This window comes from Pseudoalteromonas sp. SR43-3 (assembly GCF_014163875.1).
GTDB classification, from domain to species: domain Bacteria; phylum Pseudomonadota; class Gammaproteobacteria; order Enterobacterales; family Alteromonadaceae; genus Pseudoalteromonas; species Pseudoalteromonas distincta.
On record NZ_JACJEC010000003.1, the window covers coordinates 1 to 112,717 of the forward strand.

Sequence of the window (112,717 nt, forward strand, 5' to 3'; positions counted from 1 at the left end):
GCTCCAAATATGTCATGGGCGTATCAGGAACTGGCAAAGTTAGGAGGCTGGAAAGATACCAAGCGCACAGGGCGTGCATCTGTGAAAGTGTTATGGCAAGGATGGCTTAAGTTACAAGCCATCCTGGAAGGCTACGATTTAGCAAAATCTCTTGAGTCAGACTTGTGATCAAGAGACAGCTTGTTAGCGGCATTTTTTATATAATACTGATTAGTATAATTATACTTTATATAGAAGCTGATTTTCTCGCCACTTTATAATTCTAGAGTACTTAACACAACCTTTACTTATGGTGAGTAAGTAAAACCTCTATTTATTTAATAGAGGTTTTAAGTAATGCCCAGTATGCGAACGCTCACATTCGGCTACTTCTTCAGGCGTGCCTGCAATGAGTATTTCACCACCGCCAGCTCCGCCTTCAGGTCCTAAATCAATAACCCAATCTGCTGTTTTAATAACATCGAGGTTGTGCTCAATAACCACAATGGTGTTACCGTGATCGCGCAGGCGATGTAATACAACAAGCAGCTGTTCAATATCAGCAAAGTGTAAGCCTGTTGTAGGCTCATCTAATATGTAGAGTGTTTTACCAGTATCACGCTTTGATAGCTCGCGTGCTAGTTTTACACGTTGCGCCTCACCACCTGAAAGCGTGGTAGCGGCTTGACCTAAGCGGACATACGATAAACCAACGTCCATTAAGGTTTTAAGCTTGCGGGCAATAGCCGGTATTTTGTCAAAATACTCATGCGCGTCTTCAACAGTCATCTCAAGTACTTGGTGTATGTTTTTACCTTTGTATTGGACTTCGAGCGTTTCGCGGTTATAGCGTTTGCTCTTACATACATCACACGGTACATACACATCAGGTAAAAAGTGCATTTCAACTTTAATTAAGCCGTCACCTTGGCACGCTTCACAGCGTCCGCCTTTAACGTTAAAGCTAAAGCGACCTACTTTGTAGCCACGTGAGCGCGCTTCTTGTGTGCCTGCAAATAACTCACGAATACCGGTAAATATACCTGTGTAGGTTGCCGGATTTGAACGAGGAGTACGACCAATTGGGCTTTGATCAATATCGATCACTTTATCAAAATGATCTAAACCGCTAATTGATTTATACGGTGCCGCTTCGGCAGTGGTTGCGCCATTTAGCTCTGTATGAGCAAGTTTAAATAAAGTATCGTTTATTAGCGTTGATTTACCTGAGCCCGATACACCTGTCACACAGGTCATTAAACCAAATGGGATTTTTAAATCCACATTTTTAAGGTTATTACCCGTTGCGCCAAATAGCTCTAGCCATTTGTCGTTCGTTGGGTGACGCTCTTTTGGTATTTCTATTTTACGTACGCCTGATAAAAATTGGCCCGTAACAGACTCTTTGCTTGCTAAAATATCGTCGCGCGTACCTTGAGCAATAATATGCCCACCATGAACACCCGCACCTGGGCCAATATCAATAATATGATCTGCCGCACGAATAGCATCTTCATCGTGCTCTACCACAATAACGGTGTTACCTAAGTCGCGCAAATGGACCAATGTTTGTAATAAACGGTCGTTATCGCGTTGATGTAATCCAATAGATGGCTCATCTAGTACGTACATTACACCTACAAGACCGGCACCAATTTGACTGGCTAAGCGGATACGTTGAGCCTCACCACCTGATAATGTATCGGCGCTACGTTCAAGTGATAAATAATTTAGGCCAACGTTAATTAAAAACGATAAGCGGTCGCTAATTTCTTTTAATATTTTTTCAGCTATTTGGCCTTTTTGTCCGGTTAACTCTAAACCTTCAAAAAATTCCATGGCTTCACCAATACTCATGCATGTGATTGCAGGTAAGTTGGTTTGTCCAATAAATACATTTCGAGATTCTTCGCGTAAGCGTGAGCCATGACAGCTAGGACACGCTTGGCTTGTTTGGTATTTAGCAAGTTCTTCGCGTACAGAGTTTGACTCGGTCTCGCGGTAGCGGCGATTCATGTTATTTAAAACGCCTTCAAACTCATGGTTACGCGTAATTAAATCGCCACGGTCGTTACGGTAATTAAACGCAATTTTAGTGCTACCAGAGCCATCTAAAATAATTTTTTTCGATTCGCTGTCTAAATCTTGATAAGGCACGTCTAAATCAAAATTGTAATGATCTGCAACCGCTTGCAGCATTTGATAGTAATAAAAGCTGCGTTTATCCCAGCCTTTAATTGCACCGCCAGCAAGGCTTAACTCTGGGTTATGCACTACGCGATTAGGATCAAAATATTGGCGTATACCTAAGCCATCACAGGTTTGACAAGCACCAGCTGGGTTATTAAACGAAAACAAACGCGGCTCAAGTTCAGTCATTGCATAGCCACAAGTAGGGCAGGCAAAATTTGCTGAAAATAGAATCTCTTCAGCGCTGCTATCGTCCATGTATGCTACATGTGCAACACCATTAGACATTTCAAGTGCAGTTTCGAACGATTCTGCTAAGCGTTGTTGTAAGCCATCTTTTACTTTAAATCTGTCTACAACAACTTCTATTGTATGTTTTTTATGAAGCTCAAGCGTTGGTGGGTCAGACAAGTCACATACTTCACCGTCTATACGGGCGCGAATGTAACCTTGGCTAGATAGCTGTTCTAATAACTTAACATGCTCACCTTTACGCTCTTTTACTATTGGCGCAAGCAGCATTAATTTACTGCCCTCAGGTAGAGCCAAAACAGTATCTACCATTTGGCTAACGGTTTGCGCAGCAAGTGGTAAATCATGTGTAGGACATCGTGGTTCGCCAACGCGGGCAAACATAAGTCGTAAGTAATCGTAAATTTCGGTAATAGTACCTACGGTTGAACGCGGGTTATGAGACGTTGACTTTTGCTCAATAGAAATGGCAGGAGAGAGGCCTTCGATGTGATCCACATCAGGCTTTTCCATGAGCGATAAAAATTGTCTTGCGTACGCAGAGAGTGATTCAACATATCGGCGTTGTCCTTCTGCATAAAGCGTATCAAATGCAAGTGATGACTTCCCCGAACCAGATAGACCCGTAATAACTATTAATTTATCACGTGGGATGGTTAGGCTGATGTCTTTTAAATTGTGCGTTCGGGCGCCTCGGACTTCAATGTTTTCCATGCTATCTCGTTTGTTACCAAAATTATTTACTCAGTATCGCATAATACGAAGCAATATTAATCCTTGATCAATGAAAAATCCTTACTTATAGGCGATTAATTATTGCCAAGCTTATGGTAGAATCCCAACCTCAATTTTTCATAGAGTAAGATCACGCAGATAATGACCGCATCTTCACTTAATTCACGAGAAAAACGCGCCGCTGTATCACTGGCGAGTGTGTTTGCATTTAGAATGCTCGGCTTGTTTATGCTGATGCCTGTATTGGCTATTTATGGACAATCGCTTGAAGGTTTTTCGCCTATTTGGATTGGTTTTGCCATTGGTGCGTATGGTTTAACGCAAGCTGTACTACAAATACCTATGGGTCGATTATCCGATAAGATTGGTCGTAAAAAGGTTATTGTTGGTGGCTTAGTTGTATTTGCTATTGGCTCTGTAGTTGCTGCATTAGCTGACTCTATCCAAATGGTTACCGTAGGCCGTGCTTTACAAGGTATGGGCGCAATAGCCAGTGCGCTACTCGCGTTTGCTTCAGATTTAAGCCGCGATGAGCAACGACCAAAAGTAATGGCCGTTATTGGTATGAGCATAGGAATGAGCTTTGCCTTTGCTATGTTACTTGGGCCAATTGTCGCCGCTTCGTGGGGTATTGCTGGTGTATTTTGGTTGACTGCTATTTTAGCAGTCTTTGGTATATTTATAGTGACCATGCTAGTGCCAAAGGCGGTAAATAAAGCACCCAAAGGTGATACATTAGCAAGCTTTAGTGATATTAAAAAACTAATTAAACATCCACAGTTAGCACGATTAAATGCTGGTGTGTTGCTACTGCATTTAACACTAACCACTATATTTGTCGTACTGCCGAGTCAGTTAATTAAAGATGGCTTGGTTGCAGACCATCACTGGTATTTATATATTCCAGTGCTATTTTTAGCATTCTTATTAATGCTACCAATAATGATTGTGGCCATTAAAAAAGAGAAAGAAAAACAAGCATTTATTGGCTCAGTAGCCTTGTTAACTATTAGTATGTTAGCAATGTCGGTATGGGTTAATAGTGTAGTAGGCATTGCTGTGTGTATGCTGCTTTATTTTGTGGCGTTTAACTTTTTAGAGGCCACTATGCCTGCGCTTGTATCGCGAATAGCACCTGCAAGCCAAAAAGGTTCAGCAATGGGTGGCTACTCATCTAGTCAGTTTTTAGGCGCCTTTTTAGGCGGTATGTTAGGTGGTTATGTAGCACAAACGACAACGACGCAAGCTGTGTTTGCGGCAGCGGCACTTGTTGGGTTAATATGGCTTATTATTGCGTGGAAAATGCAAGTCCCACCCAAAAGTAAAGTTATTAGTTTAATGACCAAATTAGATTCTGAAGAGCATGCTCAAACGCTTGCTTCTCAGTTAGTTGCTTTACCTGGCGTAATAGAAGCAACTGTGGTTCGCGATGAAAGTCGCAGCTATTTAAAGATTAATGATAAAGAATTTGACCTAGACCAAGCGCGTAAAGTCGCTGGTTTAATCTAACATTTATAGGAGATGGTTCCATGGCACGCGGTGTGAACAAAGTAATTTTGGTTGGTAATTTAGGGCAAGATCCTGAAGTTCGTTATATGCCTAACGGTAACGGTGTAGCAAATATTACCTTAGCAACTTCGGATAGCTATAAAGATAAAAACACTGGCCAAATGGTTGATAAAACTGAGTGGCATCGTGTTGTATTCTTTGGCAAATTAGCTGAAATTGTTGGTGAATATTGTCGTAAAGGTTCACAAATTTATGTTGAAGGTAAACTTCAAACACGTAAGTGGACCGATCAACAAGGCCAAGAAAAATACACAACTGAAATTGTAGTTGACGGATTTACAGGTCAAATGCAAATGCTTGGCGCACGCGGTGGCGATCAGCAAAGCGGTGGTTATCAAGGCGGCCAACAAGGTGGTGGTTACCAAGGTCATCAGCCGCAAGGTGGTCAACAAAGTGGTGGTTACGGTCAAAATAACCAAGGTCAAGGCGCACAGCAAGGTGGCTATAATCCACAGCAACAAGCCGCACCAGCAGCACAACCAAAACCGGCTCCAGCACCACAGCAGCAAAGTAATCAATATCAGCCGCAAGGTGGTTATGCACCACAGCAAAAAAGTGCCCCACAACAGCAAGGTGGCTTCGCTCCTAAACCGCAAAACGCCCCGCAAGGTGGTGCATCAAACCCAATGGAACCGACCATTGATTTTGACGATGATATCCCGTTTTAGGAAACGTATAAATTAAAAGTGTAAATATAAATCACTTTTTATTGAAAGATTTATTACAGAAAAGCCCCGTTCATACGGGGCTTTTTTATACGGGTTGTTTAGTGAGGGCACCCAAGAACTATCAATGAATATCGTCATTAAGCAATAAAATGAAATAGTATTAGTAAGCATGTTAAATTATGGTGAAATTTACATTGTCTTTAATTGATATATATATCGTTAACACTTACCATTAAAAGACTTTTACCTTAATTACACAATGAGAAACATGAAAACTAATATCTTATTTTTATTTCTTGTTTTTCTATTTTTGAGTCCAATTTCAAACGCTCAATCTTCTTCAAATGTTACTCATGTTTTATTTATAAATTCAACAAACCAAGATATGCCTTGGCACAAAAGTGTTGATTCTGGACTGCGTAAAAAACTTATAGAACGTTCTTTTAGTTATGAACTCTTCGTTGAAAATATGGATGTAAACCGCTTTGATGAAGCAAATCAAAAACAGTTAATGAAGGACTACCTTAAGCAAAAATATAAAAATAAGCACATAGATATCATTGTTACTCAGTCGCCTTCTGCAGCTGTACTTTTATCGCAATTAGATGATTTTTTTATAAATGCTCCAAGAATATATTTAGAACCAGGCGCTCAATTTAGTTTACCTGAAAGCACCAATGGAGCAGTGATCCAAGCTAAATTAGACTACGCGCAAGCAACAGCAAGCGCTGTTAATTTAATGAAGCCTAAAAAATTAATCGTTATATTAGATACAAAAAATGATATTGGGATGAGCTTTTATCGAGGGCTATTTTCGGTTATTAACCGTGACTTTTCGTATTTAGACGTAGAAAAGTGGTTTGATCTTTCAATGCCAGAGCTACTCACTAGAATAAAAAATGCGCCAGATGATTCAATTATATTGTTTACACCCATTTTCAGGTATTACGATAATAAATCTCTTAGCCCTTATCAGCTAGTAGAGCGATTAGCTGAAGCAAGTTCAGCGCCCGTTTTTAGTTATTGGGAGGTACTATTAGGTTCAGGTGTTGTTGGTGGGTATGTGTTGTCGGGTGAAAAAATAGGCGCACGTATTGCCGATTCGATAATTTTATACAATGAAAATAAAAGCCTAAGTGCAATCAGTGGTGAAGAACTAAGTGTTTATACTTACGATTGGCGTCAATTAAACAAGTTCGATATAGCTTCACAAAGCTTGCCAGAAAAGTCGATTATATCTTATTACGAGCCAACCTATTTTGAGCAAAATAAAACATTGATTTACAGCGCTACTGTAATTATCTGTATTCTTAGCAGCTTTTTAGTTTTCGTATTGTTTTTAAATCAACGCCGCATCCAACTTTTAAAAGAGCTTGATGAAGAAAAGCAAAGATTAGAGTCTCGCGTTGATCAGCGTACTGAAGAACTGTTGCAAGCCAAAGATGAGGCCGAAAAGCTGACATCCGCTAAGTCTGAATTTTTAGCAAATATGAGTCATGAAATTAGAACGCCTATGAGTGGGATTATTGGCTTAACCAACATTTTGCTAGAAAAAGGTTTGCCTGGGGAATATGAGCATTATTTAAATAAAATTAAATATTCTTCAGATCAACTCCTTGTAGTTATTAACGATATTTTAGATTTTTCAAAAATTGAGTCTGGAAACATTAACCTTGAAGAATTTCCTTTTTCTGTAAATTCGGTTGTTGACTACATCAAAGCAACTTTTGATGAGCTAGCTCAAAGCAAAGGGATCACATTTGATATTGTCATTGGTGAAGAGGTCAAACTTAATTTAATTGGTGATGTAGTTCGAATAAACCAAGTACTGCTAAATTTATGCTCTAACGCAATTAAATTTACTTCACAGGGCTTTGTATCGGTATTAATAGAATCAAAAAGATCATTAGCCGATCCTAAGAGTGTTTGTTTGTATTTTACTGTTAAAGATTCAGGTATTGGCATTGCCGAGCAAAGCCTTGCCGATTTATTTGAATCTTTTACTCAAGCTGACAGCTCTACAACTAGGAAGTTTGGCGGCACAGGTTTAGGCTTAACTATAAGTAAGCGTTTATGCCAATCGATGGGGGGAGATATAACGGTAAAAAGCACTCAAGGTGTAGGTAGTGAATTTATAGCTTCAATTAAGGTGAAACTGAATAACCAAGCGTTAATTGATGATACTCCTAACCTAACTTTTACTGATGCGTTTGAAGTACTAATTGTAGATGATAATGAAGATGATCTTAAGGTAATTGAAAATCAGCTAACGGCTATGGGGCTAGCATGTACGGCCTGTCAATCTGCTAAACAAGCTATTGATATTATTGAACACAATAAAGAGAAATTTAAAGTTATTATTGTCGACTGGGCAATGCCATCAATGAGTAGCGAAACTTTTTTAATACGCATTTTTAATATTAACCCTCAACTTTATGCCAACACTATTGTGCTTATAATGAGTGACGAAAGTTTACTAAATAATGGAGCCAAAAAAGTAAGTATAAAAACTATTTTGCAGAAACCTGTATACACGAGTGTTTTGTATGAGGCGATTGAAAGTAAAGTAGTAGGCTCTCTGAATGAAGTGCCTGTAGGAAATACTGTAAGTGAAAAGCCGTTAGCAGGTATCAAAATATTAGTTGTGGAAGATAACTCGATCAATAAACTAATAGTTACAAACATACTAGAAAATGCAGATGCTCAAATTTATTTGGTCGACAATGGACTAGAATGTATTCAAGCCGTGAAATCCCAATCGTACGATATTATTTTGATGGATATTCATATGCCTATTATGGATGGGGTTGAGGCAAGTAAAATTATTCGTAACGATAGCGATAAAGCAATCGCAAATATTCCAATAATTGCTTTAACAGCTAATGTTATGAAAGATGATATTACACGATACTTATCCATTGGCATGAACGCCCATGTTGCAAAGCCTATTAAAGCTAAAAATCTACGTGAAACTATAATCCGCTGTTTAAATAACTGAGCCGTTAAAGTGATTTAATAATTATCCATGTTAAGTACCTATCGTAATATCGTCCGTTGGCTTGAGCCTATTTTGGATAACTTAAAAAGATAATTCATAAAATAGAATTTTCCTCACCGGTTGCTATATGAAATCTCATACATCCTTTTCCCATATGTTTATTTCAGCAAAGGTTGAATTATCAATGTCAGAAGTTAGTGAGTTGGGCACTATAAACAAAGCACACAGCTTCGCTGCGCATAGTACAAACAAAACTCGCTTAAGCTTGAGGATTCAATTTAATCTATTTATAAAATAAAGGGCATAGTTGTTTGTTTGTTTGTTTGTGTAAGTTCTCGTTTATCTGAGTGTTTTTTGTTTAGCACTATTAATAAACGTTTAAACTTAGTTTATAGCCTTGTACTTCTATAGATATTGAACAACACTTTAGTTAATAATTTAACGAGTGGCAGGCTATGCAAAAGAGTAAACTCTGGCTTTTAAAGTACTTCAAAGGTATCTCTTTTGTTTTGTTTTTGGTGATACTTATTAGTTTTAATTTCATTTTAAATGATGCATTACATCAAAAAGCACATGTTTCTGGGCAGCAGTTTGTTAAACGCGTTTATGAATTAAATTTATCTCCCTCTATAAATAATGAAGTGTTGGTCGCATTAGCTAAAAATGAAGGCTTTAAGTTGGAGGTGCAAAATTCTTCAGATCACTTTAGGAACTTAGTAAATTTAGAACGCGAAGTTTTTACTTTTAAAACGTTAAGTTTGAGCCTTTATCACTATCCAGTGTGGGTAACACAAAGCTACTTATTTATATTTTTGAATCTGATTATATTAGGCGCTGCTAATTGGTCTTATCGCTGGTGGAGCCTGTTAAAAGTCAACCGTAAAGTAATGCTTAAAAATACAGTTATACAGCCGACTAAAATTATTCAACAAAGGCATAAAAATACTCAACTAATCGAACTGGCAAAAAAATGTGATTTAAGTTCTTTGTATGGAGTTAATACTGCATCACATAACTTATTTTTACTTATTGAGTGTGATTGTAGCTATGATAAAAAAACGGATATAGAAGCCAATTTTAAAGTCTTAATTACTAAAAAATTAGCCGAACTTAAAGGTGTGTCGGTAAAAATACTAAACTCTAATTACTTAGCGGTTACCTTACCAAACATTTCTATTAGCGAGTTGAATAGCTACGTTGAAAAGCTTCATAAAAATGTGTTTTTAATATGTCAAAATCATCAAAAAAATATTACTCATAAAAATATTAAAATAGGTGCGTGTGATTATCAATTAGGCGCTGATCAAGTGGCGGTTTATAAGCTAGCAAAATCAGCACTCGCGCTATCACAAAGCAGCCTATTGCAGCATTGCCACCGTTTAACGTTAAATCACTGCCAAGAAAAACACCTCTCTAGCAAACAGGTTATAGAAAACATTAAAAAGAATAAATTTATATTATTCTTTCAGCCTGTATTTGAACTCTCTAGTGGAGATATCCTGCAGCATGAAGCTCTTATTCGGGTTAGGCATAGCCAACTTGGTTTACTGGCAGCTCGTTATTTTATTAAGCAGGTTTATAGTGATCAAGACGCTTTAATATTAGATAAAGCTGTAATAACACAAGTCAAAAAGCTAATGCTCAGTGAGTCTTCGGCTTTAACAGTTAGTGTAAATCTACACCCTAAAAATTGGTTTAATACTGTATTTTGGGAGTGGTTAGCCAATCAAATGGCAGAGCTTAAGTTAAATACTAAATTACAATTTGAAATAAGTGAGGCAGAATTTTTTACTCATAGAGAGTCGATAACTAATGCACTCAATGTTATTAAAAATGGGCATTCACATATTGTGATTGATAATGTAAAAAGCAGTGAGAAAGTAGCCATGCTAGTTGATTATAACCAAGTATGTGGGCTTAAGTTATCTTACGAACTGGTTCATTTATTAGATGAAAAAACTCAAAGTCAAAAGAAAATAAAAAGGATAGTCGAAGCCGCTAGTCTTTTAAATCTACCCGTATACGCGGTGGGCGTAGAGACTCAAAAAGAGCTACTTACGCTTACCAAATTGGGAGTGGTAGGAGCTCAAGGTTTTTACTTTTCAGAGCCACTTCAAGAGTTTACGCAAGCGGTATTTAATTAAGGTCTAGATTAACCCTCTATATTTAAGCCCATTTAAGCCTTGAAGCCCCCCAGTATGAACAGCAATAATTTTACTCCCAGATGGGAAATAATCTTGCTCAATAAGCTGCCACAATGCATACATCATTTTTCCGCTATAAATAGGCTCAAGTGGCAGATTATAAGTGTGACTCATATCTTGGCAAAACTGCCATAACTCAGGTGAAAACTTACCATAACCCCCATCATGAAACTCTGTGAGTAACTGCCAGTTAGTTTGGTTATTAGCTTTAGCGCTCAGCTTTTTTATTTCTTCATTTAAATATTCAGCTTGTTTTAATACCGCTATACCAATAACTTGTGTTGTTGAAGCACTGCCTTCTATTAGTCCAGCAAGCGTGCCACCACTACCTGTAGGACAAACTAAGTAGCTATGTTCGGGTAAGCTTTGTACTAACTCTTGACACCCTAATAAAGCATGTTCATTTGTACCACCTTCAGGGATGATATAAGCGTTTGGAAAACGCTCTTGCAAAGCATTAAGGTAATCGCTGTCTTGGCGTTTTCGATACTCTATACGATTAACAACATGTAGGTTCATACCACAATGTTTTGCAAATTGGATTGTTGGGTTGTTGTTATCAAGCTCTGGTCCGCGAATAATCGCGTGAGTTTTTATATTAAATTCTTTTCCTGCGGCTGCGCAGGCGTGAATATGGTTTGAAAACGCACCACCAAAAGTCAGAAGCTCTGTTTTATTTATCTTTTGCATATACGCTAAATTGTATTTTAATTTACGCCATTTGTTACCACTTATTAGCGGATGTAGTAGATCGTCACGTTTTATACCTAAACAAATATTTCTCTTTTTTAGAAACGTTGTATCTATTTGCTGAATATAGTTATTTTCTTTAGTTTCAAATGATTTATGCATATTTATTAGTTTTCAACTTGGCAAAGTAAATAAAATGTACGACACTTGGTTAATACATCATTAACAATAGTAGCTATATGAAAGAAAAGCTGTTTTCTTGGTTGAATCGTAGTTTGGATCCTAATACAGCTATAGGTGTTGCTGCTTATGCAGATACTGTTAACGCGGTATGTTTAAAAAAACAACGAGACCAATGGATAGTTCACAGCTCACATAGTGTCAACGTATCTGAACAAGCCGATTATACCGCTGCTATTGTTGCTTGCACAAATCAAGTTTCTACAGACATTTGTGCGGTTAATTTAGTTATACCGCATTACTTTTATCAAATAGTGCAAATGGATAAACCAAACCTTAGTGATGAAGAAATCATTCAGTCGCTCCCTTGGACTACAAAAGATTTAGTTGATATAGCCCCTGAAAATATTGTTGCTGATTTTATCGATTATCCAATAACGCTACCGATGCAAAGCAGCAAAATGAATGTGTTTATTACTAATAAGCTGCAACTACTTCCGTTTATAGACAGTTTTGAACAAACCAAACCTGTTTTGCGTGCAATGACCTCTGAAGAAATGATTCTGGTTACCTTGTTTGGCTCATATAAAGAGGCGCATATGCTGATTGTGCAGCATGCTAATCATGAACCTCGAATCTTAATTATTCGTGATGGACAATTAGTATTAGCTAGGCGATTAAATGGTTTTTTAGGTATTTCAGATAAGGATCAAAATCAAGAATTGGTAGAAGCGTTAGGATTAGAAATTCAGCGTTCGATGGACTTTTTTGAAAGCCAGCTCAAGCAACCGCCAATTCGCAGCATACAGCTACAGTGCGATGATTTATCTTCATTAACTCTTAGAGCCGGTCTTGCAGAGTTTTTACAAGTAAAAGTTGTAGATTTTGCGCCTAACTTAGAATTAGCGCAGCAATTAGAGCCAAACTTTTATTATGCGCTCGGGGCAGCCTATCAATTAACAGATCCGGAGTCTGTGCTATGAAAACCCGGATTAATTTTTATCAAAAAACCTTACGAGTACGCCGAGACCCAGTCCCTTTGTCTGGAATGATTACGTTGTGGTTAGGTGCGCTATTAATTATTGCAATCACGTGGGCTTTTTACAGTTATAAAACTTATTCAAGTGAGCTTGATTTAGAACAAAAAAAGGAATATCTCAAACAAGGAAAAGCTCAGTTAGAAGTTGTAAAACAGCAGCTAGCAGAGAAGCAAAATAAAACAATCTTTATTAATGAACTAAAAACACTTCAGCAAGAGGTTTTGCATAAGCAGCAAATATTTAGTTATTTAGAGCAAAGCTCAGATCAATCCGCAACCGACTATGCGCAGGTTATGCAAGATTTAGCCAAGTATCACGAGCCTAATATCTGGCTTACCCATATTAAATTTGTAGGGCAAAGTGTCACGTTTGAAGGGCAAGTATCGCAGTCAAAATTTTTACCTATGTGGTTTAATAATTTAAAGCAGTCACCTTTTTTTATTGATAAAGAATTTTCAGTTTTAGAACTGTCAACAAAAGATGGTCTGAGTGAATTTAATGTGGCGACCGACCTTGCTGATGAAGGCGTTAAACCATGAACAACAAGAAAGACAAAGGTTGGCCTATTTGGGCAAAGTATCGAGCTCAATTTGCATCGCTGCAAAAGCGTGAGAAATATTCCACTGTATTTGTAGGCTTATTCATGGTGATTTACCTCGGTCTGTGGTTTGTTATTTTTCCACAGCAAGATGAAGTTGCTCATATTCGCTCTGAACAAAATGCAGCATTGCAGGAGTTACAGCAGATAAATGCGCAACTCTCCATGTTAAATCAAGCACTAAACTACGACTACACTAAGGTTTTACGCAGTCAAATTGCACAAACCAGAGATGAATTAGCTGAAATAAATAATCAACTTAATAGTTTTAGCCAAGGCTTTGTAGCGGCTAAAAATGTACCTGCTGTTTTAAAAGATTTACTCGTAGATAGTAGCGATGTGAGAGTTAGTAGCTTTAATGTAAAGCCTGCACAGGCTATAGATGTTGAAAAACTGGGTGAGCATGATACGCAAACACTATTTTTTGAGCATCAAATGGTGGTTACTTTGGAAGGTAGTTATTTTAGCTTACAAAAATATTTAGCAGCATTAAAAAATAATCAAGAAAAATTATTAATACAAGAGTTTAGTTATCAGGTACTAACGTACCCACAAGCTGAATTAACTTTACAAATTGCTACAGTGAGCGCTAATGAAAAATTTATCGCATTATAATTTATGTTTTTTATTACTTTTGTTCACTTTCGCACCCAGTGCATTAGCGCAATTACGCGATCCTACTCAACCAAATATGTATGTAAATAACAACAAGAGTGTAACTCAAAACACAGAACTTAAATTGCAATCTATTATTAAAAACAGTACAGCATTTAAGGCTATTATTTCTGGCCATATTTATCGAGTGGGTGATGCTGTAGACGATTTTCGGGTGCTAAGCATAAACTCAAAACAGGTTGTGCTAGCAAATGACGATAAACAAATAAAATTAGAATTATATGACTATGAAATTAAAAAATAATTTATCTTACCCGTGGCTTGTTCTCCTATTATTGCCTACATTTTTGACGGCTTGCCATAGCTTTAAGCCTGGTAAAGAAGTTAAAACTCATATAGAACAAGAGCTGGCTGAAAAACCTGTAGAAGCTAAAGCGATTGCGCCTTTACAGATGCCGAGTGAGCTTACCCAAAGCCTACTATCATCAATAAATAATGAGCAAACTATAAGTGATGATTTATCTATAAAGCGTTTTGATGTAGCCGCTAATGACGTTGAAATAGGCGCCTTTTTTGCAGGCTTAACAGACGATACGCCTTTTAGTGTTGCTGTGCATCCCGAGGTAAATGGCACAATTAGTTTAAATCTTAAAAGCGTTACTTTTAATGAAGTCATTGCAGTTATTAAGCGTATGTATCCTTTAGATATTGTTAATGAAGGACGAATAGTACAAGTACTGCCAGCCAAAATGCGCACAGAAACAATACCTGTAAATTATTTAATGATGCAGCGCCATGGTCAGTCTACAGTGAGTGTTGTTGCTGGTGGGGTTAGTCAATTTGCACAAAGTGGCAGTAGTTCGAGTGGTTCAAGTTCAGGTAGTAGTAACCAGCAAAATAATGAGTTTGGCGGCGATAATCAAAGCTTAGATTTAAACGGTTCTCGAATCCAAACAATTAATAAAAATGATTTTTGGAAAGAATTAGAAGTCGCCCTTAAGTCTTTAATTGGCGCAAGCGATGGGCGCTATGTTGTTGCAAGCCCACAAGCTAGTTTGGTAACCGTAAATGCATTACCAAGCGAAATTAGTCAGCTCAAAGAGTTTTTGCGTCAAAGCCAAGAAAACCTGCAACGCCAAGTTATTCTAGAAGCAAAAATAATAGAAGTAACTTTAAAAGATGAGTACCAACAGGGAGTTAACTGGGAGCGTATAGCGAGTGGTTTAGAAGGCGGTATTTCGTTTGCTACAACAGCGGGTTCTACTATTAGTAATAGTATTTCAGCCGCAATTGGTGGAGCGTCATCGCTAACCATTCAAAAAGGAGACTTTAACGGGGTTATTAATTTGCTTGAAACGCAAGGTGATGTGCAAATGCTATCTAACCCTCGAGTTACCGCTACAAACAATCAAAAAGCAGTTATAAAAGTAGGGCAAGACGAATATTTTGTTACTAATGTATCAAGTACGACGGTAACGGGTACTGCTACAACGACCTCGCCTGAAATTGATTTAACGCCGTTCTTTTCTGGTATTGCCCTTGATGTAACGCCGCAAATTGACAAGTACGGCTCAGTTATTTTGCATGTTCACCCTTCAGTAACTGAAACAGAAGAGCAGCTAAAAGTAATTACATTAGACGATCAACGGTTTGAGTTGCCTCTAGCACAAAGTAACATTCGAGAATCAGATACTGTTATTCGCGCTCAAAGTGGCGAAATAGTGGTTATTGGTGGTTTGATGCAAACATCAACACAGGATGAAGAATCAAAAACCCCCGTGTTGGGGGATATCCCACTATTTGGCAATTTATTTAAAAGTATTCGTAAACGCCAAGAGAAAAAAGAACTGATTATTCTAATCAAACCAACGGTTGTTATGCCAGATACTTGGAAAAAACAACAAGGTGAAAGCCGTCAGCTTTTAAAAACATGGTATGAAAACTAACTATGTATTTAAGCTTTTTTAATTTAAGTGAAATGCCTTTCACGTTAACCCCTAACACAGAGTTTTTTTGTGCACTTGAACCGCACCATGAAGCGATGCAAGTGTTAACAACAGCTATTGAAATGGGTGAAGGGTTTATTAAAGTCACTGGTGAAGTTGGGACTGGTAAAACGCTACTTTGTAGAAAGCTATTAAACCAACTTGAGCCAGATTACATTGTGGCTTATTTACCTAACTCTTATTTAAGCCCAGAAGAGCTTAGATGGGCGATTGCCATTGAGCTGGGTATGGATGTAGATAAAGCATTAGATCAGCAAGCACTAGGGCAGCTTATAAATCATCACCTACTTGACTTACAAGAAGATAATGAGCGTGTAGTGCTTTTGATAGATGAGGCGCAATGCTTGAGTTGGGAGACTCTAGAGGCGCTGAGATTATTTACAAACTTAGAAACAGAAAGCGAAAAACTAATTCAAGTTGTGTTATTTGGGCAACCTGAACTTGATGAAAAGCTGGCAAACAACAAAGTAAGGCAATTACGCCAACGTATCAGTTTTTCGTATAAATTACGGGCGATGACTGGCGCTGAGGTTGTTTATTATATTAATCACCGCTTACAAGTTGCAGGGTTTAATAGGCCTCCTTTATTTAATAATAGTATGGGGCTCAAAATTGCTAGAGCTAGCCGTGGAATTCCTAGATTAGTTAATATTTTATGCCACAAAGCACTATTACAAGCTTACGGTGAAGGGTTAAATACAATAACAAATCGCCATATTCAACTTGCCATAAAAGATACCGAAGACTGCGCAAAGTATCGAACCGGACAATATTGGAGCTACAGTGCTTTAATGTTTAGTGTTTTAGCTATTGCTGCCATATGGGTATGGAGGCAGTGGTTATGAGCGTTATAAATAATATGCTTAAAAATATTGAGCAACGAGAAGCTAAACAAGTAAGTACTCAAGAAGGTATAAGTTTAAAGCCGATATATGATGTAAAAAATATTGCATTTAAAGCCGTAATTTTACTTATTATGCTAAGTGTCATTTTTTTAGCATACCTATATTTACCGACCGCCGACAAAAAAGAGACTCAACGTGAGTCTGTGTTACCACAGCAAAAGATAGTCGCGGTTCTAAGCTCTAATTTATCTGATTATCAAGATGAAAAAAGCAATGTAGAACCTTTAGTTGAGCAAGATGTTGTGAAAACGGTTGTGCAAGTTGAGCAAATAAAACCAGAAGTGAATGATTTAGCTGAATCCAAGTTGAGAGAAGCAACATTACTGGTTTCTCAACCAACGGCTGAGCCAGTTGTAATTGCCGAGGTTAAGCAAAGCCCTGCACTAGTTAAAGATAATGTACTGGTAACTAGCGAAGCTAATGTCAGCAAACCAAAAATTACTCCAATGATTAAAACTAAGTCTCAAAATACTATGACTAAAAGCGTGGCAGAAGCTAAGTCGCCACAGGCTTTATTGATTGAGCAATTAGCCGCAGCTAAACAAGCAATACAGTTTGGCTTATACAACGAAGCCATTAGTGATTTAAATATTATTTTAGCGCAATCGCCTTTACACGTAGAGGCTCGAAATTTACTAGCTGCAACTTACTTTAAACAACAAGATATAAATTCTGCGCAACAGGTTTTGCAATCAGGTATTCGCCAAAACCCTAACGTACTTGAATGGCGTGTAATGCTAAGCAAAATACTCATTATGCAACAACAGTATGAAGGAGTATTACTGCTTTTAAGTGATGAATTTGAATCCCAGGCGAATCTTGATTTTTGGGTGCTACAAGGTACTGCTGCGCAAAGTGCGAGTAAGCACCATAAAGCACTTGAAAGCTTTAAACATCTTACACAACTACAGCCTAGTCAAGCTAAGTGGTGGCTGGCACTTGCAACTTCAAAAGATGCATTAGGAGAGTACCTCGATGCTAAACAGCTTTACAAAGTGGCTCTAGATTTAGGTGGATTAAATACTGCTATGACGCAGCATGCATTACAGCGTTTAGTTGCGCTAAAGGAGGCCGTATGAGACCTAGTTTAAAAATGCGCTTAGGGGACTTACTTGTTCATGAGCACATGATCACCGAAGCGCAACTAAGCCAAGCGCTAAACGTTCAAGCTGCGACGGGTCGTAAATTAGGTTCGACGCTTATTACACTTGAGTTTATTAGTGAACCACAATTATTACGCTTTTTAGCGCAGCAATTACAGGTACCTTTTTTAGATATATCACAGCGAAAAATATCAGCTGATGTATCTAAGCTTTTATCTGAGGTATATGCGCGTCGTTACAGAGCACTAGTAATTGAAGACAATGGTGACTCTGTTTTGGTCGGGATGAGCGATCCTGCTGATCTAAGGGGGCTTGATCAACTTGCAACTATGCTTGCTCCTAAACGAATAGATTTAGCTGTTGTACAAGAAAGTCAAATAATGGCTGCGTTTGACAACGTATATCGTCGTACAGATGAAATTACTAACTTTGCAGCACAACTCCATGAAGAATATCAAGACGTAGAAGAGTTTGATTTAAACTCTTTAGGTGATGAAACATCTGATGCAACCGTTGTAAAGCTACTGCAATCAATATTTGAAGATGCTGTGCAAGTTCGCGCATCTGATATTCACATTGAGCCAGATGAAGGTTTGCTTCGCATTCGTCAACGTGTAGATGGCATATTACAAGAGCACACTCTTAACCAAGTAAAAATAGCATCGGCACTAGTGCTACGTTTAAAGCTTATGTCGGGATTAGATATATCTGAAAAACGCCTCCCTCAAGATGGCCGGTTTAATATAAAAGTGCGCAGTCATAGTATTGATGTACGCCTATCTACCATGCCGGTTCAGCATGGTGAATCAGTTGTAATGCGTTTGCTTGATCAATCTGCAGGATTATTATCGTTAGATGAAACAGGCATGCCGGCACACATATTAAAACGTGTGCGCAGCATTATAAAACGTCCACATGGCATGGTTTTAGTTACTGGGCCAACAGGCTCGGGTAAAACAACCACACTTTATGGTGCATTAAGTGAGTTAAACCAACAAGAAAGTAAAATTATTACTGTAGAGGATCCCGTTGAGTATCGTATTGGCCGTATTAACCAGGTACAAATAAATAATAAAATAGGGCTAAGTTTTGCCAGTATTTTACGGACCGCTCTAAGGCAAGATCCTGACATTATAATGGTTGGCGAAATGCGTGACCAAGAAACCGTAGATATTGGATTAAGGGCCGCTTTAACAGGCCACCTCGTACTATCAACGTTACATACCAATGATGCAATTACCAGCGCTATGCGCTTAATCGACATGGGTGCACCGGCTTACTTAGTCGCAAGTTCACTGCGCGCGATTATTGCTCAACGATTAGTAAGGCGAGTATGTAATGACTGTAGAGTACCGTACTTGCCAGATCATCAAGAAATAAGCTGGCTAAAATATTTAGGCGAAGATGTTACTGAAGCTCAATTCTCTAAAGGGCAAGGTTGCACAGCATGTAACCATAGTGGTTATAAAGGGCGTGTAGGTATTTTTGAGTTGCTCGAAATGGATGATGCAATGATGGATGCATTACGAGTTAACGACACGCAAGGTTTTGCAAAAGCCGCTAAAAATAGCGCGAATTTTTCGCCGCTCTCAACAATGGCATTAAACTACGCCAAGCAAGGTGTTACCTCTTTAGATGAAGTATTTAAAGTGGCTGAATATATCCCAGAAATAGTAGGGGATATTGATGCAACTATATAGCTACAAAGCTAAAGACAGCAAAGGTATGTTGGTTAAAGGCCAATTAGAAGCGAGTAACCAAGCTGGCGTAGCTGATAGTTTAATGAAGCGTCAATTTATACCAATATCAATTTCTTTAGTTGAAACGAAAAATAATATTAAAATTTTTGATAACTTATTTGTCGAAAAAATAACGCTAGACGACATGATTATGTTTTCTAGGCAAATGTATTCGCTATTGAAAGCAGGTATTCCAATTATACGGGCAATGATTGGGCTGGCAGATACAACACAAAATAAAGAATTTAAAAATGTATTGATGGAAGTTACTAGGCAGCTTGAGCAAGGTCGCGACTTATCCAGTGCAATGGCTATGCATAACTTGGTGTTTAGCCGTTTAACCGTGTCAATGGTTATGGTTGGTGAAGGTTCTGGTCGATTAGAGGATGCTTTTTATCAACTCGCTATTTATTTTGAAAAAGAACAAGAAACCCGAAAGCGTATAAAAGCAGCTATGCGCTACCCTACTTTTGTTATTTTGGCTCTAGTAGCGGCTATGATTATTTTGAATATTTTTGTTATTCCTACCTTTGCCAGTATGTTCGAAAAATTTGATGCCGAATTGCCATTAATGACTCAAATATTAATTGGCACTAGCAGCTTTTTTGTTAACTACTGGTGGTTATTATTGGTGATGGTTATTGGTTCTGTTTTTGCTTGGAGGCGTTATTTAAATACAGAGCCTGGACGCTTTAAGTGGGATCAATATAAATTAAAAATTCCATTTATTGGGGATATTTTAAAACGGACATTGCTTGCGCGCTACAGTCAAAGTTTAGCTATGGTATTGCGCTCCGGTGTGCCTATGACCACTGGTTTATCACTAACAGCGCATGCCGTAGATAACAGCTATATGGAAAAAGCGATTATTACTATGCGCCAAGATATAGAAAAGGGCGATAGTTTACTCAGAGCCTCAAAAAGTTCTCAGCTGTTTTCTCAGCTTGTATTACAGATGGTGGCGGTAGGTGAAGAAACGGGCCGGGTTGATGAGCTCTTACAAGAGGCTGCTGATTATTATGAGCGTGAAGTTGATTACGACTTACGGAGCTTAACTGCAAAAATAGAACCTATTTTAACTGTGTTTGTTGCCATTATGGTGCTGATTTTAGCGTTGGGTATTTTTATGCCGATGTGGAACATGATGTCCGCGATTAAAGGTAATTAACCAAGTGATTGCATCAAAGGCTTACTCAAAAGGTTTCTCATTATTTGAGTTAGTTATTGTTGTGATTTTACTGGCAGTAATTTTGAGCTTTGCTATACCTCAATATATAGGTATTAAAAATCAAGCGCATAATGCAAGCGTTGACGCTATAGCAGGTAGTTTTTCATCGGCCGTTGGCATGGTTAGGGGTCAATGGGAATTAGAAGGAAGACCAAATAGTAGGTCAAACAAAACATTTGTTAATTATGGAGGTGTAATAGTTGGTGTTGATGGAATGTTAGGTACACCAACAAGTGATGAAACAGAAAAAAAAGATACTCGTGCAGAAGCTATAAATGCTAATAAATGTCGCCAAGTTTTAAATGTAATTTTACAAGATGCACCCAGTAGTACGTTAAGTAATGAAATATCAAGAATAAAAAGTGTAAGTTTTTTAGTTAGGTACAATGCAGAAAGTACGCAATGCGTCTATTATTTAACTCATACCCTTGATATTAAAAATATACCTACCAATACGGGTGAAATATTAGGGTTAACAGGTTTTTCATATTTTGCTAAAACAGGCAAAGTAAAAATATTTAAAAATTAAGTAATTAAAAAGAGGCTTACTTATGAAAACGCAATCGTTAAAAAGTTTACCAATGAATAAACAAGCAGGTTTTACACTTGTTGAATTGATCATCGTAATTGTTATTTTAGGCATTTTAGCTGTTACTGCAGCACCTCGTTTTTTAAACTTGCAAGGTGATGCAAATGCTTCAACACTTGAAGGCTTACAAGGCTCTATTCGCAGTGGTATGAATATTGTGAATGGTAAGGCTATTATTGCTAGCACGCAAAAGGAAGACACAGAAATTGTTGCAGTTGATACAGGAAATGTTGCTATTGTGTATGGCTATCCAGCTGCAACAGAGGCTGCATTTGAAGCATTTTTGGATGTGGATTTCGATGGTACTGGAGCTGATTTGGCAGACTTTAACCTTGTAGTAACGGCTAATGGTACTAACGGCCCGACTAATGCTGGTAGTGTACCAAAAGTTACTATTTACCCTAATAGTTACACTGCAACAGGGACACCAGCTACAGATGATGAATGTCGTATTGAGTACACTGAAGCAACGGCATCTACTGGACCAGTGAAAATAACACCACCTAAGGTTGAACTTTTCACGGACGATTGTTAATTTATATAAATGAAAAGCAGTAGTAAGCAACGATTGCGTGGCTTCACACTCATTGAGTTAATTATTACTCTAGTGATATTGGGAATACTGTCGGTAACGGCAGTTCCCAAATTTCTGGGCAGCTCAACAGAAAATGCATACTCATATCGAGACCGTACTTTAAATGCACTGAGAACAGTGCAGTTACGTGCAATGCAAAATACAGCGACAACAAGTTGCCATACTCTTTATATAAACTCCACACTTATTGCTCCCCCCACACCTGATACATGTATCGGTGGCGCTGATGTAAACAACACCGATCATTTAGTAGTACAAATAAACACGCAAAGAAGTGATATAACATTTAGCGCTTTAGATAGTAACGCAAATATATTTACCCAAATTAGTTTTGATCCTTTAGGTAAATCAAATCAAACTTGTACTACGCAGTGTCGAATAGACGTTGGATTAGCTGGTGTATGCATAAGTGGAGAAGGGCTAATATATGCGTGCCCCTAAAGTAAAAGGTTTTACTTTAATTGAGCTTATTATTGGCATAGTTATGTTTGCGATTGCATTGAGCATTATTACAGCTTTAATTGCCCCACAAGCCAAAAAAAGTGCAGAGCCGATTGTGGCTTTAAGAGCCTCTGAATTTGGCCAATCACTAATGAACGAAATTCAAAGTAAATCATTTGATGAACACAGCGACAGAAGCTCTCCTTTTAAGCGGTGTGGCGAAATATCTATAGGTGCTGAGGCTTGTACCGCACCTGCTGACTTAGGAGTAGATAACTCAGAAACCAGAACCAGTTATAACGATGTAGATGACTATATTGCACTGTCTAACCAGCCTATTACTAATAGCCTTGGTGAGGTGTTAAGCCAATACAGTGACTTTAACTTAGTTATTACAGTCCAATACGATAGCGACTTTAACGAATTGACCATTAACGATGGCACAACCTTTAAGCGTATTACTATAGAAGTAACATCACCCTTAGGCGAAGTTTATGGATTTAGTGCATACAAAGGGAATTACTAATGCAAAGAGCTAAATACCAAAATGCATTTACCCTTATAGAACTATTACTTGTCATGGTTATTATTGGTATTTTAGCCGTAAGTGCATTTTCATTTATTGGTGCTGGAGTCAGTATTTATTCGCAAGGTGTTGAACGCCAAGAAGCAGTAGCCCAGGCCCGCTTTTTAATAACGCGACTTAGTAAAGAGCTTCGCCACGCTACACCAAATTCGTTAAGGCTTTCTTGCGATAACAGCACTAGCGGAGCGTGCAGTGCTCAGCAGTGCTTAGAATTTACGCCGTTTTTATCGGCGACTCACTATACAAATTACTTACCTACCGTAGCGCCTTTTAATGTTAGCGCTGTTGATTTTGAACTTAATAATTTAACGCAGCCGCAAGCTGGAGATTGGGCAACTATTTACCCATTAAGCAGCGCTGATATATACGATGAGAATAATAATAAGCGTTTAAAACTATCAGCATTTAATAGCTCCACCACTAGTGCAATTGATGAGTGGCAATTTAGTAAAGCATTTGCCCAAGAGTCGCCGAGTAAGCGCCTTTATTTACTCTCTCAACCTGTAAGTTTTTGCGTTGAAGGGCAGTATTTATATAGATATACCAATTACGGTTTTATTGTTAATCAATTAGATGCCGTGAGCTTACAAATAAGCAGTGGTGTTAAACGTGATTTATTAGGTATTTACATTGCCAATAATTTAGCGAGCGATTTATTTTTTACTCTTGATGCGCTCTCCCTACAAAGAAACGCTGTGCTTAATGTGAATGCGCAAATGCAATTTAACGATACTGAAGTAATGAATTTTAACCATGAGGTGCATATTCCTAATGTACCTTAAAAAAAATCATCACGGAAAAGCCTTACCCAGTAAACAAAAAGGGAACTTAATAATTGTTTCTTTGGTAATTATTGTTGCTTTATTAGCACTAGGATTAGCATTAGTTAAAGTGCTTTCTGGTGCATCTCAACAAAATACCATTGAGTATTACGGCGCTCGCGCTTTTATGGCGGCGCAAAGTGGATTAGAAAGTGGTTTAACGCAACTCTTTCCAATAAATAGCTCAGTGCAAAGCTGTGCATCAGTTACAACTAATTTAACCTTTCAAACTGCATATTTAGCTAATTGTAACGTGCTGGTGAGTTGCGATGAATATATAGACCTACCCGACAGCAGCACAACAAACGGGCTTGTTAATATTTATTACTTACAAAGTAGTGCAACGTGCGCCGCAATTGATTGCCCTGCAGGAAATGAATGCAGAAAGGATTATTGGGAAACACAAAGAACACTCAGTGTGGAGGCTAAAACTTTACCATGATAAAAAGTGCATTAGTCATTATATTTTTTAGCTGCGTGTTACTTTGTAATCACGCAAATGCAGTGCCTCCAAAAATCGAGGGCCGTTATATAGAGCTGCAAGATACATACACATCGCCTGTTTGGACAAAAGTAAATTTTCAACAGCAATATATAACGCCTCCTGCTGTATTTATGCTCTCAACCAACCAAGGTGGAAACCCTGCAATAATAAGAATACGTAATATAACCACAACTAGCTTTGAGGCCTTACCGCTTGAACCTTCAGGAGAAGATGGTGGACATATTAGTATGGGGGCGCACTATTTAGCTGTTGAGTATGGTGTGCATCAATTTCCAGACGGCACAATTATGGAAGTGGGCAGTACAGACTTATTACTCGAATTACAGTATGGCTCTAAGTCTGGCTTTGCTCCACTGACACCTAAAGGCTATAAGTCTTTAACATTTGCTGAACCGTTTACTCAAAGGCCAAACTTTTTCCATTCGTTACAAACACTCAATAGCATAGACAGCAATCCACCTTCTGAGGCATTAATTCCGTTTTTAACAGTTGCAGTAGAAAGTAATTCTCTATCTGCCAGCGGCGTTAATATTGCTTTAGAGGCATCTGAAACAGCACTTGGGCTCATAAAAAACGAAACTGTTGCTTACATGGCAGTGGAGCCAGGAAGTAACCGCACATTTACTGACGATAATGGCGTTGAGGTATCGTGGGAAACTTTTTTCACAGGCTTTGAAATTGACGGTTGGAGCGATGGCTGTAATTACTTTAGTTTTACTAATAACTTTAGTGTGGCTCCTTTGGTGGTTGCAAGTAAAAACTCACGCCAAGAAGATGATGGCGGGTGGCTACGCAGCTGTAACCTAAGAACTGACAGGCTTGGGCTTGTTGTTGACGAAGACCGTGATGGCGATAACGAGCGCCGTCACGTAAACGAGGAAGCATCAATACTCGCCATGACCAGTACCTTTGTATTTAATGGTGATATTTTAGATTGTGATACGTTATTCCCAGGCGCTATTTCTACTTATAACAACGGTGAAGTACAGCTGGTGCAGGGGGTAGAAATAACCGATGGTAATGCGCAGTTTGTCACCACCACAAATTTAATTTCTACAGCGCTGACGAGCCCTCCTTTATGTAATGGTCAGACGTGTGTTGCTGGTGGTTATAACTCTTTAGAGCCCAATCAAGCGGCGCAGGTGCCAACGGTTACAAACGATGGTAGTTCAACAGGGCCCGTACCTACGTCTTTAGCTGGCGACTATTATTACGATGAGTTGCAGTTAAGTATGCTGGAAACACAATACAGAGTAACAGCGCCTACACGTATTTTTTTAAAAGACACAACCTCACTTCTATCAACTTCATTTTTGAATATAGGTAAAACAAATATAGTAGTAGAAACTGGCGCGTACTTGGCTATTTATGTCGATGGTGCGGTTGCTATTGCAGCCGATGCAAATATTGCGGGCTATATTGTTGCCACTGGTGAGGTAAGAATCGCTCAAAATGTGACGTATCAGGGGTCAATTACATCGGCTACTCAAATTATTACCGAAGGGAGCTCAACGTTTGACGCTCTACCAGTACCCGAAAGTATCCCTGGTTTTTGTGGCATTTATATACCAGAAACCCTAGATCATTATCGTTTAACAATCAGCGATAATAATGCTCTAACGTGTGAAGCTAAAGAAATGACACTCACAGCCTGTGCAAATGACGCCTGCGATTTATTATTCGCAGAGCCGTCTAGTTTAAACCTTTCTCCAGATAATAGTGGTCAGCAAAGTTGGGTTACGGGGGAGAATATTAATTTTACAGGATCAGCGGTTGTCGAATTTGCTAAACGCACCACAGGCAGTGTTACATTTGGATACAACACTGCAGAACCTTCAGCACCTCTTCGTTGTTATATCGGTGGTAATAATGTTGGTTTGAGTGGCTGTAAAGTTACGTTTTCTGATGCCGGATTTATTTTTAATAATGATACAGATGGAAATACTACCATTCCAACTCAGCTATCAGCAAAACCCTCAAGTACAGGCTTTAATGCAAAAGCGTTATCTATCCAGGCGGTAAAAACTAATACCACTACGGGCGTATGTGAAGCGGCATTTCCTGCAGGTGGTGATGTAAGCTTAGATTTATCGTATACATGCAGTGCTGGTGCAAGTTGCTCTGATACGGTTTCACTTAGTAATAACAATAATACCTTTGCGGTAGAGCAAGCAGCTAAATCGTTCATACTAAACTTTGATAGTGAGTCTAAAGCTCCGATTGTTATAAATTATCCCGATGCAGGAAAGTTGAGTTTAAATGTAAATACCAATTTAATTTTAGACCCAGTCACTAATTTATCAGTAAATTTAACGGGGAGTTCAAATGAGTATGTTGTAAAGCCATTTGGATTAGCGATGGAAGTTGCAAGTGATGGTTATGCAGCAGATGCCAATGGGAGTTTATTTAGATTAACTGGCGAAGCATTTGATTTAAAGATGAATGCGGTGCAATGGCAAACAGGGCAAGACACTAACAACGATGGTTACCCAGATAACTACAGCAATATAATAAATAACACCATTGCCAAGCACTTTATTACAGAGCAACCACTTGTAGAGGCATTACTTAAAGCGCCTACGCCAGGCGTTCAAGGTACGCTTGAAGCGATGAGCACTGTTGCCTTTAGTGACACAGGCAGTTTGAGTGAATCTATATCGCAGTATAATTACGACCAAGTTGGCATCATTGATTTAACAGCAGGTCTGCAAGATGCCGATTACTTTGGCGCGGGAGATGTAAAAGGTGAATTATATAATATTGGTCGTTTTGCACCTTCGCAGTTTCAGGTAGTGGGGGTTCAAGCTGCCGCACAATGCACGCAATACGGCAGTAATTTAACTTACCTTGATCAACCTTTTGAACTTGGCTTTACAGTACAAGCGCTAAATCAAAATGGTGAGCTAATGGCTAATTATAAAGAGGGCTTTGATAAGTCCAGTGTAGAGGTTAATGCCGAAAATAATGAAGTAGCTAACTATGTACCCGCAACTAATTTTGCTAGCCGATTAGTAAACCTAGGAAATAATAACTGGGGAGATATAAGTGACGGCCAGTGGCAAATGAGCCAAATAAACACCACACTTCAAAGATTAGGTGTAGGGCAAGCAGATGGACCGTTTGCTATGGTGAGTTTAATGGTAACGCTTTCTAACATAGAAGGAGCAACGCTCATTGATGCAAATGATAAACCTAATACACAAGCAGCATGCTCGGGTGGCTGTAATAGCGTAAGACTAAATACATTACCAATAGAGTTTAAATTTGGACGCTTAGTCCTTGGTAATAACGCAGGCTCCGATCTCGACCCTTTACTTATTCCTATGCAGGCTCAGTATTACAACGGCAGTGGATTTGTAAATAACGCAGAAGATAACTGTAGTGTATTTGATCATACCCAAATCACTCAAATATCACCTAACAGCCCGCAGTTAGCCTATGAATATGGAACGGGTGTATCTGGCCAGTTAGAGGCGGGAGTGTATCCGGCAAACAATGGTATTTATGCGCAGCCAAATGGTTTGGGTGAATTTACCTTAGAATATAATACTTATGATTGGTTAAAGTGGGATTGGCAGGGGGATGAAACACAGCTTGATCCTCGTACTATTTTACAATTTGGACGCTTTCGAGGAAATGATCGGGTTATTTACTGGCGTGAAACACGCGAATAGTTGTAAACTAAGATAATAATTGAACAAAGCTTGTGTTTTGTGCTGCAAGTACATAGCATAAGGCTTTAATTATAAAAAATAATAACGACCAAATAATTGCCGCTTTTTGGGACTGGAATATATGCGAATTACTCCTTTATCTCTGTTAATTTCAGCTAGTTTGTTAGCTAGTAGTGCATTTGCACAAGACACAGCTACAGTAACTGGAATTGAGTCAGAGATTAGTGTTAAACAGACAGAATACGATAACTCGACAAGAATACTTGAAAAACATCTTAAAGAAGAAAGTCAGTTACAAAATCAACTAGAGCTACTTCGTTCTCGTTCTACAGAGCTAGATAAAGAAAAAAACCAAGCGCTCGATGCGATGAACGAAATGTACCGTCGTTTAATTGACGATCCCACTATTAATATTAGTGCGGCTCAATCACGCTATCAAAAAGCGGTGATTGATCATAAGCAAAACAAAGATGATATTTCTATGCAGTTGGCGGCAATTGCATCCCACCGTAAAGATATAGAGCAAATTCGTGTTGCTAAGCATACGCTTTTAAATACTTTAGAAAGTTTAAAAGAGCAGTTAACTACAGCCAGAGTAGAGCGTTTACGTAACGAGTTTACACGTGAAGGCACGCTTGAAGTTAACCATACGATTAACTGTAAGCGAACAGAAACGCTAGCGGCGTGTGAGCAACGCGGTCAGCAAATGGGGCTACAAAAAGCAACTAAGCGCTTTGTAGATCAAATATTTGCAAACTTAACAGAAGAGCGCATTGTTGAGCCAAAACGTAATTTGGCGGGCGCTCAAGTACAAATATTAAGTAGCCATGTAGTTAACAGTGCATTTAGCGGCCAAGGTAACTACAACGTTAACTTAAGCGTAACCATGCGCGGCGAAGTAAACAGTAGCCGTTTATGTAGCTTATTAAGCATTGATAACCGTTATTGTTCTGAGTACGGCACGCCACTTACTGCTGCTTATCAACCCGCGTATAACAATACATTTACTGATAGTCAGTTAACATTCAGTAATAGCGCGGATAATAGCAACACTGTGTCGGTTTCTCGTTTAGAAAAGCAGCCAGTACGTGATTATTCAGTTAAACCTGCATCGGTGAAAAAAGATTACCCTTCTATCCTTAATAAGAAGAAGGATCAATCAATAGAGCTGACATTACGATCAAACGTATACGACGATGAAGTGTTTATCGATGGTGTAAGCTTCGGCTCAACACGCTTGATCACACGTTTACCGCCGGGTATTCACAACATTGAAATACGTAAACTAGGCTATAAGCCTTATCAAGTTCGTGTTGATTTAAATAAAGCACAAACAATTAATGCAAATTTGGTAAAAAAGCCTAAGTCGATTGCTGCACCGACCTATACTCGAGAGCAACCAGAAGTAACAACACGCCAGGTTAGTGAAAACGTTAATGTATTAAATGCAAACGTTGAAACGCCGGTTGTCGTTATTCCTGCAGGCAAATTTAAAATGGGCGATATCAATGGCAATGGTTTAGCTAATGAACGTCCAGTAATTGAAAAAGTAATAGCAAATTCTTTCGCTATGCAAAGTAAAGAAGTAACCGTAGGTGCCTACGAAAAATTTGTAGCAAATACAGGTTATAAAACTCAAGCGGAAAAAAATAAAGGGTGTGCGTATTATTTAAATGGCGAACCAGTATGGGAAGCAAATTTAAATTGGCGTAATCCTGGTTTTGAGCAAGGCAGTGACTTTCCTGCTGTATGTTTAACTTATAACGATGCAAAAGCTTACGCTGAGTGGTTATCGGGTCAAACAGGGCAGCAATTTCGTTTACCTAACGAAGTTGAGTGGGAATACGCAGCACGTGCAGGAACCGAAACAGAATACCCTTGGGGTAACGAAATTGGTAAAAACCTAGCTAACTGTGGTTGGTGTGGTAGTGAATGGTCAAATAGACGTGCATCACCAGTAGGTTCTTTTTCTCCAAATGCATTTGGATTATACGATACCGTAGGCAATGTATGGGAATGGACCGATAAAGAATCAGGTGAGTCTGATGTAGCAGTAAGAGGCGGAGCGTGGAATTTTGCACCAAGCCTTGCTCGTGCATCTACGCGTTTAATTTTAGCGCCTGATTTTAGATCTAACTACATTGGTTTTCGCTTAGTTCGCGAACGATAAACTCAATTAAGGAAGCTTTGCTTCCTTTTTTCACAAATTCACAAAGGCGCTGCGCTTTATATTGCTCATATAGTTGAGCATGTTAAAGTGAGGCAGCTAATATAAGAACGTATTTCAAAGGTCATCCAGCCTCATGTTTAAAAAACTCCGTGGTATTTTTTCTAACGATCTATCGATCGACTTGGGTACAGCCAATACCCTAATTTATGTAAAAGAAGAAGGTATTGTATTAAACGAACCTTCTGTTGTTGCTATTCGCCAAGAACGCGCTGGTGGACCTAAAAGTGTTGCATCTGTAGGTACAGAAGCAAAACAAATGCTAGGCCGTACACCGGGAAATATTAAAGCAATCCGTCCAATGAAAGACGGTGTAATTGCTGATTTTTATGTAACTGAAAAAATGTTACAACATTTCATTAAGCAAGTGCATAACAATAACTTTATGCGCCCAAGTCCGCGTGTACTAATTTGTGTACCGTGTGGTGCTACTCAAGTAGAAAAACGTGCAATACGTGAATCTGCAATGGGTGCCGGTGCTCGTGAAGTTTACTTAATTGAAGAACCAATGGCAGCAGCTATTGGCGCAGGTTTACCAGTATCAGAAGCAACAGGTTCTATGGTTGTTGATATTGGTGGTGGTACAACTGAAGTGGCTATTATTTCACTTAACGGTGTTGTTTACTCATCATCTGTTCGTATTGGTGGCGATAAGTTTGACGAAGCTATTATTAATTATGTACGTCGTAACTTTGGTAGCTTAATTGGTGAAGCGACAGCTGAAAATATTAAGCATCAAATTGGCTCTGCGTTCAAAACTGATGAGCCAATCGAAATTGAAGTGCGCGGTCGTAACCTTGCCGAAGGTGTTCCGCGTTCATTCACGCTTAACTCACACGAAATCCTAGAAGCTCTACAAGAGCCGTTAATGGGTATTGTGAGTGCAGTAATGGTTGCACTTGAGCAATCACCACCTGAGCTGGCATCAGATATCTCTGCGCACGGCATGGTACTTACTGGCGGTGGTGCATTGTTAAAAGATTTAGACCGTTTATTAATGGAAGAAACGGGTATTCCGGTTGTTGTAGCTGATGATCCACTTACGTGTGTTGCGCGTGGTGGTGGTAAAGCATTAGAAATGATCGATGTTCATGGTGGTGACGTTTTTAGTTACGACTAATGAAATTAATGTTTGGACGCACAGTCTCTTTGCAACTGCGACTTTTTGTCGCAGTGCTTTTGAGTATCGTACTCATAGTTGGAGACAGATATACGCAAGGTGGTACCGTTGTTCGTACCAGCCTTAATACTCTAGTTAGCCCACTAATCTATGTTGCTAATTTACCCTACGAATTATTTAGCTTAAGTGCTAAAAGCCTGCATACGCGGGATCAACTTCTTACTGAAAACGAAGCGCTGAAAAAAAAGCAAATGCTACAAAGCGAGCAACTTCAGCAGTATCAATTTCTAGCCAGAGAAAATCAAAAACTGCGCGCCTTATTAGGCTCATCTGCAAAGCAATCAAATCGTAAAATTATTGCTCAGGTACTTTCTGTACATTCAAACCCGTATAGTCATCAGGTTGTTATTAACCGTGGTACAACTGACGGGCTTAGTGAAGGCCAAGCTGTAATTGATGAAATGGGTGTAGTAGGGCAGCTTACAAAGGTTGGTTCAACAACTTCACGCGTGCTACTAATGACCGACACCACACATGCCACACCTGTGCGTATACTTCGTAACGATGTACGAACGGTTGTTGAAGGCATAGGTAAAATTAACGTCGTTAAGCTCTCTCACGTTCCACACAGTTTAGATGTGCGAATTGGCGATGTACTTGTTACATCGGGTTTAGGGGGCACATTCCCCGAAGGATACCCGGTGGCAGTAGTAACTGAAATAAATCGTGATGAAGGGCGACCGTTTGCACAAGTTTTTGCAGAACCTATTGCGCAACTAGATCGTATTCGTTTGCTGGTTATTTTATGGCGTAATCAACAGGAGCAAATCAGCGATGATTAACCGTTATTCATTGTTAATTGCGCTAAGCATCTTTTTTGCGTTAATAATGGCACTGATGCCACTTCCATTTTCGTTTGAACCATTTAGACCTGACTGGGTTTTACTTGTACTTATGTATTGGTCGCTAGCAGTACCACATCGTTTAAATATTGGTACTGCTTGGGTCGTTGGTTTATTAATAGATTTAGCGTCTGGCTCACCGCTGGGCGTGAACTCGCTTACATTCTCGGTATGTATTTTTGTAACCGCGAGCAACTTTCAAAAAATTCGTAACTTTTCGCTTTGGCAACAAAGCCTACTAATTGGTTTATTTTTAACGCTGTATCACTTAATGCAGTTTTGGCTAAATCACTTTTTGTTAGGGGTTTATTTTAATCCACAGTACTTATGGCCAGTAGCAACCGGAATGGTTAGCTGGTTTTGGGTTTTTTTACTACTTCGTAAATATCGCAGACATTTTAGGATCAGGTAATGACTACCGCAGTATATTTGGCATCAGCCTCTCCCCGTCGTAAAGAGTTATTAAGCCAATTAGGTGTCGAATTTACACAGTTTAGTGTTGATGCAGATGAAAGCCCACTTCCAAACGAGCAACCTAGAGCTCTTGTTGAGCGTTTAGCGCGCTTGAAAGCCCAAAGCGGTGTAGAGCTTGGATATACCGATCGCCCTGTACTTGGTAGTGATACCGTGGTTGTTATAGACAACGAGTCATTGGGTAAACCTCGCGATAAAAACGATTTTACACACACGTTAAAACGCCTATCGGGTAACACGCATCAAGTTCTTACCGCAGTTGCATTTGCGACGCAAAATGATGTGCTTAGCTGTGTTGTAAGCACAGATGTTACTTTTAAAACCTTAACAGATGAAGAAATTAATGCTTATTGGGAGTCAGGTGAGCCACAAGATAAAGCCGGTGGCTATGGTATCCAAGGTTTAGGCGGCCGCTTTGTAACTCACATTGCGGGTAGCTATTTTTCTGTTGTAGGCTTACCTTTATATGAAACCGAACAATTATTAAAAACATTCTTAAGAAGGTAACATGAGTACAGAATTACTGATCAATGTCACACCGAGCGAAAGCCGTGTTGCCCTAATAGAAAACGGTGTACTGCAAGAAATACAGCTAGAGCGAATCGGTAATCTAGGTATTGTAGGCAATATTTACTTGGGAAAAATAAGCCGTGTACTTCCGGGTATGCAAGCTGCTTTTGTTGATATCGGCCTTGAAAAAGCTGCTTTTTTGCATGCATCCGATATTGTAAATAGTGCCTCTATTGTTGAAGGCGTAGACGACGTACCAATAAAAAAAGTACAAGATATTAGAGAGTTAGTTCGTCAAGGCCAATACATTATGGTGCAAGTGGTAAAAGATCCGCTAGGCACTAAAGGCGCAAGGCTCACCACTGATATAACTATTCCTTCTCGCTATTTAGTGTTTATGCCTGATGCGACCCATGTAGGGGTTAGTCAGCGTATAGAAACTGAAGAAGAGCGCTCACGTCTTAAAAAAATAGTCGCAGAATATGGCGATGAAAATGGCAGCTTTATCGTACGTACAGCTGCCGAAGGTGCTAGCGAAGCTGAATTACGACACGATGCTGGCTTTTTAAGAAAATTATGGGAAAAAATAACATCACGTCGTAGAAAAACGAGTAAAGCCAGTATCCTACACGAAGATTTAACGCTTGCCTTTAGAACCCTGCGTGACTACGTAGGCGAAGATATGGAGCGCATTCGCGTTGACTCTAAACTCAGCTATGAAGAACTAAAGTTATTTACTGAAGAGTTTGTTCCACAGCTTTCTCAAGTGCTTGAATACTACCCAGGCGAGAGGCCTATATTTGATTTGTTTGATGTTGAAAACGAAATTCAAAAAGCACTACATCGTAAAGTTACGCTAAAATCGGGTGGTTATATAATTATTGACCAAACAGAAGCAATGACTACTGTTGATGTTAATACTGGTGCATTTGTAGGACATCGTAATTTAGAAGAAACCATTTTTAATACCAACGTAGAAGCAACCTCTGCAATTGCCCGCCAGCTCAGGCTGCGTAACTTAGGCGGTATTATCATTATCGACTTTATCGATATGGTAAGTGAGGATCATAAAAGGCGGGTGCTTCATTCACTTGAATCAGCCCTTGCAAAAGATCGCACTAAAACGAATATTAATGGGCTTTCAGCGCTTGGCCTTGTTGAAATGACGCGTAAACGTACACGCGAAAGCTTAGAACATATTTTATGTGATGTATGCCCTGCATGCTCCGGTCGTGGTTCACAAAAAACAGTTGAAACGGTTTGCTACGAAATACTACGTGAAATAGTGCGTGTTAACCGAGCATACGCAGCAGACAAGTTTATGGTGTATGCAGCGCCGGCTGTAAGTGAGGCCCTACTAAACGATGAGTATCATAACCTTGCTGAGCTTGAACTATTTATTGGTAAGCAAGTCAATATTCAAACCGAGAGCTTATACAGCCAAGAACAGTTTGATGTGGTAATGATGTAATGAAAGCAAAAGCGGTCTGTTTTTTTTGTTTTAGAAAGTTATGGCAGACCTGCGCCATAATTTTGGTATTACTGGCCGTTATTGTTTCAATTTTAAAATATACCCTCCCGTATGCAAACGAGTACAAAGGTGACATAGAAAGCTATTTACACGAAAAGTTTGAAATAAGCTTATCTATTGGCGAAATATCAGCTAGTTGGCAGGGCAGTGGTCCTGCATTAGTGCTAGAAAATTTATCGTTTAAAGATAACGAAACCGCGCCAATATCACTCACCATTGCTAAAACCAGCTTAGAGCTAAACCTATGGGAAAGCTTAAAAGCACTGCAACTTAGATCTAATTATTTTGTTATTAATGGTTTTCATACCAGTGTAAATATCACCAACTTATTTAAAACCGGTGATAACGACGAAGTTTCTTTTGAGCAAAAAGAGCTAATTGAAGAACTGTTTTTGGGTGAAACGGGTCATTTTGCAATAGAAAATTCCAGTATTAACTTTATTTTAGAAGATGGTAAAGAACGTAAATTACTTCTTCAAAACATTGTTTGGCAAAATGAAGATGAGCAGCACCTTGGCAGTGGAAGCTTAGCACTACCGGGAATTTCGGTCGGAGACTTTGACGCGCGCATAGCACTTACCGGGGATACTCTAGAGCAGGTTGCGGGCGACATCTATGTGCAGGCTAATAAGGTCGATGTATCTAACTGGTTAGCGCAATATATAAATACGCAAAAACAACAACTACATAGCGATATTAATTTACAAGCATGGCTAAAACTAGATAAAGGTTTTGTAAGCGATGTGAAAATGCAGTGGTTACCAAGCTTTGTACGCTGGCAGCGAGAAGAGCAAAGCCATCAAGTTAGTTTGAGTGAAGGTGGATTCCATCTATATCCAGAACAAAATAGCTGGCACTTAAAAAGTACCGGTTTAACATTTAATAGTAACGATAAAGCATGGCCAAGTTTAGAGTTTGAAGCCCAACTAGGGCTGCAAAATAAAGTGTGGCTGCATCAAGTTGATTTTGAATTACTGAGTAACCTAGCCGGGCTAAGTAATTTTAATGCACTTGAACCATTTTTAGAACGCCAACCTAGTGGGCAAATAGATCAAGCTTATTTAAGTTTTTCTAATGCACAGCAATGGCAATTATGGTTTGAGGCTAACAATATTGGCTGGCAAGAATTAAGATCGGTACCAGCAGCGCAAGGGCTTAGAGTAAATGGTTTACTTACCCAAAGTACTGGTCGAATAAATTTATTTGGCGAAAGTGGCACATTAGTCACAGGCGAAAGCTTTAGTAACGACATAAATTATAATCAGCTAAATGTAGAGCTAGATTTAGCTAAGCGAGATGATGGCTGGCATATAAGTAGTGACAATATCTGGTTTGATAATGATGAAGTTACTCTTGCTGCAGAATTACAAATTAGTCTAACAGATGATCCTCGATTAGATCTTTACGCAGAAGCGTTCGCTCCAGATGCCAATATTGCAGATCATTACTTCCCATTAAAAGCGATGAGCCCTGAACTTGTTAGCTATTTAAATGGTGCAATTAAAGGCGGAGAAGTATCTAAAGCACAGGTCTTATTTGCAGGGCCTTTGTCTGGTTTCCCATTTACTGATGGTAGTGGTCAGTTTGATGTATTAGCACAAATAGATAATGCAACCTATGAGTTTGACCCTGATTGGCCAGCGGTCACTAATGCTAATGTACAGCTACATTTTGCTAATGAGCGGATGGACATATATAGCCAGCAAGGCAAGTTGGTTAATTTAGATATTGGTAATAGTGTACAGGTGAGCATTGCAGATTTAATGAATGCTGATGAACTTATTGTGCAAATTGATAAAAAAGCAGAGATGGAAAAGTTACATGATTTTTTTGCAGCGACACCTATTGCCAAACCTCTTGCTGAAATTTTTAAAGTTGTACAGGGCAAAGGCGAAGCCGATGCCAGTATTGAGCTTTTAGTAGGCTCTAAGTTTAAAGGCGGAGCCAGTGTTAGCGGCAAAGTTAATTTAAATGACTTGCCAGTATTTATAGCAACGCCAGGCATTGAGCTTAAAAACTTAACTGGCGAGCTTAATTTTAAAAACGACAACATCACACTTAAAAATGCGACTGCGAAGTGGTTGGGTATGCCACTAAATATTAATTACAGCAGTAAAAGTGATGCTAAAAACTACCAAGCAAACATAGATATAAACGCCAAAATTGACGCCGATACACTAATTGATAGTGGGCAAGGTATATTAAAAAATTATTTAAGCGGGCAAAGCGATGTTGATATTGGTTTAGTACTTAATTTTACCGAACAAGGCTTTAATTATCGTGCACAGGTAAACTCAGAACTACTTGGCTTAACGAGTAACTTACCCGCACCTTATAATAAAAATAGCGAACAAATGTGGGCGCTTGATGCAGTAGTTCAAGGTGATGATATTTCTAATCTCATTACAGCAAACGCTAATCAACAGTTTTACTTTAATGCTATTTTAGAAAATGGAAAATCACAGTTTAGTAATGCCCATTTTGTGCTCGGAAAACAAGATTTAGGATTAAACCAAAAAGACTTAAGCGTAAATATAAATCTTGAGCAGAGTGAATTAGTGCCTTGGTTTGATCTGATTGATCAAATAATTAAAGCAGGTAAAGCAAATCCAGATAAAGAATCAAAAGGGATTATGCCACCGCTTAATGAGGTGGTCGCAAATATAGGTATGCTTGATGCGAGTAACATCATCTTTAATGATTTTGAAATGCGTTTAGCACCATCAAAAGACGATTTATACCTAAAGCTAAATGCTAAAGAACTTAGAGCTGGGGTTTTTATTCCTACATCACAGCCTAGCCAGCCTATACGAATTAATGCCGATTACTTAAGGCTTAATTTTGCACAGCCTAGCGAGCAATTAATTGAAATAACAGATGTACTTCCTGAGGAAGACTTGAGCTGGCTTACTAAAATACCTGCCATTGAGTTTGAATGTAGTGACTGCAAAATTGATCGCTACCAGCTTGATAAAGTGAGTGCGTCATTATTAGGAGATGGCGAGCGCTTATCGATATCAGAACTTGTAATCGATAAAGGAGATCATGTACTGCGCACTAAAGGGCAGTGGCAAAATGGTTTAACAACGCTAAGTGGTGAGCTTAAAAGTGATGATATAGGCGCATTGTTTGGCGAGTTTGATATTACCTCTGCAATTAAGGATTCTAAAGCTGATCTAAATTATGATCTTACTTGGCAAGCAGCACCTTATGATTTTGATGTGAAAACTTTAAGTGGTGAGGTTACTTGGGATTTAGGGGAAGGTCACTTAACTGAAATAAGTGATGGTGGTGCACGCGTATTTTCGCTGTTGAGCCTTGATTCACTCGTACGCAAACTGAAACTTGATTTTAGAGATGTATTTTCAAAGGGCTTTTTTTATAACAGCATGCAAGGCTCTATGCAGTTAGAAAACGGTATCGCTTACACTAAAGATACTAAAATGGATGGTGTGCCTGCCGATTTAACTATTAAAGGCTACGCAAATTTAAATACGCTAGATATAGATTACGACCTTGCTGTAGCGCCACAAGTAACCTCAAGCATTCCGGTTATAGTGGCATGGATGGTTAATCCAGTAACAGGGCTTGCTGCTTTAGCACTTGATAAAGTTATTCATTCTGCGCGCGTCATCTCAGAGATCAATTTTAAAGTAACGGGTAAAATGAACGATCCTATTGTTCAAGAACTCGACAGAAAAAGTCGTGAAGTTACACTACCTCAAGCTGCGCAAAATCAGCCACAAGCATCAGTCGATTTAAAACTTAAAGATGCACAAGTAACAGTAACGCAATGAACAAAACAGCAAGCATAAGCACACCCACAATAGTTGCCCTACAAATGTGTTCAGGGCTAAGCCCTGATGACAACATAACAAGCTTAAAGCGCGCACTTAAAACCCTGCCAGCAACAAGACCATTACTTGTTTGCTTGCCTGAGGCTTTTTTAGTGTTTAGTAAAACTGGTAACGATACGTTACGTGTTGCTAAGCAAGTTGAGCAATACAAATTACAACTTAGTGAATTGTGCCAACACCATAATATTTGGTTAAATGCAGGCACAATGCCTGAGCCATTTAACGAACATAAGTATTACGCAGCATCGCACTTATATAATAATCAAGGCAAGCTGGTTGCAACGTATAACAAAATACATTTATTTGATGTAACCGTTGATGATAAAACAGGTAGCTATCGAGAGTCAGATTTTACCCAAGCTGGAAGCGATGTAGTGGTTGTTGATTCTCCCTTTGGTAAAATTGGCTTAACAGTATGTTATGATCTGCGCTTTAGTGGCTTATTTAACGAACTAGTACGCCAAGGCGCCGATATTATTTTAGTACCCAGTGCATTTACAGTCCCTACAGGGCAAGCGCATTGGCAACCGCTATTAGCAGCTCGCGCAATAGAAACACAATGTTATGTAGTTGCAGCTGCTCAGTACGGTACACATGAAAATGGCCGACAAACATTTGGCCACAGTATTATTATTTCGCCTTGGGGCAATACCCTGAGTGAATTGCCAACAGGCACCGGTTTTATAAGCTGCAACGCAGATTTAGACCAGTTACAAAAAATTAGACGAGATATGCCCGTGCAGTCTCATCAACGATTTAGAGAGCATTTATTATGAATTCGGTTGAACAGCATTTACTACAAGACAGCCAGCTAAATAGAGAAGAGCTCGAAAAAACGCTCGCTTACATACATCAGCATAAAGTGGATTACGCCGATTTATATTTTCAATCAAGCCACCACGAATCATGGGTGCTTGAAGACGGCTTAGTTAAAGAAGGTTCTTATAACGTTGAACGTGGTGTTGGTGTACGTGCTGTAAGCGGCGAAAAAACAGGTTTTTCTTACTCTGATGCAATAAACCTTGAAGCGCTAAATAAAGCGGCAACAGCAGCGCGTAGCATTGCCGATGCTGGCGAAGATAGAGCAATTAAAGTATTTAGCGATGTTAAAGCTAAAGAGCAGTTTGCACCGCATCAACCAATTTCGAGTATGAGCGATACCGACAAGGTTAATTTATTACGCGAACTTGAAAACTACATTCGAGAGCTTGCACCAGATGCAGAGCAAGTAATTAGCTCAATGTCTGCGGTATACGAAGAAGTATTAATCGCAGCTAGTGACGGTACGTTTGCCACCGATATTCGCCCACTTATTCGCTTAAACTGTTCAGTACTGCTTGAAAAAAATGGTCGCCGTGAACGCGGCGGCGCAGGCGGTGGTGCACGTTTAGATTATGGCTATTTTAAAGAGCTTGTTGATGGTAAACCGCGTTGGATGGAATTTGCTGAAGAAGCTGTACGCCAAGCTAAAGTAAATCTTGAAGCTATTGATGCACCTGCAGGCACGATGGAAGTTGTACTTGGCAATGGTTGGCCTGGCGTGCTTTTACACGAAGCGGTAGGGCATGGACTTGAAGGCGACTTTAATCGCAAAGGCGCGTCTGCTTTTAGTGGTAAAGTGGGCCAAAAAGTAGCATCTGAGCTGTGTACTGTTGTTGATGATGGCACTATGGCTGATCGCCGTGGGTCACTTAATGTTGATGATGAAGGCACACCAGCCGCTTACAACGTACTCATCGAAAACGGTATTTTAAAAGGCTATATGCAAGATAAGCTAAACGCGCGTTTAATGGGTGTAAATCCTACCGGTAACGCACGTCGTGAGTCTTATGCGCATTTACCAATGCCTCGCATGACTAATACCTACATGTTAGGTGGTGAGCACAGCCAAGCCGATATTATAAGCTCAGTTAAAAAAGGGGTATTCGCGCCTAACTTTGGCGGCGGACAAGTTGATATAACCTCAGGTAAGTTTGTATTTAGCGCATCAGAAGCGTATTTAATCGAAAATGGTAAAATTACCCAGCCAATTAAAGGCGCAACGCTTATTGGTAATGGACCAGAAGTAATGCAGCAAATATCTATGGTTGGTAACGACTTAGCACTTGATAAAGGTGTTGGTGTTTGTGGTAAAGATGGTCAAAGCGTACCGGTAGGCGTAGGCCAACCAAGCCTTAAAATTGATCAGTTAACGGTCGGTGGTACAGCTTAAATATTACTCAAGCGCGAAGTGAATTCGTACCTACGTGCTTGATGTTTATTGTAGGTGAGGTTTTACACCTCGCTTTTTAAATATAGGCTCAGAAATAGAGCGCGAAATAAATTCGCACCTACGATTTGCATTTTTACTTTGGGTAGGTGAGGTTTTACACCTCGCTTTTTAAATACAGACTTAGAAATAGAGCGCGAAATAAATTCGCACCTACGATTTGTATTTTTACTTTGTGTAGGCGAGGTTTATGCCTCTCCTTCACCTTCTTTATTCTTTTCAGCCTCTTTGTACCATAACGCAAAAAAGCACTCTGTTAATTTGTGCTCTATCTCAAGCGCTTTTTCTGTCGGGCAAAACAAGGTAAAGCTTGCTTTAAATTCACCTAAATCGGTTGTACCAAAGTGAATTACCGGCTCTGGGCCAGATATTTTTGCATCAAGTTTACGCTCAATCATCGAATTATAACGGCTTGCTACTTCTTGAAACTCTTCGCAGTACAGTTTAGCTTGCTCAGTGAGTGTGTCGTGAATAGGGTAAGGGTTAAAGCTCTCTCTTCGGACAATAATAAAATGATGTGTAACAAAGCGTTTTACAAAGTTTAAGTTTTTAATAGAGCTGGTGATCAGCTTATTATTAGGTATGTATATGGTTTTTCTAGAAAATTGATAAGTATGTATATCAATTTCATGCATGGTTGTTTTTATCCAATCCGTTTCAGCTACTTCACCAAAGTAATCACCTACTTGTATCCAATCACCCACTCTAAACGGGCGAGTTGTTACGAGGTAAAAAAAGCCTATTACGCACTGAATAAACTCACGCGTTGCAAGTACAATCGCCACGGCAAAAGCAGCAATAGAAAGTGCAAAGTTTTGAATTTCGGTCGACCACACAAATAGCAGCGATATCATCATTACAAAATTAATAAAGTGCTTAATATTGTGTGCGATGTAACGGATGTCTTTTTCTTTTTTTTCTGCGCGACTTTTAGCAAACTTATCAACAAGCACTTTTAGTACAAATGCAATTGTGATCATTACAATTGAAAGAAGAAACGGATGCAGCAATATATCTTTAGTCATGGTATCCAATTAAACGTGAGTTGATAAAAACAGGCTCAGTATATTGATTTATTAAACCAATTAGCAAATTTAGTGTAAAAAAGTAACCAATAAAAAATTTAGCTACGTTATTGAGTTACTTGATCAGTGCGATGCTTGTGATTTTTAGCCATTCTTTTTCGGCATATGAGTACAAGCTCAATGGCTGAAATAAAAATCAAAGTATAGCCAAGCGTTTCTATACCTTCTTCAACAATGTTTTTTACCGCACGTACATAGTCATCACCCATTACTGAATGCCAAAATGCGCCTTTACCCATCATTCGCGAAAATGCGAGTAAAGTAACCATGCCTGATAAGCAAATTCCATAACTAGGAGTGAGGCTATAGGCTTTTAAAGCGTTAAAAATACTTCCTCTGTTTGTTATTAAATAAACAAACACGCCAGCTAAAATTGAATAGACGATACTTTGCCAAGCGCCATCAAAAAAGTATAAGTCGAGGTAGGTATCAAACTCTCTCACAAACATCATTGCCGATAACGCAGCTAGTAATACAGCCGGTATTTTGAGTTGAAAGTTAATTCGCGAAGCATAAAAAAATAAAATACAGCTTAAAAAAGTTAAAACATCTTGCATATGTTCGGTAAGAGTTTCTTCACTGTAAAGTGCATCCTGTTTTAATTCAAACCCTTCAAGTTGAATTAAATGAGCAACACCCGCTAGGCATAATAAATAAATAAAAGATCGCAGTAAAAACATAAATAACCAAGAGAAACTATAAATGCGCGGGATTCTAATCGTTAAAATACTTTAAAGCCAAAACAAAATTTAAACTTTTAACCTTTTTATCGGTCTAAAATTTTTTCTGTTAAAATAATGGCTTAGATGTTTTTTTAATGTTGAACGGATGTTTTTAATGTGACGTTTTAAGTGGTTTGTTGTGCAAAATATAACAAACATTAAAAAGCCCTTACTAATTACTTAACAAGGGCTTTTTATAATTGAGCGCTTAGAGTTTAGCGTCTAGCGCATCGTTACAAACTCTTCAGAACCTGTTGGGTGAATCGCAACAACGGCATCAAAATCAGCTTTAGTTGCGCCCATTTTCATGGCAACTGCAAAACCTTGAATCATTTCATCAACCGCAAAACCAATACCATGTAGGCCAACTACTTTTTCGTCTGGGCCGGCACATACAAGTTTCATTTTACAAGGCTGGCGATGTTTAGTTACCGCTGTGTACATAGCTGTAAAACCAGATTGGTAAATCTTAACGTTTTCTTCGCCATACTGAGAAATAGCTTCTTGTTCAGTAAGGCCAATAGTACCAATTGGTGGGTGACTAAATACAACAGTAGGAACTAGGCTGTAATCCATTTTTAAATCATCAGGTAGTTCTTTATTAAATAAGCGTTCTGATAAAGTACGCCCTGCTTTAACTGCTACAGGCGTAAGTTCAATACCGTTTTCGATAATATCGCCAACCGCGTATACATTTTTAGCTGTGGTATTTTGAAACTCATCAACTTTAACAAAACCATCGCTGTTAACTTCTACGCCGGCAGCGGCAACATTAATTGCATCTGTTGTTGGCTGGCGGCCAATGGCCCAAATTACTTGGTCAACGTTATGAGTTTTGCCATTATCTAAATGTAGCGTTACAGAGCCATCATCTTCTTTAACTAATTTATGAGGTACAGATTCTGTATGAAGAGTAGGGCCTTCAGCAGCCATAACATCAACAAGTGTTTCAACTATGTATGGGTCAAAGTTACGAAGTGGAGAATGCTTACGAACAAATAAATGTGTTTCAGTACCTAAACCATGTAATACACCAGCAAGCTCAACGGCTATGTAGCCTGCGCCTATTACTGCAACGCGTTTAGGTTGCTCTTTTAATTCAAAAAAGCCATTTGAATCGATACCGTGTTCAGCACCTTCAATATGCGGAATGCTTGGGCGTCCACCTACTGCAATTAATATATGATCGGCTGTGTAGTGCTCGCCGTTTACTTCAACTGTTTTATTATCTACAAATTTAGCAAAGCCTTTAATTACAGTAACGCCATTGCTAGCAAGGCCACTGTCGTAACCTTTATGAATTCGGCCTATGTAGGCTTCACGGCTTTCTACTAACTTGCTCCAATCAAAGCCTTTAACTTCAACATTAAAGCCGTAATCTGGGGCATATAAATTAATTGCTTCAGCAACCTGAGCACCGTGCCACATTACTTTTTTAGGTACGCAGCCCACGTTTACACACGTGCCGCCCATGTGTTTTGCTTCTATAAGTGCTACTTTAGCGCCACGCATTGCCGCTCTATTTGCAGAGGCAATACCACCACTGCCACCACCGATTGCAATATAATCAAAGTGTTGTGTCATTTTATGTCCTTAGGCGTTGAGTTTTATGCGCATTAGCATAACATTAAGTTTTAAAAATAAAGAGTGTTTAGGTGACCTATGTTTAGTAAAAAAACATTCGAATTTCTTGCTCTGCTTGATCAAAACAATAATAGAGACTGGTTTAACGACCATAAATCACAGTATGAGGAATACGTAAGAGAGCCCGCTTTAGATTTCATTAGGCAAATGCAAGCACCACTTGCTGAGGTTTCTAGCCATTTTGTCGCATCAGATAAAAAAGTCGGCGGTAGTTTAATGAGAATCCATAAAGACGCGCGTTTTAGTAAAGATAAAACCCCATATAAAATTAATGTAGGAATTCAATTTCGCCATTTTATGGGAAAAGACGTACACGCCCCTGGTTTTTATTTTCACTTAGCAAATGACGAATGTTTTGTAGGTGCTGGTATTTGGCGACCAGAATCAAAGGCGCTTAATGCAATTAGAACCTGCATAGATGAAAACCCAAATAGCTATAAAAAAGCAATTTATGATGAGCAATTTAAATCTATTTTTGAAATGTCAGGAGAGTCGCTAAAACGCCCACCAAGAGGTTTTGAAAAAGAGCATCCCTTAATAGATGAGCTCAAACGAAAAGACTTTATAGCCATTAGCCCACTTACTCAAAAGCAAATATGCAGTAATAACCTAGTTGATACGGTACTAGAACGTTATAAAGTGGCCGACTCATTAATGGGTTATTTGTGTTTTGCTTTAGAGCAACCCTATTAAAATTAAACAACTTAGAAGCGGCTGAGTTGTTTTTTTACTTTTAGACCCAATTTAAAACGTAATGCATTAACGCAAAGAGAGTATTTATGAGCAACCCACTAATTGGCCTTGAAGGCTTACCACCATTTTCAAAAATAAAGCCTGAGTACGTAGTACCAGCACTAAAAGACGGTATTGAGCTTTGTCGTAAAGCCATTGATGACGTGTTAGCGAAAGGTTCGTACACGTGGGATGACTTAGTATTACCCCTTGAAGAAGCCGACGACAAATTATCGCGTATGTTCTCCCCTGTATCGCATTTAAATTCAGTAATGAATAACGACGAATTACGTGAAGCTTACGAGCAGTGCTTACCGTTAATATCTGAATATTCAACATTTGTAGGTCAGCATCAAGGTTTATACAACGCGTATAATACGCTTTATAACAGCGACGAATTTAAAACGCTGACTACAGCACAGCAAAAAACAATTACTAATGCGCTTCGTGACTTTAAATTATCGGGTATTGCATTAGCGCCGAAGCAGCAAAAACGCTACGGCGAAATTAGCGCGCGTTTATCAGAACTTGCCTCAAAATTTGGCAACAACGTAATGGATGCCACACTTGCTTGGCACAAGCATATTACTGATGAAAGCGACTTAGCTGGCTTGCCAGAATCTGCTTTAGCGCTTGCAGCTGACACAGCAAAAAGTAAAGAGTTAGACGGTTGGGTATTTACCCTTGATTTCCCGTCGTATTTACCAATTATGACCTATGCAGATAACCGCGAACTCCGCAGAGAAACTTACACCGCGTTTTCTACGCGCGCATCAGATCAAGGCCCTAATGCTGGTGAATTTGATAACTCAGAGATTATGAGTGAGGAGCTTGCGCTTCGCCATGAACTTGCACAGTTACTAGGATTTAACAGCTACGCTGAAAAGTCACTGGCAACTAAAATGGCCGAAACACCAGCGCAAGTATTCTCGTTTTTAGAAGACCTTGCTGCTAAATCAAAACCACAAGCAGAACAAGAAGTGGCAGAGTTAAAAGCCTATGCTGAGCAAAAACATGGTATTTCTGAATTACAGGCATGGGATTTTGGTTACTACAGCGAAAAACTTAAGCAAGAAAAATACGCTATTTCAGATGAAGTACTACGTCCTTACTTCCCTGCAAATAAAGTATTAAGTGGCTTATTCGAAACCGTTAACCGCTTATTTGGTATTAGCGTAAAAGAAGTTACTGATTTTGATACTTACCACAAAGATGTACGTTTTTTTGAAATTGTAGATAGCAGCAATACCTTACGTGGACGTTTTTATCTCGATTTATATGCACGCGACCGTAAACGCGGTGGTGCGTGGATGGACGACTGTATGGGTCGTAAAGTACGTGCTAACGGCGAACTACAAACTCCAGTGGCTTATTTAGTGTGTAATTTTAATAAAGCGGTTGGCGATAAACCTGCATTGTTTACTCATGACGAAGTGACTACCTTATTCCACGAGTTTGGTCATGGTATTCACCACATGCTTACACAAGTTGATGCTGCCCCTGTTGCGGGTATTAATGGTGTAGCGTGGGATGCGGTAGAGCTTCCTAGTCAGTTTTTAGAAAACTGGTGTTATGAAGAAGAAGCATTGAGCTTTATTTCAGGTCATTATGAAACGGGCGAGCCGTTACCTAAAGAGCTACTTGATAAGCTACTAGCGGCTAAAAACTACAACTCAGGCATGCAAATGCTGCGTCAAATTGAGTTCTCGTTATTCGACTTTAAAATCCACAATGATTATAAAGCGGGTGAAGAGTGTCAAATTCAAGCAGTACTTGATGACGTACGCAGCCGTACCTCGGTCGTTAAGCCTCCTGAGTTTAACCGTTTTCAGCATGGCTTTAGCCACATTTTTGCAGGCGGTTACAGCGCTGGTTATTACTCATATAAATGGGCTGAAGTACTCTCTGCTGATGCTTATTCTAAATTTGAAGAAGAAGGTATTTTTAACCCGCAAACCGGTCAAGCCTTCATGCAAAATATTTTAGAAAAAGGCGGCAGTGAAGAGCCAATGGAATTATTTAAAAAGTTCCGTGGTCGTGAGCCTAATGTTGACGCGTTACTACGCCACAGCGGTATTGCAGCTTAAAAACTAATATTTAGCACAAACTAAATTAAAGCGCCTATATGGCGCTTTTTTATTATTTGTAAATTATTATCTAATAATTTTTAGTAATTTCATCCTGTCGTACTATGCTTTTAGCACACCTATTAAAATGGATTAAGGCATGGCAAAGTTGGTATTAGCAATTGATGACGACAAATATGTTCATCATATAATTGAAGAGTCTTTAGCAGGGTTTTGTAAAATAATTCATGCAAAAGATGGCGATGAAGGATTAAGGCTAACCAATAAATATAACCCTGATATTATTTTACTCGATATTGAAATGCCAGGTATGTCAGGCTATGACGTATGTAAAGCGATAAAGCACAGTGAAAGCACTCAAGATATTCCCGTTATGTTTCTCTCATCTAAAATAGAGTTAAGCGATCGGGTAAAAGGTTATAGTGTTGGCGCATCTGATTACATCACTAAGCCCTTTAACGCAGAAGAGTTAATAGCGCGTATAAAAGTGCTTTACGAATATCGACAGCAATGTGCAAAGCTAAAACTGGATATAGCAAAAGCGAATAAAACAGCGGAAATAGCGATGACAGAGTCGGGCGATATGGGCCGTATAATGCGCTACGTTGGACAAAGCTATCACGCTAATAACTTTCAATCGTTGAGTGAACACTTTTTTGCCTTTTTTGCTCCTTTAAATTTAGATGTTGTGGTTGTGTTTTGGTATCAAGGAACAGGTGTTTTTTATAGCCAGCAAAGCGGTGTTTGCCCGTTAGAGCAAGAGCTGCTGGAGCAACACAGACAAGCTCAACGATTTGTTGATATTGGTAGTAGTACTATAATTAATTACCCCAAAGTATCCCTTTTAATAAAAAATATGCCAGTTGATAACGATGCTTTGTACGGGCGCTATAAAGATCTGTTCCCGCATATATTAGAAGTAACTAACGAGAAGGTTATTACCATGGAAAGAAGCGAAAGCAGTTATGAGCAGGCAGCTCAAATAAGTACAGCCCTTCAAGATATTGTTAAGCAGTTAACTACACAAAATATAGAGCAAAACAAAAGTACTAAAGTGTTTATAGAGCAGCTACATGAGCTTGACTGCGCCATTAAGCTACAACAAACACAAGCAAATCCTGCCGATCTCACTTTATATATATCTCAATTAGATCAAACAATGCAGTTATTTGTATCGGCTAATAGCGATTTAGCCTTTATCAAATATCAGCTTAAACAAGTTGCCGAAAGCCGCAATGAACTTATATCTAATTTACGCACTAAAGCGGAAGCCGCAAAGGTCAATACGAATCATCACAGTGATATAGAGCTATTTTAGTGCTTTAAAGTAAAGCGGTTGATATACTACAGGCGTATTTTATCGTCGGAGTTTATTGTGGTTATTCAGTGTGCTTTTAAAGAGTTACGTCCTTATTTAAATGAATTAGAAACACGCTTTGGTTTAGCCCAATGGGCGCAAAATTGCTGTGGCTTTAGCTTACATTACGACGATAAAGGGTTGAGCCTATTTAAAACCGATGAGCCTAAACTAGGTGCAATTAATGTTGATTTTGTAACCGGTGCTGCTGCCCATAGGCGCAAGTTTGGCGGTGGTAAAGGGCAAGCTATTGCCAAAGCGGTTGGTTTAAATAAAGGTGCAACGCCTGTTGTACTTGATGCTACCGCAGGCCTTGGGCGAGATGGCTTCGTACTTGCCTCGCTAGGGTGCAAAGTTATATTACATGAACGTCACCCGGTTGTAGCTGCACTTTTATACGATGGCTTAAAGCGAGCCTATAGCGATATTGAAATTGGTTTGTGGATGAAAGAAAATATGAGCCTAATATTTGGTTCAAGCCATACCCTACTATCGCAATGTGAAAGCATGCCCGATGTGGTTTATTTAGATCCTATGTTCCCGCACCGCGAAAAATCAGCATTAGTTAAAAAAGAAATGCGTGTATTTCAAGAGCTTGTTGGTGCAGATACCGACGCTGACGATTTACTCGAATTCGCCTACCCACTCGCCAGTAAGCGCGTAGTAGTAAAACGCCCCGATTACGCCCCATTTTTAAATGACAAAACCCCAAGTATGCAAATTAAAACCAAAAAGAACCGTTTTGATGTCTATGTAAAGGCAGCAATGGTTTAAAAAGCGTTATTAGCGTTAGGTAAACCTGCGCGAGGTTTTGTCGCTGCAACCATAGTTTGACATAATACAACCATACCTTGACATAATTAAAGCCATACTTTGACATAAAGCCCCTTATTAAAAATGATAATAATAATTAATGGTATTAAAATCAATGTGTTGAATTTATATTAAACCATAGTGTGACATAATCTATTTTTATTTGTATAGTCTGTATACAATAAAAATAAAAACAGCTATTTCAGCCATGTATATACGCAATTTAAGAAAGCCATCCCCAAATAAAAATGTATTTAAATTTGCGAGCACTAAAGTTAGTAGTGTAGTTATGTGTGAGAGCACATTAGAGTTTGATGCATGTTTTCATCATGAATATAACGACTTGATAGAAAGTTTTGGGAGTCAGCCTGAAGGCTTTAAATATGAGTTTATGGGTAAAAGCTTACCTTACACACCAGATGCACTGATTTCATATACAGATAAAACCCAAAAATACCACGAATATAAGCCCTATTCTAAAATTGCTTCTCCACTATTTAGAGCTGAATTTGCGGCTAAAAGGGCTGCATCATTAAAAATGGGAATTGATCTTATTTTAGTAACTGATAGGCAAATTAGGGTAAACCCAATATTAAACAACTTAAAACTATTACACCGCTACTCAGGTGTTTATGGTATCAGTAGCATTCAAAATGAGTTGCTCAGTTTTATTCATAAATCAGGGGTAATTAAGTTAAATGATATAAGCTCTCAGATTGGTTTACCAATTGGTAAAACACGCTCCTTTATATTTGGGTTAATGCATAAAGGATTGGTTAAGGCTGATCTAGGGTGTGATGATTTAACTAATAATCCAACATTATGGGCTACACCATGACTGACTTTTTTAATGAATTTGATGAATCATTAGCGCCATTAAAACCACAAACGCCCACTCAATATGTCAAATTAGATGATGCCAACTTAATCAAGCGTGATTTGGATACCTTTACTGTTGCTTTAAAAAACCAAGCGTTACAAAGGTATAAGCTAATTAGCTCTATCGATAAAAAGCTTTCACGTGGGTGGACCCAACGAAATTTAGATCCTATTTTAGATGAGCTTTTTAAAGAGAATACACAAGGTAGGCCAAATTGGCGGACTGTTGCTCGTTGGCGTAAAAAATACATCGAAAGCAACGGGGATATTGCCTCCCTTGCTGATAAAAACCATAAAATGGGAAACAGAACCAACCGTATAGAAGGGGATGATACGTTTTTTGATAAAGCATTAGAGCGATTTTTAGATGCTAAAAGACCTACTGTTGCAACAGCATACCAGTACTACAAAGACTTAATTATTATTGAAAATGAGAGTATTGTTGAAGGCAAGATTCCAATAATATCCTACAATGCCTTTAATAAAAGAATCAAAGCAATGCCACCATATGCGGTTGCGGTTGCAAGGCATGGTAAATTTAAAGCAGATCAATGGTTTGCTTATTGTTCAGCACACGTGCCTCCGACAAGAATTCTAGAGCGTGTAGAGATTGATCATACACCACTTGATTTGATCCTACTTGATGATGAGTTACTTATCCCTATAGGAAGGCCTTACCTAACATTACTTATCGATGTATTTAGCGGTTGTGTTCTTGGTTTTCATCTTAGTTATAAATCTCCTTCGTACGTATCTGCTGCTAAGGCTATTACTCATGCAATTAAGCCAAAATCACTTGATGGTCTGAATATAGAACTACAAAATGATTGGCCTTGCTTTGGTAAATTTGAAAATTTAGTTGTAGATAATGGGGCTGAGTTTTGGTCCTACAACTTAGAACATGCTTGTGAGGAATCAAAAATAAACGTTCAATATAATCAGGTACGCAAGCCCTGGCTAAAACCTTTTATAGAGCGCTTTTTCGGAGTGGTTAATGAATATTTCCTACCAGAACTGCCAGGGAAAACATTCTCAAATATTTTAGAAAAAGAAGAATATAAACCTGAGAAAGATGCGATCATGCGTTTTTCAACGTTTGTAGAAGAATTTCACCGCTGGATTGTGGATATTTACCATCAAGATAGTAACTCACGTGAAACTCGAATCCCAATTAAACGTTGGCAACAAGGGTTTGATGCATATCCCCCTTTAACTATGAGTGAAGAAGATGAAGCGCGCTTTGATATGTTAATGCGCATCTCCGACTCAAGAACTTTAACGAGAAATGGGTTTAAATATCAAGAATTAATGTATGACTCAACAGCTTTGGCTGATTATCGTAAACATTATCCGCAAACAAAAGAAACTATAAAAAAACTGATTAAAGTTGATCCTGATGATATTTCAAAAATTTATGTTTACTTAGAAGAGCTGGAAAGCTACCTAGAAGTACCGTGTACAGACCCTACCGGTTATACGGACGGGTTAAGTATCTATGAGCATAAAACAATAAAAAAAATTAATAGAGAAATGATTAGGGAATCTAAAGATAGTCTGGGCTTAGCTAAAGCTCGCATGGCTATTCATGAGCGAGTAAAACAAGAGCAAGAAGCTTTCATTGAATCAAAAACTAAAGCAAAAATAACAACTGTCAAAAAGCAAGCTCAAATAGCCGATGTAAGTAATACAGGCAAAGGGACTATTAAAATCTCTGAAGAAAGTGCAGACCCAGTACAAAAAAATATAGGTAACGATTTATTTGATGATTGGGATGATGACTTAGAGGCATTTGAATGAATGCCTTAACAGAAATACAGATAGAACAGTCGCACAACTTTAGCGATTGCATTGTTATGCACACGCAAATTAAAACAATTTTTAATGACTTTGATGAGCTGAGATTAAACCGTAAATTCCAAACAGACCAACAGTGTATGCTATTAATTGGTGATACAGGAGTTGGAAAAAACCATACCATTAATCACTACAAAAAAAGAGTTCTAGCTACACAGAGTTATAGCCGAAACACTATGCCAGTGCTAATAAGTCGTATATTTAGGGGGAAAGGCTTAGATGCTACTTTAGTCCAAATGCTGGCAGATCTGGAGCTATTTGGAACTAGTCAAATTAAAAAGCGAGGCTACAAAACAGACCTTACTAAAAAGCTTGTAGAGAGCTTAATTAAAGCTCAAGTTGAGTTACTCATCATTAATGAGTTTCAGGAGTTAATAGAGTTTAAAAGCATACAAGAGCGGCAACAAATTGCGAATGCATTAAAGTTTGTTAGTGAAGAAGCCAAAGTGCCAATAGTACTGGTTGGTATGCCTTGGGCTGCAAAAATAGCTGAAGAACCACAATGGGCTTCTCGCTTAGTTAGAAAAAGAAAACTTGAATACTTTAGCCTAAAAAATGACAGCAAGTACTTTCGCCAATATTTGATGGGGTTAGCTAAGAAAATGCCATTTGATACGCCTCCCAAGCTTGAAAATAGGCATACCACAATGGCGTTATTTGCTGCATGTCGAGGGCAGAATAGAGCTCTCAAACACCTACTATCAGAAGCTTTAAAATTAGCATTGAGTTGTAACGAGTATCTTGAAAATAAACATTTTATAACTGCTTATGAAAAGTTTGATTTTTTTAATGACAAAGAGCCATTGGAGTTAAAAAACCCTTTTGAACAAGATGCTAAAGATATTGTTATTTATGAGGTGATTAAAAGCTCATCCTATAACCCAAATGCATTAGATCCTGAAGATATGCTAATAGGTCCTGAATTCGCAATAGTAAAGTAAGCTGCACGAGCTTAGGCTCAATTAAGAGTATTAAAGTGTAGATTCAAACGGTAAGTCATCAGATTAGCTTCGTGTGATTAAAACAAGCCTGACAGTCGCATATGTGTCTTGATAGGTTATTCAAGCGTAACTTGTTTATGCCCCAAAACGTGTTGAGGCGAATGCCTCAAAAGAGCGAGAAGCAGACGGTCGGTTAAGCTCGTTTTTGGACAGAAACGTGTCAGGGACTTTTCTAAATTAGCAACGCACAGATAGCAATACGTACGGCTGTGTTTATCAGACCTGTTTATTCAATAACTTTATCGAGTCCGTTCAAAAGTACCGTTCACATCACGCGTGTAACTTTCCCGTGTGCAATTCGTTATTAGCGCTTACATGGCAAGGCCTCTAGGTTAATACGACAGTGTAACCTAGAGTGCCGCCGCACCTGTTTTTAATGTGAAATGGTAGATACACCGGCAATTATTTTAATAAATACTCACCTTTTGCTTATTCGTAAAAGTGCTATGCGTTAAATTATGATTAAGCGGAACTAAGGCGACAGGTTAATTTTTTCAGCGCCGCAGATAGTTAAAAAATTTTGTTAGTATCAAAGAAACATAAAAAATGAAGGTAACCAGGCACGAGGCCTGGTTGAAAATCAACGATAGTAAAATGGCATGGATGCCACGTTCTAACCGCCAATCTTTTACGGCAATTTAAGATTACACTGCGGTTGGGGCACTATCAATATTAATGAGCACGCGAATGAAAATAGATATTCATTATAAAGTGAAAGTAGAAGGAAGGTTTTCTATTAATTTAATTTCCCTAATTTCTGTAGCCCAATTGGTTATAAGTTTAATAGGTTAATTGTTAGGTAGGGGGTATTGCAGGTCAAAGTGTGATACCCCATTATTTTAGCCGCTAAAATTAAAGTTTCACCGGTGAAACTCAGTTGTTGGATGAAGGTCTTGTGTTTGATTTTCTGCTATCAGTTAACAAATATAAAAATTAATTATTTATCATTATGTTTTCATTTTTTGACAATGCTAAAGGCGTGAACTATGAATACCTTTCAATTGATATTAAAAGGGAAATTCAAGGACTATGAAAATAAATTTAATTAATTGCCTGCTATCTGTAGTCATAGCAACTGGTGTAAGTAATATGAGTTATGCTGAGGAAGTTCCGCGCAGTCAACAAGTAATTACCTCCCTTCCTGTACTCACTAGTCAGAATGCTCCAGCTCCTGCCGAAATCAAAAACATCCGCATGGAGTCTGAATTAATGGCTCGAGCATCAGCTCCGCCGCTATCTTCAATGTGGGTATATGCTGTTGGTTCAACTGATTGTGGGTGGGAGTCCACTGTTGGTATGACAACAACTGCATGTGATCATGGGGGAGAGCAGCTGCGTACTGCTGTTTTAGAAATTGGTTATGGTTATAATCATATTGCTTGGATGAACGGTGGGTTACTTCCGAGTTCCACAATGTACTCAAGTACGCCTGTTTGTGTGACTGGTAGTAATTACACATGGCCTTGTACCGCTGGGCAAACTGTCGTGGGTTTCCTCAATGAATACAATGTCGATGGTCATCAAAACGGATTATTCAAATACCAAAATACTTCGACTAATTCGCCATGGAATACTATGTCAGTCCAGATCAGTATTCTTTGATTTATTAATGATGTAGGCCAGACATTCTGGCCTTTTTATATTTCTAAATACGAATGTTAACACCAGTACTTTTGTCTTGCATGATAGACATAGCTGATTCTAACATCTTCAAAGTAGTCTCGTCATTGCGTGACAGTGCGCCTTGGATGCCATCACGCGTTTTTTGAATGAAGTTATATCGTGTTTCATCACTGTGTGCACCTGCCAGTTCGCCTCCATTTACGGGTATTTTCATAGTCATAGCCATGAAAGGCCTGCCGTCATCGAGAGACATTTCTCCATTGCGGATTTGAGTGTTGGCCCAGTCCCGCATTTCTTGCCGGGTCATACTAGTGAAATCCGCCTGTTTTGTGCTGCTGTCAGTCTTATCATTGTCTGTTTGTGCTGCTGTTAATGCAGCCGAAAATGACGTTGAGGCCTCTGTTGAAGGCTTGGTACGCTGGTTCCCATTAAAATAATGTACGTTTGCATCAACTCGCATAGGTTCTTTTCCTTAGTATGATCGTATGAGTGATATTAACTGCAAAACCTGCGCCATAATTATACACTTATAGTCTTTTGAAAACGCCTTTAAAAAGTTTATTTAAATTAAGTTGTTGAAGGTAATTCATCGTAAAGTGAAAAGCTTAATACAGAGGTGTTGGACGGCAAAGGCTTTCCGGTAACTGGAATATTTACTAATAGGCTTGGCTCATAGGCCTTAAATTATTCAGGATAAAGCCTAATAAAAGAAGGTTTTGAAATAAGCAATATTAAAGTGAAATATTGGGATCGAGATTGATACAAAGATGAGGGATATAGAAATCAATATCCATTTCAATTTTTTGATTTCTTTTAAGTGATTTGCATTTTTAAGCGATTCATTTAGCCGCTGAATATTTAGTTCAACTTCGTGTACAGTCTCCTGAGAGACGAGCGCTAAATCTTTAATACTATCAACAGAGCTTTTTAAGTTTTTCTCTGTTGCTAGTATATGAGTATCAACGCTCTTAATTTCCAGTGATTTCTTCACATATTCAGATAAAGAAATACCTTCCTTTTGCGCCTCACTACTTAAAGACTCTTTTAATTTATCGTCAATTCGGATGCTTAGAATAGCCATTCTAAAATACCTCTGATGTATACGGGTGTAAACAAAGCGTATACGCCTATTTTTAAAGGCGCAACAGGTTATTTTAGATGAAAACTGTGTATGACAAAATGAGATAATAGGCACGCTGTCGAATGTATACAAATGAATCGCCCCGAGTTCATCGGAGACCAGTTTGTTTAAGTCAGGCCACTTTACCTGACTCGTTTAAATTATCATAGTAGTCTGTTTCATATTGAGCTGGTGAAATATACCCAATTGAAGATAATAAGCGTTGATTATTAAACCAATTGACCCACTCTAACGTTGCGTATTCAACAGCATCAACATTCTTCCACGGGCCATTTCTGCGAATAATCTCTGTTTTAAATAATCCATTTATTGTTTCAGCCAATGCATTGTCATAAGAGTCACCCACACTGCCTATAGACGCTTGAATTCCAGCTTCAGCAAGTCGCTCAGTGTATCGTATAGACAAATATTGGCTGCCTCTGTCGCTGTGGTGAATTAACCCTTCGGGGTTGCCACGATGCCAAATAGCTTGCTCTAACGCATCAAGAATAAGCTCTGTGTGCATTGTCGTTGATACACGCCAACCTACAATGTATCGTGAAAAAACATCTATCACGAAAGCGACATAAACAAACCCACTCCATGTGGCAACATAGGTGATGTCAGCTACCCAAAGTTGATTTGGCTGCTCAGCAGTAAATTGACGATTAACTAAATCAAGTGGCTTATCTTGTTGCTCGTCAGGTATCGTTGTCTTATGTGCTTTACCCCGACGAACACCTTGAATTCCCATAACTCGCATCAATCGTTCGACTGTACAGCGGGCGACTTGATGGTCGTCAAGCTGTAGCTGCTTCCATATTTTTCTTGCACCATAAACTGACATATTATCCTCCCACACTTCGCGAATGAGTATTATCAGCTCAGCATCACGCTTTTTGCGGTTAGACAGTCGCTCAGGCTCTCTTTGTATCTGTTTATGAGAATAATACGTTGATGGTGCAATCGGCAATTCCTTGCAAATTGACTCGACACCGTAATGCTCTCTGCAAGCATCAATAAAATCCACTATTACTTCTGTTTGCGGTCGAGCTCCGCTTGGGCGAAAAAAGCGGCAGCTTGCCTCAGGATATCATTCGTTCGCTTGAGCTCTTTATTCTCGCGCTCTAAGACGGCAAGGCGTTCTTCAGTTGATTGCGTATTAGAAGAGGGTTTAGACGGTTGAGCTTGAGATTTCTTGACCCATGCTCTAAGTGTTTCTGGGGTACATCCCAGTTTATCTGAAATCGATACTAGCGCAGCCCAAAGAGAAGGGTATTCATGCTGTTGTGTGGTAACAAGCCTAATTGCACGTTCACGAAATTCTGATGTATAGCGATTTGATTTTTTCATAGTTCCAGTTTCTCAAGTTATTGAGTCTCTGGCAAACACGGGGCGATTCAGTTTTGCAATTTTAAGAAACTATGACGGACATGATTTCAAAGTGACTTTGGTTGATAGCAATGGAGATAGAGTTGCTGGCGGATATAGCGTAGCAGTTTCCACTTCTATCTTTAATGCAGGCACTTATTATTGGGAAGTTGAAAATAAAACAACAACTGGATCTACTTATGGTGGAATTACTTATGAAGTAAGATCTGGTGGCTAGTTAAACTTTCTATTAACGACTCAGCCCTATGAGTCGTTAATAGAAAACAATCTAAAATAAAAGCTTAAGTTTTATAAAATTATGTCGATAAAAGAAAACGACATATGAAAAAGGATTTTTATGAAAATCAGCACCAATCTACTACCTACTCTATTTGAAAGTAAAATATCTATTTTTACAAACAGTGATGATGAAAAAATAAAAAGCTTTTCTACTAAAACAAGCGAAAGTGGCTTAAAAATTAATATAAACACAACTCACCTTGATCCTAAAGTTAAAGAAAAAAAAGACAATAATGCTTTTGATTCATCATTAATTGAGGGAAGTGCATATGAAAAAGTATTTAAAAAAGAAGAGCTCAACTTTTCTAATATGAGTATAAAAGAACTTCATAGTATTGTTAAAAATGTGAATGAAATGGAACGAGAATACACACAAAAATACGATAGTGATGAACCAGTTAGATTAGGTAAGTCAGGAAACCCCATAATATCCAAAAAAAGAGAAGATATGAATAGTTTAGAGTCTAAACTTAGGATCCTTTCTTATGGTGGAGGGGATGTAGATCCTGATAAAAAAATTAATGTTATGGAGTATTTTTCTAATAGTTCAGAGAAATTAGATGGACTTGCTAAAGAATATCCTGAACGTCAGACTTATCAAGTAAGAGCCTCTTACATGAAAGAAATAATTAATACGTTTGATAAATTTATATCAGACGATACTTTTGATTTATATCAAGAAAAGGCTGCTTTATTGTTAACCGACAAAAAGAAAGTCGATGTTTTTATTTGAAAAAAGCCTAGAACATAGCAAAACAGCTAACAGCTTATTGAACACCATTTTGGTGGTTTATAACACACCGAAACGGCGTATATTACATACCCTGATAATTTCACCAATAATTACCTTTGTAAACAAGTAATTAAAACAGCTAGGAATTAAGCATGTTATTTTGCCCCAAAACGGCGTTTAATAATGTTATTGGACAAAATTAGATTTCTACTTAAAACACAGGAATAAATTTAACTTTTTCAGTGTCCGGTTATCGCTCATAGCGGGCTGCCAGATGAAACCTAAGCCTAACCATTAAAACTCTATTGTGATATATAAATCACTCTAAATTACCCTATTACAAAAGCCTCAATAACCCGCTCTCTAAACCCGCCAAAGGCCTGTAAAAAGCTTGCTTCTTTCTGTTCAATTTTCAGCTGATTTGATTCATTTGCTCCCCATGAAAATAATAAATCATCAATTTCCGCAATCGGCTGACTATCGGGCCTAGTGGAGCTTGTCTTTTTATTAGTCTCTGCTCTAAAATATTCATTCGCTATGGCGTTATTTCTTATTAGTACACAAGTGTCAGGTAGCTCTTGGTCGATTCTATTTGCAAAGGTGGTTAGTGTTTCTTCGGCTAGGGTGAATAGCCAAGCTTCTTGGTTGGGGGAACTGTTTACTCTTAATATGCGTCCAAGTACCTGCCTAAAATAAAGCTCGGTTTTAACTCTGCTTAAATGGCAGCACACTTGAAGTCTTGGTATGTCAGTACCTTCCGACACCATTCCAACGCTTACAATCCATTGTGTGTTGCTAAAGCGAAAATGGCTGATTCTATCGCCAGCATCGCTTTCTTTGTAAGTAACTATGGTTGCTGATTGATGAAAAATATCTGTAAGAACGATCACTATTTGCTCTGCATGCTCAACCGAAGAGGCAACAATTAACCCTGCGGCATTGCTATTCTGCTGCCTAATAGTGGCGAGCTTACTTACTCCTTGAGCAATAATATAATTGATTACAGCTTCGTGCTTAATCAAATCCTGATAGGAAATCGATGGATCTTTTAGCAAAGACTTTAATGAGTTATAGGTTTTGGTTTCCTGTTTCGTGGTTGTTACCGAAATTTCTTCATTATCAATTAAAACAATTTTAGGGTTACGGCATACGCCATCATTTACCGCCTGTTGCAGCGAGTAAGTGTAATTACATATTATTTTATTATCAGGGTCGCTATAAGTTGCCAGCGCGATAGGAAGAAGGTCAGAGCGCCAAGGTGTGCCTGTCAACGCTAACGTAAAAGCAGCGTGCTGTTGAATATTTTTAACAATATCTTGCCCCCATACATTGGCATCCTCAATGCTCGAACCAGCACAATGGTGTATTTCATCAAACACCACTAACACGCGGTTGTTCTTTAATAGTTTCCAGTAGTCGTCATTAAAAAAACGCATGTTTTGATAAGTATACGAGCAACCAACTGAGCCAATAACACCGTCAAAATTACAATTTAACCGTTTAGCAAACGTCTTTCTAATGCCATTTGCAACCTCACTAGAGGGTGAAAAACAAATCACAAAGTCTATTTGCTTAGTTTCAAATAAATACGCTGCAACTTCTGCCGCCAATACAGTTTTACCGGCCCCTGGTGTAGCTAAACAAAAAAAGTGCTTATGGCTTTGAGAGTGGTGCTTTTTAACTGCCGATAAGCAGGCTGATTGCCAATCCCTTAGCATGGTTGCTTTTCTTTTATTTTATTACCCAATAAAGTCTGCAAAGCATTTATTTTGCCAAGTAATTTAATCGACTTTTCCTTTGCTTGAGTGTGATGCAGCTGCAACTGTACTTGCAGCTTAGGGTAGCGTGCAGAAAGGCGCTGATACTCTTTAGCTTCTTCAAGTACAGTATTTAAATCAATCTCGTATGTTAATAAATCTTTTTTAAGTTCTTCTTGGTACTCAATAACTTTAACAGTTTCGGTCGAAATATCAGAAGCGCCAATATTTGCAGTATCTATTTGTTTTACTTTGCCTCGCCTTGAAGTAGGGACGATTTCTAAACTTGAAAAAAGCTCTGTTGTTGAATATATAACCTCCTTAGCTCCCTTGTTTAATTTATTGGTTCGTCTTAAGAGTCCATTTGCAACATTGCGAGTTAATTGGCGATATACAAACTTTCGGGTTTCTACTGGATCAGTAAACTCAGATTGTTCACGCAATAAAGCCTCTTTCGCTTGCGTCACAGTGAAATCATTCATCTGTTTGATTACCAAAAGAAAATGTAAAAATACATTCATATTCGCTTTTTTACTCATTGCTAAACCTTACTACTCACCATAAACTTAGGATTCCTAAGTATACATGCTCATGTAAAAACTAGACAATCATTTAAATGTGAGAGTTACCAAGATGAAGCAACGGTGCAGGTTAAATCCTTTTTTACAGAGCGTCTTAAAGAGGCTCGAAAACGAATGAAAATAAGCCAAAAAGAGTTAGGTATTAAAATGGGGATGGATCCAAGTTCAGCCAGTGGCAGAATGAACCATTACGAAACGGGTCGCCATATGCCCGACTTAACTACTTTAAAAAAGCTAGCAACCGAGCTAAATGTTCCCGTAAATTACTTTTTTTGTGAATCAGAGGAAAGCGCAACTTTGGCATGTTTAATCGAAAAGCTTGATGATGAAGGTAAGCGTAAGCTAATTCAACTACTAGAATCACAATAGTATTTTCTAATCTGGTTTAATCAAGGTTATAAAATTTAAAAGTAGCCATATGGGGGCTTCATTCCTATAAGTTTTTTAAATTCTAAAGCGGTTACGCAGACCAAGCCCAACTAAGAATAGAAATAAAAATGACGAGCTGGCGTAAGCATAGCTATAAAGATAAAAGTTCTCAGGTAATTGCTTTTCAAATAGCACTTGTGCACTGTGCCCTCTAGCTTCCTTTGATATCGATAAAAAAGGAGTTATTGTAGCGATAGATAAAGTTGCAGCCGGCTTGTAAGCACTTTTTATCTCAATATCTGACTTTGAAATTATATACGAATTAAAAAGAAGAAAAGATATAACTAGGAGCAGCAGGGGGCGCATTATACTTTGCCCATAGTTACTGGTAACAGAATAAATTATATCCATAACTGACTGTACAATATTGAGCCTACCCCATCTTTTAGCTCTAAGTTCATCCGCATGAAAAGCCAAAACCATATCATGACTCTTATTTTGTTCTGCAAGCTCTTTAAGTCTACATAGGCGTCCAATATCGAGTGTGTCAGTAACTTTTTTTATTGGAGTAAAAAATACCTTTTTACGGTTTAGGGTGTATATCATAGAGGTTAAGTCAGTATGATGGTTGAGCTTCGTACTTCTCAAATCTGGAACACACTTAAAGTGTCCACTAATATTAAAATCTTTTTCAAATACACTTCCTTTGAAAGACAGAGTTATTACTTTCTTTGCATCAAGTTCATCAAAGTCGAAGGTGTCTGTACAGTTTATATACTCAAAATAAACCTCTTTGCATAAGAATTTAGTATTTTTAAAGTGCGTACCGCCAGCAAAAGTTGAATGATCAAAACCTACAACTTCGTGAAATGTAGTACTTGGGAAGTAAGCCAGCATTTCAAAATGCGAAAAAGTGAATAGTGTATTTCCTTTGAAATTACAATCACTAAAAACTATTGAGTTTTGAAACTCAGCGTTGTAAAAAGACGCAATACAATTGAACGTAATACCATTGAAGGAGGCATTTTGGGAAAATATAGCTTTTGAAAAATCAGCTGTTCCATTAAAAGTACCATTGTCGAATATTGCAGGAATATTAAATTCAGTATTTGAAAAATCAGCTAAATGAGGGAACGTGTAGTTAACGAATGTTAGAGCTGAAAAATCACCTTCTGCATTTGCTTTTAATAAAACTTTATTATTGGGAGCGATTTGTAGCAAGTCGGGTATTGCGAATCTCACGCCACTAAAGTCAACACCTATGTCCGGATTGTTCTTTGCCCACACATTCCAAGCATCTTTCCCCTGAAGCCATAGAGCTACACTAGCTTCTTTGCTTAATAAGTTTGGTTTTTTAAATTCCATTTTTAACAATACCCGTTAAAGTAAACCCAGCCCTATGTTTTATCATAAGTAAAAAGCTATTTCATTTTTTAGTGTTTAGCAGAGGCGGAGTTAATCCAAAAACCTTAATAATCCTCTTCGTAATTATCGTTGCTTAGTTAGTGCTTTAAACCTCTTTTTAATACCAATTTATTACTAATTAAAACTCAAAAACCCACGACCTTTGCTGTATGATAAGCCAATAAATTATATTGATATTCTTGCAAAGAGAGACCACATGGACGCTGCATCAAAAAAGCCTGCAACTAAAAAAGCCGCAAAAAAAACACAAGTCGGGTTTGAAGAATCCCTTTGGGATGCCGCCAATAAACTGCGCGGGAGTGTTGAATCAGCCGAATATAAGCACATTGTTTTAAGCTTAATCTTTCTTAAATTTATTAGTGATAAGTTTGAAGCGCGTAAAAAAGCCATTGCCAGCGAGTACGGTGATGAATACATCGACATGGTTGACTTTTATGCGATGGATAACGTGTTTTACCTACCAGAAGACGCACGCTGGTCGTACATTCAAATTAACGCCAAGCAAGGCGATATAGCCGTTAAAATAGATACCGCACTACACGCGGTTGAAAAAAACAATAAATCACTCGCTGGCGCATTGCCCGATAACTACTTTTCACGCTTAGGGCTTGATGCCAGTAAGCTCTCTGCGCTTATCGATACCATTAATAATATCGACACCATTGCCAACCAAAACGAAAAAACAGAAGAAGACTTAGTTGGTCGTGTTTACGAATACTTTTTAGGTAAATTTGCCGCCTCTGAAGGTAAAGGCGGGGGCGAGTTCTACACGCCTAAGTCAATTGTTACCCTAATCGCCGATATGATAGAGCCATTCGAAGGTAAAATTTACGACCCCTGTTGTGGCTCGGGCGGTATGTTTGTGCAATCGCTTAAATTTATTAATAGCCACAACGGCAACCAAAAAAATGTCTCTATTTACGGGCAAGAGTACACTAACACCACCTATAAACTGGCTAAAATGAACCTTGCCGTTCGCGGTATTTCGGGCAACTTAGGCGATATAGCAGGCGATACCTTTTTTAAAGACCAACACCCCGACCTAAAAGCCGATTACATAATGGCAAACCCACCGTTTAACCAAAAACAGTGGCGCGCCGATAACGAATTAGTCGACGATGCCCGTTGGGCAGGTTACCCAACACCGCCTACCGGTAATGCTAACTATGCGTGGATCATGCATATGATCTCAAAACTCAGCGAGCATGGCACCGCAGGCTTTGTACTGGCTAACGGCTCAATGAGCTCAAACACCAGTGGCGAGGGCGATATTCGCCAAAAAATAATCGAAAACGACTTAGTCGATTGTATGATAGCCCTACCAGGGCAGCTGTTTTACACCACACAAATTCCGGTGTGTTTATGGTTTATAAGCAAAGATAAACGCGGTAATAACGAAAAAGGCCTACTAAAACGCCGCGACCGCCAAGGTGAAACGCTATTTATAGACGCTCGCGAAATGGGCTCTATGGTTAACCGTACCCTAAAAGAGCTAACTAACGACGACATAGCTAAAATAACCGAAACCTACCATATATGGCGCGGCGAAGAGCTAAGCTTAGATACAGATCAAGAGTACCAAGATATCGCCGGTTACTGTAAATCAGCCACCCTTGCCGATATTAAAGCGAACGACTACGTACTTACCCCTGGGCGCTATGTCGGCGCTGCCGATATTGTAGATGACGGCATCCCGTTCGAAACCAAAATGACTGAACTTAGTCAAACCCTTTATAGCCAAATGAACCAAAGCGATGAGCTTGATAAAGCGATTCGTAAGAATTTGGAGGCGTTGGGTTATGGGGAGTGATTGGCCATTTGTTTCAATTGAAGATATTGCAGAAGTTAAAAGTGGAAAAAGATTACCGAAAGGGAATGAGTTAGTTGAGCATCGAACAGAGTTTCCATATATTCGTTTGGTAGATGTTTCGAATGGAAGAGTTGACTCTGAAAATCTAAAGTTTTTACTACCAAAGACTCAGGAAAAAATCAGTCGGTATATTGTAGACACTGATGATATATGTCTTGCTATTGTAGGACATACAATCGGTATGGTGTTTTATATTGATTCGAAATGGAGTGGGGTAAATTTAACTGAAAATGCTGCAAGAATTACTAATGTTAGTTCTGATTTTAATCCACGTTATATTTATTATTATTTAAATTCATCTATTGGACAAAATGAAATAATCTCAAGGAAAGTAGGCTCAGCGCAAGGTAAATTACCACTTTATAATATTAAGTCGCTTGAGATCCCTAAAGTCCCTAGAGCTTACCAAGATAATGTTGTTCAAATTTTGGATAAAATTGATTCTAAAATAGAACTAAACAAAAAAACCAACAACACCTTAGAACAAATGGCGCAGGCGCTATTTAAAAGCTGGTTTGTTGATTTTGATCCTGTGTTCGACAACCTACTTGCGAGCGTTGATTTTAAGTTAGAAAGCCTTGAAAACCGCTTGCCTGACAATTTAAAACTAAAAGCGCAGCGTCGCTTAGCGGTACTGAACAGTTTAGAAAATGCGGCCGAATGCAAAGCGTCACTCATTGCACTCGCTCACGAGTTACAAGCACAGCTACCAACAAAAGAAGCAACACAAGCAGCAGTGCAAGTATCAGAAAAAGCCGCTGAAACATCCGTTAAAGCAAACTTAAACGCCAACCCTAATATATTAGCCCAACACGCTAACACCCACGCCCACTTCCCCTGTGAGTTCGAGCACAACGAACAACTAGGTTGGATACCAAAGTGCTGGGAAAAAGGCACTTTTAAAGACATTGCTGATGGGCTAAGTGGTTATGCATTTAAAGGAAAAGATTTTTCAGAGACAGGTTTTGCTGTTCTTAAGATTAAAAACATAACTACAGTTCGCTCTGTAGTTATTAATGATGTTAATAGGGTTTCACCCGAAGTAATCGATAAACTTCAGCGGTTTTTGCTCAATGATGGCGATATTATAATGGCTATGACTGGAGCAACTGTGGGTAAATTTGGAGTTCTAGTTAGCGAGGATAATGAAGCTTATTATTTAAACCAACGTGTTTGTAAACTTACACCAAAGATGGAAAAAGGAAACCCTTTTTTATTTAGTGCGTTAAATCAGCCTGGAGTAGAGGAAGGTATCTTAAGTGCCGCTCAAGGAAGTGCACAGCCAAATATTAGTGCAAATGGAATATTAGCTACAAAGCTTTTAGTACCAAGCAAAAAAACTATAGAGATATTCAATCGTTTACTAGAAGATGTATATGAGCGAAAAATTACTCTAAGAAAAGAGTGTTACAAACTAACAAAACTCCGCGACACTTTATTACCCAAACTCATTTCTGGTGAATTACAAATACCCGATGTAGCCATTGATGAAGAAGTAGTAGATTAAACTTAACTGAGTGTTTGAAGGCCAAAATAAAAATAAAAAAGAATAAGGATGTTTGATGAAATTTACTGAAGCCAAATTAGAACAAGCGGTGGTTGAGCTATTAGGCGAGCAAGGCTATCCGCATTTATTGGGCGGTGAGCTTAGCCGCAATAATAGCGATGTACTGATAAAAGAAGACTTGCGTGCTTTTTTAACTAAGCGTTACGCTAAAAATAATATTACAGCGGGTGAGGTAGCCTCAATAATTGCAAAGCTTGAAAAGCTGCCAGCAAGTGATTTATACGAGAGCAATAAAACCTTTTGTAAGTGGCTAAGTGACGGCTTTTTACTGAGCCGCGAGCGTGGGAGGGTAGCAGGCAGTGCAGCGCAAAAAGATTTGTATATTCAGCTGCTTGATTACGATAACGTTGAGCAAGGTATTAAAAGTAGCCTAATAGTAGGGAATGCTATGGCTGCTTTGGATAATATGGCTCTCGATAACGTGAATGAAGCCAGCGTTACCTACCAGCAAGACGATAATATCTATCGCTTTGTTACCCAGCTAGAAATAGAAAGCCCCACAAGTTACGACAATATTGAGCTGCGTATTCCCGATGGCATTTTATACGTAAACGGCTTGCCGTTGGTGGTGTTTGAATTTAAAAGCGCGATACGCGAACAAGCTCCTATATTTGAAGCGTATGAGCAGTTAACGGTGCGCTACCGCCGCGCTATCCCGCAGTTATTTGTATTTAATACCTTGTGCGTTATAAGTGATGGCGTAAACAACAAAATGGGTAACTTATTTGCGCCTTATCAGTTTTTTTACTCATGGGGAAAAGTAACGGGGCAAGAGCTAACCGCGCAAGAGGGGATTAACTCGTTACATACCTTATTGCAGGGCTTGTTAGATAAAGCGCGCCTGCGCGATGTAATGCGCAATTTTGTGTTCTTCCCTGACTCGGGTAAAAAAGAGATAAAAATTGTGCCGCGTTACCCGCAATATTATGCGGCTAATAAACTGTTCGAAACTATAAAACAGCATTTAAAGCCACAAGGCGATGGTAAAGGCGGTACGTACTTTGGCGCAACGGGTTGTGGCAAAAGTTACACCATGCAATTTTTAACACGCTTGTTGATGAAAAGCGTTGAACTTAAAAGCCCAACCATTATTTTAATTACCGACCGAACCGATTTAGACGATCAGCTTTCTCAGCAGTTTGGTAATGCTAAAACCTACATTGGCGACGACACAGTAAAAACTGTTACCAGCCGTACTCACTTACGTGAATTACTTGAAGGGCGTAACAGTGGCGGTGTATTTTTAACGACTATTCATAAGTTTACCGAAGACACCCAGTTATTAACCGACCGCACTAACGTTATTTGTATTTCTGATGAGGCGCATCGTAGCCAAGTTAATCTTGATCAAAAAATTACTATCACCGAAAAAGGCGTAAAAAAGACCTTTGGTTTTGCAAAATACCTGCACGACTCACTACCCAATGCCACTTACGTTGGTTTTACTGGCACCCCAGTAGACGCCACGCTTGATGTGTTTGGTGAAGTAGTTGACTCGTACACCATGACTGAGTCGGTTAAAGATGAAATAACCGTACGCATTGTGTACGAAGGCCGCGCTGCCAAGGTGTGTTTAAACAACAGCAAACTGGCAGAAATTGAAGCCTATTACAAAGAATGCGCTGATGCAGGCAGTAACGAGCTGCAAATAGAAGACAGTAAAAAAGCCACCGCTAACATGAATAGCATTCTAGGCGATCCTGACCGCATTCGTGTATTAGCAAGAGACTTTGTTGAACATTACGAAAAACGCGTTGAGGAAGGCTCTACCGTTGCAGGAAAGGCGATGTTTGTGTGTAGCTCGCGTGGTATTGCTTATCAGCTGTATCAAGAACTAGAAGAACTACGCCCACATTGGTTTGATGTAGTCGATACCGACAACGCGCAAAAGCTATCTGATACCGAGCGAAAGCGTGCCATTAGCGAAGGCCGTATTGCTGCGCCCTCTGAAAAAGTAAAAATGGTGATGACGCGTGGCAAAGACGACGTTGAACGCCTATATAATTTACTTGGCAGTAAAGACGAGCGTAAAGAGCTTGATAAGCAATTTAAAAACAAAAACTCAAACTTTAAAATAGCCATAGTGGTAGATATGTGGCTAACCGGTTTTGATGTGCCATTTTTAGATACCATGTACATAGATAAGCCACTGCAAAAGCACAGCTTAATACAAACTATTTCGCGGGTTAATCGCCAGTTTGAAGGCAAAGATAAAGGCCTAGTGGTTGACTACATTGGTATTAAATCTGAGATGAATAAAGCGTTAGCGCAGTATTCAAAAACTGACGAAACTAATTTTGAAGACATTACCGCCTCGGTTATTGAAGTCAAAAACCATCTAGCGCTACTTGCCGAGTTATTCCATAAATTTGACAGCAGCCCATACTTTACCGGTGAGGCCGTTGCCCAGTTAAACTGCTTAAACCACGCTGCCGAGTTTGCACTAATTACCGAAAAACGCCAAAAGCGTTTTATGGATTTAGTTAAGCGTTTAAAAGCCGCTTACGATGTGTGTTGCGGTAGTGAAAAAATTAACGAAAATGAGCGTAACCACATTCACTTTTACCTTGCCATTCGCTCTATTATTTACAAGCTAACCAAAGGCGAAGCGCCCGATACTGCGCAAATGAACGCCAAAGTACGCGAAATGATAAGCGAAGCCCTGCAAAGCGACGGCGTTGAGGAAGTATTTAAGCTCGGCAATGAAGATGGCGGCGAAATCGACATTTTTAATGACGATTACATTGCCAAAATAGAAAAAATAAAACTCCCCAATACCAAAATTAAAATACTGCAACAAATGCTAGCTAAAGCCATAGGCGAGCTTAAAAAAGTAAACCAAACTCAAGGTATCGACTTTACCAAACGCTTTGAATCGCTAGTACAGCGCTACAACGAGCGAAAAGAAGATGATGTACTGGTAAGTAGCGTACTGGATGACTTTTCAGAAAGCATGGTTGATATGATTTACAGCGTACGCGACGAAATGAACGCGGGTGACGAGCTAGGCATTGATATTGAAGAAAAAGGCTTTTACGACGCCCTAAAAATGTTAGCGGTTAAATACGACTTTGACTACCCCGAAGATAAGCTAATTGAGCTTGCCCAAGCGGTAAAAGTAATTGTAGATGACAAGGTAAAATTTGTAGATTGGAATAACCGAGACGACATTAAATCATCGCTCAAAGTCGAGCTGATTTTAATACTCGCTAAATTTAAATACCCACCAATCAGCCGCGATGAAGTGTATAAAGAAATATTTGAGCAAGCGCAGAGTTTTAAAGCGAATAAAAAAGTTTAAATTACTAGGCTTAGTTTGGATGTGATTTATGGAGTTCACCATTTAAAGCGAGCTCCATAAAAAAGCGTTATAACGCACTTTGGCTAACTACGGTTTTAGCGTTTGATTGTTCACTAAAAGCAAGTGCCTCATTAAGTTTTTCAAATGGAAACACTTTAGGTGTATCAGTGGTTAGGGTTTGGTTATCTAACTGGTTAATTAATGCCTCTCCCTCTTTTATGAGTTCAGCCCAGTCTTGCTCATCTCCATAGTTGTGCAACGCGCCAAGAGCAACTTCATGATACGAGATTGAGCTGGTAAATGCAGGGAACAGCGGTTCCTCAATTCTATCTTGAATACAGACTAAGTGGCCGTTAGCTTTAAGGTAGCTTGCAAGTTTAGTAGCACTTTGTTGGCCTTTAGCATCAAATACGGCGCGGTATTGTTGCTGGCATTGGCTTTGCTCTCTCAGCACTTTATTTACACCAAGTGATAAGGCCTCTGTTTTATTCGCACTTGGGCTGAGTAAATTGATTTTAACGCCATTTTTATGGAGCAGCTGTATAAGGATTTTGGTAACTGCACCAAAGCCAGAAACCAACACCTTTTTATTTTGCATGCTTGGCACTTTATTAAATGCCTGTATTGCAGTGAGCATAGGGCACGGTAAGCTTGCAGCCTTAGATAAAGAAAAGCTTTGTGGGAGTCTCATTACTCGTTGAAATTTTAACACTGTGTATGTTGCAAAACTGCCAGGTAAAAGCAGCGATTGATGATAGCAAACCGAGCTGCCTATAAACTCTTTAGGTACGCTAGCGCCTGTTTGAATAACAATTCCTGCGCCATCCACACCAGGTATAAAGCCTGACGGCCAAGCTAATGGGTTGGCTTTTATAAATTTCCAATCAACAGGGTTTATACCCATTGCTTTGTTTAAAACAACAATTTCATTTTCGTTTATGTTTAAAGGTGGTGCAATTGAAGATAGAAGCAGGGGGGAGCCTGCCTCTTCAAACTGCCACGCTAAATCGCAGCTGTTCATTTTAGTTATCCCACTGTGGAGAAAAGTCAGGTGATGCTTGGCGATCGTTTTTATTTAATTGATCAATCGCGGTTATTTCTTTAGCACTAAGTGTTAAATCAGGGCCAGCTAAATTAGTTATTAGATTACTTCTTTTAGTTGATGAAGGAATCGTTGTTAATCCATTCGCAAGTGCCCACGCAATAACAACCTCAGAAGGCGCCTTATTATGACTATTGGCAATATCAATAATGGTTTCATCTTTGAGAACTTTACCAACAGCAAATGGCATATAACCTGTCACATGAATGTTATTTTCACTGCAAAATTCGCGTAATGACTCGTTTGTTAAGTAAGGGTGAACTTCTACTTGGTTAGTAAAAATTTCACCGTTAGGCAAAATAGCCATAGCCTGTTTAAGCAAGTCAATAGTGAAATTTGATACGCCAATATTTTTAGCAAGGCCTAGCTCTTTAGCTTTAACTAGCTCACCTAAATATTCTTCCATCGGTTCATCGTTCTCTGGAGATGGCCAGTGTATCAATAACAAATCTACATAATCAGTTTGCAGTTTATTTAGGCTTTCTTTAACACTATCAATGAATGATGCTTTGTTTAAGTTAGCATTCCATACTTTTGTAGTGATAAAAATATCGGCTCTAGTTACGCCGCTGTCACTAATAGCTTGGCCTACTTGCGCTTCGTTGCCATAAATTTGTGCAGTATCTATATGCTTATACCCAACTTCTAACGCCATTTTTACAGAGTTGTAAGCCACTTCGTCTTCTAAGCGAAAAGTACCCATACCTAATTTTGGCATTGTGTTTAAATTTATGTTCATTACGTGTCCTTTATTTATGAAAAACGGGTAAGACATTTTTTGCTATGTCTGCCATGCTTTGTTCGATATTTATTTCATTGCGTCTAAAATGAAGGCCAATATGATCTACGCCAGCAGCCTTCATGCTGTTTAGCTCTTTTATTAAGCCATTGACTCCGGTTCTAACCCCAAAGTGGTGTCTCTCAATGGGGGCGTCTGGGTTGTCTACAAAATCTAAATGGATAAAGCTTACATAAGGTTTGTCACCTGCAACGCTTCGCCATAGCGCTACACGTTTTACATGATCGTCAGGTGTACCTGGGTACGCTAACCATCCATCGAGGTTTTCACCTATAAATTGCGGCGATTGTTGTGCAAGGCCTGCGGCGTAAATAGGGTATTGCGCTACTTGAGGGTATATTTTTTGCCCTGGTTGTAATTTAGAGTCAGACTCATCCTTTAACACCTCAATAGCTTCTCTAAAAAGCTGGCCACGAGCGGCGTAATCAACATTAAATAAAGGATATTCTGAGGGTCTATCACCACTTGCTACACCTAAAATTAAGCGGTTGTTGCTTAGCTCAGCCATTGTGTTCGCTGATTTTTTCACAAGCCAAGGCTGTCTTAATGGAAGAACAACAGCCGCAGTACCTAGTAAAATATTGTTTGTAATACCCGCTAAGTAGCCTAAGTATGTAAACGCTTCAAATACTTGTGCAGCATCGCCAAAGTTAGGGTCGTACAGTGGCACGTCTCTTACCCATGCAGTACTAAAGCCAAGCTCATCGGCTAATATAATGCGCTCTTTATGCTGTGACATATCAGGCACACCAAAAGGCTTACCTTCTTTAATACGTTTTTTTTGGCCATCTCTTGACCAGTCATTGTCTAGTGGCAGTTCAACACCAATTGAAAAGCCCAAGTTTTTTAATTTATCAATAGTCATAATCAGTCTCTTTCGAAGAAAAAATTCGGGATTAAATTTAAATAGCTTTCACTTGTTCGCGTGAATCTAGAAAACCCGATAGTCGTGTTAATACAATGGCAAATATAACAATTGATGCGCCCACCCAAGGGGTGTCCATTAACTCCATGTCTTCTACTACAACACCGCCAATGATTGAGCCAATTGCAATACCGACATTAAAGGCCGCTATATTTAAACCTGATGCAACATCTACAGCATTAGGCGTATGTTTTTGTGCTAGCTGCACAACATAGACTTGCAGGCCTGGTACGTTACCAAAAGCGAAGGCGCCCCAAATAAGTAGTGTTAAAACAGCGCCAATTTGATTGCCTGCCGTAAATGTAAATACAAAAAGAATGATAGCGAGTGCGCTAAAAATACCTGTTAACGCTTTTACTGGTCCCATGCGGTCAGCTAGTTTTCCACCCCAAATATTGCCTATTGCTACTGAAATTCCGTAAACAAGCATAATTAAGCCAATTGAACTGGATTCAAAACCAGAAACCTGCTCTAAAATTGGAGCTAAATAGGTAAAGGCCACAAACGTCCCGCCGTAGCCGACAGCTGTAATGGCGTACACTAAAAGTAATCTAGGCTGTGTTAGCACTTTTAGTTGCTCTGAGATTTTTGCGGGTACCGCTTTTTTTAAGTTTGATGGTACAAGAATTGCGCTACCAATGAGTGCGATTAAGCCCAATATAGAAACGATTAAAAATGTTGCTCTCCAGCCCAGCTCTTGACCGATCCACGTACCTAAAGGCACACCGGTCACTAAGGCTACGGTTAAGCCCGTAAACATGATTGCGATTGCGCTGGCTTCTTTTTCTTTGGCAACTAAGCTCGTTGCAATAGTTGAACCAATAGAGAAAAACACGCCATGAGCCAACCCTGTTAGGATCCGGGCCACTATCAAGGTTTCATAACTTGGGGCTTGCCAGGCAAGTAGGTTACCTGCGACAAATAAAGCCATTAAAACCAATAAAACTGATTTACGATTCCAACGACCGGTTAATGCTGTTAGCACTGGCGCACCAATAGCTACACCGAGTGCGTATAAGCTGACTAATAAGCCTGCTGATGGTAGTGAAACACCTAAGTCTGCTGCAATAGTTGGTACTAGGCCAACAATTACAAACTCAGTTGTTCCTATAGCGAATGCGCTGAGTGTAAGCGCCAATAATGCTAAAGGCATTTGTAGTTCCTCAAATAATTAATGTGGGGTAATTTTCATCTAATTTAAGGAGAAGAAACACAGCGTATTTCTCAAAACAATTTTGTTAAAAATGCAAAAGTAAAAATGTTGGCTTGTTATTTTTAATAAAATAAGGGGCCCAGTAATGGGTTTAATAAAGCTGTTAAAACGGCAGGTTTTATGCGGGCTCAGAGTATGGGGTATTGGCTAGTATAAATGGGGGAGGAAGCCACAAAAAAACGGCAAACAAGGTGTGGTTGCATCTCGTTTGCCGTTAAATAACTATGTCTAAATGGGTGTTACAAAATAGCGACAGGGTTAATTTGCACCTGAGTAGAGCCTTCGTATAGAGGGTGGCCAAGTACAAACATAAATTCCCATGCTTGATCTTTTGCTAGGTCGTCACACAAAATGTTTTCAAGCACGTGCACGCCGTAATTAGTGGCCATCATTTGGTTTACAGGGAATGAAAGACTAGGGTCTTCATGCGGAACGGCTTCAGATGACCAGTTATCGGCACCTACTGCAATAACGCCTTTTTCGGCAAGGTACTTACCACCTTCAACGCCAATACCTGGGCCGCCCGCAAGGTAACGTTCGTTATCTTTACCCATTAAGTCAGACCAACCGGTACAAAATAAAACAACATCGCCTTTTTGAATATCTACGCCTTGTTGTTTGGCTACTGCGTCAATTTCTTTTTTATTAAAGGTGGTGCCTTCGCTCACTATATCTTGGTTAAAATAAGGACGCATATCTAATAATACACCACGAGAAACCATTGGTGGGACTTTCTCTAGACCGAGTTTTTTAACACCTGTTACAGTCATAAAATCAGATACTTTATGGCCATTATAATGAACGTTGTCGCGACCATAGTGCGCAAGGCCATTAATTTGAGAGCCTACACCAGTCCAGCCAATAATTTGGTCATCAACATAAGTAAATTTATTTGTACCAAATGTTTTAGGTTCAGGCTGCGACGTATGAACTTCAAAGTAACGGTGACGAAACGCTGGGGTATCTTTATTTACCGCCATGCCTAAACCGTACACTTTACCTTGTTTTATTAATTTTGATGCTGTTAATACAGAGCTTGGAGTAATGTAATTCATTGCGCCAATTTCATCATCAGCCCCCCACTTTGAAGTAGGTACTTGATCGGCCGCGTTAACACCAGCAGAAAGTGTAAGTACTGCACTTAGAGCAGTGGCTATTTTCAATTTTTTATGTGCTTTCATATTGCTATTACCTTGTATTTAATTTTAGAGGTGCAAAGCATATTTGCTATGACGTGGCCTACTATATTTAAAACAGCGTGAATAATTGATAGTTGAAAACACAAAACTCTTTTTCACTTTTTGCAATTAACGAGCATATTAAAATAATAGTGAATACACCTAATTAAAGCTTATGCAATCACTGTAAATAAGAATTAGTTTAATTTTATTATTTCATTTTTAACAAAATAGATTTAACAACAATAGCGTTTTTAACATTTGGAAACCCTTACATAATCTCTCTGCTTTAAAAAAGAGGGCTCACTATAGAGCTTTCTGAATAATTAATTTAGGAGATATACAATGAAAATGAAAAAACACGTACTTGCTATTGCTGCAATCGTTTCAGCCTCACTCAGCTCTGCATCTGTAATGGCTGCAGATTTAGAGTTAGTTGCTAAATTTGAAGACGCTCGCCCGGGTAACCCAACACTTACTGTAGATGGCAAATTAATAGTGACTATGTCTGCACTAGTGAACCCAGATATACATGTGCGAGAAGTGCTGGCTGATGGTTCAACCAAACCCTACCCAAATTTAGAATGGGCCGGAAAAGCGGGCGAGCATGGTAAAGGCATCGCATCTACTATAGGTATAAAAGCCGATACAAATGGTATTTTGTGGGTGCTAGATATGGGCAACAAGCTACATACACCTAAATTAATCGGGTGGGACACGTATGCTAATAAGCTACATCGTTCTATTGTTTTTCCAAGCGGTGTAGTAGATAAACACTCGTTTATTCAAGATATTGCTATAGATACTAAACGTAATCGTGCCTATTTGGCCGATATGACACTTGATAAAAAAACGGGAACTACACCAGCTCCCGCTATTTTAGTAGTGGACCTAGAAACAGGTGAAGTGCGTCGCACATTAGAAAACCATGAGTCTTTCCAATCAGATGGTAAACCTATTTTTGTAGAGGGCAGAATTGTTGCTCATTCAGATAGTAAAGGTGATGCTGTTTATCATCAATACGGCTTAAACCCTATCGCTATCGACCCTCAACAAGAGTGGGTATATTTTGGCCCAATGGGTGGCACCACTATTCACCGTATTCCGGCTGATGCCTTGGCTGATGACTCACTAAACTACGACCAACTCAGTGGCTTTATTGAGTTTTACAGAAATAAACCACGTACAGACGGCTTTACTGTTGATGCGCATGGTGATGTTTACGTCACTGACGTTGAAAATAGCGCCATTGGCGTTGTAAAAGAAGATGGCTATCACGTGGTGGTACAAGATGAAAAGCTTTCGTGGCCTGATGGCGTTGCCTTAAGCCAAGATGGTTGGCTATATGTGGTAGCTAACCAGCTTCATAATTTACCGGGCTTAAACCAAGGGAAAGACGCGAGTAAGCCTCCGTTTACTATTTACAAAATCAATGTAAATGACGTTGAGTAAATACGCTTAAACCGTCGATTAATCAATTCACCCCTTTTATTAATTATCAGCGCTTAACCTAAGCGCTGTCCTTATTAACGACAAAGTCACTTAATAAGTCTCTTTGTCGCGGTATTTATGAACTATTTAAAAATCAAACCAACACTGTTAGCTACACTTACTGCATTAGTTACTTCAAATGCTTATGCATCATCACTTAACCAAACAGACATTACGATTGGTGGTTATATAAAAGCAGATTTAATGCTTAGTCATTATAGTAATGGCGCGCCAGATACTAATTCGATTTCTAGGCAATCATATATTCCAGGCACCATTTCAGGTGATTCAAACAATGGTAAAAATGTTTTAGATTTTCATGCGAGAGAAAGTCGTTTCAATATCGCAGCGCAGAATGATATTGATGGCGTAAAAGTCAGCGGCTTTATAGAGCTCGACTTTATGACGCACTTTGATGGAAGTGAAAGAATTGATAATGGCTACTCTCCACGGCTGAGGCTCGCTTATTTAAACTATGATAAATGGACCATAGGGCAAAATTGGTCGACGTTCCAAAATCCATCAGTTTTACCTGATAATTTAGATTTTTCTAGCGCAGCAGATGGCTCGCCATTTATACGCCAAGGGCAAGTACGTTATACCAATGGTAAGTTTCAAGTATCATTAGAAAACCCTGAAAGTACGTTCACGAGTGTAGAGACTGAATCAAGAGTAACATCGGGCTCTGGCTGGTTACCTGATGTTGTATTGAGATACAATTTTCTTAATGAAAATAATGCTCAACTTAACCTATCATCTGTTTTTAGAAGAGTTTCTTTGGACTCTAAAGTTAACCAAGACAAAATTAAAGCAGATGAATTCGGTTATGGGGTGAGTTTGGCCGGTAAGTTACCCGTAGGCAATATGGATGACTTTCGATTTACTATTACAGCGGGTGAAGGGCTAGGTCGCTACGCAGCATTAAATTACATTAATGCGGCAACATTAAACGCAGAAGGGGATACCAAACGCATTAGAACGGTGTCTGGTTTTATGGCTTATAGGCATTTTTGGAATGAAAAACTACGCTCTAGTTTAACTTTATCGGGTATTACGGCAGATAATCCAACGGTGATTTCTAATAAAGCGATTAATAAATCAAGCTATTCTGGTTATGTAAATTTACTTTATTCGCCGACTGTGAATACAACCTTTGGCGTTGAGTTAATGCATGCAAACAATAAACAAGAAAATGGTGTTGATGTAGAGCTGACTCGATTAATGTTTTCGGCTAAATACAGTTTTTAATAGAAAAATGGGGCAAAGCCCCATTTTTTATAGACTTATTTTTGTAGAGAAAAAATCAATAAAAGCGCTGATTCTGGATGAGAGAACTGAGTTTTTATTATAAACAGCATGGACATCTTCTCGGGGGTTAGGGCTTAAAATAGAATTAGGCAGTATTTCAACTAAAACTTGTTTTTCAATATCTTTTTTAACCATAAAATCTGACAACACTGCTATACCATTTCCATTTATACACAATTGCCTAATTGCTTCTCCACTGCTGGCAGTAATTGAAGGTTTTAAACTAATAGTACCTTTTAAGAACCAGTTATTCAGTTTTGGGGAGTCTGCAAAGCCAATAATTTGGTGTTCTTTTAAATCATCAATACAAGTAGGCGCCCCTTTTTTGTTCAAGTAGCGAGGGCTTGCAACAATACGAAGTTTGCTTAGTCCGAGTTTTTTAGCGTACAGGTTAGAATCACTGAGTTTTCCTATTCTAATCGCTATGTCTGTCTTTTTTTCGATGAGATCAACAATACTTTCATTAGACAATAGCTCAAGTGTAATACCAGGGTAAGCTAGTTGAAAATCTTCTATATACGGAATAAGCTGGTGATATAAAAATGGGCTTGCGGCATCGACCCTCAACTTACCAGCGGGGTTACTTTGTAAGTTATTAAGAGCTTCTTCCCCTCTACTAATTATATCCAACCCTTCTGTTACATATTCTAAAAACAGCTGTCCTTCTTCAGTTAAGTCAATTCGCCGAGTACTTCGATTAAATAAAGTGACCTTTAAATCACACTCTAACCGTGTAATGGCACGAGAAACTTTTGCGACTTGTGTATCTAACTGATTGGCTGCACTTGTAAAGCTACCTGTATTAGCAATAGTGATAAATGTTTCAAGATCTTCGTTTTTTGATTTGATAAGCATAATTAACATACAAAAATGTAAACTTTACGCTAGTTTAGTTTACTAATTCATTAATAAATAGAGGTTATTATTGTTGTTTTTACAAAACAGTTTTGCGATTTTTGATAATCTCAATCTCAATCTCAATCTCAATTTTAATTATTAATACTCATTTTAAAGCAATAAGCTATATGGATTTCTTTGGTGTTTATAGCAATATTGTTTGCAAGTTTAATCAAAAGAATCTAACTTAAAGCTTAGTATTTCTAAGTTTTAAGGTGTTGGATGGCTTTTCTATTTTCTCCCAAGGCTCGGGCATTTTCTGAGGAGTCGTTGGAAAGTTACTTATTACGGGTCGTGTCAGAGAATTTTTTTGACTCGTATGAAGGGTTAAGTTTAGCTATTCGCGAAGAACTACATGAGCTTGATTTTGAGGCGCATGGTGCATTCCCAGTAGATTTAAAAAGGCTCAACGTTTACCACGCCAAGCACAATAGCCACTTTAGAATGCGGGCTTTAGGGCTACTTGAAACACTACTCGATTTACCTCGATACGAGCTACAAAAACTGGCTTTGCTAAAGTCAGATATTAAATTTAACTCCTCCGTCGCTTTATATAACAATGGCGTAGACATTCCCCTGAGGTTTATTCGTTACCACGCTGAAGGTGCTGTTGATTCGATTCCGGTATGCCCACAATGTCTTGCAGAAGAAGCTTACATAAAACAAAGCTGGCACATAAAGTGGGTAAATGCATGCACTAAACATCAGTGTGCTTTGCTACATAACTGCCCAGAATGCTGCGCTCCAATTAACTATATCGAGAATGAGTCAATCACTCATTGTTCATGCGGTTTTGAGCTAGCTTGCGCTAGTACCTCGCCTGTAAATACGTTAAGTATTAAGCGTTTAAATAAATTACTGGATAAAATTGAGGGCAACGATAGCAACCTGCTATTTAACAATACAACTCTTACAGAACGCTTTGCTGCACTCCTTTGGTATCAGGGGAGGTACTCTCAAACAGATAACTTTTGCTTAAATGACGCTGTGGATTATTTTAGTAAGTGGCCAGCAGTTTTTTACAAAGAGCTTGATGAATTAAGTAAAAATGCAGAAATGAAGCTAATAAATTTGTTTAATAAAACAGAGTTTAAGTTTATTTTCGGTGATGCTATTTTGTCGTGCCCCAGTACTCAAATGCAGAGGGAGCTTCATTTTGTTTATAGGGCTCTGTTAGATTATTTAGTTACTTTGGTTGAGAGTAACCCTAAAACTAAAAAGCCCAACGCAGCCGACTTATTAGTAAGTGTATTGGAGGCTGCAACTTTGTTAGGCACTTCAGTAAATCAGGTTTATAGGTTGTACCAAGATGGTATTTTGCAAACGGCGTCTCGTCATAAAATGAACCAGCGGATCAACCCTTATAAGGGCGTATTTTTTTTAAGGCATGTTATTGAGTACAAAACCAGTTTTGGAAATGACAAAGCTAGAATGTATTTGTCGGCATGGTGAGTATATGCATTTAAAAGAACTGCTAGAGATTACAGACACCACTGAGCGAGATAGATTATTACGTCGTGCTTTTAGCCCTTATACGGCAATGATTGATATAACAGGAAGTGAAGCCGTTGCTCTGATTATTTTGTTAAACCTGACTTATCGAAAAAACCAAGTTGATGATTTGCTGGATAAACAGCTAGCAAAACAGGCTTTAAAAAGTGAAGACCATATTAATAAATGTATTAAGGAAATAGCGTGGTTTCATACTCATAATTTAAAGTACCCTGACATTAGAGTCAGTAAGCAAAATTTAGCCGTAGGGCCTCCAACACTGCACTCTTATGTTTTGAGTAGTGCTAACTATCCTAAAGCCTATGGCTGGTCACATGACTCCGCTAAAGTTAATTTTGCTAAATTATTTGTTAGTTACTTTAAATGGCAAAATCAAGACAGTTGTTTGGCACAAGTATTAGCTACGTACTCAGATAACTGGAAAGCCGCATTTACCTCTCTGGGGTTATCCGTTAAGGCATTTAAAAGCTTATGTGTAACTGTTAAAAAATCATTGCCTGAAGAGGCCATTCCCGACTCTGTTGACCGCTACTCTCGCCAAATTAGAATGCCTTATCATGATGGTTACTTAGCTGTTACGCCTGTAATTAGCCATGTTGTTCAATCAAAAATTCAACAGGCGGCAATTGATAAACGAGCTCGATTTAGCAATGTAGAGTTTACGCGTCCTGCTGCTGTCAGTATGTTAGCTGCTTCCTTAGGTGGGGTTGTTAATGTGCTTAATTACCCTCCTAAGATACGAAGTAAATATCATGGTTTAAGTAACTCACGAGCATTTAAATTAAACAATGGGCAAACAGTATTTAATGTTGAGGCACTATTAAAGCCGGAATTAATTAAAGCTTTAGAAGGTATTATATTTAGTAATAATGCGCTGGCTCTTAAACAGCGTAGACAACAAAAAGTAAAAAACATTAAAGAGCTGAGAAATACGCTTTTAGAATGGTCTTCACCTGTATTTGAATGGCGCTTGGACGTTATTGAGAATGGGCATGACTTAGAACAGCTTGAGAGTGCTTCAGACCGACTAGAGTACAAAATACTATCGCTGCCCGACGACGAACTCCCATCGCTAACGATTCCTTTATTTAGGTTACTAAATGAAATGCTTGGCGGTGTGAGCATGACACAAAGGTATGCTTTTCATCCTAAATTAATGAGCCCTTTAAAAGCAGCTTTACAATGGCTGCTTGTTAATCTTACAGATCAAAAACATGAACTGATTGAAGAAGATGATGAACATTATCGCTATCTTCATTTAAGCGGTATACGTGTGTTTGATGCGCAAGCGTTATCGAACCCTTACTGCTCAGGTATTCCATCTTTAACCGCTGTTTGGGGTATGATTCACAGCTACCAAAGAAAACTTAATGAGGCGCTAGGAACAAATGTACGGTTCACATCTTTTTCTTGGTTTATTAGAGATTATTCTACTGTAGCGGGAAAAAAGCTTCCTGAACTTAGCCTTCAAGGCGCTCAGCAAAGTAAGCTTAAGCGACCAGGAATTATTGACGGTAAATACTGTGATTTGATATTTGATTTAATAATACACATTGATGGTTATGAAGATGATTTACAGGCAGTAGATAGTGAGCCTGACATTTTGAAAGCGCATTTTCCATCTAACTTTGCAGGTGGTGTTATGCATCAACCTGAGCTTAATTCAAATATAAATTGGTGCTGTTTGTATAGTAGTGAAAATCAGTTATTTGAAAAGTTAAGGCGACTCCCTTTATCTGGTTGTTGGGTTATGCCAACTGAGCACAAAATACAGGATTTAGATGAGCTACTCTTACTATTAAATAGTGACTCTAAACTAAGCCCATCCATGATGGGATATATGTTACTTACTGAACCGATGGCTAGAGTAGGAGCGCTTGAAAAACTACATTGTTATGCTGAACCAGCAATAGGAGTGGTGAAATACGAAACGGCCATTAGTGTTAGGTTAAAAGGTATTAGTAACTATTTTAATAGCGCTTTTTGGGTGCTAGATGCACAAGAAAAGTTTATGCTAATGAAAAAAGTTTGACCGTAAGGTGCTCAATGGAACTATGTAATATATTAAAATATGATCGCTCGCTTTACCCTAGTAAAGCTGTGTTTTTTTATAAAACGGCTGACTCTGATTTTGTTCCTTTAGAGGCTGACGTAAATAAGATCAGAGGCCCAAAATCTGGTTTTACTGAAGCATTCACTCCGCAGTTTTCACCAAAAAACATCTCACCTCAGGACTTAACACATAATAATATATTAACTCTAGAAGAGTGTTATGTACCTCCAAATGTGGAGCATATATTTTGTCGGTTTTCTTTGAGAGTACAGGCTAACTCGTTGGTCCCTTCAGGCTGTAGTGATCCAGAGGTTTTTTCTTTATTAAAAGAGTTGGCAGAAACATTTAAAGAATGCGGTGGTTATAAAGAGCTAGCAGTAAGATATTGTCGAAATATTTTGATAGGTACATGGCTTTGGCGTAATCAAAACACCGGCAACACTCAAATTGAAATTAAAACCAGCAAAGGGAGTTGTTATTTAATCGATAACACTCGTAAGTTAGCTTGGGAAAGCAAATGGGCTTCTGATGATCTAAAAGTATTGGAAGAGCTTAGTAATGAAATTGAGAGCGCATTAACTGATCCCAATGTGTTTTGGAGTGCTGATATAACCGCGAAAATAGAAGCCTCATTTTGCCAAGAGATTTACCCAAGCCAAATCCTTAACGACAAGGTTAAGCAAGGAGAGGCCTCAAAACAGTTTGTAAAAGCTAAGTGTGCAGATGGCCGTTACGCTGTAAGTTTTAATTCAGTAAAAATAGGAGCAGCCCTTCAGTCAATAGATGATTGGTGGGATGAGGATGCAAGTAAAAGATTACGAGTGCATGAGTTTGGGGCTGATAAAGAAATAGGGATTGCCCGACGTCCTCCTGATTCTGAACAGAATTTTTATTCTATTTTCAAAAATACGGAATGGTATTTGTCAGCCCTTAAAAATTGCATTACTAATAAAAATGAAAAAATAGACCCAGCTATTTATTACTTATTCTCTGTATTGATTAAGGGCGGAATGTTCCAGAAAAAAGCAGAGGCTAAAAAGGCGTAATTATGCAAAGGTATTACTTCACAGTCCACTTTTTACCAAAACAAGCTAATCTAGCGCTGCTTACTGGCCGTTGTATTTCTATTATGCATGGGTTTATTTTGAAGCATAATATTGAAGGAATGGGGGTTACGTTTCCTGCATGGTCGGACTCATCAATTGGTAATGAAATTGCTTTTGTTTACACGGACAAGGAGATTTTAAATACCCTTAAAGATCAGGCATATTTTGTGGACATGCAAGATTGTGGCTTTTTTAAAGTAAGCCAAGTTTTAGCTGTACCTGACAGCTGCGAAGAAGTACGTTTTATACGTAATCAGGCGGTAGCAAAAATTTTCACAGGTGAAAGTAGAAGAAGATTAAAGCGCCTGCAAAAAAGAGCGTTAGCAAGAGGTGAAGATTTTAATCCTAAAAAGATCGAAGCTCCCCGAGAGATTGATATTTTCCATAGAGTGGCTATGACTAGTAAGAGCTCACAAGAGGATTATATTCTGCATATTCAAAAGCAAGATGTCGACTGCCAAGCTGAGCCATACTTTAGTAATTATGGGCTTGCCTCAAATGAAAAGTTTAAAGGCACGGTTCCTGATTTATCACCCTCAATAGATAGAAATTAACCTTTATTTATAACGTTATCATAAGTCATTGATACTAAAACTCTCTGAGTAAGCATATAAAAATATGGGTAAAATTGAATTTGCTTTTTAATTATATGAATTATATAAATAAGCTTAGCTATTTTATGGTGACCTGCCGTATAGGCAGCTGAGAATATCTTTATTATCTAAAAAATGACTGTCTGGTTGTGACCTGCCGTATAGGCAGCTGAAGATAAAAACAATCGATTCGATGTTTAAGTTAATGTAATTCTGCCGAAAAGGCAGTGAGTAGTAATTGAAAAAAACCAGTCTTATATCCGGGCTGGTTTTTTTGTTTTTGGCGTTATAACTTTATTTCACTATGTCATTGTATGGTTGTATTTTATGTCAGTGAATGGTTGCAGGTTATTTGTAAGTTATTGTTATGTCTATCCAGCATATGTCACGCTTTGCTTGCAGCGACAGGTTTGTCGCTGAAATCATACTTTGACATAATACAACCATACTGCGACATAATTAAACCATACTTTGACATAAAGCTTATTTAAAAAAATGGAGCGTGTATTTAGCCATGTGTTCCATCGTTCAACACTCTCAAAGTAATCAATACAAGCCGATGCCAAATGAGCTAATTCAACGATATTTTCACTTAAGGTTACATTTAAACGTTTATGTTCTTTTATATAGCGTTCGAAAGCTTTTGTATTTGTACCAATCGCCTTAGTAAACGATTGCAGATCCCAGCGTAACTCAAGTCTAAATTTTTCAACACAGTTTATATCTAAGCCACGCTGAATCAATTCAATTTCATCCAAAGGGTTTGAGTTTAAATTAATTGTTCCATCGCTGAGTATCTCTACAAATTTACGATTAATACTATTTTGAATGTTGTTAGACATACAGACCTTAAGCTATTGACAGAGCGTTTTTGATATTAGCACCTCTAATTCCTAGTCGATAGTGGGTTAGAACATAAACCAGATATTAATAGTATAGCTACCTCACTTATGGTTAAGAGTCGAATAAACAACGTTGTCTTTGCGCTTCGAATGGAATAATATCCAAGACACATTTACTTAACAAATATATATGAACATCTAGTATTTTAATGTGATGAAAGATAGGTTGAACATTTAGTATTTTAATGTGATGAAAGATAGGTTGACCATTGTTTAATTCGTCTATCTGATAATCGGAACGTATAAGGAAACTATTGAATGAGTATAATCATAAGTCAAAACATGGCTAATAAAGTTAGTCTAGTCTGTTTTGGGGAGGTTTTGTGGGACTGCTTTGGAGAAACCAAGCGTTTGGGCGGTGCACCTTTAAATATGTGCTTTAGGGTAAAATCACTTGGAATTGATGCACAAATGATAAGCGCAGTTGGGGAGGATAGGTTAGGTAATGTTCTTCTTGATGAATTAAAAGAAAAACAATTGAGTACAGAGTACATTGCGGTGAGCCCACATAAAAATACGAGTACAGTCCTAGTGGCACTTGATAGTCACGGTTCTGCTAAATATGAAATTATATCGGATACCGCTTGGGATAATATTGTTTTAACGGATGAAATTATCAATAAAGTTGAATCAACAGAAATTTTTGTCTTTGGTAGTTTAATTGGCCGTACCGACACTTCATTAATGACTTTGAAGCAACTACTAGAACACGCGAAGTTTAAAGTGTTTGATGTAAATTTACGAGCTCCTCACTATCAACTTGAGAGCTTAATAGAGCTGATGAATAGCGCTGACTTTATCAAGCTAAATGATGAAGAACTATATGAAATAGCAAAAGGAATGGGGTGTAAACACCATTCACTAGAACAAAACTTAGCATTTATAGCAAAGCAAACCAACACAGAGTTTTTGTGCGTGACGAAAGGCAACCATGGTGCTTTATTATCGATTAGAGGTAAAAATTACTATAACTCAGGGTACCTAATCGATGTTGTGGATACTGTTGGCGCTGGTGATTCGTTTTTGGGGGCTTTAATTTATCAACTTTGCATTCAAAACGATCCGCAACAGGCGATTGATTTTGCTTGTGCTGCCGGAGCTATGGTTGCTCAGCAGTTAGGGGCAACACCAGATATAACGCATCAGCAAATCTTAGAATTTATTGAACCATGTTAGCGTAAAGCGTAAAGCGTTAATTTTAAATTTTGATTATTTTAATAAATTTATTTGTTATTTATATTGAATAGATGTTTTTTAAATGTTAAAAAGACAACGTTGTTTTTTTGTCAGGTTTACTAAAACAACTTAAGAACGATAAAAAAGTATTTTTTTACACATAAAAGACAACGTTGTTTAATTGAATACTGAAATCAACATTAAAAAGTAAAATTAAAATGAGGACACACAATGCTCATATTTCACAAAACTAAACTAGCAGTAAGTGTTAGCACTATACTGCTGGGTTGTTCATTGCCATTAAGTCTTTTTGCCGCCGAGCAGCAAAAAAATGAAATTACTCCTAATGATGGTATTGAAGTTATTGAAGTTTCATATGGTTATGGAAGTGTTAAAAAACAAGATTTAACCGGCGCAGTGAGCACAGTTGAGCTTGAAGATGTCGTTGATCAGCCTTCAGGTAATATCATGCAAAATTTGCAGGGGCGTGTGCCTGGCTTGCAAATTACAACGAATGGTTCACCTAACTCTGCAGCAACGGTGCGTATTCGTGGCCAAGGTTTAGGGCCACTTGGAAATAATGATCCATTATATGTTATTGATGGCGTACCAACTAAATCTGGAATGCATGAACTTAATAGCCATGATATTGCTGATATACAGGTGCTAAGAGATGCGGCAGCTGCAAGTATTTTTGGTGCTCGCTCTGGTAATGGGGTCATTATTATCACCACCAAAAAAGGGAATGAAGGGCTCGACTTTAATTTCTCTTTTAATCAGTCATATGATGATTTTAATTATGAATTAAATCCATTAAATACACAGCAAAGGGCACAAGCAGTTTGGCAAGCTGCAGTAAACGACGGCTCAGATCCAAATTCAGCAAGTTCTCTTTATACTTATGATTGGAACAATGATTTTAATAACCCTCAATTAAACAACGTTGTTTTTCCTGAGTTTACGGATGCTGAACAGGTGCAACGCCCAGCAGATACAAGCTGGTTTGATGAAGTTACACGCTCTGCAAAAGTAACCGATCTTAACTTTTCGGTTTCAGGTGGTTCAGATAAAGCTTCGATATATAGTTCACTTGGTTATTTCGGCTCAGAAGGTGTTGTTGATGGCTCAGAGTTTGAACGAATAAGCTTTCGCGTTAATTCAGATTATCAATTAACAAATAAACTTAAGGTTGGTGAAAACTTTATAGTGACAAACCAAGAATCAAACTTGGTTAATGATCTGGCCGGTAATATTCTAACTTTGGCTATAGAACAACAATCTATCGTTCCTGTGTACAACGATGAAGGTGGCTGGGGAGGACCTGTTCCTGGTGTAACTGACCGTGATAATCCGGTTAGATTAATTGAAATGAATCGAGACAATGTTAGTAGATTCAATAAATTAATGGGAAATATTTTTGTTGAATATGAGGCAATAGAGGACTTAACACTAAAAAGCTCTATCGGTTTAGATTACGGGCAATACTACTTCAGAAACTATACCCGTGCTTTTCAAGCTGGCTCGCTAAACTATGGTGATCAGCTGTCAGTGACAGAAAACTGGAATAGCAGTTTTAGTTGGACTAATACCGCAGAATATAAGCTTGATTTAGATGCAAATCATTTTACGTTTTTGGTCGGTACAGAACAAATAGATTATGAGTATGAAGGATCTGTTGGTTTTGGTTCAGGTTTTGCGTCTGATGATCGTGATTATGCTCATCTATCACAAGCAACGGGCGATGTTCGTGTGGAAGGGGATGGCGATAAATGGTCTCTTAATTCTTATTTTGCGCGTATTGACTATAACTTCGATGACCGATATTTAGCAGGTTTAACAATTCGTCGCGATGGTTCATCTCGTTTTGGTAGTAATAATAGCTACGGTAATTTCCCCGCTATTTCTGCAGGTTGGGTGATCAGCAACGAATCATTCTATGATATTGAATTTTTATCTACCTTAAAGCTTCGCGCTAGCTGGGGCAAAACAGGTAATCAAGAAATCCCTACCGATGCAACGTACACAACGTACTTAAGTCGTTATGCAACACAATCACTATTCACCGATCAGCAAGATGAAGGGACCGCTTATGATATAGGCGGTGCAAATGGCGGCACGCTTCCTTCTGGGTTTGTAAAAGCACAAACAGGGAATGACGACCTAAAGTGGGAAACATCAACACAAACCAATATAGGTCTTGATTTTGGTATGCGTTACGAAACCATATACGGCAGCATCGATTGGTTTGAAAAAACCACTGAAGATATTTTAACGTTAACCAATCCACTGGCAACATTAGGTGAAGGCGCTCAGCAATGGGTCAATGGTGGCACAATTGAAAACGCTGGTTTTGAGTTTCTCATTGGGTACGCCGATTACCTTACTTTTGATAGCTTAGATGGTGATATCGATGTTGATATTAGCTTTAACATTTCTTCTGCTAAAAACAAGGTGGTCTCATTACCAGAAGACGTTGTTAACTCATTTGGTGGTAATGGCGCTGATAAAACAATTGTTGGTCATTCAGTTAACTCAGTTTATGGCTATGTCGCCGATGGGTTATTTCAAAACCAAGATGAAATAGATGCTCATGCAGCACAATCTGGGGCTGGTTTAGGCCGAGTTCGCTGGAAAGATTTAGACGGCAATGGCGTGATTGATGAAAACGATCAAAGCTTTTTCGCAGATACCGATCCTGATTTTATGTATGGCTTGAATATGAATTTCAAATACAAAAATTGGGACTTCAACATGTTTTGGCAAGGTGTTGAAGGTGGTCAAATACGCAATGGTTGGCGTGGGTTTACTGACTTCACATCGTTAAATATAGGTTCTAACTATGGCGATCGCGTTCTTGATGCATGGTCGGTTAACAATACTGACAGTAATGTGCCTGCATTAACTTTAATCGATAACAATGGTGAAGGCCGTCAATCAAGTTTGTTTTGGGAAGATGGCAGCTACCTCAAGCTTCGCAACTTATCTATCGGTTACACGCCTGACGAACAGTGGTTAAATCAATACGGTATTAGTTCTGCACGAATTTATTTGCAGGGAAGTAACTTATTGACCATTACCCCATCAGGGACGCTAAGCCAAGATCCAGAAACTCCAAACGGTAATTTTCCAATTCCAAAACGTATCACGTTAGGCGTGAACCTTTCTTTTTGATTTATTAAAACGACAACGATACGAGCACATATTATGAATAAAATTAAAACACTATTTACAGCAGCTACACTCGCGCTTTCTTTAGCATCGTGTGGTGGTTCTGATCTTGATGTTGCACCTTCTGGGGTATTAACCGAAGAACAAGTTTCTAACAGTGAAAATGTAGATGCGTTGATTATTGCTGCCTACTCATATCTAGGAAACGATCATTATACCGCCCCTAACTTTTTATGGCCGACAGGAAACTTACGGGCAGGAGACGCACATAAAGGCGGTAATGGACCTGGTGATATCTTTGCTTATCATGCTTTGTCTTTATATCAGCCTATAGTGCCTGATATGGAGTCTTTCCCGCCAGATTTAATTGATTTGAACAACAAAAAATGGGTACGTAATTACACCGGTATTTCAAGAGCAAACTCAGCATTAGCGGTAATCGCAAATGCGCCAGATGCCATTGAGAACAGTGCTGCAAAACAATCCGAACTGCGGTTTATTCGCAGTATTTTCTACTTTGATTTAAAAATACATCATAAGCATATCCCGTGGATTGATGAAACAATGACACAAGATCAAATTCTTAGCGCTACTAATCGTGAGCTAAGCGATCAAGAGTTATGGGATAAAATTGCCGCAGATTTTGAGTTTGCTGCAAACAACTTACCACAAACCCAAGAAGATGTAGGGCGCGCTTCAGCGTTATCAGCTAAGGCATATTTAGCTAAAACATTGCTTTACCAAGCGTATGAGCAGAATGAGCTACATGAAGTTATCAATATTAATAAAGATAAACTTGTAAAAGTAGTGGCCCTAGTTGATGAAATTGAAGAAGCGGGCGTCTATGGTTTATTTGATGATTACGCGAATAACTTTTTGTTTGAAAGTGAGAATGGTAAAGAGTCAGTTTTTGCTATTCAGCGCTCTCTAAATGACGGCTCTCCAGATGGACGTGGTAGCTGGCCTAGTGCATTAAATGCGCCAATGGCTGGTGGTTTTGGCTGTTGTGGTTTTCATGTACCAACAGAAAATTTCGTTAATGCGTTTAAAACAGACCAACAAGGTTTGCCGTTATTCGACTCTTTTAACGACTTTAACTACGACATGACGACAGACTCAGTTGACCCTCGCCTAGATCACACTGTGGCAATGGAAGGTAAGCCATTTAAGTATGACGAAAACTTAATTCATGGCGGTGATAGCTGGGCACGTGCCCCTGGTATTTATGGCAACTTTACGGCAATGAAAGATCTTGAACACCCTGACTGTAGTTGTCGTGGTGAGAATGGCCCTTTTCCTATCTTTTCATTAAATACACCGCTCATTCGTTACGCTGATGTATTGCTTTGGAAAGCTGAAGCATTAATTGAGTTAGATAGGTATGACGAAGCATTGCCAATTATTAACCGTATTCGTGAGCGTGCTAAAAATAGTACCAGTAAATTACACAACGCGAGTATTTATAACATGGGCTTATATACAAGTTTTGATTCTAAAGAACAGGCAAGAGCGGCACTACGCTTTGAGCGACGTTTAGAATTAGGGCTTGAAGGACATCGCTTTTTTGACTTAGTTCGATGGGGAATAGCGAAAGAAACTATTGATAGTTACTTAGCTATTGAAGCTGTACGTAAACCTTATTTGGTCGATGCTATTTTCACTAAAGGTAAACATGAGTATTTACCTATTCCGAACCAGCAGATGATTTTAAGTGGTGGGTCGTACACACAAAACCCAGGTTATTAATAGTGGTGGGTTTCGGCCCACCTTTTAATCGTTAAGTTTTAAGAGTGATTATGAAAAAAATTATTTATTGGTCAGTCACCGTTGCCGTTGCTGGTTTTTTATTCGGCTTTGATACAGCAGTTATATCCGGTGCGGATAAACCTATTCAAGCGTTATGGAATACGAGCTCGTTATTTCATGGCTTATTTATTATGTCTTCAGCTTTATGGGGAACACTACTGGGTGCCTTAACCGGTAATTACCCATGCGATAAGTGGGGTAGAAAACCCACATTAGTTTTAGTTGGGGTATTGTTTTTAATTTCGGCACTTGGCTCCGCCATGGCACCTGACGCATATAGCTTCTCCTTATTACGGTTTATTGGTGGCGTGGGAGTGGGCATTTCTTCAATTGTTGTACCTGCTTATATTTCTGAGATTGCACCTGCTAAGTACCGTGGGCGTTTGGTTGCGCTTTATCAGTTTCAAATTGTATTTGGTATCTTAGTTGCGTTTGTTTCTAATTTTTTAATTGCAGGAACATCTGCAATTGACTGGCGTTTAATGTTAGGTGTGGAGGCAATACCTGCTCTGGCTTATTTATTAATGATCATTAAGGCACCTGAAAGCCCACGTTGGTTAGTGCAAAAGAAAAATGAGAAAACTAAAGCGCGTTCAATCTTAGTGACTTTAGGTGAACAAAACCCAGACCAAGTATTAAATGACATTGAACGCGACAAGTTACAAAACAGTCAATCAAAGCTATTTGGTGGTAGTTACAATAAGGCGGCTTTATTTGCATTTTTATTTGCCGCATTTAATCAATTATCTGGCATTAACTTTATCATTTATTATGCACCGCGCGTATTTGAACTTGCAGGGTTGGATGTAAATCAGTCATTACTTTCTGGCGCTGGGATTGGCGTGGTTAACCTATGTTTTACCATGCTTGGTTTATCGTTGATTGATAAGTTTGGCCGCCGTTCGCTGATGTATATTGGCTCAATTGGCTACGTTATTTCCCTCTCTGTAGTGGCGTGGGCGTTTAGTACTGACTCTGGTGGCTTAACGGTTGTAGCGTTTGTATTTGTGTTTATTGCCGCTCATGCCATTGGCCAAGGTACCGTTATTTGGGTCTTCATTGCAGAAATATTCCCTAACAAAGTTCGTTCAAAAGGGCAGTCTTTGGGCTCCGGTACGCATTGGTTTTTTGCCGCAGCAATCACTTTACTTATGCCATTTTTCTTAGAACGTTTTAGTGCCACTGAAGTATTCACTTTCTTTACTTTAATGATGTTAGGGCAATTGATTTTTGTTGCGTGGTTTATGCCAGAAACAAAAGGACGTTCTTTAGAAGCAATTTCATTAGATACCAATAATAAGCATGGAGCATTAGATGCGAACCGTTAATTTAGTTTTAATTTCATCATTTTTGGCAGCATGTAGCATGACAAACCAAACTGAACAAACTGCCCCTATGGGTGTAGATAAACCTAGCAAAGAGGCGTTTCGTCCTGCTTTTCATTTTACCCCTAAAAAGCATTGGATGAATGATCCTAACGGTATGGTTTATTACCAAGGTGAATATCATCTGTTTTACCAGCATAATCCTGATTCATCGGTATGGGGACCAATGCATTGGGGACATGCAATTAGTAAAGATATGGTTAATTGGCAGCATCAAGAAATTAAGTTGTTTCCTGATGAGCACGGTACTATCTTCTCTGGCAGTGCGGTAGTTGATTGGCAAAATAGCAGCGGCTTTGGCAGTAAAGAAAACCCACCATTAGTGGCTATATTTACCTATCATGATGATAAAAAGGCGGCACAGGGAGCGATTGATTTTCAAACGCAAGGCATAGCATATAGCACCGATAAAGGCCGCACTTGGAAAAAATACGCTAATAATCCGGTATTAAAAAACCCTGGGATCCGCGACTTCCGTGACCCTAAAGTAAGCTGGCATGAAGATACTCAGCAATGGGTTATGGTATTGGCTCAAGATGATCATATTGGCTTTTACAGCTCAAAAGATTTAAAAACATGGCAATTTGAAAGTAACTTTGGCGCTGATTGGGGCAGTCACGCAGGTGTATGGGAGTGTCCAGATCTTATTCGCGTGCGTATTGAAGGCACCGACGAATATAAATATGTTCTATTAGTGAGTATCAATCCTGGCGCGCCAAATGGCGGCTCTGGTACACAATATTTTGTTGGCGATTTTGACGGTGAAAAATTTGTGTTGGATAGCGATTATCAAAAAATGCTTACAACAACACCTGCCGTTTTCCCTCAAGGGCTTGATTTTTCTAACTTCAAAAATGGCTTAAAAAATTGGCAAGTATCGGGTGAAGCATTTCATATAGTAAATGATCAACCTACAAATACCATTGCCAGTTCTTTTAAAGGCTCGGATGAGGCAATTGGTACCTTAACTTCAAAATCATTTGCGATTAATCATGATTTCATTAACTTCAAAATTGCAGGTGGAAAGCATCACAACAGTACCGCAATACAGTTGTTAGTTGATGGTGAAATAGTTAAAACCGCGAGTGGAAACAATACAGGTAGAATGGCCGAGCGTTCTTGGAACGTGAGTCAATTAAAAGGCCAGCAAGCTTATATTAAAGTGGTAGACAATGAACGAGGTAATTGGGGGCATATAAAAATTGCTGATATCGTATTTTCTGATAAAGCAGCAACAGAAAAGTATGAATCGTCAATATGGCTAGACTACGGTACAGATAATTATGCTGGCGTGACTTTTTCTGATGCTCAAGACGGTAGACACTTATTTATGGGATGGATGAGTAACTGGCAATACGCAAACCAAGTACCGACTGAGGTATGGCGCAGTGCAATGACGATTCCCAGAGAATTAAAGTTATTACAAACGCCAGCAGGCGTGCGTTTGGCATCTCAACCTATCAAAGAACTCGATAGTTTACTGAGTAACACACAGCAAAAGGCAACCCTAACTGGCACAAATAGCTACCAGTTAGATGAGCTTTTTACTGTCGAACCTGGGCAATTTAAAGTGAGCTTTAGTTTATCAAACGCTGAGCAAGTTACTGATATTGTGCTTAGCTCTGATAAAGGTGAATACACTAAGCTGCAGTTAGACCCAGCTCAAGGACAACTTGTACTTGACCGAAGACAATCGGGTTTAAAAGACTTTGAAGATGGTTTTGCATCTTTACAAACTGCGCCATTACAAAAAGGACTTGAATATTACGATGTTGATATATGGGTAGATAAAGCGTCGGTAGAAGTGTTTGTAAATAAGGGGGTTAGCTCTATGACCTCGATTGTTTTTCCAACCTCTCCATATAATAAAATACAAGTGAGTGCTGAGCAGCCTTTGTCGCTTAGTGACGTAAAGTTAAACAATATAGCAATAGAAAAATAACATTTGAAGCGACTCTATAGTAATATAGAGTCGCTTACTTTTTATAAGGCTATGCGATATATGAGTAGTAATTATCGGCTATTAAGCGCCATTTTCTTTATTTATTTTATGGCATGGTCTTTTTCATTTTCATTTTTTCCTATTTGGCTTAGTCAAGAAGTAGGCCTCAACAGTGCTAAAGTCGGGATAATCTTTAGTATCAATTCCATCATGGCTTTACTCGTGATGCCTTGCTATGGCATTTTGCAAGATAAACTCGGTTTACAAAAAACACTGCTTTACTTCATTGCATTTTTTATAATGTTGATTGGTCCATTTGTCAGTTATGTATACGCACCCTTACTACAAACACAGTTTTATCTGGCTGCTATTTTAGGAGGTGCTGTTTTTTCATGTGCATTTTTGGCTGGAGTCGGGACACTTGAAAGTTATATTGATAAACAAAGTCGCTCGACGAATTTTGAATTCGGTAAAGCTCGAATGTGGGGGTCACTAGGTTGGGCCATGGCAAGCTACTTTGCCGGTTTATCCTTTAATTTATCCCCTAGTTTAAATTATTGGTTATCAAGCATTGCGGCGGTTTGCTTAATGGGGTTATTAGCCTTTGTTAAGGTCGCAAAAAATCAGCCCGAAATAGCGCCTTCTCGAACTTTTTCTCCCGTGCAACAGCTCAAAGCATTTTTTAAAATCGCAGGATTGTGGCGTTTAAGTGTATTTGTGATCGGTGTAAGTTGTATTTATGCGGTATTTGATCAGCAATTTGCTATTTATTACACCTCTTTTTTTGACACCCCAGAGCAAGGTCGAGAGTTTTTTGGTTATTTAACTTCAGCGCAAGTTATCCTTGAGGCTGCTGCTTTGTATTTAGCTGTAAAATGGGTGAATTATTTGGGCGTTAAAAACTCGTTGCTGTTAAGTGGTGTATTGATGGCGATACGAATATATTGCTCGGGGATTGTTAGTGACTCTATCAGCATTAGTGTATTAAAATTGTTACATGCAATTGAGTTACCACTGATGTTAATTGCATTGTTTAAATATATAAATATGCATTTTGACGCGCGCTATTCAGCCATGATCTATATCATTGGCTTTCAATTTACTACGCAATTGATGGCGTCAATGTTAGCCGTCGCGGTAGGCGTTGTATATGATCATTTAGGCTTTGCGTTAGCCTACCAATATTTGGGTTTGGTTGTGTGTGTGTTTATTGTATTATCGCTTTTTGCATTAAAGGCAGATGCAATTAAAACGAATCACGAGCAATTAGTTTAAATGGTAAGTGGTGGTGAACAATATCAGTGCGCTGGTCTATGAGGTATTCCATTGCCCAACGTCCCATTGCATGATGGGGTAATGCCATGGTAGTTAAATTCGGTTGTAATAATTGTGGAATACTGCCCCAATCATCAAAACTTGCTATACCAATATCTTTACCAACGATCATTCCTTTATCATGCACAACAAAGTAAATTTCCAGCGCCATGGGGTCTTGACCACATATAATTGCATCAGGTTTAAACTCGTCTATCACTCGCGCCGCAGATTCTCTCGAGGTAGAAATATCACTACCATCGGCTTGACAAATAATAACCGATTCAATGAGTAAATCATCGAGTGGTAAGCCATGCTTTTTAAATGAATTTATAACGCCTTGTTTGCGACCTTTGGCAGCAATTATATGCTCATTTAAGTTTAAGAAAGCAATTCGGCGATAGCCTTTGCGTATTAATGCATCGGTAATATCTTCACCGGCTTGCTGTTCATCAGGTACTACACAAGGGAAATTATTCAAAGCAGGAAAACAGTTCGCTAAAATTGTTGGTATTTTTTTTAGTTCATCAGCAATGGCAACTTGGCGATGATACATTGCTGAATATATAACGCCCTCTACGCGATACTCTAAAAGGCTTTCGATAGCTCTGTCTAAACTCGCTTGGGTTTCGTTAACATTGAGGATTAACAGTTCTTTATTTTTCTGCCACGCAATTTCTTGGGCACCACGTATAATATCAAAAGTATAAGGAACACTAAGCAGTTCATCAGCAATAATTGCGTAAATGTTTGAGTTTTTACGTCGCGTTAAACTTGCCGCACGATTAGGACGATAACCTAATTCTTTTATAGCTTTAAGAACCTTCTCGCGGTTAATATTTTTTACTGTTGGATCATGATTGACGACTCGCGATACAGTTTTAAATGAAACACCTGCGTGGACAGCGACTTGCTTTATTGTAACCATACTAGAATAAGACCCTCTCTGAATAATAAAGAGTATAACAGCAGATAGTATTTTATTTATATGTTTTTGTTAAGGTTTGAGCTATCGCCATTATTTAAAAATAGACTTATTCATAGGCTTACTTTTAAGTTATTAGAGTAAATTATACTCTCAATATAATAGCTTAGAACATTAGTTCACCCGGTTATAGATTGAGCAGTAATAGTTATTTTATTTTTATGTCACTCTATGGTTGTATTTTATGTCAGTGAATGATTGCAGATTATTTGTAAGTTACTCATATATCTAACCTGTGTATGTCACGCTTTGTTTGCAGCGACAATTTACCCATGTAAGAATCGTTATATTGGCTTGGATCTTAGGATCTAGCCTTTTGAATCTAGGATCTTATTACATTTTCATGTTAGAATTTGCGCAATTTTTTGGCATAGCAAAGTAGCACAGTAATGATCTTAGATGATATTCGCATTGTTTTAGTTAACACGTCACATTCGGGCAATATTGGTTCGGCGGCTCGCGCCATGAAAACCATGGGTTTATCAAAGCTTTATTTAGTTGATCCTGCTTGTGAAATAGACAGCCAAGCAAGTGCTTTAGCTGCAGGCGCAACTGATGTTTTAGGCAATGCAGTTATTGTAGGTACTGTTGAAGAAGCTATCGCTGACTGTACATTAACAATTGGCACAAGTGCGCGTTCTCGTACGCTTTCGTGGCCAATGGTTGAACCACGTGAATGTGGTGAAAAACTCGTTGCTGAAGCTGTAAATGGTCCTGTAGCGCTAGTATTTGGTCGTGAAAACAGCGGCTTAACTAATGAAGAATTACAGCTTTGTAATTACCACGTATGTATTCCTGCTAATCCAGAGTACAGCTCGCTTAATTTAGCTATGGCCGTACAAACACTTAGTTACGAAACACGTATGGCGTTTTTAAATCAACAACCTAAAAAGGTTGAAGAAGACGATGCTGTTTACCCAAGCTCAAAACAAACAGAGCTGTTTTATGAGCACCTTGAAGAGACGCTTTTCAAAACCGGTTTTATTATCAAACAGCACCCTGGGTTAGTTATGACTAAATTACGTCGTTTATTTAACCGAGCTCACCCTGAAGATGCCGAAATGAATATTTTACGCGGTATTCTCACTTCAATTAATAAGTCTATCCCTAAGTAACTTAGGTATAGCTATTAGTTATAAAAACCAATGGGTAAATAACTAGCTAATACTTGACTAAAATACTCAGGTAATTACAATGGCTGTAATACTTGACCAAAGAGGTCAAGTATTGAAAGTTTGTTAACTCTACAATTTAAAAAGTAAGAGTTTATAAATCAAATTTTTATCAAGTGATAATACTTGACTAATTTACTCTGGTAATTAAAATTTGCACTCTTTTGTGCAGGGGGCGTTATGAAGTTAACATCAAAAGGCAGATATGCCGTTACAGCTATGCTGGATGTTGCACTACACACAGGTGTAGGTCCTGTAGCCCTTGCTGATATTTCACAAAGACAAGAAATTTCTTTGTCTTACCTTGAACAATTATTTGCTCGTTTACGTAAAAATGGCCTAGTAAGTTCTGTTCGTGGACCTGGTGGTGGTTATTTACTAGGGCGTGAAGCGGGCGTTATCTCTGTTGGCGATATTATTAGCGCCGTAGACGAATCGGTCGATGCAACACGTTGCCAAGGTGCCGATACCGGCTGTCAGAGTGGTATGCGTTGTTTAACACATAATTTGTGGTCAGACTTAAGCGCACGCATAGAAGAATTTTTGAATAATATTACCCTTGCTGAATTGGTGGAAAAATCAGATGTGAAAGAAATAGCATCGCGCCAAGATAACAGTATCAATAATGCAATTAAGCAGTTGGAAAACATTCAAGTAAGCTGTCAACTTTAAGGTTGACCTGCAGCGGAGAGAGAAATGAAGTTACCGATTTATTTAGATTACGCAGCGACCACGCCTGTTGATGAACGTGTTGCTAAAGAAATGATGCAGTGCCTGACAATGGACGGTAAGTTTGGTAATCCTGCGTCACGCTCACACCGTTTTGGTTGGCAAGCAGAAGAAGCTGTTGACCAAGCGCGTACAGATATTGCTGATTTAATTAATGCAGACCCACGTGAAATTGTTTTCACATCGGGTGCAACAGAATCAAATAACCTTGCTATTAAAGGTGCAGCACAGTTTTACAAGAAAAAAGGTAAACACGTTATTACCGCTAAAACTGAGCATAAAGCTGTAATCGACACATGTCGTGAGCTTGAGCGCCAAGGTTTTGAAGTAACTTACATGGACGTTGAAGAAAACGGCCTACTTGATTTACAAAAACTTGCCGACACAATGCGTGACGACACAGTACTTGTAAGCATCATGCACGTTAATAACGAGCTAGGTGTGATTCAAGATATCGCGACTATTGGCGAAATGTGTCGCGAACGTAAAATTATGTTCCACGTAGATGCAGCGCAAAGCGCGGGCAAAGTATTAATCGACGTGCAACAGCTTAAAGTTGATTTTATGTCGTTCTCTGCACATAAAGTGTATGGCCCTAAAGGTGTTGGTGCACTTTACGTTCGTCGTAAACCACGTGCTCGCCTTGAAGCGCAAATGCACGGTGGCGGACATGAACGCGGTATGCGCTCTGGTACACTAGCAACTCACCAATTAGTTGGTATGGGTACTGCGTTTAAAATTGCTAAGCAAGATTTCGAAAAAGATCACGCACACATCAGCGCCTTACGTAATCGTTTAATCGACGGCATTATGGCTGATATGGACGAAGTATACTTTAACGGCACACAAGACCAATCAGTACCGGGTATTGTAAACATCAGCTTTAACTTTGTTGAAGGTGAGTCGTTACTTATGGCAGTAAAAGACATTGCAGTATCGTCAGGTTCAGCCTGTACATCTGCAAGCTTAGAGCCTTCTTATGTATTACGTGCACTTGGCCGTAACGACGAATTAGCACATAGCTCAATTCGTTTTAGTATTGGTCGCTTTACTACCGAAGAAGAGATTGATTACACCGTCGAATTAATGAAAAACTCTATCGGTCGCCTACGTGAGATGTCTCCACTTTGGGAGATGCATCAAGAAGGTATTGATTTAGATTCAGTTGAATGGGCTCACCACTAATAGTGTGAGCACATACCCTAGCAGGTAATGAGGATAGAATAATGGCTTATAGTGATAAAGTAATCGACCACGTAGAAAACCCACGTAACGTAGGTACTCTAGATAAGAACGATCCGTCAGTGGCAACGGGTATGGTAGGCGCACCAGCATGTGGTGACGTAATGAAACTGCAAATTAAAGTATCTGCCACTGGCGTTATTGAAGATGCAAAATTCAAAACCTACGGTTGTGGTAGCGCAATTGCTTCATCTTCACTTGTAACAGAGTGGGTTAAAGGCAAAACGCTAGACGAAGCAGCGACAATTAAAAACACTGATATCAGTGCAGAGCTTGAGTTGCCACCAGTGAAAATTCACTGTTCAATTTTAGCCGAAGACGCAATTCAAGCAGCAATTGCAGACTACAAAAGCAAACAAGCGAAGTAAGAAGAGAAACTCATGGCAGTGACATTGACAGATGCGGCAGCAAACCGCGTACAATCATTTTTAGCAAACCGCGGTAAAGGTTTAGGCCTGCGCGTTGGCATTAAAACGACGGGTTGTTCAGGTCTTGCTTATGTACTTGAGTTTGTTGACGATTTAAACGAAGACGATGAAACTTTTGCGGCTAAAGGTGTCACCTTAATTGTTGACGCTAAAAGCTTAGTTTACATTGACGGCACAGAGCTCGACTACACTAAAGAAGGCTTAAATGAAGGGTTTAAATTTAATAACCCGAATCAAGCAGATGAGTGTGGTTGTGGCGAAAGCTTTACCGTTTAAGCTTTAAATATCTTTGTAGTATAAATAAGCCCTGCCAGTTAATGTAGGGCTTTGTTATTTCTGAATATTATTGGTTGAAGTTATGCGTTACTTTGAATTATTTGCAGTCCCCGTTGATTACAATATTGATTTAGCAACGGTTAACAAGCATTACTTGGAATTACAGCGTACTGTACATCCCGATCGCCACGCGAATGCGAGCAGCCGCGATAAGTTAATGGCTGTGCAAAGCACTGCCGAAATTAACGATGCGCTACAAACATTAAAGCACCCAGTAAAACGTGCTGAATATATGTTGAGCGAGCTAGGCGTTGATATTCGTGCAGAGCAGCAAACCTTGCAAGATCCAATGTTTTTAATGCAGCAAATGGAACTTCGCGAAGAACTTGAAGAGCTAACATCAGCTAGCGATCCTGATACCGCCATTGCAAATTTTGAAAAACAAATTAAGCAATTAAACGCGCAATACAGTGCACAACTTGCTGAGCAATTAGCAAGTAATGATGAGCAGCAATATCAACTTGCCGCAGATAATATTCGTAAACTGAAGTTTGTTTATAAGTTACGTGAAGAACTAGAGCGTATCGAAGACAGTTTATTTGACGATTAATTACTTGCTGCAAAGCGAGCAACACGAGTTTAAAGAGCATTATGGCATTATTGCAAATTGCTGAGCCGGGGCAAAGCGCGGCACCACACGAACATAAACTAGCGATTGGTATTGACCTTGGTACAACTAATTCATTAGTTGCAACAGTGCAAAGCGGCGAAGCCCGCACGTTAACTGATGATCTTGGCGCGGCTATGTTACCGTCGGTTGTTCGTTATCAAGCAGGCGGTATTACTGTTGGCGCAGAAGCTGCACAAGCAGCAACGCAAGACCCTGCTAACACACTTATTTCGGTTAAGCGTTTTTTAGGTAAAACTCAGGCTGAAATAGAGCAAAGTTATGGGCAACTACCGTATGAATTTTGTGAGCACAACGGTGCGCTAGCAATAGAAACTGCGGCAGGTAAAATTAGTCCAATTAAAGCATCAAGCCATATTTTAGCTGCATTAAAAGCACGAGCTGAGCAAAGTTTTGGTAACCAAGAAATTTTAGGGGCTGTAATCACAGTACCAGCGTACTTTGATGACGCGCAGCGCCAAAGTACTAAAGATGCCGCAGAGCTTGCGGGTATTAACGTACTACGTTTATTAAATGAACCAACAGCAGCAGCAGTCGCTTATGGTTTAGACTCTGGCCAAGAAGGTATTATTGCTGTTTATGATTTAGGCGGTGGTACGTTTGATATATCAGTACTTAGATTACACCAAGGTGTGTTTGAAGTAATGGCAACCGGTGGCGACTCTAGCCTCGGCGGCGATGACTTTGATTCGCTCCTTGTTGATTACTTTAAGCAGCAAACAGGTGTGTCAGCATTATCACCTTCAGTTTTACGTTTATTTATCAATAAAGCAAAAGCGTGTAAAGAAGCATTAAGCCAATACGCTAAAGTAAACGTGGGCCTTGAGTTTGACGATCAAAAATACACCGTTGAAGTAACGCGCGAAACGTTTGATGAAATGGCTATGCCACTAATTAAAAAAACGCTGCGCTCGTGTCGTCGTGCTGTAAAAGATGCTGGCATTGAAAACGAAGAAGTGCTGCAAGTTATTATGGTAGGCGGTTCAACCCGTATGCCATTGGTACGTAGCCAAGTACAAAGCTTTTTTGATAAAGAGCCGCTAACTTCAATCGATCCTGATCGTGTTGTAGCCTTAGGTGCCGCGCTTCAAGCCGACGTGTTAATTGGCAATAAGCCCGATTCTGACATGTTATTGCTTGATGTATTACCGTTATCGCTAGGCCTTGAAACTATGGGTGGTTTGGTTGAAAAAATCATTCCGCGTAATACAACGATTCCGGTAGCACGCGCACAAGAATTTACAACGTTTAAAGACGGTCAAACAGCCATGTCATTACATGTGCTGCAAGGTGAGCGTGAGCTTGTTGATGATTGTCGATCGCTTGCTAAGTTTAGCTTAAAAGGTATTCCACCAATGGCGGCAGGCGCTGCGCATATTCGTGTAACCTTTAAAGTTGATGCTGATGGCCTATTAAGTGTTTCAGCTATGGAAAAATCAACAGGTGTACAAGCTGAGATTCAAGTTAAGCCTTCGTTTGGTTTATCTGATGACCAAGTAGCTAACATGCTAAAAGAATCAATGAGCAACGCTAAAGGCGACATGCAAGCGCGTATGCTTAAAGAGCAACAAGTAGAAGCGTTGCGTGTTATAGAAGCGCTTAACGCATCACTTGAAGCCGATGGTGCATTACTTGACGATATGCAACTAGCTAACTTACGCGCTGAAATTGCAGAACTGGTAAAAGTGCGCGAAAATGCACAAGAGCCTGGCGAAATTAAAGCAGCTATCGAAAAAGTCGATAATGCGAGTAGCGACTTTGCATCGCGTAGAATGGATGCATCAATTAAAAAGGCCCTTACAGGGCAGTCAGTAGACAACATTTAAGAGAGATTAGAATGCCACAAATTGTTTTTCTTCCACATCCTGAATTATGTCCTGACGGCGCTGCAATTGAAGCTCCTACAGGTCAAACGGTACTCGACGCTGCGCTTAAAAATGGTATTAGCATTGCGCATGCTTGTGAAAAATCGTGTGCATGTACTACGTGTCACTTAGTGATTCGTGAAGGATTTGATTCACTTGAAGAAAGTGATGAGCTAGAAGACGACATGCTAGATAAAGCATGGGGCTTAGAGCCTGAATCACGCCTTGGTTGCCAAGCAATTATAAGAGATGAAGACCTAGTGGTTGAAATACCTAAGTACAATCTCAATATCGTTAATGAAGAGCACTAGTTTTTAACGATGTATATATTAAAAGCCGCTGTTTGATACAGCGGCTTTTTTGTTTGTGAATTGCTGGCGTGACGAGCAAAGCTCGTAAGTTATTTTGTAGGCAAGCAAAGCTTGCTGGCGTTATGTGTTTTAACTCTAGGTTATAAATATAGAAGCTGCGCTTCTCACGTGAGCAAAGATCCTAAAATGTTAGCCTTGGCTCTATGCCACGCATTAAAAGCTAACACCTTAAAACGTAATTTTGGAGGTTTATTTTGAGTAATCTTATTTTTTCTGACTCATTTATTAACGGCGAATTTTATAAAACCGATACGCGCTTTAGCGTTAACGATCCCGCTACCGAAAAAAGTATTGTTGAAGTAAGCGATATTGACGAGCAGGGTGTAAATAGTGCAGTAACCGCAGCTCAAGGGGCTTTTGTTAAGTTAAAAACGACAAATGCCACTGAGCGAAGCGAAACCTTGATGCGCTGGTATGAGCTAGTAGTAAAACACAAGCAAACACTTGCAGAGCTAATGACCAAAGAGCAAGGCAAGCCACTCAAAGAATCCCTTGGTGAGATTGATTACGGTGCAGGTTTTATCAAATGGTTTGCAGAAGAAGCCAAACGTAGTTACGGAGATGTAATTCCGCCAACAGATGACTCGCACCGTTTAACCAGCTTTAAGCAGCCTGTCGGTGTTGTAGCTGGTATAACGCCGTGGAACTTTCCTATTGCTATGGTTACTCGTAAAGTAGCGCCAGCCTACGCTGCGGGCTGTAGCTTTATACTTAAACCTTCTGAGCACACACCACTTTGTGCTATTGCGCTTGCTCACCTGGCCGATCAAGCTGGTTTTGTTAAAGGTGCATTTAATGTACTGGTTTCTCAAGATGCCAAAACAGTAGGTAAAATGCTGACTGACTCAGAAGTCGTGCGTAAGTTTACATTTACCGGTTCTACAGGTGTAGGTAAGCAGTTGCTATCGCAATGTGCTGACACAATTAAACGCACCTCGATGGAGCTTGGCGGTAATGCACCTTTTATTATTTTTGATAATGCCGACTTAGATGAAGCTGTTGAAGGGCTAATGGCGGCTAAATTTAGAAACAGTGGACAGGCATGTGTTGCTGCAAACCGTATTTTTATACAGCGTAATATTCTCGACAAAATACTGTCAAAAATCACGCCAAAGGTTGCAGCGCTAAAAGTGGCAAATGGTTTTGAAGACGATGTTGATATTGGCCCACTCATTTACCCTAAAGCCAAAGAGAAAGTACAACAGTTAGTACAAGACGCACTCGATAAAGGTGCGACGTTGATTGGCGATAATAGTGACTTAGGTGGCAGCTTTCAAAACCCATTAATAGTAAACAACGTAACTACAGAGATGGATATTTACCACGAAGAAGTATTTGGTCCAGTATTGACGGTTATTCCTTTTGATGAAGAAAGTGAAGTGCTTGCGCTTGCTAACGATGTACCATTTGGTCTAGCGGCCTACTTTTACAGCCAAAACATTAAGCAAGTCTGCCGAGTTAGTGAAGGGCTTGAATTTGGTATGGTCGGCGTAAATGAAGGTGTTATATCAAACCCAGTAGCGCCATTTGGTGGTGTTAAGCAATCTGGTTTAGGCCGAGAAGGCGGTCATCAAGGGCTTGATGAGTACTTAGAAGAAAAGTACGTGTGTATTAAAATATAACGCCCGTTAAGTTTATGAGCGCGAATTTACTTCGCGCTTTTTTTATGACGTTAATATGGCAGATATATGAACTTTATCTTTTACTGTTGCTACACAAAGCACTAAATGCTACCTTTGGGCACATATTTTTTGTTAATAAAACAATACAAAAAAACAAATAAAAAGTAAAAGTATTTCTATAAGTAGAAATAACCCCGTGTGTAAATGCCACCGTCAGGTGGCATTTTTTTGTTTGAATAGTCATAGACTGTAATAAGCACATTTTGAATAAAGATATTACTTTATAAGTGCTAACTTATAGGTGTATAACCAGGTAAGTTATCAAAATCTACCTCATCTAGCTGCTTTGGGTTAGCATATTCGTTGATATAATTTTTATAGACTTCTGACTCAATAAAAATAGCAAAAATATCAGGATCAAGGTGATTATTACTAACCATGTTCCCTAGAATATTCAAACATTCACTTACCGGTTTTGCTTTTTTATAGGGCCTGTCTACGGCAGAGAGTGCTTCAAAAATATCCGTAATAGCCATTAACCTTGCAGGCACCGACATTTGTTCTTTGGTTAAACCTCTTGGGTAACCAGTACCGTCAAGTTTTTCATGATGACCTAAAGCATATTCAGCTACATTACTAAGATGTTTGGGGAACGGCAAAATATCTAATATATTTTTAGTTATATCCATATGGCGTTTCATGATTTCGCGCTCACTTTGGGTAAGTGTGCCGCGTCGTATCATGAGGTTTTCTACTTCATCATCAGTCAGTAGAGGTGTTTCTTCGCCGTTTATTTTAAGCGAATACTGTTTTGATATTCTCAGTATATGGGCTTGTTCTTCTTCGCCCAAAAACTCACCGCCAATATTCACCCGCTGTAATAATGCACGGTCGAGGGCTAGTTGTTTAAGCTCAGTTTCAAGCAATCGTTCAAATTGTAAAACCTCAACCGACTTGTTCTGTTTGATTGCTGAAATAATTTGCTGCTGATAAGAGAGTTCTAAATCTCGACTAATTATTTCAAACTTAGCATCAATAAACTCTATGCGATCGAAAATAGTCTCTAACTTGGTCGACTTTTCCATAATATGATCAGGAGTAGCAATTTTCCCACAGTCATGTAGCCATCCCGCAACACTTAGTTCATGGCGATCCTCTGGGCTCATTATAAAATCTGCTAGTGGACCTTTATCTATTTTATGCACTGCATCAGCAAGCATTAACGTCAGTGCTGGTACCCGCTTACAGTGGCCGCCCGTGTGAGGAGACTTTTCATCTATTGCCATTGCGATAGCTTCGGCAAACGTTGAAAAAAGCACTTCCATATCTTTAACTAAAGTAGAGTTAGTTAGTGAAATAGCGCCTAAAGAGGCAAAAGATCGAATCAGAGTGACGAGCTCTTCACTAAAAGGAATGTTTTTATTTTGCGCATCTTTTACATTTATAAGCTGGATTACACCAATAATGTCATCTTCATGATCTTTTAAAGGAATTGTTAGCATGGACTCAGAACGATAACCCGTGCGAGCATCCATTTTGCGTGCAGCGCTCATATCAAAAGGCAAGGCATCATACACGTCAGGAATATTTATTACTTCCCCTGTATTAACAGAATGCGCAACAATAGCGGTGTCATTTGGTTTGCCATCAATAAAAAGATCTATATTAGGAAAATCAACAGGACCACCTAATGTGCCGCCTAAATAAAGATTCAATGATTTGTTTATTACTGTTTCAAACTTTAGTTGTTTGTTTGAGGTAATAGAGTAAATGCTGCCAGCATCAGAATTTGCTATCGACATTACAACTTGCAGTATTTCATCAAGTAACTTAGACGAGTTTTTTTCGGTTGTTAGTCTAATGCTAATATCGATAAAGTGTTGAAGATTTGTTTTGTCTTTAATGTGCTGTCGCATATGTTTACTACTTTTGAGTATGTTTGAAGGCACCATTCCAATCCTTAGCTAGTGTTTGCAAATCAAAGCCCTTAATACGTTCAATAAAAATGGCATAAATGTTGGGGCTAAATACGGTTGTACTGTGTAGTTCTTTAAATAAGCTAAGTGCTTGTGGCCAGTTTTTATTATAAAAAAGCGTCATGGCCTGCTGCGACTTTTTAACTTCATTTAACTGCTCTTCATTGAGCTTATCTGTAAAGTTTATAGGTTCAAACAACTGTACAGCGGTTGTTTTACCAACAACTTGCACTTTATCTATTAAACGAAATGAAATATTAGGGCATTCCTTCATCGTTTCTTCTGTAACAAGAATAGCTACGCCATAAAATTTGGTCAAGCTTTCTACTCTAGCACCTAAATTAACAGCATCACCAAGAACTGTATAGGCTTTACGGTAAACCGAACCCATATCACCTACATTCATGTCGCCAGTACTTAAACCGATACCTATTTTTATGGCAGGCTGGTTGTTTTCTGCAAATAACTGATTTATTTGCGTTAACCCGTTGATCATAGACATTGCGGCTTCAACACCATGACGAGCGTGGTTTTCATCTTTTAGTGGAGCATTCCAAAATGCCATCACCATATCGCCTACGTACTTATCAATAGTTCCGTGATGATCAAATATGATTTTGGTAATAGCCGTAAGATATTCGTTTAAATATTCACTTAACTGATGAGGGGTCATACTTTCTGATAGTGAAGTGAAACTACGAATGTCGGCAAACAACACCGTCATATTTTTTCGCTCACTTTTTTGAGATAAACTTTTACCTTGAAGTATCATTTGGTTTATACGCTCAGGAGGAACATATTGGTCAAACATAGATTTTATTTTTCGGCTGTGTTTCATTTCAGCGATAGAGCCTACAATGATGTAATAGCCGGCTAATATAATGATGAGTAAAAGAGGCATTAATAAAGGTAAACTAATTTTTTGTACTGACCATAAATAAACGTTTAAAAATATAACGACACTTGTGACTGTAAGAGACAAAACAATAATAAAGCGTGCGCTCTTAGCGTGGCTAAAAAACGACAGTACGAAACCCGTTAATGCAATGATGAGTAAGCTTGCTCCCTGTGACCAATTAGGTTTAGAGGGAAGTAGCTCTGGGTGCATTAACCCTTCAAATATATTGGCATGAACCTCCACACCGGGATACTGCAAACCAACAGGTGTTGATCTTAAATCAGCAAGCCCTACGGCGGAGGTACCAATAAAGGCTACAGTGCCTTCTAATTCCTCTAAACCAATTTTTTTGGTCAAAATATCGGTAGCCGAATAATAGGGGAAGCTATGTGCACGCCCTTTGTAAGGAATTAATATTTGCCCATACTCATCAGTTTGAATCCACTTATCTTGAAACTTTATACCTTCGAATAAGGTTATACCATCTAACCTATTGGAACGGGTTTCTATGTTTTCAGCAAGGGTATAAAGTCGAGCAACTTCAAGTGCTAAAGAAGGATAAAGCTTATCGCCAACTCGATTTATAAGAGCTGCTTTACGTATAAAGCCATCTTCGTCAATATGTGCATTAATAAAGCCGGTGCCCGTTGCAGCATTTTGTAACTGTGGAATATTTACAATAGCACCAGGAAGCTGGTTTATTTGTGAATTAGTGTGCTCTTCGCTTGCCCATACAACACTGTTTTTAGCTGGCAAGTTTTGATTAGTCAGTTGTTCATCAATTAGTAAAAAACCAAGAACAGTATCATTTTTAGATAATGCGCTTGCTAGTTTTGTGTCTGCATCGACTTGTTTAGTAATTTCAGCAAAGGGGATGGTGTACTTTTTTGATAAACCAGGAATTTCAGACATAATTTTTGTAACAGGGTTTTCTTCCTGTTCAGAAAAAAATATATCGAATGCAATAACAATAACACCTGCATCACTAAGCTTTGTAACAAGGTCTGCTAATTTTGAGCGACTCCAAGGAAAGCGTCCTTGTTCTTGCATGCTCTTTTCATCGATATCAATTATTACAACGGTTTCATCTATGCGCCTAGGCGTCTCTGAAAGCGTCAGTAATAACCGAGAGTCGTATATTATACCTTCTGCACGGTTAACTAACTTTGCAAGCGACCCAGTTGAAAATAACTCTATTGATGCAATTAATAATGTAATAACAGCGCCAATAAAAAAGTGCTTTGAGGTAATGGGTTTTAAGAAGCTAATGAGCAACGCTCCTTGATAGACTAAAAATCAAAAACTCGTCCTTCTCGGCCGCATTCTATTTTTACCTGTTGAGCGTACTGCGTGTGTAAATATTTTTCTATTGCCAACAACTGTTCATCGGTTCTTGATGGATCGTGGCTAATAATAATCACATTTTTAATACTCGCTTTTATAGCAAGCTCAGCAACCTGATCTATGGTGCTATGACCCCAACCATGCTTAAGAGGCAAGTCTGCATCTATAAATTGAGCATCGTGAATTAGTAAATCAGCGCCTTCAATAAAATTACTCCATTCGCAAATACTTGTGTTTAGCTTGTCTGGTGGGTTTAGCTCATTGTCGGTAACGTAAGCTATCTTTTTTTCATCTGCTTTAATGCAATAAGCAGTACCGCCACCAGGGTGATTCAGTGGAGCAGTAGAAACCAAAAAACCGTTAAGTGTAAATTGCTTTTGAGACGATAAATCAGTATTAAGCGTAATGCTGGCAGGTAAATCCTGATAACACACAGGAAAGTACGAACCACTCATTTGCTTTAATATGGCATCTTGGCTTTTTTTATCATCAACGTTGCCAGCTACAATGGTTATATTGCGGTTGGGTTGGTAGATAGGTTTAAAAAAAGGAAACCCTTGAATATGATCCCAATGATTGTGCGTTAGCAAAATATTGATAGGGCTTTGTGTTTCTAGTAAACGTGTACCGAGTTCTACAATACCGGTACCAGAGTCTAAAATAAGATCTTTACCGTTGTTTTGTTCAATGTACACACATGAGGTATTTCCCCCAAAAATGTGTGTATTACTTCCAGCTGAAGGCATCGAGCCTCTAACACCAAAAAATTCAACTTTCATAATTTAAGGCTAAGCTCCATCTGCTTCAAAATTGAATTTAGAAATACTAACATTGTTAGAGTTAGTGTCATTACAAGTGCTACTTACAACAACTTGGGTATCATTTTGCAGGATAATTGAAGTAAATACATGTGTACTGACACATTGGCTTGCTTCATAAAATCCGGCACCACTGGCTCCAAACGTATTATCTAAAGTACCGTCAGTTAAAATGCGCGCTAACATGCCTTTATTGTTGCCCATACCAACTAAAACAATATTGTTGTTGGTATCAAAAACGGCACTTTTTACTTCGGTATCTCCCGTTGAAGCTAATGTATATTGGTCTAAAGGGTAGCTGTCATCAATTACTCCAGATGCGAGTAATCGCGTAATACTAGCTTTATTAGGCGTATCTACAACGTTTGCAATTAAATATAATTTATTTGATTCGTCGACTAATACTTTTACCATTTTATTCTCGGAATCAATGGTTGTTTCACCTATGTATTTGTAGGTTTGCTCACCGTCAGAGTCGAGCTTTAATGCTATTAATTCTGAACTGGCACCTGATACAGATTTACCACCAATAAAAATACTATCATCACTGATAAAAACATTTTCATAATATTCAAAAGGTGTTCCTATAATTTTTCCATTGCTACCAAAGTCATCGTCAAGTGTACCGTCAGAATCTAGCATCATGATAAACGAACTAGGAGTATCGGCTATAACTACAGAGCCAACTGCTACAACGTTGCCATCATGTAGTGCTAAATCAGTTAAGTTAAGCTTTTCAGCACCTGAAATAGAAGTAGAGTAAATACCATCACTGGCGAATGAGGTATCTAAATCACCATTTTGATCAACTTTAGCTATAAAGCCCTCTTCACCGTCAGTTTTGCTTTTAGATCCCGCAATAAATAAGCTGCCGCTATTGTGTTCAACCAACGCTATATTAGGTACGCTCAAATCTATGGCAATTTCTTTATGACCACTTTCGCTAAAGCTAGTATCTATAGCACCCGTACTCGTAAAGCGTGTTAATACTAACTTAGTAATTGAGTTCGATTTAGCCGTTGATGCAAGAATATACTTACCGACCTGAGGGCCATTGCTCAGTTGTAAAACGTGCATTGATTGATCGTCAGATTCTGCGCTTATAGTATCAAAAGCAAGATAACCAACGTCTGCAAAGTTACTGAATAATGTGGCTTGCTCGTCAATTGCTGCAACAAATGGTTTAGTGGTTGAGTCGTTAATAACACCCGATACCCATACTGTATCATTCGCATCTATAGTTGCCGATTTGGCAAATTGCTTACCATTGATACCTGAAATAATATTAATACCTGATGCACCATAAGTACTATCAAGTGAACCATCAGACGTTAAAATACGGGCAGAAAATAGTTTTTCACTAGCAGAAACTCCAGTAGTGCCAGATAACGTAATTCCATTTTTGATTGGCTCATATTTTACGCCGGTTACACTCGCGCCACCATCACCACTACCACTATCACTATCAATATCGTAAATTGCAGTACCTGCATCACCAAAACTCGCTATAAGAGTACCTGTTTTATCAATAGCCAAAACCACGGCTTCTTTTTCACCACTATTACGAGTTATGTAACCACCTGCAAAAGCTGTAAAGTCGGTGTTTTTAGCGCCGCCAATTGCAAATAGTTCGTCATCTTTATTATTCTTGGACAAGTCGAGCGATAATGCTGCGCTACCATTAAAGCTTCCATTGTTTTCACCATCAGAAATTAAATAACGAATAAGTACGTCTTTATCACCAGTTGCACTTGTGACACTGCCAACAACCATAAGATCAGAGCTATTAAAGTTTTTAATAGCAAACGCTTCGTCATCTCTACTAGCGCCGCTCACATCGACAATTTTAGGGCTTCCGGCTTCATAAGCGAGCGTAGATATATCGTATTTTATCCATAAGCTATCGTTGTCGTTACCATTAAATGACTTACCAACAGCCTGAATTTTATTGTCGCTAAATTCAAGGTCATTAATCACGAGGGTGCTTGCTAATGCGGTACAGTGAATACCTGAATTATTATCTCCAGAGTTATTACTTAATACGCCAGCGGTATTCATTTTCAACAAACATGCTTCGGTATTTGTGCCATCAAAACTAGTGTAAGCAACAAAGAGGCTTGTACCATCAGAGATGATAGCTGTTGCTTGTTCATCATTTTCTAAATCTAATACTTTAACGCCATCACCATTAAATGCTGTATTTATCACACCACTCGTAGTATACGATGCAATAACAATATCTTTGTCGCTGTTATTACTAAAACCTACAAAGTAAAGGTTATTATTTAGCTCAATACTGTCATTAAATTCACCGCTTGAGAAAACTCCAGAAAGATCAAGTTCACCTGTTATAGGGCGACTAAATGTTTCATCTTCAACAGGAACTAGAGGCTCCGTATCATCAGTGATATCAATTATTATATTAATAGTAGTTGTTTCGTTAGGCGTACCATCATCAGTAATAGCTAGGCTCAATATGTACTGAGGAGTTGTTTCAAAATCAAACGGGCTTTCACCTTTTACAGTTAATAAGCCAGAATCATTATTTATTTCGAATATGGGGGCACCACTGAGTATGGTGTAACTTAAATTTTGGTTCTCAATGTCTGAGGCACTAACAGACCCAATAGTGTCGCCATCGGTTGCGTTTTCGCTAATATTAAAACCTTGGTTTGACGCAACTGGAGCATCGTTAATAGGAGCAATCGTAATTGACAAACTACCAGTATCTGTAGCGTTATTCCCATCATCAACAGTATAACTGACAACAACAATACCGTTGGTATTTGCAGCCGGTGTGTACTGTAGTTTGTTATCAACAACGGATACTGAACCGCTATCGGCTGACGCTGCTGTTATGCTTAGGTTATCACTATCAGCGTCTATATCATTAATCAACACATCAATGAGTAGCGGTGCTGCATCTTCATCCATCGTTGCCGTGTCAGCATTTGCAATGGGTTCATCGTTTACAGGTGTAATAGTGATAGTTAACGTTGCTGTACTGGCGCCGCCATTGCTATCGCTTACAGTATAAGTAACTGTTGCTAAGCCGTTGTCGTCGGCTGCCGGTGTATATTGAATTTGATTGCCAAGCACTGATACAGAGCCAATATCAGCTGATGCTGTGCTTATGGCAAGGCTGTCGCCATCTTCATCTGAGTCATTGGCTAATACGTTTATCAGTATTGGCGCTGCATCTTCAGCCATAGTTGCAGTATCGTTATTAGTCACTGGTGCATCATTCACGGCAGTTATTGTAATAGCGACTGTGGCTGTATTGGTTCCACCATTATTATCACTTACAGTATAAGTTACCGTGGCGAGTCCATTGGTATTCGCAGCTGGGGTATATTGAATTTGATTGCCAAGCACTGATACAGAGCCAATATCAGCTGATGCTGCGCTTATGGCAAGGCTGTCGCCATCCTCATCTGAGTCA

At 38.9% G+C, this 112,717-nt stretch carries 87 protein-coding genes, 1 pseudogene and 1 other annotated feature; of the genes and pseudogenes, 65 read left to right on the top strand and 23 right to left on the bottom strand.

From position 1 onward, the window contains the following. Positions 1-168, top strand: a pseudogene (locus tag H5088_RS04540) (IS4 family transposase); the annotation flags it as partial. A 141-nt stretch (positions 169-309) separates the two neighbouring features. On the opposite strand, the gene uvrA reads toward H5088_RS04540, so the two are convergent. Further along, on the bottom strand, positions 310-3,135 hold the full coding sequence (gene uvrA / locus H5088_RS04545; protein ID WP_182752281.1) for an excinuclease ABC subunit UvrA: 2,826 nt from the start codon (positions 3,133-3,135) through the stop codon (positions 310-312). A 162-nt stretch (positions 3,136-3,297) separates the two neighbouring features. On the opposite strand from uvrA, the gene H5088_RS04550 reads away from it, so the two are divergent. From H5088_RS04550 to H5088_RS04565, 4 genes are all read left to right on the top strand, one after another. Beyond that, positions 3,298-4,665 (top strand): MFS transporter, encoded by a 1,368-nt coding sequence (locus H5088_RS04550; protein WP_182752282.1) that lies wholly within the window; start codon positions 3,298-3,300, stop codon positions 4,663-4,665. A 20-nt stretch (positions 4,666-4,685) separates the two neighbouring features. After that, positions 4,686-5,393, top strand: a complete 708-nt coding sequence (gene ssb / locus H5088_RS04555) for a single-stranded DNA-binding protein (RefSeq protein WP_182752283.1) — start codon at positions 4,686-4,688, stop codon at positions 5,391-5,393. A 268-nt stretch (positions 5,394-5,661) separates the two neighbouring features. After that, positions 5,662-8,391, top strand: coding sequence for a response regulator (locus H5088_RS04560; RefSeq protein WP_182752284.1), 2,730 nt, complete (start codon positions 5,662-5,664; stop codon positions 8,389-8,391). A gap of 455 nt (positions 8,392-8,846) precedes the next feature. Beyond that, positions 8,847-10,535, top strand: a complete 1,689-nt coding sequence (locus H5088_RS04565; RefSeq protein WP_182752285.1) for an EAL domain-containing protein — start codon at positions 8,847-8,849, stop codon at positions 10,533-10,535. A gap of 3 nt (positions 10,536-10,538) precedes the next feature. On the opposite strand, the gene H5088_RS04570 is transcribed toward H5088_RS04565, so the two are convergent. Beyond that, positions 10,539-11,447 carry a 1-aminocyclopropane-1-carboxylate deaminase/D-cysteine desulfhydrase gene (locus H5088_RS04570; protein ID WP_182752286.1) on the bottom strand — a complete coding sequence of 303 codons (909 nt, stop codon included), beginning with the start codon at positions 11,445-11,447 and terminating at the stop codon, positions 10,539-10,541. Positions 11,448-11,524: 77 nt separating this feature from the next. Here H5088_RS04570 and H5088_RS04575 point away from each other — a divergent pair, with 77 nt between their 5' ends. The 25 genes from H5088_RS04575 (at position 11,525) to tldD (ending at position 40,743) form a co-directional block, all read left to right on the top strand. Then, a complete protein-coding gene (locus H5088_RS04575) occupies positions 11,525-12,448 on the top strand; it encodes an MSHA biogenesis protein MshI (RefSeq protein ID WP_182752287.1) in 924 nt (307 codons plus the stop codon). Continuing rightward, on the top strand, positions 12,445-13,044 hold the full coding sequence (locus tag H5088_RS04580; RefSeq protein ID WP_259398083.1) for a PilN domain-containing protein: 600 nt from the start codon (positions 12,445-12,447) through the stop codon (positions 13,042-13,044). The genes H5088_RS04575 and H5088_RS04580 overlap by 4 nt, the downstream gene beginning before the upstream one ends. After that, positions 13,041-13,718, top strand: coding sequence for an agglutinin biogenesis protein MshJ (locus H5088_RS04585; RefSeq protein WP_182752288.1), 678 nt, complete (start codon positions 13,041-13,043; stop codon positions 13,716-13,718). Before H5088_RS04580 ends, H5088_RS04585 begins: the two co-directional genes overlap by 4 nt. Next, a complete protein-coding gene (locus H5088_RS04590; RefSeq protein ID WP_024594540.1) occupies positions 13,696-14,022 on the top strand; it encodes an agglutinin biogenesis protein MshK in 327 nt (108 codons plus the stop codon). The genes H5088_RS04585 and H5088_RS04590 overlap by 23 nt, the downstream gene beginning before the upstream one ends. Further along, entirely contained in the window at positions 14,006-15,664 is a 1,659-nt protein-coding gene (mshL, locus tag H5088_RS04595; protein WP_182752289.1) for a pilus (MSHA type) biogenesis protein MshL, read from the top strand. Before H5088_RS04590 ends, mshL begins: the two co-directional genes overlap by 17 nt. A 2-nt stretch (positions 15,665-15,666) precedes the next feature. Continuing rightward, a complete protein-coding gene (locus tag H5088_RS04600; RefSeq protein WP_182752290.1) occupies positions 15,667-16,569 on the top strand; it encodes an ExeA family protein in 903 nt (300 codons plus the stop codon). Continuing rightward, complete coding sequence (locus tag H5088_RS04605) at positions 16,566-17,708, top strand: tetratricopeptide repeat protein (RefSeq protein ID WP_182752291.1); 1,143 nt, start codon at positions 16,566-16,568, stop codon at positions 17,706-17,708. The genes H5088_RS04600 and H5088_RS04605 overlap by 4 nt, the downstream gene beginning before the upstream one ends. Continuing rightward, positions 17,705-19,432, top strand: a complete 1,728-nt coding sequence (locus H5088_RS04610) for a GspE/PulE family protein (protein ID WP_182752292.1) — start codon at positions 17,705-17,707, stop codon at positions 19,430-19,432. The genes H5088_RS04605 and H5088_RS04610 overlap by 4 nt, the downstream gene beginning before the upstream one ends. Beyond that, entirely contained in the window at positions 19,419-20,639 is a 1,221-nt protein-coding gene (locus H5088_RS04615; protein WP_182752293.1) for a type II secretion system F family protein, read from the top strand. The genes H5088_RS04610 and H5088_RS04615 overlap by 14 nt, the downstream gene beginning before the upstream one ends. A gap of 4 nt (positions 20,640-20,643) precedes the next feature. Continuing rightward, positions 20,644-21,228: a prepilin-type N-terminal cleavage/methylation domain-containing protein gene (locus H5088_RS04620; protein ID WP_182752294.1), complete on the top strand. Its 585-nt coding sequence runs from the start codon at positions 20,644-20,646 to the stop codon at positions 21,226-21,228. 22 nt (positions 21,229-21,250) lie between these two features. After that, the gene (locus H5088_RS04625; RefSeq protein ID WP_182752295.1) at positions 21,251-21,823 is read left to right on the top strand and encodes a prepilin-type N-terminal cleavage/methylation domain-containing protein; all 573 of its coding nucleotides are present in this window, start codon (positions 21,251-21,253) and stop codon (positions 21,821-21,823) included. 9 nt (positions 21,824-21,832) lie between these two features. Continuing rightward, a complete protein-coding gene (locus H5088_RS04630) occupies positions 21,833-22,324 on the top strand; it encodes a type II secretion system protein (protein ID WP_182752296.1) in 492 nt (163 codons plus the stop codon). Next, positions 22,311-22,850 carry a prepilin-type N-terminal cleavage/methylation domain-containing protein gene (locus H5088_RS04635; protein WP_182752297.1) on the top strand — a complete coding sequence of 180 codons (540 nt, stop codon included), beginning with the start codon at positions 22,311-22,313 and terminating at the stop codon, positions 22,848-22,850. The genes H5088_RS04630 and H5088_RS04635 overlap by 14 nt, the downstream gene beginning before the upstream one ends. Beyond that, a complete protein-coding gene (locus tag H5088_RS04640; RefSeq protein WP_182752298.1) occupies positions 22,850-23,692 on the top strand; it encodes a type II secretion system protein J in 843 nt (280 codons plus the stop codon). Before H5088_RS04635 ends, H5088_RS04640 begins: the two co-directional genes overlap by 1 nt. Next, on the top strand, positions 23,682-24,173 hold the full coding sequence (locus tag H5088_RS04645; RefSeq protein ID WP_182752299.1) for an agglutinin biogenesis protein MshP: 492 nt from the start codon (positions 23,682-23,684) through the stop codon (positions 24,171-24,173). Before H5088_RS04640 ends, H5088_RS04645 begins: the two co-directional genes overlap by 11 nt. Further along, complete coding sequence (locus tag H5088_RS04650; protein ID WP_182752300.1) at positions 24,170-27,910, top strand: H-type lectin domain-containing protein; 3,741 nt, start codon at positions 24,170-24,172, stop codon at positions 27,908-27,910. Before H5088_RS04645 ends, H5088_RS04650 begins: the two co-directional genes overlap by 4 nt. A 121-nt stretch (positions 27,911-28,031) precedes the next feature. Next, positions 28,032-30,080 carry a formylglycine-generating enzyme family protein gene (locus H5088_RS04655; protein WP_024605452.1) on the top strand — a complete coding sequence of 683 codons (2,049 nt, stop codon included), beginning with the start codon at positions 28,032-28,034 and terminating at the stop codon, positions 30,078-30,080. 133 nt (positions 30,081-30,213) lie between these two features. Beyond that, a complete protein-coding gene (locus H5088_RS04660) occupies positions 30,214-31,257 on the top strand; it encodes a rod shape-determining protein (RefSeq protein WP_002958401.1) in 1,044 nt (347 codons plus the stop codon). After that, complete coding sequence (gene mreC / locus H5088_RS04665; RefSeq protein ID WP_173400216.1) at positions 31,257-32,099, top strand: rod shape-determining protein MreC; 843 nt, start codon at positions 31,257-31,259, stop codon at positions 32,097-32,099. The genes H5088_RS04660 and mreC overlap by 1 nt, the downstream gene beginning before the upstream one ends. After that, entirely contained in the window at positions 32,092-32,571 is a 480-nt protein-coding gene (gene mreD, locus H5088_RS04670; protein ID WP_002958403.1) for a rod shape-determining protein MreD, read from the top strand. The genes mreC and mreD overlap by 8 nt, the downstream gene beginning before the upstream one ends. Then, entirely contained in the window at positions 32,571-33,140 is a 570-nt protein-coding gene (locus H5088_RS04675) for a nucleoside triphosphate pyrophosphatase (protein WP_002958404.1), read from the top strand. Before mreD ends, H5088_RS04675 begins: the two co-directional genes overlap by 1 nt. A 1-nt stretch (position 33,141) precedes the next feature. After that, positions 33,142-34,614 (top strand): ribonuclease G, encoded by a 1,473-nt coding sequence (rng, locus tag H5088_RS04680; protein WP_002958405.1) that lies wholly within the window; start codon positions 33,142-33,144, stop codon positions 34,612-34,614. Further along, positions 34,614-38,471: a YhdP family protein gene (locus tag H5088_RS04685; RefSeq protein ID WP_182752301.1), complete on the top strand. Its 3,858-nt coding sequence runs from the start codon at positions 34,614-34,616 to the stop codon at positions 38,469-38,471. The genes rng and H5088_RS04685 overlap by 1 nt, the downstream gene beginning before the upstream one ends. Continuing rightward, on the top strand, positions 38,468-39,307 hold the full coding sequence (locus H5088_RS04690) for a carbon-nitrogen hydrolase family protein (protein ID WP_182752302.1): 840 nt from the start codon (positions 38,468-38,470) through the stop codon (positions 39,305-39,307). Before H5088_RS04685 ends, H5088_RS04690 begins: the two co-directional genes overlap by 4 nt. Next, positions 39,304-40,743 (top strand): metalloprotease TldD, encoded by a 1,440-nt coding sequence (tldD, locus tag H5088_RS04695; RefSeq protein ID WP_182720205.1) that lies wholly within the window; start codon positions 39,304-39,306, stop codon positions 40,741-40,743. Before H5088_RS04690 ends, tldD begins: the two co-directional genes overlap by 4 nt. Before the next feature lie 245 nt (positions 40,744-40,988). Here tldD and H5088_RS04700 read toward each other — a convergent pair whose 3' ends face one another. From H5088_RS04700 to gorA, 3 genes are all read right to left on the bottom strand, one after another. Then, positions 40,989-41,825 (bottom strand): mechanosensitive ion channel family protein, encoded by an 837-nt coding sequence (locus H5088_RS04700; protein WP_182752303.1) that lies wholly within the window; start codon positions 41,823-41,825, stop codon positions 40,989-40,991. A gap of 107 nt (positions 41,826-41,932) precedes the next feature. After that, entirely contained in the window at positions 41,933-42,565 is a 633-nt protein-coding gene (locus tag H5088_RS04705) for a hypothetical protein (protein ID WP_182752304.1), read from the bottom strand. A 264-nt stretch (positions 42,566-42,829) separates the two neighbouring features. Then, complete coding sequence (gene gorA / locus H5088_RS04710; RefSeq protein ID WP_039485720.1) at positions 42,830-44,191, bottom strand: glutathione-disulfide reductase; 1,362 nt, start codon at positions 44,189-44,191, stop codon at positions 42,830-42,832. 78 nt (positions 44,192-44,269) lie between these two features. Between gorA and H5088_RS04715 the strand changes: the two genes are divergently transcribed. The 8 genes from H5088_RS04715 to H5088_RS04750 all read left to right on the top strand — a co-directional run bounded on the left by H5088_RS04715 (position 44,270) and on the right by H5088_RS04750 (position 54,576). Beyond that, entirely contained in the window at positions 44,270-44,944 is a 675-nt protein-coding gene (locus H5088_RS04715; RefSeq protein WP_182752305.1) for a DUF2461 domain-containing protein, read from the top strand. Between the two features lie 86 nt (positions 44,945-45,030). Further along, positions 45,031-47,070, top strand: coding sequence for an oligopeptidase A (gene prlC, locus H5088_RS04720; protein ID WP_149602058.1), 2,040 nt, complete (start codon positions 45,031-45,033; stop codon positions 47,068-47,070). A gap of 139 nt (positions 47,071-47,209) precedes the next feature. Then, positions 47,210-48,388, top strand: a complete 1,179-nt coding sequence (locus H5088_RS04725) for a response regulator transcription factor (RefSeq protein WP_002958415.1) — start codon at positions 47,210-47,212, stop codon at positions 48,386-48,388. Positions 48,389-48,445: 57 nt separating this feature from the next. After that, a complete protein-coding gene (locus H5088_RS04730) occupies positions 48,446-49,201 on the top strand; it encodes a class I SAM-dependent methyltransferase (RefSeq protein ID WP_182752306.1) in 756 nt (251 codons plus the stop codon). A 328-nt stretch (positions 49,202-49,529) separates the two neighbouring features. After that, entirely contained in the window at positions 49,530-50,078 is a 549-nt protein-coding gene (locus H5088_RS04735; protein ID WP_259398085.1) for a TnsA endonuclease N-terminal domain-containing protein, read from the top strand. Beyond that, entirely contained in the window at positions 50,075-51,916 is a 1,842-nt protein-coding gene (locus H5088_RS04740) for a Mu transposase C-terminal domain-containing protein (protein ID WP_182752308.1), read from the top strand. The genes H5088_RS04735 and H5088_RS04740 overlap by 4 nt, the downstream gene beginning before the upstream one ends. Further along, positions 51,913-52,914, top strand: a complete 1,002-nt coding sequence (locus H5088_RS04745; protein ID WP_182752309.1) for a TniB family NTP-binding protein — start codon at positions 51,913-51,915, stop codon at positions 52,912-52,914. Before H5088_RS04740 ends, H5088_RS04745 begins: the two co-directional genes overlap by 4 nt. A gap of 1,089 nt (positions 52,915-54,003) precedes the next feature. Next, positions 54,004-54,576, top strand: a complete 573-nt coding sequence (locus H5088_RS04750) for a YolA family protein (protein WP_013463092.1) — start codon at positions 54,004-54,006, stop codon at positions 54,574-54,576. A gap of 43 nt (positions 54,577-54,619) precedes the next feature. Here H5088_RS04750 and H5088_RS04755 read toward each other — a convergent pair whose 3' ends face one another. The 3 genes from H5088_RS04755 to H5088_RS04765 all read right to left on the bottom strand — a co-directional run bounded on the left by H5088_RS04755 (position 54,620) and on the right by H5088_RS04765 (position 57,070). Then, complete coding sequence (locus H5088_RS04755) at positions 54,620-55,057, bottom strand: hypothetical protein (RefSeq protein WP_013463093.1); 438 nt, start codon at positions 55,055-55,057, stop codon at positions 54,620-54,622. 240 nt (positions 55,058-55,297) lie between these two features. After that, positions 55,298-55,678 carry a hypothetical protein gene (locus tag H5088_RS04760; RefSeq protein WP_024606317.1) on the bottom strand — a complete coding sequence of 127 codons (381 nt, stop codon included), beginning with the start codon at positions 55,676-55,678 and terminating at the stop codon, positions 55,298-55,300. 172 nt (positions 55,679-55,850) lie between these two features. Beyond that, positions 55,851-57,070, bottom strand: a protein-coding gene (locus tag H5088_RS04765) for an IS3 family transposase (RefSeq protein ID WP_236613520.1) whose coding sequence is annotated in 2 segments (ribosomal slippage) — positions 55,851-56,782 and positions 56,782-57,070 — 1,221 coding nt in all. Because the reading frame shifts where the segments join, the coding sequence is not laid out codon by codon here. Next, positions 56,676-56,792: a sequence feature (AL1L pseudoknot), on the bottom strand. It overlaps the preceding gene by 117 nt. A gap of 91 nt (positions 57,071-57,161) precedes the next feature. On the opposite strand from H5088_RS04765, the gene H5088_RS04770 reads away from it, so the two are divergent. Further along, positions 57,162-57,326: a hypothetical protein gene (locus H5088_RS04770; RefSeq protein WP_157743020.1), complete on the top strand. Its 165-nt coding sequence runs from the start codon at positions 57,162-57,164 to the stop codon at positions 57,324-57,326. Positions 57,327-57,446: 120 nt separating this feature from the next. Next, positions 57,447-58,121, top strand: coding sequence for a hypothetical protein (locus tag H5088_RS04775; RefSeq protein ID WP_013463096.1), 675 nt, complete (start codon positions 57,447-57,449; stop codon positions 58,119-58,121). 329 nt (positions 58,122-58,450) lie between these two features. Here H5088_RS04775 and H5088_RS04780 read toward each other — a convergent pair whose 3' ends face one another. After that, entirely contained in the window at positions 58,451-59,839 is a 1,389-nt protein-coding gene (locus tag H5088_RS04780) for a DEAD/DEAH box helicase (protein ID WP_182752310.1), read from the bottom strand. Continuing rightward, positions 59,833-60,417: a hypothetical protein gene (locus H5088_RS04785; RefSeq protein ID WP_182752311.1), complete on the bottom strand. Its 585-nt coding sequence runs from the start codon at positions 60,415-60,417 to the stop codon at positions 59,833-59,835. Before H5088_RS04785 ends, H5088_RS04780 begins: the two co-directional genes overlap by 7 nt. 156 nt (positions 60,418-60,573) lie before the next feature. Between H5088_RS04785 and H5088_RS04790 the strand changes: the two genes are divergently transcribed. Then, positions 60,574-60,828, top strand: coding sequence for a helix-turn-helix domain-containing protein (locus H5088_RS04790; RefSeq protein ID WP_055254548.1), 255 nt, complete (start codon positions 60,574-60,576; stop codon positions 60,826-60,828). 75 nt (positions 60,829-60,903) lie between these two features. On the opposite strand, the gene H5088_RS04795 is transcribed toward H5088_RS04790, so the two are convergent. Next, positions 60,904-62,193, bottom strand: coding sequence for a pentapeptide repeat-containing protein (locus H5088_RS04795; protein WP_182752312.1), 1,290 nt, complete (start codon positions 62,191-62,193; stop codon positions 60,904-60,906). Positions 62,194-62,449: 256 nt separating this feature from the next. Between H5088_RS04795 and H5088_RS04800 the strand changes: the two genes are divergently transcribed. The 3 genes from H5088_RS04800 to H5088_RS04810 are packed head-to-tail and all read left to right on the top strand — an operon-like array spanning position 62,450 to position 68,991. Further along, positions 62,450-64,063 (top strand): class I SAM-dependent DNA methyltransferase, encoded by a 1,614-nt coding sequence (locus H5088_RS04800; protein ID WP_182752313.1) that lies wholly within the window; start codon positions 62,450-62,452, stop codon positions 64,061-64,063. Continuing rightward, on the top strand, positions 64,053-65,630 hold the full coding sequence (locus H5088_RS04805; RefSeq protein WP_182752314.1) for a restriction endonuclease subunit S: 1,578 nt from the start codon (positions 64,053-64,055) through the stop codon (positions 65,628-65,630). Before H5088_RS04800 ends, H5088_RS04805 begins: the two co-directional genes overlap by 11 nt. 55 nt (positions 65,631-65,685) lie before the next feature. After that, positions 65,686-68,991 carry a type I restriction endonuclease subunit R gene (locus tag H5088_RS04810; protein WP_182752315.1) on the top strand — a complete coding sequence of 1,102 codons (3,306 nt, stop codon included), beginning with the start codon at positions 65,686-65,688 and terminating at the stop codon, positions 68,989-68,991. 67 nt (positions 68,992-69,058) lie between these two features. Here the strand turns inward: H5088_RS04810 and H5088_RS04815 are convergent, their stop codons facing one another. From H5088_RS04815 to H5088_RS04835, 5 genes are all read right to left on the bottom strand, one after another. Beyond that, the gene (locus H5088_RS04815; RefSeq protein WP_182752316.1) at positions 69,059-70,012 is read right to left on the bottom strand and encodes an alcohol dehydrogenase catalytic domain-containing protein; all 954 of its coding nucleotides are present in this window, start codon (positions 70,010-70,012) and stop codon (positions 69,059-69,061) included. Position 70,013: 1 nt separating this feature from the next. Further along, positions 70,014-70,832 carry a 2,5-didehydrogluconate reductase DkgB gene (gene dkgB, locus H5088_RS04820; RefSeq protein ID WP_182752317.1) on the bottom strand — a complete coding sequence of 273 codons (819 nt, stop codon included), beginning with the start codon at positions 70,830-70,832 and terminating at the stop codon, positions 70,014-70,016. A 10-nt stretch (positions 70,833-70,842) separates the two neighbouring features. Continuing rightward, positions 70,843-71,757: an LLM class flavin-dependent oxidoreductase gene (locus H5088_RS04825; protein ID WP_182752318.1), complete on the bottom strand. Its 915-nt coding sequence runs from the start codon at positions 71,755-71,757 to the stop codon at positions 70,843-70,845. 37 nt (positions 71,758-71,794) lie between these two features. Continuing rightward, a complete protein-coding gene (locus H5088_RS04830) occupies positions 71,795-72,970 on the bottom strand; it encodes an MFS transporter (RefSeq protein ID WP_182752319.1) in 1,176 nt (391 codons plus the stop codon). 299 nt (positions 72,971-73,269) lie between these two features. Next, a complete protein-coding gene (locus H5088_RS04835) occupies positions 73,270-74,211 on the bottom strand; it encodes a cyclase family protein (RefSeq protein WP_016899548.1) in 942 nt (313 codons plus the stop codon). A gap of 342 nt (positions 74,212-74,553) precedes the next feature. Between H5088_RS04835 and H5088_RS04840 the strand changes: the two genes are divergently transcribed. Both H5088_RS04840 and H5088_RS04845 read left to right on the top strand, forming a co-directional pair. Then, on the top strand, positions 74,554-75,660 hold the full coding sequence (locus H5088_RS04840; protein WP_126007427.1) for an L-dopachrome tautomerase-related protein: 1,107 nt from the start codon (positions 74,554-74,556) through the stop codon (positions 75,658-75,660). A 117-nt stretch (positions 75,661-75,777) separates the two neighbouring features. Then, entirely contained in the window at positions 75,778-76,947 is a 1,170-nt protein-coding gene (locus H5088_RS04845) for a DcaP family trimeric outer membrane transporter (protein ID WP_182752320.1), read from the top strand. 27 nt (positions 76,948-76,974) lie between these two features. Here the strand turns inward: H5088_RS04845 and H5088_RS04850 are convergent, their stop codons facing one another. Next, on the bottom strand, positions 76,975-77,862 hold the full coding sequence (locus tag H5088_RS04850; protein ID WP_182752473.1) for a LysR family transcriptional regulator: 888 nt from the start codon (positions 77,860-77,862) through the stop codon (positions 76,975-76,977). Positions 77,863-78,126: 264 nt separating this feature from the next. Between H5088_RS04850 and H5088_RS04855 the strand changes: the two genes are divergently transcribed. The 4 genes from H5088_RS04855 to cas6f are packed head-to-tail and all read left to right on the top strand — an operon-like array spanning position 78,127 to position 83,129. Further along, the gene (locus H5088_RS04855) at positions 78,127-79,356 is read left to right on the top strand and encodes a TniQ family protein (RefSeq protein ID WP_182752321.1); all 1,230 of its coding nucleotides are present in this window, start codon (positions 78,127-78,129) and stop codon (positions 79,354-79,356) included. Between the two features lie 4 nt (positions 79,357-79,360). Continuing rightward, positions 79,361-81,448: a type I-F CRISPR-associated protein Csy2 gene (locus H5088_RS04860; RefSeq protein ID WP_182752322.1), complete on the top strand. Its 2,088-nt coding sequence runs from the start codon at positions 79,361-79,363 to the stop codon at positions 81,446-81,448. Positions 81,449-81,462: 14 nt separating this feature from the next. Further along, positions 81,463-82,515: a type I-F CRISPR-associated protein Csy3 gene (csy3, locus tag H5088_RS04865; RefSeq protein WP_182752323.1), complete on the top strand. Its 1,053-nt coding sequence runs from the start codon at positions 81,463-81,465 to the stop codon at positions 82,513-82,515. Positions 82,516-82,517: 2 nt separating this feature from the next. Beyond that, entirely contained in the window at positions 82,518-83,129 is a 612-nt protein-coding gene (gene cas6f / locus H5088_RS04870; RefSeq protein ID WP_029772129.1) for a type I-F CRISPR-associated endoribonuclease Cas6/Csy4, read from the top strand. Between the two features lie 461 nt (positions 83,130-83,590). On the opposite strand, the gene H5088_RS04875 is transcribed toward cas6f, so the two are convergent. After that, entirely contained in the window at positions 83,591-84,010 is a 420-nt protein-coding gene (locus H5088_RS04875) for a hypothetical protein (RefSeq protein WP_259398086.1), read from the bottom strand. A 318-nt stretch (positions 84,011-84,328) separates the two neighbouring features. On the opposite strand from H5088_RS04875, the gene H5088_RS04880 reads away from it, so the two are divergent. The 6 genes from H5088_RS04880 (at position 84,329) to H5088_RS04905 (ending at position 94,822) form a co-directional block, all read left to right on the top strand. After that, complete coding sequence (locus H5088_RS04880; RefSeq protein WP_010554113.1) at positions 84,329-85,246, top strand: carbohydrate kinase; 918 nt, start codon at positions 84,329-84,331, stop codon at positions 85,244-85,246. A gap of 231 nt (positions 85,247-85,477) precedes the next feature. After that, positions 85,478-88,417, top strand: a complete 2,940-nt coding sequence (locus tag H5088_RS04885; RefSeq protein ID WP_182752324.1) for a SusC/RagA family TonB-linked outer membrane protein — start codon at positions 85,478-85,480, stop codon at positions 88,415-88,417. Positions 88,418-88,450: 33 nt separating this feature from the next. Then, a complete protein-coding gene (locus tag H5088_RS04890) occupies positions 88,451-90,160 on the top strand; it encodes a RagB/SusD family nutrient uptake outer membrane protein (RefSeq protein ID WP_182752325.1) in 1,710 nt (569 codons plus the stop codon). A gap of 50 nt (positions 90,161-90,210) precedes the next feature. Continuing rightward, the gene (locus H5088_RS04895; protein ID WP_182752326.1) at positions 90,211-91,548 is read left to right on the top strand and encodes a sugar porter family MFS transporter; all 1,338 of its coding nucleotides are present in this window, start codon (positions 90,211-90,213) and stop codon (positions 91,546-91,548) included. Further along, positions 91,535-93,547 (top strand): glycoside hydrolase family 32 protein, encoded by a 2,013-nt coding sequence (locus H5088_RS04900; RefSeq protein ID WP_182752327.1) that lies wholly within the window; start codon positions 91,535-91,537, stop codon positions 93,545-93,547. Before H5088_RS04895 ends, H5088_RS04900 begins: the two co-directional genes overlap by 14 nt. A gap of 60 nt (positions 93,548-93,607) precedes the next feature. Further along, positions 93,608-94,822, top strand: coding sequence for an oligosaccharide MFS transporter (locus H5088_RS04905; RefSeq protein WP_182752328.1), 1,215 nt, complete (start codon positions 93,608-93,610; stop codon positions 94,820-94,822). Here H5088_RS04905 and H5088_RS04910 read toward each other — a convergent pair. Next, positions 94,794-95,789, bottom strand: coding sequence for a LacI family DNA-binding transcriptional regulator (locus H5088_RS04910; RefSeq protein ID WP_182752329.1), 996 nt, complete (start codon positions 95,787-95,789; stop codon positions 94,794-94,796). The genes H5088_RS04905 and H5088_RS04910 overlap by 29 nt on opposite strands. A gap of 446 nt (positions 95,790-96,235) precedes the next feature. Between H5088_RS04910 and trmJ the strand changes: the two genes are divergently transcribed. The 9 genes from trmJ to H5088_RS04955 all read left to right on the top strand — a co-directional run bounded on the left by trmJ (position 96,236) and on the right by H5088_RS04955 (position 104,239). Beyond that, on the top strand, positions 96,236-96,961 hold the full coding sequence (trmJ, locus tag H5088_RS04915; protein ID WP_002958423.1) for a tRNA (cytosine(32)/uridine(32)-2'-O)-methyltransferase TrmJ: 726 nt from the start codon (positions 96,236-96,238) through the stop codon (positions 96,959-96,961). Positions 96,962-97,198: 237 nt separating this feature from the next. Next, on the top strand, positions 97,199-97,690 hold the full coding sequence (gene iscR / locus H5088_RS04920; RefSeq protein ID WP_002958424.1) for a Fe-S cluster assembly transcriptional regulator IscR: 492 nt from the start codon (positions 97,199-97,201) through the stop codon (positions 97,688-97,690). A 24-nt stretch (positions 97,691-97,714) separates the two neighbouring features. After that, positions 97,715-98,932, top strand: coding sequence for an IscS subfamily cysteine desulfurase (locus H5088_RS04925; RefSeq protein WP_002958425.1), 1,218 nt, complete (start codon positions 97,715-97,717; stop codon positions 98,930-98,932). Positions 98,933-98,973: 41 nt separating this feature from the next. Beyond that, complete coding sequence (iscU, locus tag H5088_RS04930) at positions 98,974-99,357, top strand: Fe-S cluster assembly scaffold IscU (protein ID WP_002958426.1); 384 nt, start codon at positions 98,974-98,976, stop codon at positions 99,355-99,357. Positions 99,358-99,369: 12 nt separating this feature from the next. Further along, entirely contained in the window at positions 99,370-99,693 is a 324-nt protein-coding gene (iscA, locus tag H5088_RS04935; RefSeq protein ID WP_002958427.1) for an iron-sulfur cluster assembly protein IscA, read from the top strand. Between the two features lie 82 nt (positions 99,694-99,775). Further along, positions 99,776-100,303: a co-chaperone HscB gene (gene hscB, locus H5088_RS04940; protein WP_002958428.1), complete on the top strand. Its 528-nt coding sequence runs from the start codon at positions 99,776-99,778 to the stop codon at positions 100,301-100,303. Positions 100,304-100,344: 41 nt separating this feature from the next. Continuing rightward, entirely contained in the window at positions 100,345-102,207 is a 1,863-nt protein-coding gene (gene hscA / locus H5088_RS04945) for a Fe-S protein assembly chaperone HscA (protein ID WP_002958429.1), read from the top strand. Positions 102,208-102,218: 11 nt separating this feature from the next. Next, entirely contained in the window at positions 102,219-102,557 is a 339-nt protein-coding gene (gene fdx / locus H5088_RS04950; RefSeq protein ID WP_002958430.1) for an ISC system 2Fe-2S type ferredoxin, read from the top strand. Positions 102,558-102,811: 254 nt separating this feature from the next. Continuing rightward, positions 102,812-104,239 (top strand): NAD-dependent succinate-semialdehyde dehydrogenase, encoded by a 1,428-nt coding sequence (locus tag H5088_RS04955; protein ID WP_182752330.1) that lies wholly within the window; start codon positions 102,812-102,814, stop codon positions 104,237-104,239. 290 nt (positions 104,240-104,529) lie between these two features. Here H5088_RS04955 and H5088_RS04960 read toward each other — a convergent pair whose 3' ends face one another. The 4 genes from H5088_RS04960 to H5088_RS04975 form a co-directional block, all read right to left on the bottom strand. After that, the gene (locus H5088_RS04960; protein WP_182752331.1) at positions 104,530-106,191 is read right to left on the bottom strand and encodes an HD-GYP domain-containing protein; all 1,662 of its coding nucleotides are present in this window, start codon (positions 106,189-106,191) and stop codon (positions 104,530-104,532) included. Beyond that, on the bottom strand, positions 106,163-108,388 hold the full coding sequence (locus H5088_RS04965) for a CHASE2 domain-containing protein (protein ID WP_182752332.1): 2,226 nt from the start codon (positions 108,386-108,388) through the stop codon (positions 106,163-106,165). Before H5088_RS04965 ends, H5088_RS04960 begins: the two co-directional genes overlap by 29 nt. 14 nt (positions 108,389-108,402) lie before the next feature. Next, a complete protein-coding gene (locus H5088_RS04970; protein ID WP_182733638.1) occupies positions 108,403-109,236 on the bottom strand; it encodes an MBL fold metallo-hydrolase in 834 nt (277 codons plus the stop codon). Positions 109,237-109,245: 9 nt separating this feature from the next. Beyond that, a partial coding sequence (locus tag H5088_RS04975) for an Ig-like domain-containing protein (protein WP_182752333.1) occupies positions 109,246-112,717 on the bottom strand: 3,472 nt, incomplete at its 5' end.

Excerpts from the sequence above, each read along its gene's own strand:
- H5088_RS04785 (WP_182752311.1), bottom strand. The coding sequence starts at position 60,417 with ATGAGTAAAAAAGCGAATATGAATGTATTTTTACATTTTCTTTTGGTA.
- H5088_RS04835 (WP_016899548.1), bottom strand. The coding sequence starts at position 74,211 with ATGAAAGCACATAAAAAATTGAAAATAGCCACTGCTCTAAGTGCAGTA.
- H5088_RS04855 (WP_182752321.1), top strand. The coding sequence starts at position 78,127 with ATGGCTTTTCTATTTTCTCCCAAGGCTCGGGCATTTTCTGAGGAGTCG.
- H5088_RS04825 (WP_182752318.1), bottom strand. The coding sequence starts at position 71,757 with ATGACTATTGATAAATTAAAAAACTTGGGCTTTTCAATTGGTGTTGAA.
- dkgB (WP_182752317.1), bottom strand. The coding sequence starts at position 70,832 with ATGAACATAAATTTAAACACAATGCCAAAATTAGGTATGGGTACTTTT.
- cas6f (WP_029772129.1), top strand. The coding sequence starts at position 82,518 with ATGCAAAGGTATTACTTCACAGTCCACTTTTTACCAAAACAAGCTAAT.
- H5088_RS04570 (WP_182752286.1), bottom strand. The coding sequence starts at position 11,447 with ATGCATAAATCATTTGAAACTAAAGAAAATAACTATATTCAGCAAATA.
- H5088_RS04875 (WP_259398086.1), bottom strand. The coding sequence starts at position 84,010 with ATGTCTAACAACATTCAAAATAGTATTAATCGTAAATTTGTAGAGATA.
- H5088_RS04700 (WP_182752303.1), bottom strand. The coding sequence starts at position 41,825 with ATGACTAAAGATATATTGCTGCATCCGTTTCTTCTTTCAATTGTAATG.
- iscA (WP_002958427.1), top strand. The coding sequence starts at position 99,370 with ATGGCAGTGACATTGACAGATGCGGCAGCAAACCGCGTACAATCATTT.
- H5088_RS04605 (WP_182752291.1), top strand. The coding sequence starts at position 16,566 with ATGAGCGTTATAAATAATATGCTTAAAAATATTGAGCAACGAGAAGCT.
- trmJ (WP_002958423.1), top strand. The coding sequence starts at position 96,236 with ATGATCTTAGATGATATTCGCATTGTTTTAGTTAACACGTCACATTCG.
- H5088_RS04685 (WP_182752301.1), top strand. The coding sequence starts at position 34,614 with ATGAAAGCAAAAGCGGTCTGTTTTTTTTGTTTTAGAAAGTTATGGCAG.
- H5088_RS04735 (WP_259398085.1), top strand. The coding sequence starts at position 49,530 with ATGTGTGAGAGCACATTAGAGTTTGATGCATGTTTTCATCATGAATAT.
- H5088_RS04845 (WP_182752320.1), top strand. The coding sequence starts at position 75,778 with ATGAACTATTTAAAAATCAAACCAACACTGTTAGCTACACTTACTGCA.
- tldD (WP_182720205.1), top strand. The coding sequence starts at position 39,304 with ATGAATTCGGTTGAACAGCATTTACTACAAGACAGCCAGCTAAATAGA.
- H5088_RS04575 (WP_182752287.1), top strand. The coding sequence starts at position 11,525 with ATGAAAGAAAAGCTGTTTTCTTGGTTGAATCGTAGTTTGGATCCTAAT.
- H5088_RS04690 (WP_182752302.1), top strand. The coding sequence starts at position 38,468 with ATGAACAAAACAGCAAGCATAAGCACACCCACAATAGTTGCCCTACAA.
- H5088_RS04675 (WP_002958404.1), top strand. The coding sequence starts at position 32,571 with ATGACTACCGCAGTATATTTGGCATCAGCCTCTCCCCGTCGTAAAGAG.
- H5088_RS04630 (WP_182752296.1), top strand. The coding sequence starts at position 21,833 with ATGAAAAGCAGTAGTAAGCAACGATTGCGTGGCTTCACACTCATTGAG.
- uvrA (WP_182752281.1), bottom strand. The coding sequence starts at position 3,135 with ATGGAAAACATTGAAGTCCGAGGCGCCCGAACGCACAATTTAAAAGAC.
- H5088_RS04645 (WP_182752299.1), top strand. The coding sequence starts at position 23,682 with ATGTACCTTAAAAAAAATCATCACGGAAAAGCCTTACCCAGTAAACAA.
- H5088_RS04635 (WP_182752297.1), top strand. The coding sequence starts at position 22,311 with ATGCGTGCCCCTAAAGTAAAAGGTTTTACTTTAATTGAGCTTATTATT.
- H5088_RS04705 (WP_182752304.1), bottom strand. The coding sequence starts at position 42,565 with ATGTTTTTACTGCGATCTTTTATTTATTTATTATGCCTAGCGGGTGTT.
- H5088_RS04585 (WP_182752288.1), top strand. The coding sequence starts at position 13,041 with ATGAACAACAAGAAAGACAAAGGTTGGCCTATTTGGGCAAAGTATCGA.
- H5088_RS04600 (WP_182752290.1), top strand. The coding sequence starts at position 15,667 with ATGTATTTAAGCTTTTTTAATTTAAGTGAAATGCCTTTCACGTTAACC.
- H5088_RS04890 (WP_182752325.1), top strand. The coding sequence starts at position 88,451 with ATGAATAAAATTAAAACACTATTTACAGCAGCTACACTCGCGCTTTCT.
- H5088_RS04815 (WP_182752316.1), bottom strand. The coding sequence starts at position 70,012 with ATGAACAGCTGCGATTTAGCGTGGCAGTTTGAAGAGGCAGGCTCCCCC.
- H5088_RS04795 (WP_182752312.1), bottom strand. The coding sequence starts at position 62,193 with ATGGAATTTAAAAAACCAAACTTATTAAGCAAAGAAGCTAGTGTAGCT.
- H5088_RS04640 (WP_182752298.1), top strand. The coding sequence starts at position 22,850 with ATGCAAAGAGCTAAATACCAAAATGCATTTACCCTTATAGAACTATTA.
- H5088_RS04550 (WP_182752282.1), top strand. The coding sequence starts at position 3,298 with ATGACCGCATCTTCACTTAATTCACGAGAAAAACGCGCCGCTGTATCA.
- H5088_RS04840 (WP_126007427.1), top strand. The coding sequence starts at position 74,554 with ATGAAAATGAAAAAACACGTACTTGCTATTGCTGCAATCGTTTCAGCC.
- H5088_RS04750 (WP_013463092.1), top strand. The coding sequence starts at position 54,004 with ATGAAAATAAATTTAATTAATTGCCTGCTATCTGTAGTCATAGCAACT.
- H5088_RS04970 (WP_182733638.1), bottom strand. The coding sequence starts at position 109,236 with ATGAAAGTTGAATTTTTTGGTGTTAGAGGCTCGATGCCTTCAGCTGGA.
- H5088_RS04725 (WP_002958415.1), top strand. The coding sequence starts at position 47,210 with ATGGCAAAGTTGGTATTAGCAATTGATGACGACAAATATGTTCATCAT.
- H5088_RS04900 (WP_182752327.1), top strand. The coding sequence starts at position 91,535 with ATGCGAACCGTTAATTTAGTTTTAATTTCATCATTTTTGGCAGCATGT.
- H5088_RS04615 (WP_182752293.1), top strand. The coding sequence starts at position 19,419 with ATGCAACTATATAGCTACAAAGCTAAAGACAGCAAAGGTATGTTGGTT.
- H5088_RS04660 (WP_002958401.1), top strand. The coding sequence starts at position 30,214 with ATGTTTAAAAAACTCCGTGGTATTTTTTCTAACGATCTATCGATCGAC.
- H5088_RS04610 (WP_182752292.1), top strand. The coding sequence starts at position 17,705 with ATGAGACCTAGTTTAAAAATGCGCTTAGGGGACTTACTTGTTCATGAG.
- H5088_RS04745 (WP_182752309.1), top strand. The coding sequence starts at position 51,913 with ATGAATGCCTTAACAGAAATACAGATAGAACAGTCGCACAACTTTAGC.
- H5088_RS04580 (WP_259398083.1), top strand. The coding sequence starts at position 12,445 with ATGAAAACCCGGATTAATTTTTATCAAAAAACCTTACGAGTACGCCGA.
- H5088_RS04880 (WP_010554113.1), top strand. The coding sequence starts at position 84,329 with ATGAGTATAATCATAAGTCAAAACATGGCTAATAAAGTTAGTCTAGTC.
- H5088_RS04715 (WP_182752305.1), top strand. The coding sequence starts at position 44,270 with ATGTTTAGTAAAAAAACATTCGAATTTCTTGCTCTGCTTGATCAAAAC.
- fdx (WP_002958430.1), top strand. The coding sequence starts at position 102,219 with ATGCCACAAATTGTTTTTCTTCCACATCCTGAATTATGTCCTGACGGC.
- mshL (WP_182752289.1), top strand. The coding sequence starts at position 14,006 with ATGAAATTAAAAAATAATTTATCTTACCCGTGGCTTGTTCTCCTATTA.
- H5088_RS04850 (WP_182752473.1), bottom strand. The coding sequence starts at position 77,862 with ATGCTTATCAAATCAAAAAACGAAGATCTTGAAACATTTATCACTATT.
- H5088_RS04925 (WP_002958425.1), top strand. The coding sequence starts at position 97,715 with ATGAAGTTACCGATTTATTTAGATTACGCAGCGACCACGCCTGTTGAT.
- H5088_RS04910 (WP_182752329.1), bottom strand. The coding sequence starts at position 95,789 with ATGGTTACAATAAAGCAAGTCGCTGTCCACGCAGGTGTTTCATTTAAA.
- H5088_RS04755 (WP_013463093.1), bottom strand. The coding sequence starts at position 55,057 with ATGCGAGTTGATGCAAACGTACATTATTTTAATGGGAACCAGCGTACC.
- ssb (WP_182752283.1), top strand. The coding sequence starts at position 4,686 with ATGGCACGCGGTGTGAACAAAGTAATTTTGGTTGGTAATTTAGGGCAA.
- H5088_RS04740 (WP_182752308.1), top strand. The coding sequence starts at position 50,075 with ATGACTGACTTTTTTAATGAATTTGATGAATCATTAGCGCCATTAAAA.
- H5088_RS04760 (WP_024606317.1), bottom strand. The coding sequence starts at position 55,678 with ATGGCTATTCTAAGCATCCGAATTGACGATAAATTAAAAGAGTCTTTA.
- csy3 (WP_182752323.1), top strand. The coding sequence starts at position 81,463 with ATGGAACTATGTAATATATTAAAATATGATCGCTCGCTTTACCCTAGT.
- hscB (WP_002958428.1), top strand. The coding sequence starts at position 99,776 with ATGCGTTACTTTGAATTATTTGCAGTCCCCGTTGATTACAATATTGAT.
- H5088_RS04650 (WP_182752300.1), top strand. The coding sequence starts at position 24,170 with ATGATAAAAAGTGCATTAGTCATTATATTTTTTAGCTGCGTGTTACTT.
- mreC (WP_173400216.1), top strand. The coding sequence starts at position 31,257 with ATGAAATTAATGTTTGGACGCACAGTCTCTTTGCAACTGCGACTTTTT.
- H5088_RS04860 (WP_182752322.1), top strand. The coding sequence starts at position 79,361 with ATGCATTTAAAAGAACTGCTAGAGATTACAGACACCACTGAGCGAGAT.
- hscA (WP_002958429.1), top strand. The coding sequence starts at position 100,345 with ATGGCATTATTGCAAATTGCTGAGCCGGGGCAAAGCGCGGCACCACAC.
- H5088_RS04895 (WP_182752326.1), top strand. The coding sequence starts at position 90,211 with ATGAAAAAAATTATTTATTGGTCAGTCACCGTTGCCGTTGCTGGTTTT.
- H5088_RS04655 (WP_024605452.1), top strand. The coding sequence starts at position 28,032 with ATGCGAATTACTCCTTTATCTCTGTTAATTTCAGCTAGTTTGTTAGCT.
- iscR (WP_002958424.1), top strand. The coding sequence starts at position 97,199 with ATGAAGTTAACATCAAAAGGCAGATATGCCGTTACAGCTATGCTGGAT.
- rng (WP_002958405.1), top strand. The coding sequence starts at position 33,142 with ATGAGTACAGAATTACTGATCAATGTCACACCGAGCGAAAGCCGTGTT.
- H5088_RS04790 (WP_055254548.1), top strand. The coding sequence starts at position 60,574 with ATGAAAATAAGCCAAAAAGAGTTAGGTATTAAAATGGGGATGGATCCA.
- H5088_RS04565 (WP_182752285.1), top strand. The coding sequence starts at position 8,847 with ATGCAAAAGAGTAAACTCTGGCTTTTAAAGTACTTCAAAGGTATCTCT.
- iscU (WP_002958426.1), top strand. The coding sequence starts at position 98,974 with ATGGCTTATAGTGATAAAGTAATCGACCACGTAGAAAACCCACGTAAC.
- H5088_RS04590 (WP_024594540.1), top strand. The coding sequence starts at position 13,696 with ATGAAAAATTTATCGCATTATAATTTATGTTTTTTATTACTTTTGTTC.
- H5088_RS04905 (WP_182752328.1), top strand. The coding sequence starts at position 93,608 with ATGAGTAGTAATTATCGGCTATTAAGCGCCATTTTCTTTATTTATTTT.
- H5088_RS04810 (WP_182752315.1), top strand. The coding sequence starts at position 65,686 with ATGAAATTTACTGAAGCCAAATTAGAACAAGCGGTGGTTGAGCTATTA.
- H5088_RS04805 (WP_182752314.1), top strand. The coding sequence starts at position 64,053 with ATGGGGAGTGATTGGCCATTTGTTTCAATTGAAGATATTGCAGAAGTT.
- H5088_RS04625 (WP_182752295.1), top strand. The coding sequence starts at position 21,251 with ATGAAAACGCAATCGTTAAAAAGTTTACCAATGAATAAACAAGCAGGT.
- H5088_RS04885 (WP_182752324.1), top strand. The coding sequence starts at position 85,478 with ATGCTCATATTTCACAAAACTAAACTAGCAGTAAGTGTTAGCACTATA.
- gorA (WP_039485720.1), bottom strand. The coding sequence starts at position 44,191 with ATGACACAACACTTTGATTATATTGCAATCGGTGGTGGCAGTGGTGGT.
- H5088_RS04830 (WP_182752319.1), bottom strand. The coding sequence starts at position 72,970 with ATGCCTTTAGCATTATTGGCGCTTACACTCAGCGCATTCGCTATAGGA.
- H5088_RS04960 (WP_182752331.1), bottom strand. The coding sequence starts at position 106,191 with ATGGTGCCTTCAAACATACTCAAAAGTAGTAAACATATGCGACAGCAC.
- H5088_RS04775 (WP_013463096.1), top strand. The coding sequence starts at position 57,447 with ATGAAAATCAGCACCAATCTACTACCTACTCTATTTGAAAGTAAAATA.
- H5088_RS04560 (WP_182752284.1), top strand. The coding sequence starts at position 5,662 with ATGAAAACTAATATCTTATTTTTATTTCTTGTTTTTCTATTTTTGAGT.
- prlC (WP_149602058.1), top strand. The coding sequence starts at position 45,031 with ATGAGCAACCCACTAATTGGCCTTGAAGGCTTACCACCATTTTCAAAA.
- H5088_RS04780 (WP_182752310.1), bottom strand. The coding sequence starts at position 59,839 with ATGCTAAGGGATTGGCAATCAGCCTGCTTATCGGCAGTTAAAAAGCAC.
- H5088_RS04800 (WP_182752313.1), top strand. The coding sequence starts at position 62,450 with ATGGACGCTGCATCAAAAAAGCCTGCAACTAAAAAAGCCGCAAAAAAA.
- mreD (WP_002958403.1), top strand. The coding sequence starts at position 32,092 with ATGATTAACCGTTATTCATTGTTAATTGCGCTAAGCATCTTTTTTGCG.